The following is a 112,055-nucleotide window of genomic DNA, read 5'->3' as shown; positions in this document are numbered from 1 at the left end:
GGCGCGCCGCCCGGCTGCCGGTCCGTCTTCGCGCCCCGTTGCGAACGTCGCGCCCCGTTGTGTCGGGGCGCGATGTTCGCAACGGGGCGCGATCGTCCGACCACCGCGGACGCGCGCCGCGTCAGTAGCGGTAGTGCTCCGGCTTGTACGGGCCCTCGACCGGGACGCCGATGTACGCCGCCTGCTCCGGACGGAGTTCGGTGAGCGCGACCCCGAGGGCGTCGAGGTGCAGGCGCGCCACCTTCTCGTCGAGGTGCTTCGGCAGGACGTACACGCCGGTCGGGTACTCCGCGCGCCGGGTGTGCAGCTCGATCTGGGCGAGCACCTGGTTCGTGAACGAGTTGCTCATCACGAACGACGGGTGCCCGGTCGCGTTGCCGAGGTTCATGAGCCGCCCCTCGCTCAGCACCAGGATCGAGCGGCCGGTCGGCAGGCGCCACTCGTGCACCTGCGGCTTGATCTCGACCTTCTCGACACCTGGCAGGGACTCGAGGCCGGCCATGTCGATCTCGTTGTCGAAGTGCCCCACGTTCGCGACGATCGCGAGGTGCTTCAGCCCGAGCATCTCGTCCACGCCGACGACGCCGAGGTTGCCCGTGCAGGTGATGACCATGTCGACCTCGCCGACGACGTCCGCCAAGCGAGCGACCTGGTAGCCGTCCATCGCCGCCTGGAGTGCGCAGATCGGATCGACCTCGGACACGATCACCCGTGCGCCCTGGCCGCGCAGTGCCTCGGCCGCACCCTTGCCGACGTCGCCGTAGCCGACGACGAACGCCACCTTGCCGCCCATCAGGACGTCGGTCGCACGGTTCAGGCCGTCGGGCAGCGAGTGACGGATGCCGTACTTGTTGTCGAACTTCGACTTCGTGACGGAGTCGTTGACGTTGATCGCCGGGAACTTCAGCTCACCGGAGCGGGACAGCTCGTACAGGCGGTGCACGCCCGTGGTCGTCTCCTCCGTGACGCCCTCGATGTCGGCCGCGATGCGGGTCCAGCGGTCGGTCGACTCCTGCAGCGAGGCGGCGACGGTGTCCAGGACGATCTTCCACTCGGCGCTCGCGTCGGCACCGGCATCGGGGACTCGGCCCGCCGCCTCGGCGTCGGCACCGGTGTGCACGAGCATCGTCGCGTCACCGCCGTCGTCGAGGATCAGGTTCGGGCCGATCCACTCGGCGCCGACTGCCTCGGCCTCGGCAGACCAGTCGAAGATGCGGCTGGTGCACCACCAGTACTCCTCGAGCGTCTCGCCCTTCCACGCGAAGACCGGCACACCGGCCGGGGACTCGGGGGTACCCGTCGGCCCGACCGCGATCGCCGCGGCGGCTTCGTCCTGCGTCGAGAAGATGTTGCAGCTCGCCCAGCGGACCTGCGCGCCGAGCGCGACGAGGGTCTCGATGAGCACGGCGGTCTGCACGGTCATGTGCAGGGAACCCGCGATGCGCGCGCCGGCGAGCGGCTGCGATGCGCCGAACTCCTCGCGCAGGGACATCAGGCCCGGCATCTCGTTCTCGGCGAGGCGGATCTGGTGACGGCCCGCCTCGGCGAGGGCGAGGTCGGCGACGCGGAACGGTGCTGCGGTACGGGCTTCGGTGGGCATGCCCATCAGTCTTCCATGCCGGGAGGCGCGGGTCGTCAGGCGACGTCGGTCAGGTGATCCGTGCCTCCAGTCCGCCCCCTGTGGAGGACTGAGCAGAGCGCGCTCAGTCGGCGTCGCGGCGGAGCGGCTCACGCCGCACCACCTGCCAACCGCGTGGCACGCGCAGCTGCGCTGCGTGGCGCTGGCAGAGGTCGTACCCGTGGGGTTCGACACGCGTGGAGAGCGGTCCGACGACCACCATCGAGTCGCCGTAGTCGTACGTCAGCGTCGCCGCGGCGCTCGCGCCACAGGCCACCTTGCTGCAGATCCGTACGTCCATACCGTCCACGACCCTAGCGGAGCGCTGCTGGGACCGGAGTCGCGCGTACGATGTGGGGATGCGTCGCAGGACCCGTCTCGTCACACCGGTCGACCGAGGCCGCGGCCGCTCCCGGCACGGTCGCGGCGGACGGTCCAGCGTGACCGGTCCGGACCTCGCGCCGATCATCACCCGCGCCGAGACCTTCGACCGGATCGTCGGCGACACCGCGCACTACCTGCTCGGACTGTGGCCGGACGAACTCCAGGGCGTCGTGTTCCAGGTCGCGGACATGCCGACCGACGCGACGCTCCCCGACCACATGCCGCGGTGGCGCGTCGACCGCGAGCAGCGTCGCGTGACCGTGTTCCGGATCCCCGTCGAGCGCGTCACCCGCAGCCCGGAGAAGGACGACACCGACAAGCGGGTCATCATCGAGACCGCGGTGTTCCGTGCCGTCGGCGAACTGATCGACAAGGATCCGTGGGACCTGGCACCGGACCGCTACCGCCACTGGTGACCCGCGGCGCGCGGTCCACGCGCGACCCGGGTCAGGGGTAGACGCGCACCGGCGTCGACACCTCGGTCGCCGCGCGCACCGGGAACCCGGCGATGCCGTCACCGCTCTGGAACGTGACCCCCGCGACGAGACCCTTCGTCCCCGTGAGCGTGAGCTGCTTCGACACGGGCACGATCACCGTCTGGGTCGCGCCCGCGACGACGTCGACCTGCTGCTCCTCGTCGCCCGTCCGGATCGTGACCCGGGCGTCGGTGCGGGTCGGGTTCACGAACGTCAGGCGCTGGTTGTTCCCGGGCGCGAGCGCGGTGATCGTCGTCCCGCCGAGCGGTTCGGCGGACGCGAACCACCCGAGGTCCGTGCGGTCGTCGTCGGTCGGGGTCGTGGTCCGGGCGCCGGCGACGATCGGCACCGTGGAGGTGACCGTGAACGAGTAGCGACCGTCCGGGAAGTCGTCGAGGGCGACGTCCGTCACGACACCGGGCTCGGCGGTGGCGTTCACGGTGGAGCCGCCGCCGTCCGAGGTGGTGATGCCGAGGGTGACGCGAGCCGCCTGGGTGCCGGGCACGAACAGCCGGACGATCGGTGCGGCGTCGGCGGTGTCGTCGCCGCGCTGTGCCTCCTGGGCGCCCTTCAGCACGACGCCGGGGATGATCTGCGTCGTCGAGGGTGCCGCTCCCCCGGAGACGATGTCGAAGCCACCCGGGGTCAGCGTGCGGACGATCGACTCCTGCATGTGGGCGACGATCTGGCCGCCGGAGGACTCGACGTGGACGACGGTGGAGCCCTGGTCGGACACGAAGCCCGACAGCGGGACGACCTTCTGCGTGTTCGGCGCGACGACGATGCCGGTCGTGCCGGGGGCGCTCACGGTGCCGGTGCCGTCGTAGATCGACAGGTCGACGGTGGCGTTCACGTCGGTCGGGTTCGAGAGCGTGACGAGGCTGGTGCGTCCGGTCTCGGTGGAGCCGCCGACGAGCCACGTGGACTGGCTCGGGTCGTCGCAGGACGCTGCGCCGACGCCGACCAGGTCGCCGCTCGAGACGCTCTGGTAGCTGCTGCCGGCGACCTGGGGCGTGGACTTCCCCGCCGGGGCGGCGAGGAGCCGCGGGTCGCTGCCGCCCGTCGTCGACGGGTCGAGCGAGGAGCGCTCGACCGTCGACCCCGTGGTCGCGGTCGCCACGGTGGCGGACCCGACCGTGCTGGCCTTCGTCGCGTCGTTGCCGGCATCGTCGGACAGGCGGAGGGCGCTGCCCGCGCAGACGCGCTCGGCGTCGGCCGGCACCGGGGTGACGGTCTTGCCGGCCGGACGTCCGGGATCGGACTCGGTGCCGAGGGCGTGCGCCGCGGTGACGGCACCGGCGGCCACGACCACAGCGATCGCGGTGGCGGTGCCGCGGACGATCCAGCGACGGACGGAGGCGGTGTCGGTGCTCATTCGTCGCGCTCCTCGTCGAAGGTGGTGGCGGGTTCCTCGGCCTCGATGACGTTCGAGGTGGCACGGCGGCGCCGGGGTGCCGTCGGCACGGCGAGCAGGGCCGCGGCGCCGAAGACCACGCCGAGCACGATCAGGTAGAGCACGTGGGTGGCGTGGGCACCGGCCGATCCGGTGGAGGGCCGGTCGACGTCGCCCTCGTAGTGGAACAGCTGGCCGCTGGTCGTCTCACCGATGCTCGTGAACAGCGCGTTCTGGCCGATCGCGCCGGCGGCACGGTCGTGGACGTCGCGCGCGGCCTGGTCGTCCGAGGCGTCGTCGAGCAGGACGAAGCTGATGCCGAGCTGCCGGAGCGCCGGCTCGGGGTCGTAGCCGCTCCGGCTGGCGAGGTTGCCCGCCAGGGTCGCGAGCTGCGAGCCCGAGCGGCTCAACGTCAGGGCGGTGGAGTCGAGCGTCGACTGGTCGTCGAGCGTCGAGCCCTGACCGCGTTCGAGCGACACCGCGAGCGAGCCGTCGGTCTGCGGCTGGACGACGAGCGTCCCGACGTCCGGGTTCGCCTGTGCCTCGGCGTTGACGTACGCGCTGAGGACGCGGCCGGTGGTCGGCTGGATGACGGCGTTGCCGAGGTAGAACGCACCGAACGCCGGGGCCACGGTGACGGCGGCGAGGACGGTCGTGACGAGCCCGGCGACGGGGGCGAGCCGCGGCAGGACGTCGATGCCGATGCACGCGGCGGCGACGATCCCGAGCCAGTACACGGACAGGCCACTGCCGGGCCAGACGATCGTGGTGGTCGAGCCCACACCCGTGACGGTGACCTGGGTCGCCGCGTACGCGGTCGCGAACCCGAGCAGGGCGACGACGAGGGCTCCCCCGGCGACGGCCCACCGGTGCCCGAGCATCGCGCCGATCGCGGCGACGGCGACCGGCAGCGCGAGGACGGCCATCAGGACGGGGAGGATCCACGCGGCGAGCGCGAGCCCGGACGTCGTGGGCAGCCAGCCGCTCCAGTCCGGCACGGGCTGGCCGATGGCGAGCTGGAACGCCGACGGGGCACGCGTCGCAGAGGGGACGCCGGGGTCGGCGAACACCGCGAGCACGTTGCCGCGGGAGACCTGCGCGAGCACCAGCGGCAGGAAGAGGACGGCGGCCGGCACCGGGATGAACACCCGGCGGTGCGCACGGCGCCAACCGACGACGAGCGACACGAGCCACGCGACGAGCAGGACGGGCAGCAGCGACGGGGCCGAGGCGGCGACCACCGCGAACAGCAGCGAGGCGCCGGACGCCCAGGCCCACGACCGGTGCGCCTCGAGCACGGCGAGGAACAGCCACGGCAGCAGGACGTGCGCGATGACGGCGCCGAGGTGTCCGCTGGTGACGGCGCCGACGAGGGTCGGGGCGATCGTGTAGAGCGCCGCGCCGACGACGGGGACCCAGGTCCGGGTCGTGACCTTGCGGACGGCGAACCAGGCGCCGAGCGCGGCGACCGGGAACGCGACGAGCATCACGAGCACGACCGAGGTCGACGGCGACCAGAAGGTGATCGACCCGAGGACCGCGACGACGGCCGCGAACGGGTCGGACGGGCCCGTGAACCCGGTGCCGATCGAGTGCCAGCCGTACCCGACGTTCTGCCACAGCCGGGCGACGTCGGTGCTGAGCGGCAGGAGGCCACCCCCGGTCAGCGCCGGCGAGCCGAGGAGCGGGTACAGCGTGACGACGCTGAGGACGGCCGCGGCGAGGACGACCCAGATGCCGCCGTCGCCGAGGAACGACGCCCGGGCGATGGGGGCGTCCTCGACGCGGGCGAGTTCGACGTCCCGGGAGGTCGTGCGCCGCTCGTGCACCCGACGCCAGCTCACGCGGAGCGGCTCGACGGCGGCCCAGCCGAGCTTCTTGTTGCGGGCCAGGGTCCGACGGGAGCGCCCGACACCGCCCCCGAAGGCCACGGCGAAGGCGGCGGAGAGCTCGGCGCTGACGGCTGCGGGGTGCTTCGCGACGAGGTGACCGATCGCACGTCCGATCGCGAACGGCACGAGCGTCAGCCAGTGGATCCAGAGGACCCCGGCGGAGGCGTAGGTCATCCGTCGGTGGAGCTGCGCCTGGCGGTGCATCCGGACGCGACGACGCTCCGAGACGCGCTTGCGCCCGAACTCCTCGATCGGGCCGGCGCTCGTGACCCGGGCCTCGGGGACGACGGCGACGCGGTGACCGGCGAGGCGGACCCGCACGCAGAAGTCGAGCGCGGCGTCGACGTCGGGCAGCGCCGGGTCGAAGCCCCCGAGCTCGTTCCAGATCGAACGCCGGACGAGCATGCCGCCGGCGGCCACGGCCATCACGTCGGTGTTCCGGTCGTGCTGCCCCTGGTCGAGCTCGTCCTGCACGAGGACGAGGGAGCGGCCGAAGCGGGTCATGCTCTCGCCGAACGCACGGATCACCGCCGGGTCCTCGACCGACACCGACTTCGGGCCGGCGACGACGACGGACGGTGCGATCTCGACCGCGGAGAGCAGGTCGGCGAGCGCCGAGGGCGACGGCGCGTTGTCGTGCCCGAGCAGCCAGAGCCACTCGTCGACGGGCTCGTCGGCGACGGCGGGCGGCGCTTCGCGCTCGCCTCGCGCGACCGCCTCGCCGAACGGCCGACCGGCGGGCAGCCGCAGCAGTTCGGCGGAGCCGCCGAAGGACAGGTCCTTGGTGGAACCGTCGGTCGACCCGAGGTCGACGACGACGAGGTTCTCGGGGTGGCGGGTCTGGGCGGCGAGCGCGTCCAGGGTCCGGTCGAGGTGGTCCGCCCCGTTGGCGGCGACGAGGATCGCGGTGACTCTGGGCTGCATGACGGGCGTCACTCTACGGTCTGGAGGGGCGGCTCGGCCTGCGGACGGCGGCGCGCCGTGAACCTGTGGAGACGATCACTGCACGGTGTGCGTCGGACGCGCACCGTGCCTCCCGGCAGACGGGGTGCGCGGTTACGCGCGCTTTCTCAGCTTGCGGCGCTCGCGCTCGGACAGGCCGCCCCAGATGCCGAAGCGCTCGTCGTTCTCGAGCGCGTACTCGAGGCACTGCGCCCGGACCTCGCACGAGGTGCAGATCTTCTTCGCCTCGCGCGTCGATCCGCCCTTCTCGGGGAAGAACGCCTCGGGGTCCGTCTGCGCGCAGAGCGAGTCGACCTGCCACGCGAGAGGGTTCTCCTCGTCGTCGGTCTCCGGACGCCGGACACCCGGGACGCCGAGCGACACGGGGTCGACGTGCCAGTCCTCCGGTACTCCGGCGTGGAAGTCGGAACCGTTCACCCTGATCACCCCTGACGTCTCGATAACGGGACCACAACGATCGCTGTCGTTGCCTGTAATTACAGCGGTGTCATTCGCGAGAGTCAAGTCGCGGATCATAGAAGGCTCTGACCGTTCCGGCGTGTCATGTCCCCCGTACGGGCGTGTCGCGGCCGGTCTGTCCGGGCTTCGGGGGACAACCGACCGCCCCTCGAGCACTCAGGAGACGTTGCGGCGGGCCTCCCACGCGCTGGTGACCATCTCGTCGAGCGTGTGGCGCATCGACCACTCGAGGTCTCGTGCCGCGGCCTCGCCGGTCGCCACGATCCGTGCGGGGTCCCCGGCGCGTCGCGGTGCGATCTCCGGCTCGAACGCGATCCCGGTGGCGGCGGCCATGGCGTCCATGATCTGCCGGACGCTCACACCGTCGCCACTGCCGAGGTTGTACGCGCGCTCGAGGGTCTCGCCGGCCTCGAGCTTCTGCGCGGCGATCGCGTGCGAGTGGGCGAGGTCGGCGACGTGCACGTAGTCGCGGACGCACGTGCCGTCCGGCGTGTCGTAGTCGTCGCCGTTGATCCGCGGGGTCCGTCCGGCGAGCAGGGCGTCGAAGACGAGCGGGAAGAGGTTGTGCGGGCTGGCGTCGTAGAGGTCCGGCTCCCCCGAGCCGACGACGTTGAAGTAGCGCAGCGACGTCGTGGTGAACCCGGCGGCGACCTCCATGTCGCGGAGCAGCCACTCGCCGATGAGCTTCGACTCGCCGTACGGCGACTCCGGGGCCTTCGGGGTGGACTCCACGACCGTCTCGACGTCCGGCGTGCCGTACACCGCGGCGCTCGACGAGAACACGGCCTTCCGCACGTCGTTCTCCGCCATCGCACGGAGCAGCGTCGCCATGCCCGTGACGTTCTGCTCGTAGGTGTGCAGCGGCCGCTCCACCGAGACGCCGGCGTACTTGAAGCCGGCGACGTGCACGACGCCCGTCGCCGCGTGGTCGCGCAGCGTCCGGGCCAGCAGCTCGCCGTCGAGGATCGTGCCCTGCACGAACGGCACGTCGTCGGGCACGAACGCCCGGAAACCGCTCGACAGGTCGTCGAACGCGACGGTGTCGATCCCCGCTGCACGGAGCGCTCGGACGACGTGGGACCCGATGTACCCGGCACCGCCGGTGACCAGCCAACTCATGCTGGCCACGCTAGCGGACGGTGTTGCCCGACCTCGCGTTCACGCTCCGGTGGCGATGAAGACCGTCGAGGCCAGTCCACTGCCACCGTCGGCCTCGACCGTGACGTCGCCCTCGTCGGGCGTGATGTAGCAGGACTCCCCCTGGCGGAGCAGTGTCGCCGACGTCGCGCCGACGAGCGTGACGGCACCCGCGGTGCAGATCGCGATCGACGGCCCGACGAGCGGTGCCACCCCACCGGTGCCGAGACCGACCGGGCGTCCGTCGCCGGTGACACGGAGGAGCGCGAAGCCCACGCCGTCCGGCGCGAACCGCTCGACACCGGCGTCGACCGGTTCGGGCGCGAGCAGCGGGGCCGGGTACGCGGTGAAGTCGAGGACGTGCAGGAGTTCTGCCACGTCGACGTGCTTCGGCGTGAGGCCACCCCGCAGCACGTTGTCCGACGGGGCCATCAGCTCGATGCCGAGTCCGTCGAGGTAGGCGTGGATGTTCCCCGCGGGCAGGTACATGGCCTGACCGGCGGCGAGCGTGACGCGGTGCATGAGCAGCGAGACCACGATGCCCGGGTCGCCCGGGTAGCTCGACGTGAGGTCTCGCACGGTCGCCGTGTTCGGCGTCAGGGCGTCGTCGGGCAGCGCCGCGGCGAGGTCGCTGACGGCCTGCACGATCGCCCGGGCCGACGAGTCCGCGGTCTCGAGCCAGCGGACGGTGTCCTCGAGTCCGTGCTGCAGGTGCACCGCGAGGGGTCCGAGGCGACCGGACCCGGCGTCGAGCGCCTCGACCTCGGCGAGGGTCTCGGCGAGCGGACGGAAGCCGCTCAGCGCCTCGAACCGCTCGCTCAGCGCGACGACGAGCTCGGGCTTCGGGAACGGGTCCTTGTAGTTGCGGGCCGGGTCGTCGATCGGGACCCCGGCCGCCTGTTCGCGCTCGAAGCCCTCGCGCGCCTGCTCCGGCGTCGGGTGCGCCTGCAGGGACAGCGGCGCCGCAGCCGCGAGGACCTTGAGCAGGAAGGGCAGCCCGGAGCGGTCGGCCCCGAGCGCGTCCTGCGGCTCGGCGGCGATCCAGTCGAGCAGTGTGTCGGCACCGCCCACCATCGCGGGGTTCACGACCACGCTCGGGCTGCCGGGGTGGGCACCGAGCCAGAGTTCGGCCTGCGGGGCCCCGGTGACGGTCCGGCCGAGGAGCTCGGGGATCGCGGTGACGGACCCCCAGGCGTAGTCGCGGGGCGTGTTCGTGATGCCGAGGAACATGGGACAGAGCCTATCGGCGGTCACATTAGACTCTCCCGCGATGCCAGCAAGCACAGCGGAGGCACCCACCCGACGGGCGCTCCGGACAACCGCCACCGGGACGACCGACGCGACCCGGTGGGACATCCAGGGGCTCCGCGCGTTCGCGGTCCTCGCGGTCGTCCTCTACCACCTGTGGCCGGGCCGACTGCCCGGCGGGTTCGTCGGCGTCGACGTCTTCTTCGTCATCTCGGGCTTCCTCATCACCGGCCACCTCCTCCGGGAGCTCGTGACCACCGGCCGGATCGGTCTGGCCGGGTTCTGGGCACGCCGGGCGAAGCGGCTGCTCCCCGGCGCCTTCCTGACGATCGTCGCGACGGGCACCGCCGTGCTCCTCTGGGTCCCGAGCGCCCTCTGGGGGCAGTACGGCCGGGAGCTCATCGCGTCGACCGTGTACGTGCAGAACTGGCAGCTCGCCGCCGACTCGGTGGACTACCTCGCCCAGGGCAACCAGGCGTCGCCGTTCCAGCACTTCTGGTCGTTGTCGGTCGAGGAGCAGTTCTACATCGCGCTGCCGCTGCTGTTGCTCGCCGCCCTCTGGCTCGTCCGACGGTCCCTCCGCCGCGGGACGTCCGCCGTCACCGTCGTGCGGATCGTGCTCGGGGCCGTCGTCGTGCTCTCGTTCGCGTGGAGCATCGTCCAGACGCAGACGGCCTCCGGCATCGCCTACTTCTCGACGGCCACCCGGGCGTGGGAGTTCGCGCTCGGCGGTCTGGCGGCGACCGTCCCGCTGGCGGCCCCCCGGACCCTGCCGGCCCGCGTCGTGCGGGTGGTGGGTGCCTGGGTCGGGGCAGCGGGACTCGTGCTCTCGCTGGTCGTGATCACCGCGGCGACGCCGTTCCCCGGCAGCGCCGCCGCGCTCCCGGTCGTCTCCGCGACCTTGGTCGTCCTGTTCGGTGGACGGTCCGGGCTCCAGCGGATCGGGAGGTTCGCACCGATCGGCTTCCTCGGTCGCATCTCCTACGCGGTGTACCTCTGGCACTGGCCCGCCGTCGTGATCGTGCCCATCGTCCTGCGGCACGAGCTCACGACGAAGGACAAGGTCGCGATCCTCGTCGGCGCCGTCGTCGTCGCCTCGATCACGACGCTGTGCATCGAGGAGCCGCTCCGGTTCTCCCGCTGGGTCAAGGCGCTCCGACCGCGCCGTGTGGCGCTCTACGGCGCGCTGAGTACCGTCGTCGTCGTGGCACTCGGGGTCGCCTCGCTCACCGCGCTGCACGTGCAGCAGGTCCAGGCGGCGGAGTTCGCGAAGCAGCTCGGCCGCGGCGACGTGCGGTGCTTCGGCGCGGCGGCACTGATCTCCTCGAGCGACCCGTGCGTCAACCCGGCCCTGACCGACGTCCGCGTGCCGTCCGCCGCGAACGCGCTCGACGACGACGCGAACCGGGCCGCGTGCTGGTCGAACGACTCCGACGCGTTCAACGTGTGCGCACTCGGCCCGAAGACCGGGTACACGAAGCACCTGATCGCGATCGGGGACTCGCACAACAACGTGCTCGTCGACACCTACGAACGGATCGCCGAGGCGGAGAACTGGCGGATCGACGTCGCCGGACACCAGAGCTGCTACCTGACCACCGCCGTCCAGAAGGCAGGGTCGGCGGAGCAGGTCGCGGACTGCAACGGCTGGAAGCAGAACGCGATGGCGTACCTGCGGTCGCACTCCGACCTCGACGGCGTCGTCGTGACGCACTCCACCGGGAACGGCGCGGTGATCCCGCCCGCCGGCAAGTCGAACGACGACACCGTCGTCGACGGGCTCGTGGATGCCTGGCGATCGGCGGCCGACGTGGGCATCCCGATCATCGCGCTCCGCGACAACCCGACGGCACGGCCGGACGTCGTCGCGTGCGTCGGGCAGATGTCCGGTGCGACGACGAGCGGATGCGACTCGAGTCGGGCGAACGCGCTGCGGCTGTTCGACGGCTCCGAGCAGGCAGCCGCCCGTCTGCCGGGCAAGGTCCGGACGATCGACCTCACGGACTACTACTGCACCGCCACGGTCTGTCCGGCCGTGATCGGCGGTGTCCTCGTGCACCGGGATCCGACGCACCTGACGAACACGTTCGCGAAGACCCTCTCGCCCTACCTCGGCGACGAGATCGCGGGGGCCCTCCGCGCGTTCGGGAAGTAGGTCGTGCCGGTGAACACGTACCCTGACTCCGTGACGAACTCCTGGCCGCTGGCACGCGGGACCGTTCCCGAGCGCGAGGCGTTCGCACTCGGGGCGACCGTGCTGTTCGTCCTGTTCGCCGGCGACGCCGTGCCGAACACGCTCACCTGGGTCGGTGCCGGCATCCTCTGGGCCGCGGTCGCGGCCTGGGGCATCTCGGTGCTCGTGCGCGCCCGTCCGCCGATCGTGCGGACGCCCCGCTCGCTGTGGTTCTTCCTCGCGTGGTGCCTGCTGTCAGTCGTCTGGTCGCACTGGCGGCCGGCCACGATCGCGAGCATCACCGTCCAGGTCATCTGCGCCGCGATCGCGTTCGCCATCGCCTCGACGTTGACGTGGCGCCGCATCCTCGACGCCGTCAGCCTCGCGATGCGCTGGGTCCTCATGCTGTCGCTCGTGTTCGAGGCGTTCGTCGCCGTGGTGGTCCGACACCCGATCGCCCCGATCTGGACCCACTACGGCGACGCGAAGATCCCCGACGCGTTCTACTTCTCCCGCGCCGAGCTCTTCACCGGCGGGCGCATCCAGGGGCTGCCCGGCAACGCCAACCTCCTCGCGATGGTGGCGTTGCTCGCAGCGATCGCCGTCGCCGTGCAGTTCGCCGAGGGACGGATGGGTCGGAACCGGACCATCGGGTGGCTCGTCGTGGCCGTCGCCGTGCTGCTGCTGACCCGCTCGTCGACCGTGCTCGCCGCCGCGCTCGTGGTCGTGGTGGCCCTGGTCGTCGCGCTCTGGATCCGCCGGGTGCCGACCGAACGTCGGACACCGCGGTACCTCGTCGTGCTCGTGGCCGCCGTGGTCGTCGCCGTGGTCGGGTTCCTGGCCCGGGGCACCGTGTCGGAGCTGCTCGGCAAGGGCGCGGACGCGACCGGTCGCGGCGAGATCTGGCAGCGGGTCCTCGGCCTGGTCGACCAGCACCCCGTCGTCGGGTGGGGCTGGATCGGGTACTGGTGGCCGGACATCCCGACCCTCGCCGACCTCGCGCACCGCAAGGGCGTGACCTACCTGCAGGCGCACGACGCGTACCTCGACGTGTGGATGCAGACCGGGATCATCGGCCTGCTCCTCTTCGCGCTGTACGTCGTCACGACCCTGAACCGCTCGTGGTCGTCCGCGACGCGGATCGGGTACGACCAGACCCTGTCGCCGCGGCCGTTCGACCCGGTGTCGCTGCTGCCGCTCCTCGTCGTCGTGGCACTGCTCGTGCAGTCCGTCGCCGAGTCCCGCCTGCTCTACCAGGGCAACTGGGTGCTCTTCGCGCTCATCGCGATCAAGACCCGCATCGTGCTCGTCGGCGAGGAACCCCGCTCCACCGGTGACGGCCCGCGCACCCCGCCCGCCAAGCGCGAGTTCCGCCGGGCCGTCAGCCGCTGAAGAATCCGTTGCTGAGGAGCCTGCTGCACGGCACGTCCGCGGCCCACAGGGCGGTCCGCACCGGGACGACCTTCGCGGGATCGCCGTCGCACGCCGTCACGGCCGCCGGGATCTCCCCCGCCCAGACCGGCCCGCCGCTCCGTCGTGTGTCACCGGGCGCCGCGTTGCCCACCGCCGCGGCGACCACCAGGGCGACCACGCACCAACCGGCCACCGCCCCGACGAGGCGAGCCGCGCCTCCAGTCCGTCCCCGCCGCCCCGTCGCGGGCGCAACGGGCGTCCGCCAGCCGACGAGGACGCCCGCCGAGACGACCGCCGCCGCGACGAGCAGCAGACCGGACGCCGCCGCGTAGCGCAGCGGCGGCACGGCCTCGAGCGCCGCGACCGGGTGCGACCAGTCCAGGGTGGCTCCGCCGTTCGCGAGGAGCGCGGCCCACCAGACACCGCCCGACCCGAGCGCCAGCGCGACGATCGTCCACCGGGCCCGCCACCGTCCGACCAGGACCGCCGCGGCGACCACGAGCACGAGCAGCGCCAACGGCACCAGGACACCGGCCCAGCCGTGCGCGACGACGAACCGGACCGCGGCCCGCACGTCGGCGTCCCACGCGCCGGCGAACGGCTGGAGGACCCACCCGGCGACGACGTCCGCGAACGCGGGCGACCCCGGACGCGACTCCCGGTGGTCGGTCAGGGCAGTGGTCACCTGCGCGACGGCGCCGAGGAGCGCGACCACGGTCACCGGGAGCGCGCGCGGCCAGGCTCGTGCGCCCGATGCGTCACGCAGCGGGAACCACGCGAGCAGCAGGAGCGGCAGGAAGAACACCGTCTGCAACTCGGAGAGCACCACGAACCCGGCCAGGACCGCCACGGCGGCACTCCCCCACCAGGTCCGGGCACGGTACGCGAAGCACCACGGCGCAGCGAAGAGCAGGAACCAGTGCAGGTTGGCGGCGTTGCCGGCGATCTCGTACGGCGCGAGCGGCAGGATCGCGGGGACCGCCGCGAGCACGAGCCGGAACGGCCACGACGGCACGACGTCGCGCGCCAGGACGAAGACCGCTGCTGCGACGACACCGACCACGGTGCACGCCCCCAGTGACAGCACGCGGGCGTAGTCCTCGATCGGCATCGCCCACCCGAGGTCCACGAGCAGCCGCGGGACGAGGTGCAGGTACCCGGCGTAGGGGTGCAGGAGCGAGTCGACGGGTCCGAGCGCCACACGCTCGCGCAGGAAGATGCCGCCGTCCTCCGCCCAGACCGTGGTGCGCGTGACCGGGCCGAGTCGCCACCACGTGAGCGCGACGACACCGGCACCGACGAGGACCGGGCCGAGCACCCCGACGAGCGCCCCGACGACGGCGATGACCGGCCGTGGCCTCGGGATCTGTTCGTCGTCCATCGTCCGCCGACCGTAGCCGAGTCATCACGCATCGGCGATATCGACGCTCCGCGATGGCCCAGCACGGAGGCGCGTACGCCAAGATGGACGGGTGACGGACGGACGGCTGACGAAGCGCGTGCTCGCCAGGCGCTACCTCTCCGCCTGGATCGGGTTCTCCGCCGGCGGCCGGTTCAGCCAGGCACTCGCCACCGTCATCGTCCTGTTCGCCTTCGGACAGCCCACCGTCCAGGCCCTCGTCGGCCGCGCCGGCGTCTGGGCGGTGCTCGTCTCCCTGTTCGTCCTCGCCGGGCTGAGCCTGCTCGGCCAGCGGTACCGGATCGAGTGGCACGGCGTGCTCCCGCTGTCGCTGATGGCCTTCGTCGGATACTGCGCGCTGAGCGTGCTCTGGAGCGAGTACTCCTGGGTGGCGCTCCGCGGACTCGTCGGCACGGTGTGCTTCATCGGGCTCGGACTGTACCTCGCCCTCGGGCGCGACCTCGTGCAGGTGATCCGGGCCTCCGGCGACGCGTTCCGGATCCTGCTCGTCGTCGCCCTCGGACTCGAGGTCCTGTCCGGCCTCGTCCTGGACACCCCGATCCCCGCGTTCGGCATCCAGGGGAACATCGCCTACGGCGGGCCGATCCAGGGCGTCGGCGGGACCCGGAACTTCATGGGGTTCATCGCCGCGATGGCGCTCGTGACCTTCGTCGTCGAGTTCCTCACCCGCTCGGTGACGATGTGGCGCGCGATCGGTTCCACCGCACTCGCCGTCATCGCGCTGATGCTCGTGCAGTCCCCCATCACCGGCCTCGCCATGATCGCCCTCGCCGTGACCGCCCTCGCGCTCTGGTCCCTGCGGCACGCCCGACCGACCACCCGCCCGGTCGTGAACGGCGTGCTCGGCGGGTTCGTGCTGCTCATGCTCGTCGTCGGCGTGCTCGCCCGGCACCGGGTCCTCGCCGAGATCGGCGCGGCCGGCGGCACCGCGACCCGCGTCGACCTGTGGTCGCAGATCCGGGTCTTCGTGGGGCAGTACCCCATCCAGGGCTGGGGGTGGGTCGGCACCTGGCCGCACGAGGCCGTCGTCCCCTACGTCACCTTCATCGACCCCGCCGGTGCCCGGTTCACCTCAGGTCTGAACGCGTTCGTCGACGCCTGGCTGCAGATCGGCCTCGCCGGCACGATCATCCTCGGCGTCACGGCACTGCTCGCGTTCGCCCGGGCCTGGGTCACCGCGACGACGTTCCCGGGCGTGGCGTACGTGTGGCCGGCCGCGGTGCTCGTGCTCCTCGGGGTGACGAGCGCAGCCGAGAGCTACCTGCTGCACGGCGCCGGTCTGATGGTGTTCGTCGCCGTGCTGGTGATCGCGGCCCGACGGCGGTCCTGGCGGCGGCACCTGCCGCGCACCTGACGAGCGCTGCGCGCCGGAGCTGCGTCACGTCGCGCTCTCGCACGGTGCGCCCTCGCACGGTGCGAGGGCGACGTACGGTGCGCGGTTCCGCGCACGGTGCGGGCCCACGCGGCTCGCACCGTGCACGAGACCTCGCACGCTGCGGACTGGAGGCGCGTGGCGGCGCCGCCACGCGCCTCCAGTCCGCCCGTGGCTCGCACGGTGCGACGGCGACGTACGGTGCGAGGTTCCGCGCGGGGTGCGAGGCTCGGACGGTCCCACCGTGCGCGGAACCTCGCACACTGCGGACCAGCCGGTGGGCGCAGCGCGACGCGCGCGCCGCGCCGCGCCGCGCGCGGCCGTCAGCGCGCGGTGTGCCGCCGGCGGCCGAAGCGCCGCTGGAGTCCCCACTGCGTGACGCGCAGCATGGCCTCGCCGACGACCGAACCGCTCATCTTCGAGACGCCGTGCACGCGGTCCCGGAACCGGATCGGCACCTCGACGATGCGTCCACCGAGGTCGTCGACACGCAGGGTCATGTCGACCTGGAAGCAGTAGCCCTTCGAGTCGACCGACGCCAGGTCCATGCGCGCGACGGTGTCCGCACGGTAGGCCCGGAACCCCGCCGTGACGTCACGCACGCCGACGCCGAGCGCGATCCGGGCGTAGGTGTTCGCGCCACGGCTGAGGACCTCGCGCCGGAGCGGCCAGTCGACCACGGAGCCCCCGGGGACCCAGCGGGACCCGATGGCGAGCGCGACGGTCTCGTCGTCCTGCACGGCGCCGATCAGCGCGGCGAGCCGGTCGGCCGGGTGCGACCCGTCGGCGTCCATCTCGACCAGCACCGGGTAGCCCCGTTCGAGCCCCCAGCGGAACCCGGCGACGTACGCCGTCCCGAGGCCGAGCTTGCCGCTGCGCTCGATGAGGTGCACGCGATCGTCGTCACCCGCCATCGCCCGGACGAGGTCGGCCGTCCCGTCGGGACTGCCGTCGTCGACGACGAGCACGTGCGTCGTCGGGACCGCCTCGAGGATCGCTCGGACGGCGCTCTGGATGTTCTCGGCCTCGTCGTACGTCGGGACGACGACGAGGGCCGTGGGAGCTGCTCCGGTCACCGGTTCTGCAGGCGCCGCTTGATCTTGCCCGCGACACTGCGCGGGCCCTCGGTGCGGAAGTAGTGCACCGCACGGCCGACGTCGTGACGGATGCCGTAGAGCTTCTTGCGGTCCGGCACGCGGACGCGCATCTGGTGCGCCTCGACCTGCGCCGCCGTCTCCCGCACGGACTTGTCGGCGGCACGGACGGGGTTCCGGCAGAACTCCACGAGCGGCGCGAGGACGTTCTCCCACGTGAACTGCTCACGGACGCGGTCGACGTTCCCGATGAACTCGGTGCGGGCCTTCTTGTCGTAGATCGCCGTCTCGAGCGCTGCGGCCAGGCCGTCGATGTCCTGCTCGTGCACGGCGATGCCGAGCTTCTGCTCCGCGACGAGGTCGCCGAAGGAGTCGCCCGCGGTCGTCACGATCGGCAGGCGCGCCCACAGGTAGTCGAGGATGCGGGTGCGGAACGAGAACGTCGTCTCGAGGTGCTCGTAGTGCGTCGAGACGCCGGCGTCGGCCTCGAGCAGGTAGGCGCCGCGCTCCTCGTACGGGATCCACGTGTCGTTGAAGAACACGTGCTTGCCCGTGAGGCCCAGCTCGTCGGCCTCGGCACGGACCTTGGCGACGATGTCCATCTCCGGGACGTCCGGGTTCGGGTGCTGCACGCCCATGAAGAAGAGCTTCACGGTCGGGCGGCGCTCGGCGAGCCGGGCGATCGAGCGGACGAGCGTGATGGGGTCGAACCAGTCGTAGATCCCACCGCCCCAGACGACGAGCTTGTCGTTCTTGCCGATGCCCGGAACGACGCCCTTGACCCGCGCCTGGTCGTGCACGGGCGGGGTCGAGGACAGGCCGAACGGCACGACACCGATGAGCGAGCGGAGGTCGGCGTCGCGCGAGTACGTGCGGGCGTTCACCCGGCCGGAGCCAGCGAGCTGGCCGAGCCAGAACATGCGCTGACGCTCGGAGGCGCAGATGAAGTAGTCGCCGAGTTCGAGCTGGTGGTTCAGGGTGTCCGAGGCGTCGAGGATCTGGCGGTTCCACTGGTCGACGTCGTCGCTGCGGCCCTGCTCGAGCTGCTCGAGGTGCAGCGGGTCGTACACGTCGACCACGAGGATCTTGCGCGTCGACTCGAGCACCGGGAACAGGCGGAGCGCGTGGCCCTGCACGATGATGACGTCGGCCCACGCCTCGTGCTCGACCATCTGGCGCGGGTGGCGGTGCGGCACCGTGACGACCTCGTACGAGGGGTCGATCGGCGACGAACGGGTCAGGCTGATCACGCGGACGTCGTGCTCGGTCGCGAGCTGCTTCGCCATCTGGGTGGCCCGGATCGCCGGGCCGGCCATCTTCTCGCCGATGGAGTCGCCCGTGATGATGAGCACGCGGCGGCGGGTGCCGACCTCGAGCACGCCGAGCGAGTGCACGATCTTGTCGTAGCCGGCGAGGTAGTTCTCGATCGGGTACGCCGGCTCGTCGCGGTTGCCGAACAGCCGGAGGAGTTCGCGGTCGCTGCGGACGCGGCTCGCCTGGATCTCGCGGCGCGACTCGGTCATCGACGGCAGCTGCTCGACGAACTGGTCGACGCCGTAGATGCCGGCCATGCTCGTCTTCGGCACGGGGATCGTCGGGACGCTGTCGTCGCCCGGGTTGCGGAGGTCGAGCTCGGTCGAGTCGAGCTCGCCGCGGCCGATCGCGCGGCGGACGACGAGCGCGAGGGAGCCGGGGAGGGCCGCAGCGAGCTGCTCGTCGCCGAGGTTCTTGTAGAGCGTGAAGAGGGCGTTCCGCTCGAGCAGGTACGTCTCGCGGAAGTCGCCGAACTTGTTCATCGACGCGTGGTGCTTGTGGAACGCGACGGACTTCGGCTGGTACCGGAAGCGCCAGCCGAGCAGGTTGAGGCGCCACCCGAGGTCGACGTCCTCGTAGAACATGAAGTAGCGGTCGTCGAACCCGCCGAGCTGCTCGAACAGCTCCGCGCGGATGAACATCGCCGCGCCGGTGCCGAACAGCACGTCGGTCTCGGACTCCCAGCGGCCGGTGTCCGGGGAGCCGGCGAAGGGCTTGTAGCCCATGCCGTACCAGGTCATCGCGGCCTCGGTGAAGTCGACGTTGACGCCTTCCCAGTCGAGGACCTTCGAGGCCACCGCACCGATGTCCGCGCCGGAGGCGAACGTGGCCATCGCCTCGCGCACCCAGCCGGTGTCGGGACGGGCGTCGTTGTTGAGGAACGCGACGATCTCGCCGGAGGAGTGCTCGACACCGAGGTTGCAGCCCCCCGTGAACCCGAGGTTCGCGCCGGAGTCGACGAAGGTGAAGTCGAGGTCGGAGGCCTTCAGCCGTCCGACGTGCTCCGGACCGGAGCCGTTGTCGACGACGATGACCTCGAGCTTGTCCTGCGGCCAGTCCTGCTTGCGGAGCTCGGCGATGCTCGTCAGGGTGTCGTCCGTGCCCTTGTAGTTCACGAGGACGACGGACACGACTCCCGGCTTGCGCTCTGTCACGGCGGGTTCCTCCAGCGGCTGCCGCGCCAGCGGCAGGGATCGGTGATGCGACCGTCGGGGATGCCCGTCGGCCGACATCACCCTACAAGGCGCAGCACGGCGCTCGGCTGAGGTCGGGTCCGGGTCGTGCACAATGGCACTCGTGTCGCACCACTCGATCCCGTCCTCCCCCGCATCGTCCCCGCTCGCCGAAGAGTACGCCGCGATCGCACGCGGCGACCACGCGACGGGCCCGAGGGGCACGATCCGCTTCGCGGTCTCGACGGACGACCCGACCGAGGGCAAGGGCGACCTGTTCGTCGCGCTCGGGCTGGCCCGGGCGCTCCGGTCCGCGGGCTGGGGCGTCGACTTCTGGCCGATCGGCCGCTGGACCGAGGAGGTCCCGGCGGACACGACGGTGCTCGTGAGCATGATCGAGTCGTTCGTCCCGGGTCTCGTGCCGGCCGGCACCGCGACGGTGGCGTGGGTGCGCAACTGGACGGCGCAGTGGGCCTCGCTCCCCTACCTCACCGAGTACGACGCCGTGTGGGCGTCGTCCTCGATCGCGCGGGACGCCCTCGCCGCCGTGTACGACGGCCCGGTCGAGGTGGTGCCGATCGGCGTCGACCTCGACCTCTTCACGACCGAACCGACCGAACCGACCGACACCGCCGGCACCCCGACACCGCGCAGCGACCGGACCGTCACGACCGTCAACTTCTGGGGTGCCCGCCGCCGGGTCCAGGACGTCCTGCTCGAGATTGCGCCCGCCGAGCCCGTCGTGTGGTTCGCTGCGAACGTCGAGCACGTCGAGCCGTCCCCCGGTGTCGAACTGCGCGCCGCGGTGCCGTACTTCGCCCTGCCGGAGGTCTACCGCGCGGCCGCGTTCGTGGTGGACGACGTGATCGCGCCGGCCGCCGAGTTCGGCACGCTCAACTCCCGGCTGTACGAGTCGCTCGCCTGCGGTGCCCTCCCGGTCACGGACTGCGCGCTCGGACTCGACGAGCTCGGGCTGGGCGACGTGCCGGTGTTCACCGACGCGGCCTCGCTCGAGCGTGCGATCGCGATGCCGACCGCGGATCGCGACGCCCTCGTCGAGCGGCTGCACGCCGTGGTCGTCGAGCGGCACTCCTACGCCGCCCGCGCCGAACAGGTCCGGTCGTCCCTCGACGCGGCGGTCGAGCGGGCGAACGGCCGCACCGGCGATCGTGCGCCGCTCCTGCGCTGGGCGACGCTGCAGCGCGAAGAACTCCGCGAGACCGCCCACGAGCGCGACGTGCACCGCTCCGGGGTCCACCAGATCAACGAACGGCTGATCGTCTCGGAGGAGGCGGTCGCCGTCCTCGACCGTGGCCGACGCGACGCGGACGCGGCCCGCCAGGCGGCCGAGTCGGAACGTGATGCCATCGCGCTTCGCTACGAGGCCCTGACGCGCTCCGCCGAGTACCGGGTGCTGGACCGCCTCGGTCGCGTGGCGCGCCGGCTCCGGCAGCGCGGCTGACGGTACGGACCGGACAGACGGACGGGAGGCACGGTGCCAGCTGGCACCGTGCCTCCCGTCCGTCTGTCCGTCACCACCTACGAGACGGTCACCGTCTTCGTACCGAAGTCCTTGTAGACCCCGCCCGGGAGTTCCTGGTACCAGACCCGCACGGTGTGCTTGCCGGCCGTCAGGCCGGTGAGCGAGACGTCCAGCCCGACGTCGGAGCCCCAGCCGGGGTGGACCTTCTCGACGTCGGTGCGCACGGCGTCGGCACTGCCGGCAGTCGCCCCGACGCCGTCGACGTGGATCTTGTACTTGACCGGAGCGAACGTGTCGGGGTCGATGGCCCAGCCGGTGACCCGTGCGGTCCCCTTGCCCCCGGTCACGCCGTCGTACGCGCCGTAGACCGCACCGGTCTTGCCGGTGCTCGTGCTGCTCGTCGCCGTGACCGTCACGGACTTCGTGCCGAAGCTGACGTAGGTGCCGCTGGGGAGGTCCTGGTACCAGACCGTGACGGTGTGCGTGCCCGGTGCGATCCCGGTCAGCGTCGTGGCGAGACCGACGTCCGAACCCCAGCCCGGGTGCGACGACGCGATGTCCGACCGGGCGGCGTTCGCGGTGCCCGCCGCGGCGCCGACCCCGTCGACGTGGATCTTGTACAGCACCGGGTCGTACCGGTCCGGATCGATCGCCCAGCCCGTGATCGCGACCGTCCCGGCGCCGCCGGTGGCCTGCTCGAACGCGCCGGTGACGGGGCCGCTCCCCCCGGTGGCGCCGCTCGACGGCGGGGTCCCGACGGTCACGGTCTTCGTGCCGGCGCTGACGTAGGTTCCGCTCGGCAGATCCTGCCACCAGACCGTGACGGTGTGCTTCCCGGGAGCGATCCCGGTCAGCGTCGTGGCGAGCCCGTGCGCCGAGCCCCACTTCGGGTAGGCGGTCGCGACGTCGCTGCGCGCGGCGTTCGCGGTCCCGGCCGCGGCACCGACCCCGTCGACGTGGATCTTGTACAGCACGGAGGCGTACGTGTCGGGGTCGATCGCCCAGCCCTTCAGCGCGACGGTCCCGGCGCCGCCGGTCGCCGACTCGAAGGAGCCCCTCGGGGCGCCGGTCGCGCCGGTCTTGGCGGTGACCGTGGTCGCCTTCTGCGCGACCTTGACCCAGACGGAGCCCGGTCGGTCCTGCGTCCAGAGCGAGACCGTCCTGGTCCCCGCTGCGACGTTCTGGACGGTCTTCGAGAACCCGACCGTGGAGCTCGCGCCCGGGTACTTCGCCGCGATGTCCGCGCGCTGGACGTCGGCGGTCGCAGCGATCGCGCCGACACCGTCGACCTGCACCTTGTAGGCGGTCGCAGCCGACGAGTCACGGTCGAGCGCCCATCCGCTCACGGCGATGGTCCCCTGGCCGCCCGTGACCGTGTCGAGACTGCCGACCGGCGCCGAGGACGGCACGGTGACGTCGCCGCAGTTCAACAGCGTGTTGGCCCCCGGCCCGACGTTGATGCCGAACACGCAGACGTTGTGACTCCCGGGTGCGATGCCCGTCAGCGTGGTCTGGAACCCGTGCGCCGTGTTGTTCGCACCGAGCTGGCCGGCGAGGTCGGCTCGCGTCGCGTCCGCCAGCACCGAGGCCTTGCCGACACCGTCGACGTAGAACTGCGCCTTGATCGGGGCGGTGGTGTCCGGATCCGCCGTCCACCCGCGCACCGAGATCGTGCCGCCCGCTGCGCCGCTCTGGGCGTCGACGAACCCGATCGGGGACGAGCCGCCCGTGGGCGAGCCGAACCAGTCGGTGTACATCCGCCAGAAGTTGCGGTTGCCGTAGGCCGAGCAGCTGTCGCCCGTGCCGTAGAGGTTCGCCATCGCGGCGGTGTTCGGCGTGTACGGCGTGTAGATGTACAGCCCGGCGGTGGCCGCGTTCTGGATGTACACGGTCTTCCGGCCGCACGCGGCGTTCGGGTTGTACAGGATCGAGTTGTTCCGGCCGGCCTGGTACGCCCACGAGGTCGGCGACGCCTGGTAGCGCTTGAACTGCAGCGCCGCGGCGTAGACCTGCTGGCCGAACCCGAAGTACTTCGGGTCGCACGGTGCCGTGTCCGGGCAGGCGAAGCCCGTGGCGTGCAGGTACATGTAGTTCGTCGGGGCGTTCGTCGTGACGATGCCCTGCTCCTTCTGCAGGAGCACGAGGAGCACCTTCTGGCTGATCCCGCAGGCCGCACCGACCTGGGCGATCATCGTCGCCGCCGACTTCGACCCGGCGGCGATCGCCGCGCACCGTCCGGAGACCGCCGGGATCGCGCTCATGCTCTGCACGAAGTTCTTCAGGCACACCGGGCCGCCGGACTGCTGCTTGCAGTTCGGGGCGACGCTGTTGAGGAACGACTGCACGCTGGTGGCGCTCATCGCGGACCCGTTGTAGAAGTTCGCGTCGCTGATGATGTAGCCGGGGTCGAAGTTCGCGGCGACGGCGGCCGAGGCCGACTCGGAGCCGTCGTTCCCCGCCGCGATCGTGCCGATCGTCAGGCCGCCGGCGGCGACCGCCAGGGAGGCGACGAGCGCCAGGGTCGCGCGGAGCGGGCGGCGTCGCCCGTCCTTCGTTCGGATGGATCGCATCACGGCACCTCCGCCGTCATCGGGTCGGACGTGGTCGACTTCGACCCGACCGTGTACTTCAGGGTGATCGACCACGTGCCGGTCGACACCTGGTTCGCGGGGAAGGACACCTGGGCGCAGTTCACGGACGAGGCACTCGCCTCGGCCTTGCTCGTGGCGGTCCGCGACACCGTGCCCTTCTTCGCCGTGAAGGTGCAGGTGCCGGACGTGTCGGTGGTGCCGGAGACCAGGCCGCCGGCCTGGAGGGTCTTGCTGCCGGTGTCCCAGCCGGAGAAGGTCAGGACGGCGGTGGCCGGGAAGTCCGACGGGTCGACGTCGGGCTGGGTCGTCTGACCGGAGCCGGGGAAGGCCGTCGGGACGTCGTCGTCGCCCGCGGTGGCACCGGACGACGGCTCGCCGACCCCGTCCGTCGTCGTGGGGGTCGGCGACGGCGTCGTCGTGGCGGAGGCCGACCGCGTGGCGCTCGGCGTCGGATCGGTGTCTCCGCCGGCGGAACAACCCGCCGCGAGGAGACTGAGAGCACCGACCACCGCGAGCGCAGCGATCGGCCGTGGAGCAAGCTGCATGCTGACGGGCCGTCCTGTGGATGTTGACAAGGGTCCGGGTTGCGTCAACGGTAACCCCAAAGTGAAGGTTGAGGGTTGCTCCTGCGCACATTCACCCCCGCACGGGGGCGAACGACACGTGTCGCTCGGCGCCGGCGTACTCCGGTTCCCCATCGCTGTGGTGAGTATGCTGTTCCGGTCCTGCCCCCACGAACGAAGAGACGAATGGTCGATCAAGCCCGCATGGCGGCGCTCGCGAAGGAACCCCTCGTCGTCGTCGGCGCCCCGACGAGCGCGATCCGAGGCACCTGGCGAGAACTCCGCGACGTCTTCCGGCAGCGCGAGATGCTCGGGATGCTCATCCGCCGCGACCTCAAGGCGCGGTACAAGGACTCGGCGCTCGGGTTCGTGTGGACGCTGGTGCGCCCGCTGACCCAGCTCCTCATCTACTACTTCGTGATGGGACAGATCCTCGGCGCGGCCAAGGGCATCGACAACTTCGCGATCTACGTCTTCACCGGCCTGAGCGCGTACACGCTGTTCAGCGAGATCGTCGCGGGGTCCACCGGATCTATCGTCGGCAACTCCGGCCTGATCAAGAAGGTCTACGTCCCGCGCGAGGTCTTCCCGCTCGCGAGCGTCGGCGCCGCCCTGGTGAACTACGTCATCCAGTTCGCCATCCTCATCGCCGCGACGATCGTGCTCGGTCTGTTCCCCTGGCACGGCGGACTCGTCTACCTGATCCCCTCGTTGCTCGTCATCCTCGTGTACGGCGCCGCGATCGGGCTCGTGCTCTCGGCCCTGAACGTCTACCTGCGCGACGTGCAGTTCGTCATCGACGTCGGCCTGATGGTCCTGCTCTGGGCCTCGCCGATCGTGTACTCGTACTCGATGGTCATCGAGCGGCTGAAGGTCGACTGGGTCCTCGCCATCTACACGAACAACCCCCTCACCCTGTCGGTCCTCGGCATGCAGAACGCCATCTGGCTGCACGACCCGGCGAAGGTCACGTACCCCGACCACCTCATGCTGCGACTCGGCATCGCCTTCGTGATCGGGCTCTTCTGCCTGCTCGGAGCGCAGCGGGTGTTCTCCCGCCTGCAGGGCAACTTCGCGCAGGAGCTCTAGACCATGGCCATCAGCACACCTGTCTCCCCGACAACGCGCCAGGACACCGCCGAGCGCCCCGACGTCATCGTCATCGACCACGTCCGCAAGCGGTTCGTCGTCCGCAAGGACAACACCATCCGCGAGCGCATCGTCACGCTCGGTCGCGCCGGCCGGAAGCACCGCCAGGACTTCTGGGCCCTCGACGACGTCACCGTGTCGATCCAGGCCGGCACCACCGTCGGGCTCATCGGCCAGAACGGCTCCGGCAAGTCCACGCTGCTCAAGGCCATCGGCGGCATCATCCAGCCGACGTCCGGCACGGTCGCGCGCCGCGGGCGTCTGGCGGCGCTGCTCGAGCTCGGCGCCGGGTTCCACCCGGACCTGTCCGGCCGCGAGAACGTCTTCCTCAACGCGAGCCTGCTCGGCCTGAGCCGCAAGGAGACCGAGGAGCGCTTCGACGACATCCTCGCGTTCTCCGGGATCGGCGACTTCATCGACACCCAGGTGAAGTTCTACTCATCCGGCATGTACGTGCGACTCGCCTTCGCGGTGGCCGTGCACACCGACCCCGACGTCCTGCTGGTCGACGAGGTCCTGGCGGTCGGCGACGAGGCGTTCCAGCGCAAGTGCCTCGACCGCATCCGGTCGTTCCAGGAGCAGGGCAAGACGATCATCATCGTCACGCACTCGCTCAGCCAGGTGCAGGAGATGTGCGACCGCGTCGTGCTGCTCAACAAGGGCAAGGTCCTGCACGACGGCGACGCGATCCAGGCGGTCAGCAAGTTCCGCGACGTCCTCGAGGAGCGCCGTTCCGACGAGCTCAGCGCGGACGTGGCGGTCGGTCGCGGCACCGTCCTCGGCGCCACCGTCACGGTCGAGGGCAAGGAGCACCGCGCTCCGGTCGTCCCCGGTGACGACCTCATCGTCGACATGGAGTTCGAGCACCTGGACCGCGTCGAGGACTGGGAGGCCGCGGTGCAGATCAACAACACCGCCGGTCAGGTCGTCTACGGCACCACCACGGGCATCATGGGCATCCACCTCGAGCCGCTGCACGGTCGCCGGAAGCTCCGCCTCCGCATCGCGGACACGAACTTCGGCACCGGCAAGTACTTCATCAACGTGTCGATGATGGACTCCGCCGGACGACACCTGCACGACCTGCCCGAGTGCGACTCGTTCGAGGTCCCGTCGTTCGGCGACGCCGTCGGCACCGTCTACGCGAAGCCCTCGATCGAGGAGCTCGGCTGACCCCGACCGACGGCGCCAGCCGCACCGCGGTCGTCGTCGTCAACTGGAACCGCGCCGACCTCACCACGCGGGCGGTGCGTGCCGTCCTCGACGACGGCGCGGCCGATGAGGTCGTCGTCGTCGACAACGGCTCGACCGACGACTCCGTCGCCGTGCTCCGACGCGAGCTGCCGGAGGCGACGGTGTTCGTCCGTGACACCAACGGCGGGTTCGCGGCGGGTGCGAACACCGGCATCCGGCACACGGACGCCGAGATCGTGGTCCTCCTCAACAACGACGCCGAGCCCGCTCCGGGCTTCGTCGCGGCCCTCCGCGACCACCTGGACGCCGCCCCCGCGGCGGTCGCGGCCGTGACGGGCCGCATCGTGCTCGCCGGACGCTGGTCGCGCCTCCAGTCCGGTTCACCATCCCCCACCGGACGCGCGCTGCGGGACCACGACGGCCACCTGTGGGTGCCGTCGCCGGACGGCGAAGTCCGTCTCAACTCGACCGGCGTGCGCGTCGACCGCGACGGCAACGGCATGGACCGCGACTGGTTCGCTGCCGTCGACCGGCCCGCCGACCGCGACGTCTTCGGGTTCTCCGGCGGCGCGTCAGCGCTCCGACGGGCCGCGTTGGACGACGTCGGACTCCTGGACGAGTCGCTGTTCATGTACTACGAGGACACCGAGCTCGCGTGGCGGCTCCGACGCCGTGGATGGCGCGTCGAGTACGCCGGCGACGCGGTCGTCGAGCACGACCACTCCGCGTCGTCGGGCGTGCAGAGCGACCTGTTCGTGTTCCGCAACGCACGCAACCGGGTGGTCGTCGCCCTCTGGCACGCGCCGTGGTCGACGGTGCTCCGTGCGAGTGCCCGGACCCTCGTCCGCGGCCTGCGCGGACTGGCCGCCGGCAGCACCCGACGGGAGGCGCGACTCGTCCTGGCAGCACTGGCCGACGTCACGGGACACCTCCCCGCGCACCTCGCGCACCGGCTCCGTCAGACGCGGGTCGCGTCCGTCCCGCGGAGCGCCGTGGACCCGAGCGCATGAGCGCGGCGGGCTATCCTGGGAACTCCCCCGTCGACGGCACCGGCCGCGGCGTTCCCGCACGGAAGGAACCACGCGTGCCGCAGCTCACCGTCCTGATCGACGGGACGGCGGTACCGCGGAACCTCGGCGGCGTCGGACGCTACGTCGAGGGGGTCGTCTCGCACCTCACGGATCCCGACCTCGACGTCCACCTGGTCGTCCGGCCGGTGCACGCGTCGCACTTCGCCGAGATCGCCCCGCACGTCACGGTGCACCGGGCGCCGGCGTGGACCGACTCGGTGCCCCTGCGCTTCCTCTGGGAGCAGATCGGCCTGCCCGCACTCGGCCGCCGACTCGGTGCGACCGTGCTGCACTCACCGCACTACACGTTCCCGTTCTCGTGGCGACGCGGGTCGGTGGTGACGCTGCACGACGCGACGTTCTTCTCCAACCCGGAGTGGCACTCGCGCCTGAAGCGCACGTTCTTCACGTGGTGGAGCCGCCGCTCGCTGCGGACCCGTCCGGTCGTGATCGTGCCGAGCGCCGCCACCGCGACCGAGGCCGCGCGCGTCGTCACGGGCATCCGCGCCGACGTCCGGGTCGCGCCGCTCGGGGTCGACCGCACCCGCTTCCACGAGCCGACCACGGCCGAGGTCGAGGACGCCCGGATCGCCGCCGGACTCCCCGACGACGCCCCGTGGATCGCGTTCCTCGGCACGATCGAGCCGCGCAAGAACGTCACGGCGCTGCTCGACGCGTACGCCGCCGTGCGGGGTGCGCGGGACTCGACCGGGTCGCCGACACCGTGGCTCGTGCTCTCCGGCGCGCGCGGATGGGACGACGCCGCGATCGAGCGGCTCGACGCGCTGCAGGACGCCGACCACGTCGTCGAGGCCGGGTACCTCCCGCTCGAGGACCTCGCCGGCTTCCTCGGCGGCGCGGAGTTCGTGGTGTACCCGTCGCTCGGCGAGGGCTTCGGCCTGCCGGTGGTCGAGGCGATGGCCACCGGGGCGTGCGTGCTCACCACCCGCCGACTCTCGCTGCCCGAGGTCGGGGGCGACGCCGCGGTGTACACCGAGCCCGACGCCTCGGCGCTGGGAGCCGCGATGGCGTCGCTGCTCGACGACCCCACGCTCGTCGCGTCGCACCGGGCCGCCGCGCTCCGACGGGCCGACGACTTCACCTGGGACGCCACGGCCGCCGTCCACGTCGGTGCCTACGAGGCCGTCGGAGGTGCACGATGATCCGCGTCGCCGTCCTGACGGTCACGTACAACACCGGTGAGACGATCCGGCCCTTCCTCGCGAGCATCGAAGCCGCCTCGACGTCGCCGGTCGCCGTCGTCATCGCCGACAACGGGTCAGCCGACCTCGACGCGCTCCGGGCGATCGGCGAGTCGTACGGCGCCGTCGTGGTGTCCTCGGGTGGGAACCGCGGCTACGGCGGCGGGATCGACGCCGCCCTCGCCGCGCTCGACGACGTCCTGCCCGACGTGCGGCCGGACTTCCTGCTCGTCACGAACCCCGACGTCGTGCTCGAGCCGGGGTCGATCGACGAACTCGTCGCCGCGGCCGACCGGCTGCCCGACGGCGGGTCGTTCGGGCCGCAGATCCTCGACGACCAGGGCGAGACCTACCCGTCCGCCCGGCGGCTCCCCTCGCTCCGCACCGGCCTCGGCCACGCGGCGTTCTCGCGCTTCTGGCCCGCGAACCCGTGGAGCCAGCGGTACTGGTCCACCACGCAGGTCGTCGAGCGCGAGGCCGGCTGGTTGTCCGGCGCGTGCTTCCTCATCCGCACCGACCTGTTCCGGCAGCTCGGGGGCTTCGACGAGTCGTACTTCATGTACTTCGAGGACGTCGACCTCGGACAGCGGGTCGGGTTGTCCGGACGGGCGAACGTCTACGTGCCCACCGCCGTCGTCACCCACACCGGCGCGCACTCGACGTCGTCGAACCGGCGCCGCATGGAGATCGAGCACCACCGCAGCGCCTACCGGTTCCTGTCGCGGAAGTACCGGGCGTGGTGGCTGTGGCCGCTGCGGCTCGTGCTGCGCGTCGGTCTCGCCGTGCGTGCGCGCTGGGTCACCCGCAAGTAGCACGGCGACGTCGTCCACGCGCACCGAGTCGGTGCTTCGCGCCCCGGAACGAACATCGCGCCCCGTCACAACGGGGCGCGATGTTCGTTCGGGGGCGCGATTCGTCCTGGAGGGGCGGCCGGTGCCCCTGCTGGTCAGCGCCGCAGGCGGGCCCGCTCGGCGCGGGCGGCGTCCAGCAGGACCCGGGCTCGGGCGTCGAAGGAGTGCTCGGAGGCGATGCGGGCGGCGACCTCGGCGCGCTCGTCGGGTGTCGGCCAGGGGCGCACCGGGTCGAGCAGGGCGGCGAGGTCGTCCTGCGACCGAGCCACCGCGAGCGTCGGGACGTCGAGCACGTCGTCGAGACCCTCGACCGGATCGGTGACGACGACTCCTCCGGAGGCCAGCACGTCGAACACCCGGTTCGACACGAAGCCCCCGGCAGCCATGTCCGGCCAGTGGTCGTTGAGCACCACCCGCGCGGAGGCGTAGGACGCGGCGACCTCGGCCCGGGTCAACCCCGGCGCCCCGCGCATCGGCTCCGGCACGACGGACTCCCACCCGGGTCCGTGCACGCGCAGATCGGCACCGAGCGCGACCGCGTCGGACACCACCGGGCGTGAGGCACCCCGGGTCGACCCGACGAAGACCACCCGGCCGGCATCGGGTCCGGTCGGCGGGGACGGACGGAAGACCGCCGGGTCGGTCGCCTGCAGCAGCGTGGTGACCGGGACACCCGATCGCTCCGCCGCCGCTGCCGCCCAGACGGGCCCCGCCGCGAACACCGCGTCGAAGGAACGGAGTTCGGTGTCGACGACGTCGTCGGGGTGGCTGATGACCCAGAGCAGGTTCACGGACGCCGGGTTCGGCGGCACCCGGTCGAGGCCGCGCACCACCAGCGTGACGTCGTCCGTGCCGTCGTCGTCACGGACGTGGGCGTCCCGCCGGTCGACGCGGACCCGCTGTCCGAGCCGTTCGAGGGCCCCGGCGAGCTCGGCGGCGAAGTGGACGTCGCCCCAGCCGTCGCCCTCGGGCCCTGCGGGGGCGGCGATCTTGAGCGACCACGCGAGCTGGTCGGTCGACACTGTCCGCTGCGGCGCGGGCGCGACCGGACGGGCACCCCATGGTGGCAGCGGCGGACCTGCGACGACACCCGGGCCGCCGGGCTCCGGCTCGCGGTCGCGCCAGGCGGCGAACGCGTCGACGACGGTGCGGTCGATCGTGCGACCTGCCTCGGCCGACCGTTCGACTGCCCACGTCACGACGGGGTCCTGCCCGGTCCGGTCCGCGACCGCTCGGGTCCAGGCCGTGACCGTCATGCGTTCGTCCGGGAGGCACGGCGCCGGCACCAGCGCTGCACCCGGCACCGCGACCACCGGTTGGTCAGCCGCGAACACCCGTGCCGTCCGGATCCCGTCGGCGAGGCGCGCGTCCGAGACGGCTGCGGCGACGTCCGGCGACGGCGGGGAACCCGGATCGTCGTCCGTCCCGGGGAGCGCCCCCGGTCGGAGCAATCGAGATCCGTGCCGACGACTGCCGTCGGCCAACCACACGCGCGCCTGGGCGACACGGTCGTGGCCCGCCGTGGCGAGCACCTGCAGGTCCTGGTCGGTGACGCCGACGGTGGAGTCGACGACGAGCAGGACGCGACCGACCCCACCGGACACCCCGGCGTTGATCGCGGACCCGATGCCGTCCACCGGGTCGGTGCGTACCCACGGCAGGCCGCGCTGCGGGGCGTCCCGTGGCGAGGCGTCGGCCACGTACCCGACGGCACGGACGTCGGCCTCGGGGCCGAAGGCCCGACGGGCCGCCGCCACCATCGCGGGCAGTCGCTCGTACCGGTCCGACCGGCTCACCAGGACCACGGTGACCGCGCGGTCCAGGTGCGGCAGGGTGCCGTCGAACCCGGCCACGAGAACGGGCGACGCCGCCGTCTCGGACGCGGGTCGCGCCTCCAGGCAGGAGCCGGAGGGCGTCGCGTCGCGACGGCGGCGTCTGAAGATCGCCACGAGAGCGACTACGCGGAGAGGAGCCGCTGCAGGTAGACGCCGTAGCCGCCCTTGACCAGCGGCGCGGCGAGCTCGGCGAGCTGCGCGTCGTCGATCCAGCCGTTGCGCCAGGCGATCTCCTCGATGCAGCCAATCTTGAAGCCCTGACGGTCCTCGATGACCTTCACGTACTCCGAGGCCTGCATCATCGACTCGAACGTCCCGGTGTCGAGCCAGGCGGTGCCGCGGTCGAGGACCTGCACGCCGAGCTCCCCCGCCTCGAGGTAGCGCTCGTTGACGGTCGAGATCTCGAGCTCGCCACGCGCGCTCGGCTCGATCGTCTTCGCGATCTCGATGACCTTGTTGTCGTAGAAGTACAGACCGGGGACGGCGTAGTTCGACTTCGGCTCCGCCGGCTTCTCCTCGATCGAGACCGCGGTGAAGGCGTCGTCGAACTCGACGACGCCGTACGCCTTCGGGTCGGCCACGTGGTACGCGAAGATCGTCGCGCCGTCGACCTCGGTGTTCTTCCGGAGGTTCGTGCCGAGGCCGGTGCCGTGGAAGATGTTGTCGCCGAGGACGAGCGCCACGCTGTCGTCGCCGATGAAGTCCTCACCGATGACGAAGGCCTGCGCGAGGCCGTCCGGGCTGGGCTGCACGGCGTACTGGATGTCCATGCCGAGCGAGGAGCCGTCGCCGAGCAGGGCGCGGAACTGGTCGTTGTACTCGGGCGTCGTGATGACCAGGACCTCGCGGATGCCGGCCATCATGAGCGTCGACAGCGGGTAGTAGACCATCGGCTTGTCGTAGATCGGCATGAGCTGCTTGCTGATGCCCTTGGTGATCGGCCAGAGACGGGTGCCGGAACCCCCGGCGAGGATGATGCCCTTCAACGTTCTCTCCTGTTACTTCTTCGTCCGCAGGGACTCGGTGTAGGCGACGCATTCCTCGTACGTCGGGAGCAGCCCGGCGGCCGCGGCTTCCTCGAGCGTCGGAGCGCTGGTGTCCTTCTCGGAGAGCACCGGCTCACCGAGCCCCTCGGGCAGTTCCAACCCGACCGTCGGGTCGAGGATCGTGATCCCCTTCTCGCGCTCGGGGTCGTAGTGGGCGCTGACCAGGTAGTTCACGGTCGACTGGTCCTCGAGCGCGACGATCGCGTGGCCGAGGCCCTCGGACAGGTAGACGGCCTTGCGGTCGACGTCGTCGATCCGGACGGAGTCCCACTGCCCGAAGGTCGGGGAGCCGACGCGGATGTCGACGATGTAGTCGATGAACGCGCCGCGGACGGCGGTCACGTACTTGGCCTGGCTCGGCGCGACGAGGGCGTAGTGGATCCCGCGGGCCACACCGGCCGACGAGATCGACATGTTCACCTGTCGGAGGTCCAGCGGGTGGCCGATCGTCTCTTCGAGGACGTCGGCGCGGTACGCCTCGAGGAATGCTCCTCGTGCGTCGCCGTGCTGGACGGGCGTGAACTCCCACGCGCCGGGGATCTTCAGTTCGCGGATCTGCACCGGGGCAGCCTAGCAAGCCGACTGGTACACCACACTCCGGGGAACCGACTCACCCTCATGGTCGTCACGCGCCGTTTGCCCCCGTCGCATAGGCTGTTCTGGTTCTGCGCCCCGCGACCGCCCGAAACGAGACCAAGCGAGCCTGTGAAGCTATTCGTCCAGATCCCCTGCCTCAACGAGGAGAACACCCTCGCCAGCGTCCTCGACTCGATCCCGAAGCAGATCGACGGCATCGACGAGATCGAGATCCTGGTCATCAACGACGGCAGCACCGACCGCACGGTCGAGGTCGCCAAGGAGCACGGTGTCCGGCACTTCGTGCACCACACCACGAACATGGGCCTCGCGCGATCGTTCCGTGACGGCGTCGACTACGCGCTCCTGCACGGCGCCGACATCGTCGTGAACACCGACGGCGACAACCAGTACCCGCAGGCGCAGATCGCGGAGCTGGTCCAGCCGATCCTCCGGAAGGAGGCCGAGATCGTCATCGGTGACCGCCAGACCCGGACGATCGAGCACTTCTCCGGCTTCAAGAAGCTCATGCAGCGCTTCGGCTCCTGGGTCGCGTCGCGTGCCGCCGGCCTCGACCTGCCCGATGCGGCGAGCGGGTTCCGCGCGTACTCGAAGTACTCGCTCATCCGGCTGAACATCGTCACCCGCTTCAGCTACTGCATGGAGACGATCGTGCAGGCCGGGTACAAGCGCCTCGCGATCGCGTCCGTGCCGATCACCACGAACCCGAAGACCCGCGAGTCCCGCCTGTTCAGCAACATCTGGCAGCACATGTTCCAGTCCGGGTCGGCGATCGCCCGCGTCTACCTGATGTACCGCCCGATGGCGCTCTTCCTCTGGGTCGCCGCCGTGCTCGGAGCGCTCGGTCTCTGGCCGCTGATCCGCTACCTGGTGCTCCTCGCGACGGACACCGGTGGGAACCACCTGCAGTCGATCATCCTCGGCGTCGTCCTCCTCATCACCGCGGTGCTCTCGGTCGTGATCGGCGTCGTCGCCGACCTCACCAGGCTCAACCGCACGCTCGCCGAGGAACAGCTCGACCTGCAGAAGCTCCAGCGCTATGGCGACTGAGCGCACCGCACACACGGACCGACTGGCGCCGGGGACCCGGTTCGCCCTGTGGATCCGCCGGCCGCGGTCCTGGATCGAGATCGCGGCGTGGGCAGCCCTCGCCGCCTTCGTGGTCTTCACGATCGGACCGGCACTCACCGGGCACGGGACCTTCCTCAACACCGGGCTGCTCAGCCGGTACACCCCGTGGGCGCAGACCCTCGGCGACAGCGTCACGTCGACGAACATCTACACGAGCGACCCGCTCGACTCGAACGCCCCGCAGACGTCGCTGCTCGCGACCCTCGCGCACCAGGGCGTCTTCGCGGCGTGGGACCCCTACGTCGCCGGCGGCACCGCCCTCGGGGGCGTGCCCGACTCCGGGCAGTTCTCGCCCCTGTCGCTGCCGTGGTGGATCCTGCCGCTGTCGTACGCACCCGGTGCGGTCAAGTTCCTCGAGATCGTCGCCGTCACGGTGGGCATGTCGCTCCTGCTCCGCCGCTGGGGCGTCACCCGTGCCGGCTGGCCGATCGCCTCGCTCGTGTACGCGTCGTCCGGCTTCATGGTCGCGTGGTCGAACTGGCCGCAGACCCGTGTCGCCGCGTTCATCCCGCTCGTCTTCTGGGCGGTGGACCGCGCGGCGGTCGAACTCCGCAAGCGCGACCTCCTGAGCGTCGGCGGCACGCTCGCCGCGATGCTGCTCGGCGGGTTCCCGGCGGTCGTCGGGTACACGCTGTTCTTCGCGGGCGCGTTCTTCGTCGCCCGCACGATCGTCGCGCACCGGAACTGGCGGGGCGTGCTGGGCAGCGCAGGGATCGCGGTCGGCGGCATCGTCGTCGGGGTGCTGTTCTCCGCGTGGCAGCTCGTCCCGTTCGCGCTCAACGCCCTGAGCGTCGTGGACTTCTCGGGTCGCGCACAGCGCGGCCCGAACGGCCTCGGTGCGTTCCCGCTCGTGACCGCCTGGGTGCAGGACATCTCGTTCGCACAGGCGTCGGGCGCGTCGTGGGGCGTGCGCAACCCGGTCGAGGAGTACTCGTACATCGGCATCGCCGCGGTCGTCCTCGTCGCCGCGGCCGTGCTCATCCGGCCCGCGGTGCGGCCCCTCACCGATCGTGTCCCCTCCCCGTTGGTCGCCCGACGCACGGTCGGGATCGTCGCCATCGCCACGGCGCTCCTCGCGTTCGCGATCGTCGTCGTCTACCTCGGCGGTCCGGTGCTCTCGGCCGTCCGTGAGCTCCCGGTCTTCAACAGCAACCCGATCGGCCGTGCGCGCTGCGTGGTGCTCTTCATCGCAGCCGCCCTCGCCGGCGTCGGCTTCGGTCGGCTCGTCGACGGGGACGACCTGCGCGCCGAGCTCGCACGCTTCCGGACGGCCTCGCCGCTCCGCCGCACGGGCCGCATCGCTGCGATCGCCGTCGTGCTGTTCGCCGCGGTGGGCGCGAGCGCGTTCACCTTCAACGCCCTCGGACACGTGCCGAAGGGCTACGTCCACCAGGTGAAGCTCGAGATCCTCGCGATCGGGCTCGTCGGGATCGGCACCGTGATCGCCGTCGGCCTCGTCTGGCTGTTCCGCTCCCGCGTCGTCATGGTCGTCGCGGCCTGCGCGGTCGCCGCCATGGTCGCCGCCCCGGCGGTCGTCGCGACGAAGCCGTGGTGGCCGATCGCACCGGCCTCCACGTTCTACCCGGACGCCCCGGCGATCGACTACCTCAAGGACCACGTCTCCGACCAGGACCGCTACACCACCACGGGCAACGCGACCATCCTCGGGGCGGCCTCGTACTTCCAGATGCGGTCCGTCACCGGTCACACGTTCCAGACGGCCGAGTGGAAGCAGCTCATGGGCGCCGTCGACCCGGACACCTACCCGACGGCGACGTACCTCACGCTGAGCCCGAACCTGATGCCCGAGCTCGCCGACTCCGGCATCCTCGACCGGCTCGCGACGAAGTACATGATCGCGGACCCGTCCGCGGTCATCGCCGGCACGACCGAGGCCGCACCGACCCGGACGACCTGGACCGACCTGACCGCCGATCGGTCGACGGTCGAGTCCGGCTCGGAGACGGGGCCGGTCAACGGCATCACGTTCACCGGTCCCCCGGCCACCACCCTCGCGCCGGGCGGCATGGAGCTGACGGTCTCGGCGATCGCCGACGGCTCGGGTGAGACCCTCGCGTCCACGAAGAGCTGGGTGCCCGGTCTCGGCGGTCCGCGGAACGTCGCCCTCGAGGGCTCGGAGATCCCGGCGGACACCGCCTGGCACCTCACGATCACGGTCACCGGCCAGAACTCGGTCGTCCCGATCGGGACCGACGACGACGGCCACGCGGTCATCAGCGTCACCCGCCCGGTCGCCGGCGACGGCGTCTCGGTCGTGCACACCGGCGACGCCACGATCTACGAGCGGAGCAACGCGCTCCCGCGCGTCCGCTGGGCCTCGAGCACGGTGGTGGAGAAGACGACGACCGGCCTGGTCCGGAAGCTCGCCGACCAGTCCCTGCCGGACGACACCGTCGTCCTCAGCGCGGACCCGGACCACCGGGCCGACCCGGACGGCACGGCGACCGTGTCGCTGCAGCCGAGCGACGTCAACTCGACGGTCGCGAAGGTCGACGCGACCGGCGGCGGGTGGGTCGTGGTCGCGGACTCGTTGCAGCGCAAGGGGTGGACCGCCACCGTCGACGGCGCGACCACAGACATGGTCCGCGCGGACAGCGTCGGCGCGGCGGTCTGGGTCCCGGCGGGGAAGCACACCGTCGAGCTCCGGTACCACACGCCTGGGCTCCGGGAGGGCATCGCGCTCAGCGCAGCCTCCGGGTTCACGGCCGCGGTCGTCTGCGCGTTCGTGCTGGTTCGTCGTCGCCGGCGTCGACTCCGCTGAACCGTCCGGTGTCCGTCCAGGACGCCGTCCCCTACAATCGTCACTCGTTCCGTCAACCGACTCCACAAGGGAGACCCCGTGAAGATCCTCGTCACCGGAGGAGCCGGCTTCATCGGTTCCAACTTCGTCCGCCGCACCCTGCAGGACGCCTACCCCGGCCTCGAGGGCGCCGACGTCGTGGTCTACGACGCGCTGACCTACTCGGGCAACCTCGAGAACCTGGCGCCGGTCGCGGACTCGCCGCGGTACTCGTTCGTGCAGGGCGACATCACCGACGCCGCGAAGCTCGACGAGGTCGTCCCGGGCGTCGACGCGATCGTGCACTTCGCCGCCGAGTCGCACGTCGACCGGTCCGTCCGTGACTCCGGCATCTTCGTCGAGACCAACGTCGTGGGCACCCAGCGTCTCCTCGACGCCGCACTCCGCCACGGCACCGAGCGCTTCGTGCACGTCTCGACCGACGAGGTGTACGGGTCGATCAGCGAGGGCTCCTGGGCCGAGGACCGCCCGCTCGAGCCGAACTCGCCGTACTCGGCGTCGAAGGCCGGCAGCGACCTGCTCGCCCGCAGCTACCACCGCACCCACGGGCTGAACCTCTCGATCACGCGCTGCTCGAACAACTACGGGCCGTACCACTTCCCCGAGAAGGTCATCCCGCTGTTCGTCACGAACCTCATCGACGACGAGCACGTCCCGCTGTACGGCGAGGGCAACAACATCCGTGACTGGCTGCACGTCGACGACCACACCCGCGGCATCGCGATGGTCCTCACCAAGGGCCGCGCGGGCGAGATCTACAACATCGGCGGCGGCACCGAGCTCACGAACAAGGAGCTCACCGAGATGCTGCTCGAGGCCACCGGCAAGGACTGGTCGTACGTCGACCGCGTCGCCGACCGCCTCGGCCACGACCTGCGGTACTCGGTCGACATCTCGAAGATCCAGGCCGAGCTCGGCTACGAGCCCCAGGTGCCGTTCGCCCAGGGTCTCGCCGACGTCGTGCAGTGGTACCGCGACAACCGTGCGTGGTGGGAGCCGCTCAAGGAGCGCGCGGCCCTCGCATGACCCGCTACCTCATCACCGGCGCGAGCGGCATGCTCGGCCAGGACCTCCAGCACGCACTCCGTGACGCCGAGGTGACGGCGCTCGGGCGGGCCGACCTCGACATCACCGACCCGGAGGCCGTCGACGCGGCGGTCGCGGGACACGACGTGGTCATCAACTCGGCCGCGTACACGAAGGTCGACGACGCCGAGACCCACGAGGCCGAAGCCCACGCCGTGAACGCCACGGGGCCGGAGCTGCTCGCCCGGGCCGCGGTCCGGCACGGCGCCAAGCTCGTCACGGTCTCGACGGACTACGTCTTCGACGGACACGGCACCGCGCCGTACGCCGAGGACGCCCCGACGGACCCGATCAACGCCTACGGGCGGACGAAGGCCGCGGGCGAGGCGCTCGTGCGCGAGATCGCCCCGGACTCGTCCTACGTCGTCCGCACCGCGTGGATCTACGGCGCACACGGCCCGAACTTCGCAGCCACGATGCTCCGTCTGGCCGGATCGCACGAGACCGTGAGCGTCGTCACCGACCAGGTCGGACAGCCGACGTGGACGGGTGACCTCGCCGCGCGCATCGTCGAGCTGGTCGAGTCGGACGCCCCGGCGGGCACCTACCACGGCACGAACTCGGGGCAGGCGTCCTGGTACGACTTCACCCGCGCGATCTACGCCGAGATGGGGCTCGACCCGGAGCGCGTCCTGCCGACGGACAGCGCCGCCTTCGTCCGCCCCGCTCCCCGACCGGCGTACAGCGTGCTCGGGCACGACGGCTGGTCGCGCGCCGGGCTCGCACCGATGCGCGACTGGCGTGACGCCCTGGCCGCCGCGGTGCAGGCGGGGGCGCTCACAGCGTGACCGACCCGCAGGACCGACCGACCACGCTCACCACCGACGACGAACCGGCCGTCGCCACCCGCGGGTGGCGACGCTGGGCCGTCAACGGCATCAAGATCGCGTTCCTGGTCGCGGTGGTCGTCGCGGGCGTCCTGTACGTCGCCGGCAAGTGGACCGAGGTCTCCGACGCGGTCGCGTCGATGAACCCGGTGTGGCTCGTGCTCGCGTTCCTCGCGGTGATCGTCGCGCTCGTCCTCTCGATGCTGTCGTGGATCGTCGTCTGGCCCGCGTTCGGCATCCGGCTGCCCGTGCTCCGCGGCGGCCGGGTGTTCTTCGTCAGTCAGCTCGGCAAGTACCTGCCGGGTTCGGTGTGGCCGATCGCTGCGCAGGCCCAGATGGCCGGTGAGGTCGGACTCGCCAAGTCGTCGTCCATCGTGCTCTCGCTGATCTCGATGCTCGTCTCGATCGCGACGGGCCTCGGGCTCGGTGCGGTCCTCGTCCCCTTCATCGACGTCCACCTGCTCGAGGACTACTGGTGGCTGCCGATCGTCGGCGTCGCGTTCCTCGTCTGCCTCACGCCGCCGGTGATGCGCTTCGGCGTACGGCTCGCGCTCCGGATCCTCCGGCGACCGGACGCGCAGTTCACCTACGGCTGGCGCGTGGCCGGGCAGAGTTCCGGCCTGCAGGCCGCGAACTGGCTGTTCGCCGGCGTGCAGCTCTGGCTGGTCCTGATCGGCCTCGGCGTCGACCCGGCTCGCAGCTTCGTGCCGTCGATCGCCGCGATGGCGCTGGCCTTCGCCCTCGGCGTGCTGCTCATCCCGTTCCCGGCCGGCATCGGCGTCCGCGAGTTCGTGCTCACCGCGGTGCTCGCGTCCGTCACCGGGGCGGGCGTCGCGGTCACCGCGGCGATCCTGTCGCGACTGCTCTACGCGATCGCGGACTTCGCCGTCGCGGGCGTCGCCGCCGCGATCCGCCGGCGCGCGTAGCGCGCACACGAGGGCGCGTCAGCTCACCTTCGCGATCAGCCACGTGCCGTCGGCCTGGAGGCACGGATCACGTGCGCCGATCGGCTCACGCGATCCGTGCCTCCAGGCCAGGGCAGTGACCGCGCGCGGTCAGCGCTCGCTGAAACCAGCGACCGTGTCCGTGTAGTCCGTCCACATCCGGTCCGACGCGTGCTGGTCGACCCCCGCGCGCAGACGCTCCAGCTCGCCGGGGCGGACGATGCGTTCGAGCGCCGCCGCGAGGGCGTCCACGTCGTCCGCGGGGACCACCAGACCGTCCACGCCGTCGTGGACGTCGAGCGCCAGCGTGCCGGCGTCGGACGCCAGTACCGGGGTGCCGAAGCGGTTGGCGAGCGCGACGTTGAACGACGACGACCCGGTGCGGTACGGCAGCGCGACGACGTCGAACCCGCGGATCATCGCCCCCATCTCCGCCATCGCGACGTACTCGTCGACGATCTCGACGCGGTCCTCGATGCCGAGCGAGCGGACCTGCTCGCGGTACTCCTCCACCGGCTGCCAGAACTCGCCGCGCACGACCACGCGGACGCCGGGGACGCGAGCGGCGGCCTCGATCAGCTGGTCGACGCCCTTGTAGTGCCGGACCATCCCGAAGAACCCGACTGTCACCAGGTCCGCGTCGGTGCGGTCGCCCGGCGTGGCCGGTGCGTCGTCGCCGGCCACGAAGTCCGGCAGTGGGAGCCGCGCCACGCGGACGTCCACGTCGGCACCGTCGCCGACGACCTGGCGTGCGAGTGCCGCCTGGTCGTCGCTGTGCACGAGGACGGCACCGTACTGGCGGTACATGGCGCCGACGAGGCGTTCGTCGAACCGACCCGGCTCGTGCGGCAGGACGTTGTGCGCGAGGACGACGCCACGGGGACGACGACCGGCGGCGACGTGCATCGCCGCGTAGGGCACCGCGTGGTACGGCGTGACGCCGGTCACCAGCACGACGTCGGCCTTCCGCATCGCGAAGCCGGCCCGGAGCCAGGTGAGCGGGTTGTACCAGGTCAACCGTTCCGTGGTCGACGCGAAGGGTTCGACCTCGGGCTCGGAACCGGGCACCCGGGTGGTGCCACCGCGGAGGAAGGACGGGTACTGCGCCTTCCACGACATCAGGTGCACCTGGTGGCCGGCCGCCCGCAACCGGTGCGCCACGGTGGTGGTGTGTGCGGCGATCCCGCCGGAGTAGGGGTGCGTCGGTCCGACGATGACGATGCGGAGAGAGCGAGGCATCGGACCAGCCTACCGGGGCGCGGTGCGCACGCTGGGCTCCCGGTCTGCCCTGGTATGGTCGGGTCCTCCGCGGACCGCCCCACCGTCCGCGACCGACGGAAGGACCGCCTCGCAATGACGACGCTCCGCGTGATCGTGGACCAGGTGGTCGCCCCCGTCCCTGGTGGCATCGGCCGCTACGCGGAGGAACTCGCCAGGCACCTCGTCGAGACCGCGCCGTCCGGTTGCGACGTCGTCGGCGTCGTCTCCGCGGTCGGCAAGGACGAACTCGACCACGTCCGTACTCTCCTCCCCGGCCTCGCCGATCTCGAGAAGACGGCACTTCCGCGGCGGGAGCTCTCGCTCGCGTGGCAGGGCGGCTTCGTCGGCGGTCTCTCGCACGGCATGGTGCACGCCCCGAGCGTGCTCGCGCCCCTCGTCAAGCACAACCGGTTCAGCGAACCGGGGCGGCAGACGGTCGTCACGGTGCACGACGTGGTGCCGTGGACGAACCCGGAGACCCTGACCCCCCGCGGGGTGCAGTTCCACCGTGCGATGGTCAAACGCGCCTGGAAGCACGCGGACGCCGTCGTCGTCCCGACCCACGCGGTCGCCGGGGCCCTCAACGAGATCCACCGCTTCGACGACCGGCTCCGGGTCATCGGCGGTGCGCCGAGCGGCCGGCTCCGCACCCCGGTGGACGCCGACCTGCGTGCTGACCGCCTCGGGCTGCCGGACCGGTACGTCCTCGCAGTGGGGACCCTCGAGCCGCGCAAGGGCCTCGGGGCGCTCATCGAGGCGATGGCGCACCCGGACGCGCCCGCTAACGTCCCGCTCGTGGTCGCCGGACCCGACGGATGGGGCGACGTCGACGTGTACGACACCGCCGAACGCGCGGGGCTCTCCCGCGACCGCGTCAAGGTCCTCGGGCGGGTCGACGACGCCGACCTCGCCGTGGCGTACGACCGGGCGACGGTGTTCGTCTTCCCGAGCTTCGCCGAGGGTTTCGGGCTCCCGGTGATCGAGGCGATGAGCTTCGGCACGCCTGTGATCCACTCCGACGACGCCGCCGTGCGCGAGGTCGCGTCCGACGCCGGGGTCACGGTGGCGCGCGAGCCGCGGGACTCCTACCCGGAGCGTCTGGCGCAGGCCGTCTACCAGGTCGTCAACGACCCGCTGCTCGCTGGGCAGCTCGCCGTCGCCGGACCGGACCGCGCGCGGATGTTCGACTGGACCGACTCGGCCAACGAGACCTGGCAGCTGCACGCCGACCTCTGACCCCGCGCGACCGCGCGGACGGCCGTCAGAGCGCGTCGCGCAGGCGCGCCGCCTTCTCCTCGACGACCTGCTCGAGCGCGGCGGCGTGGGCCGCGAGCCGCTCCGCCACGGTGGCGTCCGCCGAGCCGATGATCCGCGCCGCGAGCAGCCCGGCGTTCGCCGCTCCGTTGATCGCCACCGTCGCGACCGGGATGCCCGCCGGCATCTGCACGATCGACAGCAGCGAGTCGAGGCCGTCCAGGCGCGCGAGCTGCACCGGCACACCGATCACCGGGAGCGTCGTCATCGAGGCGACCATGCCCGGCAGGTGTGCCGCTCCCCCGGCCCCCGCGATCACCACGCGGATCCCCCGTCCGGCAGCGGCGCGGGCGAAACGGACCATCTTGTCGGGCGTCCGGTGCGCCGAGACGACGTCGGCCTCGTAGGGGATCCCGAGTTCGTCGAGGGTCTCCGCGGCGGCACGCATGGTGGGCCAGTCGGAGTCGGACCCCATGATGATCGAGACGAGCGGCTGGACGGGCGCGGCGGAGTCGGTCACGGCACGAGCCTAGTCGAGCAGCACGGCCCGCCAGGTGTCCCCGTCGGTGCCGATCGTCCGGTCGGTGCGGACCCAGCGCACGGTGGCGTCGTCGGCGACACCGGCATCCACGGCGGCGCGCACCGCGGTCCGCCACGCGGTGACGTCGTCCGGCACGGCCGTGATCCCGTGGTCCCGTGCGATCCGGTAGGACGGTCGGTCCGAGACCACGGCGGGCAGGCCGAGCGCGGTGTACTCGATGGCCTTGAGGTCACTCTTCGCCCGGTTGAACTCCTCGTCCCGCAGCGGAGCCACCCCCGCACGCCACCGGGTGCGGTGGTCGACGAGCCAGCGCGCGAACGCCGGGTAGTGCCCGTCCGGCACCTCCACCCGTCGGTACCAGTCGGCGGGTGCGTCGTCGGTGACGCCGATCACCTCGAGCCGGACCGGACGGCCGTCCGACGCGACCAGGTCGGTGAACACGTCGCGGAGCAGCGCGAGGTCAGCCGTGTGGGTCATCGTGCCCATGTAGAGGACGCGGTGTTCGTCGGTGCGCAGGTCGTCGTCGACGACGGGGTCGCCCGGCGTCCAGATGCCGGGGTCCAGCGCGTTCGGGACCACCTCGACCCGGCTCGCGAGCGGCCGGACCACCGAGGCGAGCTCTGCCGTGCTGACGACGACGACGTCCGCGCCCCGGACGAGCGCATCGATGGACGCGAGCCGGCTCGGGTCGTACTCGGCGCGCGCGAGGCGTGCCCGCCCGGACTCGGTGAAGAAGTCGTCGTCGACCTCGGCCACCACGCGGATCCCGCGGGCCTCAGCGGCGGCCAGGAACGGAGCGACCAGCACGACGGGCAGGGCGTCCCGCTGCACCAGTACGGCTCGGTAGTCCGTCGCGTCGCTCCCGTCGACGAACGTCACCGGGTCGACCTGCCGGACCGAGGCCCGCCCGCTGCCGGCGAGGTGTTCGGTCCGCCGGACGACCCGGACGTGCGCGGACGCCGGATGGGCGCCGCCGCCTCCGGCGACGACGTAGCCGACCACGGGGACCGGCGCAGCCGGGACCGCGGGCGGCGTCGGCGGGGTGCCGCCGAGGACACGGCGGAGACGCCTGACGGCGCGGCGGGCGAGATCACGCGGCATGCGGCCATTCTTCCGTACCGGGGTGCACGGCATGCACGCCGCACGCCGAGCGGGCAGAAGCGGCCGGTCCCACGCGCCGAACGAGACGAGAACCGCCCGCTCGGGTGAGCGGGATCGGACGGGAGGCACGGTGCGGGGCCGCCACGCGCCTCCAGTCAGACCCGCCCCGGCCCCGGCCACCGAACGGGCAGGACACGCCGCCCGCCGCGCGCAGAGCGGGCAGAAGCCGCCGGTCGCGCGCGCCGAACGGGACGAAAACGGCCCGCTCGGGACGACTGGCGCCGCCGGCCGGTCAGCGCACGATGACGGTCGCGCAGCCGATCGACGTGTCTCCCCCGCGCCCGATCCCGACGGCGGTCAGGCAGACACTCCGGCGTCCGCTCGGGACGGCGACCGTCACGGTGAAACCGTGCGACGGGCCGACCCCGTACACACGGTCGACGTCCGGTCGCGACGTCCTCGCCGCCGTCGTGCCGACCACCTTACCGGCGACGACGACGCGCATCGTCACCGCCTTGCTGAGGTCGTCGCGGTCGAACGCCCAGCCCGAGACGGTGACGCGACGGGACGCTCCCGAGGCGATGCGGTCGCGGTGCGCGGTCGGGGCGACCGCCGGCGCTGGGACGGCCGGAGTCGCCGCCGGTGCCGTCGCCTGGGTGCCGAGCTGCGCGTTCGCGACGAGCGCCTGCGCGAACGTGGACCACCACTTCCCCGCGGCCGGCCCGCCGTTGCAAGTCCCGTCGCTCGCGCCGGGCGTCTTCACCCACAGCAGCGCGTCGAGCCCGGTGCCGTCCGCGACGACGCGCGGCGAGGTCCCGAGGCCGGAGCCCGGACCGTTGCACCAGGTCCCGCGCCACCCGCGGCCGTTCCGCGAGGTGTCGACGACGTAGTGCGAACCCCCGGTCGCAGCGGAGACCTTCTCGGCGTACGCCTGCTCCTGTGCCGTCGGGTAGTAGTTCGCGACGTTCGTGAAGAAGCCCCGCGCCCGGCGCACGCCGGCACTGTCGAGCCGCGCCGCCATGACCGCGGGCGGCACCCAGTTCGAGTTGCCGGCGTCGAGGTAGGCGGGGACCCCGGCGGCCGTGAAGGCGTCGACCTCGCGCGAGAGGATCCGGTAACGCTGCTGGTCGAGCGTCGCGCTGCACGCGGCGTTGCTGAGCATCGCGAGGGAGTCCGGTTCGACGACGACGGCGGCCCGGTGTCCGGTCAGCCGCGCCGCGATCTGGTCGACCCAGGCGTCGTAGGTGGCCTCGTCGAACCCGCCGGCGGAGTACCCGCCGCAGTCACGCTGCGGGATCGCGTAGGTGACGAAGACCGGGGTCGTCCCGGTGCGTTCGGCACCGGCGACGGCGGCGTCGATCGTCTTCGTGAGCGTGGCGCCCTGGGTCCAGTCGCCGAGCCAGGTGGCCACCGGGTACTGGGCGATGGTGCGCGCCGCGGCGGCTCCGGCCGGGTCGCTCGTGGCGAGGGCGGTGGCCTGCCTCGCGGCTTCGCTGGTGTCCGAGCGGTACGGGCCGGCGCCGTAGAGGGTGGCGGCCGACGCGGACCGGATCGTCGCGGCGCTGACCGCCGCGGACGCGGTGGTGGGCGTCAGCGCCGCTGCGGTGAGCGCGAGGAGTGCGCTGAGCGCCCCGGTCGTGCCGAGCAGGGTGGTGCGGCGCATGACGAACTCCCGGGACTGGTCGACCTCTGACCCGTCCATGGGAGCACGCCGGTCACGACGGCGTCCACACGCCAGATCGGGTGCCACCCGATCAGGTGTCCGCGCTTCGGCGGACCGACGCCGGGCGGCGTCAGTCGTCGAAGTGCGCCGCGGCGGAGCGTGCCCGGTACGTGACGTCGTCGACGTCCTCGCCGATCACCGTCACGTGCCCGATCTTCCGGCCGGGTCGCGGGGCCTTGCCGTAGAAGTGGTACTTCGCCTCGGGGAAGGCCTCGAGCGCGCCCGGGTACCGCGCCGCGAGGTCGCCGTCCGCCGGGCCGCCGAGGACGTTGATCATCACGGCGACGGGCGCGTGCGCTCCGGTCGCGCCGAGCGGCAGGTCGAGGACGGCGCGGAGGTGCTGCTCGAACTGGCTCGTCGTGGCACCGTCGATCGTCCAGTGGCCGGTGTTGTGCGGGCGCATGGCGAGCTCGTTGATGAGGATCCGCTCGTCGTCGGTCTGGAACAGCTCGACCGCGAGCACCCCCGTGACACCGAGTTCGGTCGCGATGCGCACCGCGATGTCCTCGGCCACGTCGGCGATCCGTCCGGCGCTGTCCGGCGCCGGGGCGAACACCTCGGCGCAGACGCCGTCGCGCTGCACGGTCTCGACGAGCGGCCAGGCGACGACCTCGCCGGAGGGGCGACGGGCGACGGACTGGGCGAGCTCCCGGGTGAAGGGCACGAGTTCCTCGACGAGCAGTGCCTGCCCGCCGCCGGCCTCGGCGACCGCGATGAACCAGTCGGAGACGTCGGCGGGGTCGGACACCACGCGGACCCCCTTGCCGTCGTACCCGCCGCGCGCGGTCTTCACGACGGCTCGGCCGCCGTGGTCGTCGAGGAACGCCTGCAGCTCGTCGGGGTCCTGCACCGCGGCCCAGTCCGGCACCGGCAGCCCGAGCTCGGACAGGCGCGTGCGCATCGTGATCTTGTCCTGCGCGACGGCGAGTGCGTCCGGGCCGGGACGCACGGCGACACCGGCGTCGACGAGGGCGCGGAGGACGTCCTGCGGGACGTGCTCGTGGTCGAAGGTGACGACGTCGACGTCCCGCGCGAACGCGAGCACGGAGTCGACGTCGTGGTAGTCGCCCTCCGCGGTGGCCGCGATCGCCGCCGACATGCCCGGCCCCTCGGCGAGCACCCGGATGTCGAGTCCGAGCTCGACCGCTGCGGGCACCATCATCCGTGCCAGCTGTCCTCCACCGATGACCCCGACGCGCAACGCCATGCTGTGTGTTCCTTCCGTCGTTCACACCGCCCGGTGAGAACGCGCTGTCTACAATCGCTGTTCGGGTCGCCAGTGTGCGACCGCCGGTCGGCGAACGGAGCACGACCAGCGACAACTCTACGGACCATGGAGACACCGTGCGGCGACTGATTGCCCAGCTGGCTCGCTTCGGTGTCGTCGGCGCCGTCGGCTTCGTCGTGGACACGACGATCTTCAACATCCTGCGCGCGACGGTGCTGAGCCCGGACGAGGTCCACTCCGGACCGTTCTGGGCGAAGGTGGCGTCGACCGTCGTCGCGATCTTCGTCAACTGGATGGGCAACCGCTACTGGACGTTCCGCGACCAGCGCCGGAGCGTCGCGACCCGCGAGGGCGTCGAGTTCGTGATCGTGTCCCTGGGCGGCATGGTCATCTCGCTCGGCTGCCTCGGCATCTCGCACTACGTGCTCGGACTCACGTCGGCGCTGGCGGACAACATCTCGGGCAACGTGATCGGCCTGGTGCTCGGGACGGCCTTCCGGTTCTGGCTGTACAAGGTGTGGGTCTACCACCCCGAGCGGGGCGGCCGTCGGCCGGCGGACCCGACGCGCGCCGACGCAGCGGACTCCGGCGCCGGCACAGCGGACTCCGGCGCGACGAGCGCCGACGGCGAACGGGTCACCGCCCCGTAGGATCGTCGGGTCGCGTCCCCCGACCCAGGAGCACCACGCATGCACACCGAGCCCGTCGACGTCCATCCCCGGGTCGCAGTGTGGGAGCGGGTGACGATCGCGATCGTCACCGCCGCCTTCGCCCTCTGGCTCGTCGTGTGGGCGCTCGTCGTCCCCGTGTTCCAGGCTCCGGACGAGCGTGCCCACGTCGACGCGACCGTGCAGGTGGCCCTCGGCAACGCCTGGGCGCCGCCCGGCGACCTGCGGATCCTGAACGCCGTGATGGTCGCCCAGCAGCAGGAGGCCACGCAGCCCGCGGCCTCGCGGTCCACCGTCTCCGAACTGCTCGAGAAGGCACCGGGGACGTCGGAGACCGTCGACCAGATGACGCAGCACCCGCCGACGGCGTACCTCGTCGGGGCCGCCGCCCTCCGGCTGGCGCACTACGGCGACCTGCGTTGGGACCGTGCGGTCGAGGTCCTGCGGCTGGTCGACGTCCTCTGGGCGACGGCGCTGCCCCTGCTGGCGTGGGCGACCGTCCGCCGCCTGACGCGTTCCCCGCGCGCGGCCCTCGTCGGCGCCCTCGCGCTGTTCGCGACACCGCAGCTCGCGTCCATCGCGTCGTCGGTCTCGAACGACGCCCCCGTGATGCTGTTCGGGGCCGTCGTCACCTGGCTGGCGACGCGGATGCTCACCGGCGACCTGCGGCGGCGCACCCTCCTCGGCCTTGGCGTCGCACTCGGCGCCCTGATCTGGATGAAGGGCACCGGGCTGCCGGCGATCCCCTTCGTCGCCGTCGTGGTGCTCGTCGCCGGATCGGGAGCGGTGCCGTTCCTCCGTCGCGCGGGCCGGACGGTGGTGACGCTCGGGATCGCCGCGCTCGTCGGTGCCTGGTGGTGGCTGCACAACCTCGTCACGTACCACCAGCTGCAGCCGAACGGCTACGAGCAGTACCACCCGCCGATGCCGTTCCCGCCGGGCGAGGGCCCGAGCCTGCTGCGGTTCCTCGACGTCAGCTGGGGCACGATCACGCGGACGTTCTGGGGCAGCCCGGGCGGGAGCGCCCAGGTGACGATCGGTGCGGTGCTCACGGCCGTCCTCACGATCGTGGCGCTCGGCGTGGTCCTGGTGTGGGGCTTCCGACGCGGTCCGGAACGACGCGCAGTGGTGTGCCTGGCGGTGTTCCCCGCCCTGCTCGTCGCCGGGCAGACCTGGACGAGCGCGAACGCCTACCTGACGACGACGTTCGTGTCGGCCACCCAGGGCCGCTACTACTTCCCCGCGATCGTCTGCCTCATCGCGATCAGCGCGGTCGCGTGGCGTCGGATCCCGCGCACCGCCGGCGGTCGACGGGTGCTCGCCACGGTGCTCGCGGTCGGCTCCGTCGTCATCGGGTGGTACGGCCTCGCCGTGGTGGCGTCGTGGTTCTGGAACGCCGCCCGCGGTCCGGTGACGGCCGAGGGACTCACCCGCTTCGCCACGTTCGGTCCGGGCCCGGTGTGGTCGGTCGCCGTCCTCGTCGTCGCGACCGCCGTCGGGCTCCTCGTCGCCCTGGTCCAGGTGCCCCGCCGGACGCAGATCGGCGCCGACACCGTGCAGGAGCACGACGCCGACGCCGACGAGTGGGTGGAGCAACCGGGTCGCTAGCGGCCCATCCCCCGGTAGGTGAAGCCCGCGGCCGTCCAGGCGTCGCGGTCGAGGCAGTTGCGGCCGTCGATGACGACCGGGTTCGACACGAGCGAGGCGGCGACCGTGGGGTCCAGCTCGCGGAACTCGTTCCACTCGGTGAGGACCAGCACGAGGTCGGCGTCGCGGAGCGCGTCCGTGGCGCTCTCGACGTACTCGAGCTCCGGGTGCAGGCGACGGGCGGTGACCACGGCCTCGGGGTCGTACGCGGCGACCGCGGCACCGTGGCCGAGCAGCCGTGCCGCGATGTCGAGGGCCGGGGAGTCGCGGACGTCGTCGGAGTTCGGCTTGAACGCGAGACCGAGCACCGCGATCCGCTTGCCCGTGACGGCACCGCCGAGGACCTCCTGCGCCAGCTCCACCACGTGGTCACGCCGACGCAGGTTGATGGCGTCGACGTCGGCGAGGAACGCGAGCGAGTCGGGCACGCCGAGCTCGTTCGCGCGCGCCTGGAACGCCCGGATGTCTTTCGGCAGGCAGCCGCCGCCGAAGCCGAGGCCGGCGTTGAGGAACTTGCGGCCGATGCGGGCGTCGTGGCCGATGGCGTCGGCGAGCGCTGTCACGTCGGCGCCGACGACCTCGGCGATCTCGGCCATCGCGTTGATGAAGGAGATCTTCGTCGCGAGGAACGCGTTCGCGCTGACCTTGACGAGCTCGGCGGTGGGCAGGTCGACGACGAGGCGCGGGGTGCCCTCGGCGAGGGTCGTCGCGTAGACCTCGTCGAGGAGGGCGACCGCGCGCTCACCGGTCTCGCCGGCGGGGACGCCGTAGACGAGGCGGTCCGGGGAGATGGTGTCCTGCACGGCGAAGCCCTCGCGCAGGAACTCGGGGTTCCAGACGAGCGAGGCGCCGGGGACGGCTGCTTCGACCTCGGCCGCGAGACGAGCAGCGGTGCCGACCGGGACGGTGGACTTGCCGATGACGAACTCGCCCGCACCGAGGTGCGGCGTCAGCGCGGCGACGGCGGCGTCGACGTAGGTGAGGTCCGCGGCGCCGGTCGGGCCCTGCGGGGTGCCGACGGCGAGGAAGTGCACGCGGGCGCCGGCGACCTCGGCCATGTCGGTCGTGAAGCGGATGCGGCCGGACTCGACTGCCTCGGTCAGGATCTCGGGGAGCCCGGGTTCGAAGAACGGGGCTTCACCCGCGGCGAGCCGCTCGATCTTGACCGGGTCGACGTCGACCGCGACGACGTCGTGTCCGAGCTTGGCCATGGAGGCGGCGTGCACGGCACCGAGGTAACCGCAGCCGATGACAGAGATACGCACCCGAAGAAACTACCGGGTTCTCGTCGAACTTCCACCGAGTGCGATGGCACCGTGTCGGTCAGGGCCGGACGTCGCCCCACTGCGGCCGCTCGGGACCGCCCCCGACGATCTCGTCCCAGTCGGGTTCGCGGTGCCGTCGCCGCGCCTCGTACGCCTCCACCATGTCGTGGAGGACGGCGACGACCAGGTCGGCGTGCGGCACGTCCCCGAGCACCACGGCGGGCTCGTCCCCGGGGAAGACGATCACGTCGCCCGACCGGAACACCCCTTGGAGCCCGCGCCGTCGGACGGTCACGTCGTAGCCGCGCGAGTGCAGGAGCTCCCGGCGCGTCCGCGTCCCGAGGCCGTGCACGACGACGAGCCGCCGGGTGGTGACGACGTAGCGCTCGGACATCCACCGGAACAACGGCATCGCACCGCCGAGGAACACCAGGACGACCACGAGCGCGGCGACCACGGCGTTCAGCCACGCGAGCTGCGCCTGGAACACGCCGAACCCGAACCCGCCCGCGAGGGTCACGAGCACGACGAACACCGCCGGGCGCACGAGCCGGCGCGCGTGCGGCCGCAGGCGCGCGACCACGCGTTCGGGCGGCGGCTCGTCGGTCATGCCGTCATGCATACCGCAGGTGGGTGACGTCCCCCACTGCGACGCCCCTGGTGATGCCCTGTCGATCCCGGATCGTGATGCGGCCGTCGTCGTCGATGCCGGTCGCCTCGGCTTCCTCGGCCGTGCCGTCCGGGAGCTCGAGGCGGACATGCTGGCCGATCGTGCCGCAGGCCGACCGGACGCGGGACCGGACCGTCTCGGCGGCGTCACCGCCCGCGACCAGGGCGGCCACTGCCTCCAGGACGGCTCCGTGGAAGGCGACCAGCACCTCGTCGGCCAGGTCGGCGGCGTCGCCGTGCGCGCCGGCGACCGCCAGCGACGTGGACGTCGGTGTCGGGAGCCGGTCCGCGGGGATCGTGAGGTTCACGCCCGCACCGACGACGACGCTGCCGTCGGCGGCGACCTGGCAGAGGATGCCGCAGACCTTCCGTCCACCGATCTGGACGTCGTTCGGCCACTTCACCAGCAGCGCGCGCTCGTCGGCTGCCGGTCCGTCGCCGCAGACGGACGGGCCACGGAACGCGAGCACCCGTCCGATCGCGTCCCGCATCGCGGTGCCCGCGACGAGCGGCAGCCAGCCGCGGTCGCGCTCGACGAGGTCGGCGCGGACGAGCACGCTGACGGCCAGGGTCTCGCCCGCCGGCGCCGACCACGTGCGGTCGAGGCGGCCGCGTCCCGCGGTCTGGTGCAGGGTCGCGAGGACACTGCCGTGCGGCTGGTCGGCCGCGGCGGCGAGCAGGTCGGCGTTCGTCGACCCGGTCGTCTCCGGTGCCGTGAACACGGCACCCACGGCCTCCACGGCTGCGCGACTGCTCGTGAACCGCAGGGACGACGACGGGGACGCGGGTGTGGACATGCACGCAAATCTACGGGCAGGAACCGTGGGGGTCCTCCAACCGACCCCGTGGTCACCGCCGGTAGGGTGAGCGGGTGACTTCAGGAGACACCCCCGATCTCTCGACGACGGCCGGCCGGCTCGCCGACCTCCGCGAGCGGTACCACGAAGCAGTGACCGCCGCGGGCGAGGCCGCGATCGCCAAGCAGCACGCCAAGGGCAAGACCACGGCGCGTGAACGCATCGAGCAGCTGCTCGACGAGAACTCCTTCGTGGAACTCGACGAGTTCGTCCGACACCGCACCCACGCCTTCGGCATGGAGTCGAAGCGACCGTACGGCGACGCGGTCGTCACCGGCTTCGGCACCATCCACGGCCGCAACGTCGCCGTGTACGCGCAGGACTTCACCGTCTTCGGCGGCTCCCTCGGCGAGGTCGCGGGCGAGAAGATCATCAAGGTGATGGAGCACGCCCTCAAGACCGGCGTGCCGATCATCGGCATCCTCGACTCCGGCGGCGCCCGGATCCAGGAGGGCGTCGTCGCCCTCGGCAAGTACGGCGAGATCTTCCGCCTGAACACCCAGGCGTCCGGCGTCATCCCGCAGATCTCGATCGTGATGGGCCCGGCGGCCGGCGGGGCGGTCTACTCCCCCGCGCTGACCGACTTCGTGATCATGGTCGACAAGACCAGCCACATGTTCGTCACCGGCCCCGACGTCATCAAGACCGTCACCGGCGAGGACGTCGGTTTCGAGGAACTCGGTGGCGCCCAGACGCACAACGCGGTCTCCGGCGTCGCGCACTACCTCGCCGAGGACGAGTCCGACGCGCTCGACTACGCCCGGTCGCTCATCGGCTTCCTGCCGGACAACAACCTCTCCGACGCCCCCGCGTACGACGTCGCACCCGAGCTCGAGACCACCGACGCCGACCACGAGCTCGACGTCGTCATCCCGGACTCGACGAACCAGCCGTACGACGTGACGACGATCATCGAGCACATCGTCGACGACGGCGAGTTCCTCGAGGTCCAGCCGCTGTTCGCGCCGAACATCCTGATCGGCTTCGGCCGGGTCGAGGGTCGCACGGTCGGCATCATCGCGAACCAGCCGCAGGCCATGGCTGGGACGCTGAACATCGACGCCGGCGAGAAGGCCGCCCGCTTCGTGCGGTTCTGCGACGCGTTCGGCATCCCGATCCTGACCCTGGTCGACGTGCCCGGCTACCTGCCCGGCACCGACCAGGAGTGGACCGGTGTGATCCGCCGCGGCGCGAAGCTCCTGTACGCCTACGCCGAGGCCACCGTCCCGCTCGTCACCGTCATCACGCGCAAGGCGTACGGCGGCGCGTACATCGTGATGGGTTCGAAGCAGCTCGGGGCCGACATCAACCTCGCGTGGCCGACCGCCGAGATCGCCGTCATGGGCGGCCAGGGCGCCGTCAACATCCTGTACCGCGCCGAGATCAAGCGCGCCGAGGAGTCCGGCGAGGACGTCGCGGCCGTCCGCGCGAAGCTCGCGAACGAGTACACCTACAACGTGGCGTCGCCGTACCTGGCGGCCGAGCGCGGTGAGCTCGACGGCATCATCCAGCCGCACGCCACCCGCGTCTCGGTCATCAAGGCGCTCCGTGCGCTCCGGGGCAAGCGCGCCACGCTGCCGCCCAAGAAGCACGGGAACATCCCGCTCTGATGGGCCGCCACGCAGCAGTCGTCCCACCCGTGCCCGTCGACGCGGCCCTCTCGGCCGCGGCCGACGTCCGGGTGGTGTCCGGCGAGCCCTCCCCGGAGGAACTCGCGGCCGTCATCGCCGTCCTGCAGCGACAGGCGGACGAGGCAGCAGCGAACGGCCGTCCCGAGGTCACCGTGTCGCCGCGCTCCGGCTGGGAGGCCTCCGCGCGGGGGCTCCGTCGTCCGCTCGAGCACGGCGTCGGCGTCTGGCCCCGCTCGCTCCGCTGATCCGTCGGGGCCTTGCGGGGCGCCGGGGGAACGGGCGACCATGTACCCCTGGGGTCCGGACGGGGCCGCGCGTTGCACCGTGCACTTCCCGGTCGGTCTCCCCTCACTCGGGGGACACGGAGGGTCCACGGCGTCGGAAAACGCAGGATTTGTCCCCCATAATGACGACTGACACGGGGCTTGGCGGAGGGCATAGTAGTTCGTGTTCGGTGTCCTTCAACGAAGAACATCGCAGGCGGTGGCCGACTAGGGTACGAAGCCACCACCAGCTACGAGTCAGGGCGATATTCGGGTTGTCGCTCAGACTCGGGTCGTGAACGGGCCGGTCGGATTCCGACCGGCCCGTTCCCCGTTTCCGGGGACGTCGAGTGCACCATGCCCTGGTCGCACCTCCGTTTCGACACCGCACCACAGGAACGACGCGTGTCCTGTCGCAGGATGCGTGCGCATCAGGCGGACGGGAGGCACGGTGCGGGCCCGCCCCGCGCCTCCAGTCCGCTGCCACGCGCCGCCGTGACGGACGCGGCCGCTACGCGGCCACGTGTCGCGGGATCTCCAGCCACAGGACCACGGAGTCGTCCTCGTCGCCGTCCTCGTCGTCCATGCCCGCGCCGAGCGCAGCGGACTCGCTCGCAGCCAGGTCCAGCCGCAGCCCGACGATCGTCACCGCGGAGTCGGAGCCCTCGGAGACGGTGCGGACGATGACGTTGTCGGCCTCGCGGGCCTGGCGCAGCGCCTCGGCGATCCGGGCGTGCACCCGTCGGAGGTCCTCGATCTCGAGGTCGTCGAGGCCGCCGTCGTCGTGCAGCTGCACGGTCGCACCCCGTCGACGCAGGCGCATCACCTCGTCGCGGACGTCGTCGGAGAGCAGGGAGCGGCCGCGGATCTCGTCGCGGATCGCCTGCTCGAGGTGCAGGCACTCGGCACGCTCGGCGGCGTCGAGGTCTCCCCCGGTGTCGATGATCCGCTGCAGCATCGGCAGCGCCATCCGCGTGGTCTGGCTGAGGCGGAACTGCCGCTCGAAGACGTGGGCGTCCTGCGCCGCCTGCCAGTCGACGGTCTCCTGCTCGGCGCGGACGAAGTCACGGGTGACGCGGGTGGCCCGGTTCATGGCCGCGGCGAAGCCGGTGGCGATCGCGACCCACGAGACGCTGCCGAGCACGCCGAGGGAGCCGAGCGCTCCGAGGCCCGCCCACGCGACCGTGTGCACGGCCAGGAACCCGACACCGATCCAGGCGAAGGGACCACGGCCACGCACCACCAGCACGACCATGAGGGTGCCCACGGCGGCGATCCACCACGTCGTGTAGTTGGGGCCGGACCGCAGCTCGACCACCGGCGAGGCGACGATCGGCATCACGATGGCAGTCCCGAGCGAGAAGCACGTCGCCCAGACCGGCAGGGTCCGCCCCGGCAGGAACACCGCGAGGCCCGTCGCGGCCGCGTAGAGGACCATGCAGGCGATGACCGGTCCGACGTCGAGCACGCGGGGCAGCGTCGTCGCAGCGAGCAGCAGGTGGTAAACGGAGAACAGTGCGGCGAGGCCGATGGCGACGCCGGCGGGGATCGACACCTTCATCGCTGGGCCTCCTGGTGCGGCGCCCAACCGAGCAGCACCCTGGTACCCGAGCCGGGGGCGGTGAGGATCTCGGCCGAGCCGCCGACGGCCACGACCCGTTCGACGATGGACCGACGGACGCCGAGCCGTTCCGCTGGGATCGCCTCGATGTCGAACCCGGCGCCGTCGTCACCGACCTCGACGTGCACGCCGGCGCCACGCTGCTCGACCCGGATCCACCGGTCGACGGTCGGTCCGCCGGCATGTTGCACGCTGTTCACCGCCGCCTGCAGGGCCGCGGAGGCCAGGGCGTCGGCGACGGTCGCGGGGATCCGCATGCTGCCGAGCTGGCCCGGCTGAACGCAGACCGGAGCGGCCAGCGCACCGACGGCATCGGTGATCCGGGCGCGCAGGTCGACGAGCGACACCGGCGGTGCGTCCCCGGGCCCGTCCGAAGCGGCGGCCTCGAGATGGTCGATCGCGTTCCGGGCCATCCGCGCCGCGAGCATCTCCGCGTCGGCGGTCTCGGCCCGCGCCGCCGAGAGCAGCGTCGTGAGGACGCTGTCGTGCACGATCGCGTCGACCTGCACCCGCTCGACCTCGGTGGCGTGCTCCCGGATCGCGTGCGAGTAGCGCCGGACCGCCGTGGCCTGCGCGGCATCGACCGCGGTGGCCGCCCGCCGGAGCACGACGGCGATGACGAGGACGGCCCCGCTGAGGATCGCCGTGTAGACGCCGTCGAGGAGCGCACGCACGCCCGCGTCGCCGCCGACCGGGGTGAGCCGGATGACGACGTACACGGCGGGTACGAGCGCGGTGTAGACCGTCGCGCGCCACGGCGCGAAGCCCATCGCGGCAGCGGTCGACCCGACCGTGCAGAGCCACCACGGCCACGGCACCTGGTCCGCCGGGATGGGTTCGCGGACGGTCAGCGGCCAGGTCACGAGCGCGACGAGGAACAGCAGCGCGCAGACGATCTGCGCGACCTGGGCGAGCCGCCGAGCGAAGACGGACGCTCCGACGAACAGGAACGACGCCGCGAGCCCGCAGGCCACGACCGGCCCCCACACCGGGTCGAGGTAGGGCAGCTGGTCGAGCACGGCCGGCACCGTGGTGGCGCCGAAGCCGAGCGCGGCCACGGCGATGAGGATCGCGAAGGCGCGCTCGACCGACGCCTGGGTGATGGACGCACGGACGCTCCGTGCGGGATCGGCGCCGAACGGACCCTGCCCACCGGGCGGGACCGTGCCGGTCGCGGGCAGCACGCCAGCGGTCCGCGCCGGACCGGCAGCCCGAGCCGAGCCGCCCGCCGGCACCGCGTCAGCCGCAGCCATCCGTCTCAGCGGCCGTCGCCGTCGGGGTCGATGCCGGAGTCGAGGCCCGGCAGGATGCCGTCCTCGACCGCACGGCGGAGCAGGTCGACCTTCGTCGGCGCGGGACGACCGACCTCGACGTACTTCACGCGGATGCGGTCGAGGTACTCACGCGCCGTCGAGTACCCGATGCCGAGCTGTTGGGCCGCCAGCTTGAGCGGCAGACCCGAGGCGTAGAGGTGCAGGATCTCGCGCTCGCGACGGCCGAGCTGCGCCTTCGCGAAGTCCCGGTCGGCGTCGATCGCGCTCGCCCACTCGAGGTTGTTGAGGACGTCCCCGCGGGCGACGGTCGCGACGGCGGCCATCACGGTCTTCGTCGCGGAGGACTTCGGGATGACGCCGGCGGCCCCTGCTGCCAGTGCTTCCCGGACGTTCGCGACCCGGTCGGCGATCGAGTGCACCAGGACCGCGGAACCGGTGCCCTGCACACCCTTCACGTTCGCGGTCACGGTGGAGCCGTCGCCGAGCGACAGGTCGAGGACGACGACGTCGACCTCACGCCCGTCGAGGTGCTCGATGTACTCGGGAACGCTCGCGGCGGTGAGGACCACCTCGAACCCCTCGTTCTGGCACGCTGCCTGGATCCCGAGTCGCACGGACTCGTGGTCGTCGACGATGGCGACACGGACGGGCTTGGTCGCCAGTTCGGTCGTTCCGGATGTGGTCGTGTCTGTTGCCACGGTGGCCTCTCTCGTCGATGCGCACCCCCGGCCCCTGAAACCGGGGAGCCATCACCGACCCAGGATACCCAGGTCGGACTCAGGCAACGGCTCGACGCGGGCGTGACACGGCGACGCGTGTTGCACTCCGACACACGCCGCGCAAATCGGCCAGAGGCGGCGCGTCGCCCACGACGGCAGCGCGCCGCGCCCGGCGGTAACGCGCTCGACGTCAGCCGACGGGCACCAGGCGCGCCACGGCCTCCAGGTGGTGCGTGTGCGGGAAGAGGTCGAAGGCGCGCAGTGCCTCCAGGCGGTACCCGAGGTCCGCGAACGTCGCGACGTCGCGCGCCAACGCGACCGGGTCGCAGGCCACGTAGACGACCTGTGCGGGCTGGAGCGCGGCGATCTGCACGACGACCTCACGCCCGGCGCCCGAGCGCGGCGGGTCGAGCACGATCGTCCCCGCACGGTGACGCTGCCGCTCGCCGGCCGACAGGCTCGACACGGTGCGCTGCAGCCAGCGGTCGACACGGCCGGTCTCGGCACGGGCGCCGATCCACTCGGCGAGGTTCTCCTGCGCGTGCTCGGTGGCACGCTCCGAGCTCTCCACGCTGATGAGCTTGGCGCGCGGTCCGACGAGGTCCCCGAGCGCGGCGCCGAGCAGCCCCACACCGCCGTACAGGTCGAGGTGCTGCCCCTCGGGGTCGAGCCGGTCCCGGTCGACGAGGTCCTGCACCGCGGCGGTCAACACGGCCGGGGCCGCGCGGTGCACCTGCCAGAACCCGTTGTCGTCGACGGCGAACGAGCGCTCCCCCACGACCTCGGTGACGACGGTCGGCTTCTGCTCGTCGATCACGAGTCGCGCACCCTCGGAGCCGCTCGGCGCGAGGACGTCGACGACGGACGCTCCGGGCATCGCGCCACGACCGAGCGGTGCGTTCTCCTGCACGACGCGGCTCGCGAGCGGGAGCGACGTGACCGGCACGACGGTGTGCGACCGGGCGGCGAAGGGACCGGCGGTGCCGTCCTCGTCGACGTGCAGGCGGACGCGGGTGCGCCAGCCGGTGCCGTTCGACTCGTCGTCGCCGGGTGCGGCCTCGACGACGACGTCGTGGCCGAGCACCTCGGCGAGGTCCGTGTGGGCGAAGCGTGCGAACGAGTCGACGAGGACGTCGTGCTTCAGCGTGCGCTGGTGCGCCAGCGCGATGTGCCCGAACTCGGCACCGCCGGCGCGGACGGCCGGATCGCGGTCGAGCGCGGCCTCGGGCCAGACGTGGTCGACGCGGTGCTCGCTCGGGGTCTCGACCGACACGGTGTCGGCGCGCCAGAACGACTTCTTCCGGTCCTCGGTGACGCGGGCGACGACGCGTTCGCCCGGGATCGCGTCCGACACGAACACCACCCGCCCCTCGTGCCGTGCCACCGAGATGCCGCCGTGGGCGATCCCGGTGACGTCGAGGTCGAGCAGCGTTCCGACGGATTCACCCATGGTTCGATGTTCCCATGCGTCTGTACCTCGCGAGTACCTCCCCCGCCCGTCGCGCCCTGCTCGCCCAGACCGGGATCGAGCCGGTGCTCGTCGCGCCGGGGGTCGACGAGGACGCCGCGGTCGCCTCGGCCGCCGCGTCGCTCGGTCGGGAACTCACCGGTCCGGAGCTCGTCGCGCTGCTCGCCGTCGCCAAGGCGTCGGCCGTCGCGGACGCCCCGGTGGCCGGCTCCCCCGTCGACGGCTTCGTGTTCGGCGGCGACTCCGCGTTCGAGGTCGAGGGCGCGCTGTACGGCAAGCCGCACGACCCGGCCGTCGCGCGCGAGCGGTGGCGGCAGATGCTCGCCGCCGGGGGCGGCACGCTGTGGAGCGGGCACTGCGTCATCGACCGGCGGCGGGCAGTGGACGCGCCCGGTTCGCAGCCTGGAGGCGCGGGGCGGGCCGGCACCGTGCCTCCCGTCCGCACCGTGGACGCGTCGGGCGGTGGGCCGCTGGGCCTGGCCGCGTCGTTCGCCGACGTCGCGCCCGGCGGGTCGGGGCTCGTCGCCTCCGGCGACCGTGTCGTCGCGGTCGACAGCGCGGTGCTCACCTTCGCGGACGACATGTCCCCCGAGGAGATCGACGCGTACGTCGCGACGGGCGAGCCGCTCGAGGTCGCCGGTGCGTTCACGATCGACGGGCGAGCGGCCGCGTACATCACCCGGATCGACGGCGCACCCTCCGCCGTGGTCGGGCTGTCGCTGCCGGTGCTGCGCTCGATGCTCCTGCGGGGCTTCGGCGTCGCCTGGCACGATCTCTGGGCTCTGTAGGAACCCACACTGCTTCGGCGAGGTTCTTTGTGGGTGCCAGTCAATTCGTGCCCCCGTCGCACGAATACGCTGGCTTACCATGCCCCGTATCAGCAAGGTCCTCATCGCGAACCGCGGCGAGATCGCCGTCCGCATCATCCGCGCGGCCCGCGACGCAGGCAAGGCATCGGTCGCGGTCTACGCCGACCAGGACCGTGACGCCCTCCACGCCCGCCTCGCAGACGAGGCCTACGCGCTGAACGGCACCACGAGCGCCGACACCTACCTCGTCATCGACAAGATCATCTCGGTCGCCCGCCGCTCCGGCGCGGACGCCGTGCACCCGGGCTACGGGTTCCTCGCCGAGAACGCCGACTTCGCCCGCGCCGTCATCGACGCCGGACTGACCTGGATCGGGCCGTCGCCGGAGTCGATCGAGCAGCTCGGCGACAAGGTGTCCGCGCGGCACGTGGCCGAGAAGGTCGGCGCACCGCTCGCCCCGGGGACGATCGAGCCCGTGCAGGACGTGTCCGAGGTCTTCGACTTCGTCGACCAGGTCGGGCTGCCGGTCGCCATCAAGGCAGCGTTCGGCGGCGGTGGCCGCGGGCTGAAGGTCGTGCGGGACCGCTCCTCGGTGGAGGAGCTGTTCGATTCCGCCACGCGTGAAGCCATCGCGGCGTTCGGTCGCGGCGAGTGCTTCGTCGAGAAGTACCTCGACAAGCCGCGCCACGTCGAGACGCAGTGCCTCGCCGACGAGCACGGCAACGTCGTCGTCGTCTCCACGCGCGACTGCTCGCTGCAGCGTCGCCACCAGAAGCTCGTGGAAGAGGCGCCTGCGCCCTACCTGACCGCTGACCAGACGGAGCGCCTGTACGAGTCGTCGAAGGCCATCCTCCGCGAGGTCGGCTACGTCGGCGCCGGCACCTGCGAGTTCCTCATCGGTGCCGACGGCACGGTCTCCTTCCTCGAGGTCAACACCCGCCTGCAGGTCGAACACTGCGTCTCCGAAGAGGTGACGGGCATCGACCTCGTCCGCGAGCAGTTCCGCATCGCCGAGGGCGGCGTGCTCGACTACTCCGACCCGTCGCCGAAGGGCCACTCGTTCGAGTTCCGCATCAACGGCGAGGACCCGGGCCGCAACTTCTTCCCGGCACCCGGCCCCGTGCACGCGTTCAACGCGCCGTCCGGCCCCGGTGTGCGCGTCGACTCGGGCGTCGTGTCCGGTGACGTGGTGTCCGGCTCGTTCGACTCGATGCTCGCGAAGCTCATCGTGACCGGTGCGACGCGCTCCGAGGCGTTGGAACGTTCGCGTCGTGCGCTGGCCGAGTTCGAGGTGACCGGTCTGCCGACCGTGCTGCCGTTCCACCGTGCGGTCGTGTCCGACCCGGCGTTCGCCACGGACGACTCGACGCCGTTCAGCGTGTACACGCAGTGGATCGAGACCGACTTCCAAAACGACATCCCCGCCTGGAGCGGCTCCCCCGAGGAGCTCCCGGCGCCGGCCGCCCGCGAGAGCGTCGTGGTCGAGGTGCAGGGCAAGCGCATCGAGGTCACCATGCCCTCGATCGTCGGCGGTGGCGCCGGTGCTGCCGGTCGTCGTCCGGCCGGGCCGTCCGCTCCGCCGAAGCGTCGTTCCTCCGGCGTCCGCGGAGGGCTGGCGTCCTCCGGCTCCGTGACGTCCCCGATGCAGGCCACCGTGGTGAAGCTCGCGGTCGCCGAGGGTGACACCGTGGTGAAGGGCGACCTGCTCGTCGTGCTCGAGGCCATGAAGATGGAGCAGCCCGTCGCTGCCCCGCGCGACGGCGTCGTCACCGGGCTGAACGCCCCCGTCGGCCAGACGATCTCGTCCGGCCACGTGCTGCTCGAGCTCGCGTAGGGCGCGCGGCGCTCGCGGCGCCCGCGGCCCGCCGCGGGTTCGCAAAACACCGGTGTTCGTACAAGGAACCCCCGTATGACGGGGTTCGGCGTACGAGCACCGGTGTCTTGCGTCACGACAGGCGAGCGATGCCGGCGCGTTCGAGGCGAGCCGGCGCGCTGCCGCCCGGTTCGACGTCGCGCCAGGTGACCCGGACGACCGTTCGGATCTCGGGGACCGCACGGAGTCGATCTTCCCGGAGCTTCTCGTCCATGACCACGCGCTCCGGAGTCCGTCCACCACGCATTTCTCGGTCGCGGTACTTCACGAGGCCGTCGAACTCGACCACCACTCCGGCCTCCGCGAACCAGAAGTCGACCCGCCCGATGAGTCCTTCGGCGTCGCGGAACTCGCGCTGCAGGGCAGGCGGCGGGAAACCCTCCTCAGCCCATCGAAGGCGAGCGACGGACTCCCCCGGCGAACCCGCGAGTCCGTCGGCGAACTCGATCGCACGCCGTGCCCGGCTGGATGCGCGAGGCCGCGGCGTGCGGCGTGCGAGCTCGGCCAGGAGCTCGTCCTTCGACACGCCTCGTGCGAGGACGGCGTCCAACACGACGATCGCAGTACGGAACGGTTCCCGGAGTGCGACGTCGACCGCTGTGACCGTCAGGGGCGTCACGGCGTAGCCGCCGATGTGTACCGGCTCGACGATGCGCTCCGCCGCGCCGACCTTCTGCAGGTGGGCACGGCGCTGTCCGTTGCGTCGCTTGGGGTCGAGGACAGCGACGAGTTCCGGTGTCTCCCCCAGCCAGGGCAGGTCGTGGAGCACGACGGCAGAGTGGTGCGAGACGATGAGGTCACCGCTGGTCCAGGGCATCACCGCATCGATCCTGGCGCGGTGCCGCTCGTGTTCCGTCGCGGTCGCGAAGACTGCGCGCACGACGTACCGACCCGGCGTCAGTCGCAACAGTTCACCGCGTCGAGCTGCGTCGATCAAGCGACGCTGCGCGCGTGGATCTGGATCGCCGGCGGCGACGCCGAACACCTCGAGACGTCCCATGACTGCACGATGGCAGTCTCCTGTTCCGGCTGGGAACAGTCGCGGAGGCGAGTGGATGATTCGGTCTCGATCAGCGGCTGTGGAGGAGTCGTCCCCCGATTCCTGACGCCCGGCACCCGACCTGGCGCGGCGCGGGCATGCAAAACACCGGTGTTCGTGCGTGGCACCGCGTCATGCTGGGGTGCGTTGGACGAACACCGGTGTTTTGGCGGCAGCGGCAGCGGCAGCGGCAGCGGCAGCGGCCGGCAGAGGAACCGGCGGCTACGAGACCAGGGGGCGGACTGCGGCGGCCAAGGTGTCGACGAGGGACTGGGCCTCGGTGGGGGTGGAGGCCACGGTGTCGATGTAGACCTTGACCTTGGGCTCGGTCCCGCTCGGGCGGACGATCACCCGGGCGTCACCGGCGAGGTCGTAGCGCAGGATGTCGGACGGCGGGAAGCCCTCCACACCGTCGAGGTAGTCCGTCGTCGTCAGGACGTCGACACCACCGAGGGACGCCGGCGGCGACGACCGGAGGGACTGCATGATCGTCCCGATGCGCGAGAGGTCGTCCACGCGGGTCGCGACCTGGCCGGAGGCGAACGCACCGAACTCCGCCGCGAACGCCTCGAGGTGGTCGGCGATCGTCGAACCCGATGCAGCGAGGTCGGACGCGAGCGACAGCAGTGACAAGGCCGCCGAGATGCCGTCCTTGTCGCGCACCACGTCCGGGTCGACCAGGTAGCCGAGCGCTTCCTCGTACCCGAACAGCAGCTCGGGCACACGGGAGACCCACTTGAACCCGGTCAGGGTGTCGCGGTACTCCAGCCCGTGCCGCGCCGCGACGCGTGCGAGCGCCGGCGAGGACACGATCGACGCCGCGAGCGTCCCCGAACGACCGGCGGCGGACGCCTGGACGGCAGCACGCCACCCGAGGAGCCACCCGACCTCGTTGCCCGAGAGCCGGCGGAAGGAACCGGAACCGTCCGGGACGGCGAGCGCCAGACGATCGGCGTCCGGGTCGTTCGCGATCACGAGGTCCGCCCCGACAGCGACGCCGCGCGCGATCGACAGGTCCATCGCCCCCGGTTCCTCGGGGTTCGGGAACGACACCGTGGGGAACGCCCCGTCGGGCTCGATCTGCTCCGGCACCGTCGACGGCACGGCGAACCCGGCAGTCTCGAACACCGCACGGGCGGTCTCCCACCCGACGCCGTGCATGGCCGTGTAGACGACCTTCGGCTGGGCGTCGACCGGGAGGCGCGGTGCCGGCACCGTCGCGGCCGTCGCGTCGACGTACGCCTGCACCAGGGCGTCACCCGCCACCGCGTAGTCGGTCGCCCGAACGAGATCGCGCACGTCGCCTGCGGCGACGTCGTCGATCGCCGCGGCGATCGCGCCGTCGACCGGTGGGACGATCTGCGAACCGTCGTCGGCCTCGCCGAGGTACACCTTGTAGCCGTTGTCCCGCGGCGGGTTGTGGCTCGCGGTGACCATGACCCCGGCACCGACGTCGAGGTGCCGGACGGCGAACGCCAGGACGGGGGTGGGGAGCGCCGACGGCAGCAGGGTGACGTCGAGCCCGAGTCCGCGCATCACCTCGGCGGAGTCGCGGGCGAAGACGTCGGAGTTCACCCGGCCGTCGTAGCCGATGACCACGCTGCGGCGACGACCGGTGTCGATGAGGAACCGGGCGAGCCCGGCGGCAGCCTGGGTGACGACGACGCGGTTCATCCGGAGCGGACCGTACCCGAGCTCGGCGCGGAGTCCGGCGGTACCGAACTGCAGCCGTCCGTCGAACCGGGCGGCGAGCTCGCGCACGGCTGCCCCGTCACCAGTCGCGGCCGCGTCGATCGCAGTGGCGAGTTCGCGCTGTGTCGCGACGTCCGGATCCTGTGACGCCCAGGCGCGAGCGACCGCGAGCACCCCCGCCAGGTCCAGCTTCACAGTGCGCCCACCACGCGGGCGAGCAGGTCGGCGATGACGGGCTCGGCCTGCTTGCCGGCTTCGAGCACCTCGGCGTGGGACAGCGGCGTCTTCTGGATGCCGGCGGCGAGGTTCGTGATGAGCGAGAAGCCGAGGACCTCCATGCCCGCCTGCCGTGCCGCGATGGCCTCGAGCGCCGTCGACATGCCGACGATGTGCCCGCCGATGGTCTTCGCCATCTGCACCTCGGCCGGGGTCTCGTAGTGCGGCCCGCGGAACTGCGTGTAGACGCCCTCGTCGAGCGTCGGGTCGATCGTGTGGGCGATCGCCCGCAGCCGCGCCGAGTAGAGGTCGGTCAGGTCGACGAACGTCGCGCCCTCGAGCGGGCTGTCCGCGGTGAGGTTGATGTGGTCGCTGATGAGCACGGGCGTGCCGGGCGTCCAGTGCTCCTTGATGCCGCCGGCACCGTTGGTGAGCACCATGATCGAGGCGCCCGTGGCCGCGGCGGTGCGGACGCTGTGCACGACGCGACGGACCCCGTGGCCCTCGTAGTAGTGCGTGCGGGCACCGATGACGAGCGCGTGCCGACCGTCGGCGAGGCGGATCGAGCGAACGGTGCCGGAGTGCCCGGGCACTGCGGACGCGCTGAAACCGGGGACGTCGGCGGCATCGATCGACGACACGGTCTCACCGATGAGGTCGGCGGCCTTGCCCCAACCGGAACCGAGGGTCAGGGCGATGTCGTGCCGCTCGATCCCGGACTTCGCAGCGATGACTGCGGCGGCGTCGCGCGCGACCTCGAACGGGTCGGCGGCGGGGTCGTTCAGCGGGTTCTCCGTGCTCATGCCCCAACTCTAAAGGGACAGAACACAGCCCGGCGAACGGGTCGGAACCCGGGTCAGTGCTCGCCGAGCGCCCGGTCCACGGCCGCCGTGATCTCGCCCTGGTCGAAGTGGTTCCGGATGACGATGACCTCGGCGTAGGTGTCACCGATCGCTTCGACGAACTCGGCGCTCGTCAGGATGACGTTCGCGTCGTCCGAGACTTCACGCACCGAAGCGACGTCCGCCGCGACGACGGACGCCTGCAGGCCGAGCGCGCTGAGGGCCTTCTCGGCGTTCACCTTGAGGATCCCGCTCGAGCCGATCCCGGCGCCGCAGATGGTCACGATCTTCACGCGGAGACCCCCATGATCGTACGGACCTCGTCCGCCGTGGCCGCCGCGGCGAGCCGCCCGGTGACGGTGGCGTCGTTGAACAGGTTCGCGATCTCGCCGATGGACTCGAGGTGCGCCCCGACCCCGGCGACCGCGAGGCCGAGCACGACCCGGACCGGGTCGTTGTGCGGGTGCCCGAAGGTCACCGGAGACTCGAGCGTCACGACCGAGAGCCCGTCACGGAGCACGGCGGGCCCCGGACGGGCGTGTGCGAAGGCCAGGCCGGGCGAGATCACGATGTAGGGGCCGTGTTCCTCGACCAGCCCGATCATCGCGTCGGTGTACGGATCGGTGGCGGCGCCCGAGGCCACGAGCGCACCGCCGGCCAGCCGGAGCGCGTCGCGCCACGAGGACGCGGTCGCCCCGAGCACGACGGCTTCGTCAGGCAGCGGCGGCAGTGGCATGCGTCAGGCCTCCTGGTGACCGGCCGTGATGGTGGCGATGATCTCCTCGCGGTCCTCGAGTGGCAGGAACGAGCCGAGGGCCGCGTTGATCTGGAACGCCGCGAGGTCGTCGAGGTCGTAGCCGAACGTGCCGGCCAGGAGCGCGAGCTCCTTCGACAGCGAAGTCCCGCTCATCAGGCGGTTGTCGGTGTTCACCGTCACCCGGAACCCCAGCTGGTAGAGCACGTCGAACGGGTGGTCGGCGAGGTCGTCGCCCCACGCGGCGATCGCGCCGGTCTGCAGGTTCGACGACGGGGAGACCTCGAGCGGGATCTCGCGGTCGCGGACCCACGACGCGACCTCGCCGAGGGAGGCCAGCGTCGAGCCGTCACCGGCGTCGGACAGCGTGACGTCCTCGAAGATCCGGACGCCGTGGCCGAGGCGCAGGGCCCGGCCGTCGACGAGGGCGGACCGGATCGAGGCGAGGCCGTCCGCCTCGCCCGCGTGCACCGTGACGGGGAAGAGCTCGGAGGCGAGGTAGTCGAACGCGGCGCGGTGGTTCGCCGGCGGGAAGCCGGCCTCGGCTCCGGCGATGTCGAAGCCGACGACACCGGCGTCCCGGTGCCGGACGGCGAGCTCGGCGATCTCGAGCGAGCGATCGGCGTGGCGCATCGCCGTGACGAGCTGACCGACGCGGATGCCGCCACCAGCGGCCTCGACCGCTTCCTCGATGCCGGCCTGGACGGCGTCGACCGTCTCGTCGAGGGTCAGGCCGCCCTGCAGGTGCTGCTCGGGTGCCCAGCGGACCTCGCCGTAGACGACGCCGTCGGCGACCAGGTCCTCGACGAACTCCTTCGCGACGCGGTGCAGCTGCGGAGCGGTCTGCATCACCGACGTGGTGACGTCGAAGGTCTTGAGGTACTCGACGAGCGAGCCGGAGTTCGACTGGTCGGCGAACCACTGCCCCAGCTCGGCCGCGTCGGTGGTCGGCAGCGACACACCAGACGACTCCGCCAGCTCGACGATCGTCGCCGGACGCAGACCACCGTCGAGGTGGTCGTGCAGCGAGACCTTCGGCAGGTCGTTGATGACCGCTCCGGCGTCGGGCAGGCGGTAGGTCGGGGCGTCGGCGCTCATGCCCCCAGGCTATCGGTGGTCACCGACCGAGCGCAGGCACCTGTGCACAACAGACGGACGAACGGACTGGAGGCTCCCCACAGGTCAGCCGACGGGCTTCAGCCCGCGATGCGCTCCCGCACGATCGGACCGCGCGGCTCCGCCGACGTACCGATCGCCCACGCCCCCTCGAGCGACTCCAGCGCCCGCGGGATCCGCGACTCGTCGTCGCTGTGCAGCGTCCAGAGCGGCTGTCCCTCGGTCACGGTGTCCCCCGGCTTGACGTGCAGTTCGATGCCCGCGCCGGCCTGCACCGGGTCCTGCGCGCGCGCACGACCGGCACCGAGGCGCCAGGCCGAGACGCCGAACGGCAGCGCGTCCTGCTGCGTGAGCACGCCCGACGACGGCGCGGTGACGACGTGCTGCTCGCGAGCGACCGGCAACGCGGCCGAGGGATCGCCGCCCTGCGCCGAGATCATCCGACGCCAGGTGTCCATCGCCCGGCCGTCGGCCAACGCCGCGGCCGGGTCGGCGTCCGGCAACCCGGCGAGCGTCAGCATCTCCGAGGCCAGTGCCACGGTCAGCGCGACGACGTCGGCGGGTCCGCCGCCCTCCAGCACCTCGACCGACTCCCGCACCTCGAGCGCGTTGCCGATCGTCAGGCCGAGCGGGACCTCCATGTCGGTCAGCAGTGCCGAGGTCTTCACCCCGGCGTCGTTCCCGAGGTCGACCATCGTCTGAGCCAGCTCGCGCGACGCCTCGTACGTCGGCATGAACGCACCGGACCCGAACTTCACGTCGAGCACGAGCGCACCGGTGCCCTCGGCGATCTTCTTCGACATGATGCTCGACGCGATGAGCGGGATGCACTCGACGGTGCCGGTGATGTCCCGCAGGGCGTACAGCTTCTTGTCCGCGGGCGCCAGGCCCGTGCCAGCGGCACAGATCACGGCACCGACGTCCGACAGGATCTCGAGGAGACGCGAGTTCGACAGCGCAGCCTGCCACCCGGGGATCGACTCGAGCTTGTCGAGCGTGCCACCCGTGTGGCCGAGCCCGCGGCCGGACAGCTGCGGCACCGCGACGCCGAACGACGCCACGAGCGGCGCCAGCGGCAGCGTGATCTTGTCGCCGACCCCGCCGGTGGAGTGCTTGTCCACCGGCGTCTTGCCGAGCGACCCGAACGACATCCGCTCCCCCGACGCGATCATCGCGAGCGTGAGGTCCTTGATCTCCCGGCGTTCCATCCCGTTCAGGAAGATCGCCATCGCCATGGCCGCCATCTGCGGGTCCTCGACGTAGCCGCGCGTGTACGCGTCGACCAGCCAGTCGATCTCGGCGGTGCTCATCGCCCCGCCGGAGCGCTTCGTGCGGATGAGGTCGACGGTGTCGAAGGGCTCGACGGCCATGGGGATCAGTGCTCCTGCTGGTAGGTGGCGAGGGTCCGGGGTCCGAACGCGTCGGGCAGGACCTCGTCGATGGTGCGGATGCCGGACACGGTCTCGAGGAGCATGCCCTCGGTCGAGTGCTCGAACAGCAGCTGACGGCAGCGGCCGCACGGCATCAGGGTGGCGCCGTCGCCGTCGACGCACGTGAACGCGACGAGCTTGCCGCCACCGGTCATGTGCAGCTGCGACACGAGCGAGCACTCCGCGCAGAGCGTGACGCCGTAGGACGCGTTCTCGACGTTGCAGCCGGAGACGATCCGGCCGTCGTCGGTGAGCGCCGCGGCGCCCACCGGGAACGACGAGTAGGGCGCGTAGGCGTGCCGCATCGCGGCCGTCGCTGCGGTCCGCAGGGCGGTCCAGTCCACGTCAGACTGGAGGCGCGGGGCGGCGTCCGCAGGGGCGGTGGCGGTGACCGCCTGGTCACCCTGGGCGTTCGTGTGGGTCATGTGCCGCGCCTCCCGGCTAGCTCTTGATGTACGGCTTGCCGGACGCGGCAGGACCGCGCGACTGCCCGACCAGGCCGGCCACCGCGAAGATCGTCACCACGTACGGGAGCATCAGCAGGAACTCGCTCGGGACGGGCGAGTTGATCGCGCCGAGCGTGTTCTGCAGGTTCGACGCGAAGCCGAACAGCAGCGCCGCGAGCGTGGCCTTGATCGGGTCCCACCGGCCGAAGATGACGGCGGCCAGCGCGATGTAGCCGGCGCCCGCGGTCATGTCCTTCGTGAACGGTCCGACCGCGTCGAGGGTGAAGTACGCGCCACCGAGGCCCGCGATCGCCCCCGCGAGGGAGACGTTCCAGAACCGCGTGCTCGTGACGTTGATGCCGACCGTGTCGGCCGCCTGCGGGTGCTCACCGACCGCGCGGAGGCGAAGGCCCCAGCGGGTCTTGAACAGCGCGAACGTGACGACCGCGACGGCGATGTAGGCCAGGTAGACGACGACCGTCTGCTCGAAGAACACCGGACCGATGACCGGGATCTGGTGGAGCAGCGGGATGTCGATCTTCGGGAAGCGCACGCCGACGTTGAGCGTGGTCTCGTTCGGCGAGAGCACCTGCGAGTACAGGAAGCCGGTCAGGCCGGAGATGAACGCGTTGATGACGACACCGACGATGACCTGGTCGACGAGGTACTTGATGCTGAACGCCGCGAGGATGAACGACACCAGGACACCGGCGACGAGCGCACCGACGAGTCCCACCCACGGCGAACCGGTCAGCGACGCGATGAGCGCCGAGGTGAACGCGCCGGCGAGGAACTGGCCCTCGATCGCGATGTTCACGACACCGACGCGCTCCGAGATGACGCCGCCGAGGGCACCGAACACGAGCGGGACGCTGAGGCCCAGGGCGCCGACGAGCAGGCCGGGCAGCGGGACGGTGGCTCCGGCGGCTGCCCAGGTCAGGAAGCCGACGACGAACACGACCGCGAAGACCGACGTGACCCAGAGCGGGACGCGTCGGAAGGCCCGGACCTCGACGAACGCGTACACGGTGGCGATCGCCAGGAGGACGACGACCACGTACCCGGTCGCACCGGCGGCCAGCGGGACGTCCGGCAGGGCGAAGAAGTCGCCGCTGTTGGCGAGGCGGAACGTCGTCGTGCCGGTGCGGTGGAGCAGGACGAAGAACACGAGCGCGAGCGCCGTGAAGACGGCGTACCCGATCGGGAGCTTCCAGCTGCGGGTGGTCTCGACCGGACGGTCGGCGAGGGGCGACGCCGGTGCCGCCGTGGGGCTGAGGGTGCTCACGCGGCGACCGCCTTCTTGCTGTTCTTCGTGGTGACGCGACGACGTGCACCCGGCTGCGGGATCCGGAAGATCGCGCGGACGAGCGGCGGGGCCGCGATGAAGAGGACGATGAGGGCCTGGATGACGCCCACGATGTCGATCGGGATGCCGTTCGCGGCCTGCATGGCGTAGCCACCGTTCTTCAGCACGCCGAACAGGATCGCCGCCCAGAACACGCCCCACGGCTTCGAGCGTCCGAGGAGTGCGACGGTGATCGCGTCGAAGCCGATGCCGGCGTCGATGCCCGAGGTGAACCCGGTCGTGACCGCGCCCTGCACCTGGTACGCACCGGCGATGCCGACGAGGGCACCGGAGATGACGAGCACCCAGATGGTGAGGGCGGGCACGCTCATGCCGGCGACCCGGGCCGCACGGGGGTTCTCACCGATCGTGCGGAACCGGAAGCCGAGCGACGACTTGTTGACGAGCCACCACACGACGACGACCGCGAGGATCGCCACGATGAATCCGAGGTCGATGCCGTACCGCGCGCCGAAGAGCGACGGGAGCACCGCGCTGTCCTTCGTCGCGGGTGAGATCGGGTTCGTGCTGCCCGGCGCCTGCAGCAGCTTCGGGGTGCGCAGCAGGTAGCTCACCAGGTACAGCGCCACGTAGTTGAGCATGATCGTGACGATCACCTCGTGCGCACCGGTGCGGGCCTTGAGCACACCGACGATGCCGCCCCAGACCGCGCCACCGACGATGCCGGCGACGATGGTGAGGGGGATGTGGATCGCGGCGGGCAGGTCGAAGGAGAACCCGACCCAGCCGGCGGCTGCGGCGCCCATCAGGATCTGCCCCTGGCCGCCGATGTTGAACAGTCCGGCGCGGAACGCCAGGGCGACGCCGAGGCCCGCGGCGACGAGCGGCACCGCGTAGTCGACCGAGCGGGTGAGCGGCACGATGGCCTGCTGGAAGCTCGAGGCGCCGAAGTTGACCACGGACCCCTCGAACAGCGAGGCGTAGGAGCCGCCGACCGCGGTGCCGATCGCCCGGAGCGTGTCGACGGGGCGGGCGAAGAAGTAGCCCGCGGCCGCGCGGACGTTCTCGTCGGTGATCGCGATGAGGATGCCGCACGCGACGAGCGCGAGGACGACGGCGAGCACCGTGACGAGGGCGGAGCCGTTCAGGATGCCCTGGAGGGCGGCGTGCCAGCGGTCCTCGCCGTTGCGGCGCTCGGTGTCCTCGGCGGAGTCCGTCATGAGGTGCGGGGTGGACTCGACGTCCTGCAGGCGGTCGTCCGTCAGCGGGGCGCCGGACTCGGGCTGCGTCTCCGGCTGCGTGTTGTCTGGCGTGGGGGTGCTCACGCTGCCAGCTCCGTTCCTTCGGGCAGTTCGCCCGCCATCATGAGACCGAGGACGTCGCGCGGGGTGTCCGCGGGGACGATGCCGACGATCCCGCCGCGGTACATCACGGCGATCCGGTCGGCGAGCGCCACGACCTCGTCGAGCTCCGTGGAGACGACGATGACCGGGACGCCGGTGTCGCGGGTCGCGACGATGCGCTTGTGCACGAACTCGATCGACCCGACGTCGATGCCGCGCGTGGGCTGCGCCGCCACGAAGAGCCGCAGGTCGCGGCTGAGTTCGCGGGCGAGGACGATCTTCTGCTGGTTGCCGCCGGAAAGGCGCCCCGCGGCGGTGGTGCGACCGGGCGTGCGGATGTCGAACTCGGCGATCTTCTCGTCGGCGAAGGCGTCGCGCTCCGCCGAGCGGATGGTGCCGGCGCGGACGAACTCGGCGTGGTCGGCACGGTCGAGCATGAGGTTCTCGGCGATGGTGAACTCGCCGACGAGCCCGTCCTCCTTGCGGTCCTCGGGCACGAAGCCCACGCCCGCGTCGAGGATCTGCTTGACGCTGCGGCCGGTGAGTTCCCGACCGTCGAGCGTGACCCGCCCGCCGTGCACTGACTCGAGGCCGAGGATCGCCTCGGTGAGCTCGGTCTGGCCGTTGCCCTGGACCCCGGCGATCGCGAGGATCTCGCCCCGGCGGACGCTGAACGAGACGTCGTCGACGAGCACGATGCCGTTCGGGTCGGTGACGGTCAAGCCGTCGACGACGAGGGCGTCCTCGCCCCCGGTGGCAGGCGTCTTGTCGACGACGAGCGAGACCGCGCGGCCGACCATCAGCGCTGCGAGCTCGTTGTTCGTCGCGGTGGGCGATGCCTCGCCGACGACCTTGCCGAGCCGGATCACGGTGATGCGGTCGGCGACTGCGCGGACCTCGCGGAGCTTGTGGGTGATGAAGACGATCGCGGTGCCCGCCTCGCGGAGCTGCCGCATGATGCCCATCAGCTCGTCGGTCTCCTGCGGGGTGAGGACGGCCGTCGGCTCGTCGAACACCAGGACCTTCGCGTCGCGGGACAGCGCCTTGATGATCTCGACGCGCTGCTGCACGCCGACGGGCAGGTCCTCGACCTTGGCGTCCGGGTCGACGTCGAACCCGAAGCGCTCGGAGATCTCCCGCACGCGCTTGCGCGCACCGGCGAGGTCGAGCCGACCGCCGAACGTGGTCTGCTCCTGACCGAGCATGACGTTCTCGGCGACGGTGAACACGGGGACGAGCATGAAGTGCTGGTGCACCATGCCGATGCCGGCGCGCATGGCGTCGCCGGGGCCGTCGAAGTCCTGGACGACGTCGTCGAGGAGGATCTCGCCCTCCTCCGCCTGGTACAGGCCGTAGAGGACGTTCATCAGGGTCGACTTGCCGGCGCCGTTCTCGCCGAGGAGGCAGTGGACCTCACCCGGCTCGACGGTGAGCGAGATGTGGTCGTTGGCGACGAGGGGGCCGAACCGCTTCGTGATGCCGCGGAGTTCGAGCTTCATGTTCGGGAGTCTATTTCTGTCTCACGCGCGCCACACGGGCGCACGAGAACGCGGGCGAGGGAGGCTCCCCCGCCCGCGTTCGTCGGGTTAGGACTGCGTCTTGACCGTGATCGAGCCGTCGATGATGCCCGCCTTGATCGTGTCGAGCTCCTTCTCGAGGCCCTTGTCGACCTTGTCGGCGAAGTCGTGGAACGGCGCGATGCCGACGCCGTCGTTCTTCAGCGTGCCGACGTACGGCGTGTTGGAGAACTTGCCGTCGGCAGCCTGCTCGACGACGTCCTTCGTGGCGGGTCGCATGCCCTTCTCGACCGAGGTGAAGGCGATGTCCTTGTAGCGCGGGTCGGCCTCGTAGAGGTCGCTGTCCGCGCCGATCAGGACCGAACCGTTGTTCGCGTCCTTGATGGCCTCGGCAGCGGACTGGTAGATCGGGCCACCGACGGGCAGGATCACGTCGGCGTCCTGGTCGATGAGGGTCTGCGCGACGGCCTTGGCCTGCGTGCCGGCCTCGAAGCCACCCGTGAACGAGCCCTTGCCGGTGTCGACGTTCCAGCCGACGACCTTGACGTCCTTCGACTTCTGCTCGTTGTAGTACTTCACGCCGTCCGCGAAGCCGTCCATGAAGATGGTGACGGTCGGGATCTGCATGCCACCGAAGGTCCCGACGACGCCGGACTTCGAGTAGGACGCCGCCGCGTAGCCGGCGAGGAACGCCGCCTGCGAGGTGTCGAAGGTGATCGGCTTGACGTTCTTCGCGTCGATCGAGTTGTCGTCGATGATCGCGAAGTTCGTGTCCGGGTTCTCCGCAGCCTGCTTCTTCGTGGCGTCGGCGAGGTTGAACCCGACGGTGACGATGAGGTTGCAGTTCTGACCGACGAGCTGCTGGATGTTCGAGTCGTAGACGGTCGCGTCCTTCGACTCGGCCTTCTTGTAGGTGGCGCCGAGGTCGTCCGCGGCGTCGACCATGCCCTCGTAACCGAGCTGGTTGAACGACTTGTCGTCGAAGCCACCGGCGTCGGAGACCATGCAGGGGCGGAAGTCGGTCTTCTTGGCCGTCGCGGTGTCGGACGGGGCCGCCGAGCAACCGGCGAGGACGGCAACGGTGCCGGCGAGCGCGAGCGTGCTCAGCAGGACCTGACGGGTACGAGATGTCACGGGTGGGTTCCTCCGGGGAGCGTGCCCGGACCACGTGCGTTCCGGGCGATCGTGGCGACAGTACACGACCGCCCGGCCGGTACAGAACGACCTCGGAGGGGTCTGTGGATCAGTTACGGGATCGCGACCGCGCCGAAACGCGCCCGTAACGCGGAGTCACCGTTCCGCCCCCAGTTCTGGGGGCGTCAAGCGCTTTTCGTGATGGAGCGCTACAGGACGTCGCCGCGGCCGCTGATCTTCAGTGCATCCACCACACCCTTGACCCGCTGCGCGTTCGCACTGGTGGTCACGAGCAGGGCGTCGGGGGTGTCCACGACGACGATGTCCTCGACCCCGATGAGCGAGATGAGCCGCTGACTGTGCGAGACGACGATCCCGCTCGACGAGTCCGCCAGGATGCGGGCGCCGTCGCCCAGCACGGCGAGGTTGTTCGCCCGGCCGCCGGACTGCAGCTTCGCCAGGGACGCGAAGTCCCCGACGTCGTCCCAGTCGAAGTCGCCCGGGATGACGGCCATGCGACCGGCGGCCGCAGCGGGTTCGGCGACGGTGTAGTCGATGGCGATCTTCTCGAGCTCCGGCCACACCGCGTCGACGACGGCCCCGCGGGACGAGGTGTCCCACGCGTCGGCCAGCTCCTCGAGCCCGGCGAGCAGCTCGGGCTTCGTCCGGCCGATCTCGGCGAGCAGGACGTCGGCGCGGGCGATGAACATGCCGGCGTTCCAGAGGTACGTGCCCTGCTCGACGTACGAGCGGGCGGTCTCGAGGTCCGGCTTCTCGACGAAGGACCGGACGGCGTGCGCGGTCGGGGCGCCCTCGATGCCGAGGGGGTCCCCGTGCGCGTGGATGTAGCCGAAACCGATCGCGGGTTCGGTCGGCGTGATGCCGATCGTCGTCACGTAGCCGGCACGCGCGGCGACGACGGCCTCGCGGACGGAGCGTCGGAAGCCGCGCTCGTCGCCGATGACGTGGTCCGCCGCGAACGACCCGATGACGACGTCGGGCTCACGACGACGGAGGATCGCCGCGGCCAGACCGATGGCCGCCGTGGAGTCCTTCGGCTCGCTCTCGAGCACGACGTTGTGGTCCGCGACGCCCGGCAGCTGCGACTCGACGGCGACACGGTGCGCACGGCCGGTCACGACCATGATCCGCTGGTCACCGGCGAGCGGCGCGAGCCGGTCCCACGTCTGCCGGAGCAGCGAGGTGCCCGAGCCGGTCAGGTCGTGCAGGAACTTGGGCGCGTCCGCCCGCGACAACGGCCACAGCCGCGATCCGATGCCCCCGGCGGGGATGATCGCGTAGAAGTCCTCGAGTGCGTCTGCCACGTGGCCACCGTACCGGTGCCGACGGGTACGACCTGGGTGCTTCCCGCACGCTTCCCGCATGCGGTCACCCGCACGGCCTGTTCACCCCGTGCGCGCGCCCCGTTCACGTCGACGGCCCCACCGGGACACACGGCGCGCGGACCATGGGCCGTGCCATGAACGCACGCAGCGTGGAGCGCGGCACGTCCCAACGGACCGTCGCCGTCGTGACCGAGAGCTTCCTGCCCACCCTCAACGGCGTGACCACCAGCGTCCTGGCGGTCCTCGACCACCTGGAACGCCGTGGCCACCGCGCGGTCGTGATCGCGCCGGACACCCCGGGCCTCGCCCAGTTCCGATCCCGGACCGAGGTCGAGCGCTACCGCTCCTTCGACGTCCACCGCGTGCCCGCCGTCGCGTACCGGCAGTTCCCGGTAGCACTCCCCCATCCGGTACTCGACACGATCCTCGCCGCCTCCGGCGCCGACGTCCTCCACGCCGCGAGTCCGTTCCTGTTGGGTGGGCGCGCGATCACGGCAGCCGGGAGGCTCGGCATCCCCTCCGTCGCCGTCTTCCAGACCGACGTGGCCGGGTTCGCCCGCCGCAACGGCCTGACCGCGACCGTCCCGTTGGTCAGGAAGATCCTGGGGCGCATCCACTCCGGCGCCTCGCTGACGCTCGCGCCGTCGAGCGCCACCGCCGCGATGCTGGCGGAGGACGGCGTCCCGCGCGTCGCGCGATGGGGACGCGGCGTCGACACGGAGCTGTTCCACCCGTCACGTCGCCACTCGGGCCACGTCCGTGCGCTGCGTCGGCGCATCGCGCCGGGCGGCGAGACGATCGTCGGGTACGTGGGGCGGCTGGCACCGGAGAAGGAGGTCGAGCGGCTCGCGGAGCTCGGCGGCATCCCGGGCATCCGGATCGTGGTCGCAGGAGGCGGTCCCTCCAGGCCCGTCCTCGAACGACGGCTCCGTCACCTGGACGTGACCTTCACCGGCCCGCTGCGCGGCGACGCGCTGGCGGACGCGTACGCGGCCCTCGACCTGTTCGTGCACACCGGCCCCGCGGAGACCTTCGGCCAGACCCTGCAGGAGGCGCACGCCAGCGGCCTGCCGGTCATCGCACCGGCGTCGGGCGGCCCGTTGGACCTCGTCGCGCCCGGACTCGACGGCGAGCTGTACGACCCGGACGCACCGCAGGCGCTCCGCCGGGCGGTCCTGCGCCTGCACCACGACCGTGCGCTCGCGGACCGGATGGGGTCCGCGGGACGACTCCGCGTCGAGGGCACGACGTGGGAGGCGGTCGGCGACCAGCTGCTCGACCACCACGACACGGCCCGCACGATCGGCGCGCCGCCAGCCACGACGCGGGGTGCACGGGCCGGGTGGCACGAGAAGGTCAGCGCACGCGCATAGGATGGTCGTGTTCCGAACACGAACACGAACGGCAAGGGCTCGCCGATCGGGCGAGCCCGTCCTATGGGAGGACGAGCTCATGGCCGAGCAGACCGGAGGGGGTACGGCGACCGCCGCACCCCAGGTGACGATCGAGGCGCCGCGCGCTTCTCGGACACCGCAGGGAACGCTCTACCGCGGGTCCACCGGCATGTGGTCCTGGGTCCTGCACCGGATCACCGGCGTCGCGATCTACTTCTTCCTGCTCGTGCACATCCTCGACACGGCACTCGTGCGGCTCTCACCGGAGGCCTACAACGCGGTGATCGGCACCTACAAGACGCCGATCATGAACCTCGGCGAGATCGCCCTCGTCATGGCCATCGTGTTCCACGCGTTCAACGGGCTCCGGATCATCCTCATCGACTTCTGGTCGAAGGGCCCCAAGTACCAGCGGGCCATGTTCTGGATCGTGATCGTCCTCTGGGCGATCGCCATCGCGGGCTTCCTGCCGCGCCAGCTCATGAACCTCGTCGCCGACTTCAACTAAGGGGGCACACCGATGACCACGCAGACCATCGAGCCCCCGCGCTCGGCAGCAGCAGCCCGCCGCACCACCAACTGGGAGAAGTGGGGCTGGATCTACATGCGCGGCTCGGGCGTCCTGCTCGTCGTGCTGATCTTCGGGCACCTCTTCGTCAACATGGTGGCGGGCGAGGGCGTCAAGCAGATCGACTTCGCGTTCGTCGCCGGCAAGTGGGCGTCGCCCTTCTGGCAGGTGTGGGACTCGCTCATGCTCGTCCTCGCGCTCATCCACGGCTCGAACGGCATGCGGACGATCGTCAACGACTACGTGTCGAAGCCGGGCATCCGGAAGACGCTGCTCGTCGCCATCCTCATCGCGTGCGTCGTGCTCATCGTCCTCGGCCTGCTCGTGTGCTGGACGTTCGACCCGTGCCCCGCGGGCGCAGCCGCCGCGGACCTGCCCTCCTTCTGCCCGGCGCAGTAGCACCACCCCCGCTGCCGACCGCCTTCCCACCGTCTACGGAAAGACCCCTGTGACCGAGACCACCGTGCACCACCACCAGTTCGACATCGTCATCATCGGGGCGGGTGGTGCCGGCATGCGTGCCGCCATCGAAGCCGGCCCGAAGGCGAAGACGGCCGTCATCTCGAAGCTGTACCCGACGCGCTCGCACACCGGTGCGGCGCAGGGCGGCATGGCGGCGGCGCTGGCGAACGTCGAAGAGGACTCGTGGGAGTGGCACACCTTCGACACGATCAAGGGCGGCGACTACCTGGTCGACCAGGACGCAGCCGAGATCCTGGCGAAGGAGGCGATCGACGCGGTCATCGACCTCGAGAACATGGGTCTGCCGTTCAACCGCACGCCCGAGGGCAAGATCGACCAGCGGCGCTTCGGCGGCCACACCCGAGACCACGGCAAGTCCCCCGTCCGCCGGGCCTGCTACGCCGCCGACCGCACCGGCCACATGATCCTGCAGACGCTGTTCCAGAACTGCGTGAAGCTCGGCGTGAACTTCTTCAACGAGTTCTACGCGCTCGACCTCATCATGGTCGACGTCGTCGGCGAGGACGGCGTCACCCGCAAGCAGCCGGCCGGCGTCGTCGCATTCGAGCTCGCGACCGGTGAGCTGCACGTCTTCCACGCCAAGGCGATGATCTTCGCGACCGGCGGCTTCGGCAAGATGTACAAGACGACCTCGAACGCGCACACCCTGACCGGCGACGGTGTCGGCATCGTGTGGCGCACCGGGCTGCCGCTCGAGGACATGGAGTTCTTCCAGTTCCACCCGACCGGGCTCGCCGGCCTCGGCATCCTCCTCACCGAGGGTGCCCGCGGCGAGGGCGCGATCCTCCGCAACGCCTCGGGCGAGCGGTTCATGGAGCGCTACGCCCCGACCATCAAGGACCTCGCGCCACGTGACATCGTCGCGCGCTGCATGGTGCAGGAGGTCGCGGAGGGCCGCGGCGCCGGCCCGAACAAGGACTACGTGCTCCTCGACTGCACGCACCTCGGTGCCGAGGTACTCGAGACGAAGCTCCCCGACATCACCGAGTTCGCCCGCACGTACCTCGGTGTCGACCCCGTCGTCGAGCCCGTCCCCGTCATGCCGACGGCGCACTACGCGATGGGCGGCATCCCGACGAACACCGACGCCGAGGTCCTGTACGACAACACCACCGTCGTGCCCGGCCTGTACGCCGCCGGCGAGTGCGCCTGCGTCTCCGTGCACGGCTCGAACCGCCTCGGCACGAACTCGCTGCTCGACATCAACGTGTTCGGCAAGCGCTCCGGCAACAACGCCGCCGAGTGGGTCAAGACCGCCGAGTTCCTGCCCCTCCCCGAGGACCCTGCCGCCGGTGTCCGCGACATGCTCGCGCAGCTCCGTGCCTCGACCGGCACCGAGCGCGTCGCCGCCCTGCGCAAGGAGCTGCAGGACGAGATGGACAAGAACGCGCAGGTGTTCCGCACCGACGAGTCCCTCGCGCGCGTCACCGAGACCATCCACACGCTCCGGAACCGCTTCATGCAGGTCTCGGTGCAGGACAAGGGCAAGCGGTTCAACACCGACCTGCTCGAGGCCGTCGAGCTCGGGTTCCTCCTCGACCTCGCCGAGGTCGTCGTGTACTCGGCCCGGAACCGCAAGGAGAGCCGCGGCGGCCACATGCGCGACGACTACCCGAAGCGCGACGACGAGAACTACATGCAGCACACCATGGCGTACCTGACGGGCGACCCGCACTCGTCACTCGCCGACGACCACATCAGCCTCGACTGGAAACCAGTCGTCGTGACGCGGTACCAGCCGATGGAGAGGAAGTACTGAGATGACCGACACCCTGGTCTCCGACGCACCCCGTACCGACACGGTGCAGGACGCCCCTCCCGGTTCGTTCCCCGTCACCCTGATCATCCGGCGCTTCGACCCGGACGTCGACGACGAGCCGCGCTGGCAGGACTTCGACGTCATGATGCTGCCGACCGACCGCATCCTCGACGCGCTGCACAAGATCAAGTGGGACCAGGACGGGTCGCTGACCTTCCGACGCTCCTGTGCGCACGGCGTGTGCGGGTCCGACGCGATGCGCATCAACGGCCGCAACCGGCTCGCGTGCAAGACCCTCATCAAGGACCTCGACGTGTCCAAGCCGATCTACGTCGAGGCGATCAAGGGCCTGCCGCTCGAGAAGGACCTCGTCGTCGACATGGAGCCCTTCTTCAAGTCCTTCCGCGAGGTCCAGCCGTTCCTGCAGGCCAGCTCCGCTCCGGAGAAGGGCAAGGAGCGTGTGCAGTCCGTCGCCGACCGCGCCCGCTTCGACGACACCACGAAGTGCATCCTCTGCGCCGCGTGCACGTCGTCCTGCCCGGTGTTCTGGACCGACGGCCAGTACTTCGGCCCGGCCGCGATCGTGAACGCGCACCGCTTCATCTTCGACTCGCGCGACGACGCCGCTGACGTGCGCCTCGACATCCTCAACGACAAGGAAGGCGTCTGGCGCTGCCGCACGACCTTCAACTGCACCGACGCCTGCCCGCGCGGCATCCAGGTCACCAAGGCCATCTCGGAGGTCAAGCAAGCACTGATGCGGGGCAAGGCCTGACACCGGCCGACGCTCGGCATCGTCCAAGGCTCGGCAAAGACACCACCGATAGGCTCCGCTCCATGACGTTCGCGGACACCCGCCCCATCCTCGACCAGCTCGGCTACACGATCCGCTACGTGCAGCTCCCCGGCGAGACCCTGCACGAGCCGCCCGTCGAGGGTGCGCTCCGCATCGTGCCGGCGCAGCACGACGAGTTCGCGCTCGAGGTCGTCGACTACGGCACCGCCCGTCGTCTCGCGACCGCGCGGGGCGAAGAGGACGCGGTCGAGATGCTCCGGCGGTTCCTCAACCGTCCGTTCCCGGCGCCGCGCGACATCCCCCGCTACGAGCTCGACGGGATCCGCGACCGCGCGGCGTCCACGTACCCGCAGCTCGCGCAGCAGGTCGCGCAGGCCGGCGAGCAGGGGCTCACCATCCAGATCCCGGCGGGTGTCCCGGTGGACCGCATCGGCGGCCCCGACGGCTACCTGCTCCACCCGCTGGACACCCCGGCGCCGCAGCGGTCGCTGCCGCCGCACGTCGCCCAGGCGCCGGAGACGCACCGATACCTGGTGGAGCGGCCGTTCCTGGTGACGGTCCGGTTCGTGCAGCCCTGGTTCGACCAGCCAGGAGGCGCGCTCCGGTTCCAGACGGCGGATCCGTCCGTCACGGTGCGGGACCTCGTCGTGGACGGCTCGCTCTCCCGCCTCCGGGTGGTCTGACACCGAGTCGCTCCGCGACACGCCCAGTACGACGAAGCGGCCCTCCCCTGACGGGGAGGGCCGCTTCGTCGTGCGTGGGTCAGCCCAGGTCGGGGCGGTCGTACTGCGCGCCGGCCGGGTTCGGGCCGAGGCATCCGAACACGACGGCGGCGATGCCGACGAACAGCGCGATGATCCAGAACGGGCCGGCGAGGTTGGCGTCGTGCACGCGGCGCCACCCGAGCGCGATGTTCGGCACGAGCGTCGCCAGCCACCAGAGCCCGAGGAGGCCGATGAAGACGAGGGCGAGCACGGGTGCACCGGTCGTCGTCGTCTGCGTGTTGCCGTACGCGTCCGTGGTCGTGTTCGCCCCGAGCCAGCTGAAGAGGGACACCAGGTACCCCCCGAGGAGGACGATGGTCACGATGGCGTTGCCCAGCACCCAGAACCAGTACTCACTGCGACTGGCGCGCCCGTCGAACCGGGCGTACTTCTTGAAGAACCGCGTGAAGGCGTCGAGGAACCCGATGCCGTACCAGGGGGCCCACAGTGGCGGGGCACCGTCGGGGCCGACCGGGATCGGCTGCGCGTACTGCGGGTACGGCTGGGCGTACGGCTGCTGCGCGTACGGCTGCTGCGCGTACGGCTGCTGCTGACCGGACGGCTGCTGGGGCTGGCCGCCTTCCGGTTGGCCCCACTGCGGCGTGCCGTCGTTCGTCATCGGGCACCCTCCGGGCGGTCGAAGCGCGCACCATCGGGATTCGACGGCAGGAACATCATGATGAAGACCGCGATCGCGCCGAAGAACGGGATGATGAGCAGCAGCGCGAGGAGCCCGCTGAGGTTCGCGTCGTGCAGGCGCCGCACGATCAGCGCCAGCGTCGGGATGATGAGCGCGAGGCCGATGATCCAGAACGGCGTGCCCACCAGCGGGTTCGTCGACATGGTCGAGAAGCCCGTGTAGTTCGAGGTCGTCGTGGTGGTCGTGGTACCCGTGGCGGCGGTCAGGATGCCCGAGATGATCGACCCGACCGTGCCGATGATGGCGCTCCAGAGGTACCACCACCAGTACTCGCTCCGGCTCGCGCGACCGGAGAACTTCGCGTACTTCTTGAAGAAGCGCGAGAACGCCTTGCCGAACGAGATGCCGTAGTACGGCGCCCAGAGCGGCGGCTCGCCCCCGGGTCCGGTCGGTGCCGGCTGCTGGCCGTACGGGTTCTGGTTCGGGTACTGGTCACTCACGGGGTCCCCCTGTGTGTCGGCTGACGGTGTCGGCTCAGAGTCAACCAGAACGCCGTCACCCCCGTCAGTTCGTGACGGGGGTGTCGGGACCACGGAACGGCTGGTCAGCCGCGATCGGGCCGATCGTACTGCTGGCCCTGCGGAACGGTGCCGATCAGCCCGACGATGAGCGAGAACAGCACCCCGATCGGCGGGAAGATGAAGAACAGCGCGAAGTACCCGCTGAGGTTCACGTCGTGGAGCCGTCGCACGGTCAGGGCGATGAACCCGATGAACGTCGCGAGCGCCCACAGCCGGACGACGCCGTCGTCGCCGTTCGAGATGAACGGCAGGACGTTGAAGACCGATCCGACGATGCCCGCAGCGACGTTGCCGATCACGTACCAGAGCGCCCAGAACCAGTACTCGCTCTTGCTGGCGCGGCCGTCGAACCGGACGTACTTCTTCCAGAAGCGCAGGAACGCCTGCGGGAACGGGATCCCGTACCAGGGCGCCCAGAGGGGCGGCTGGCCCTGCTGCTGCCCGTTCGACGTCGGAGCGCCGTACGGGTTCTGCGCGCCGTAGGGCTGCTGCCCGTACGGGTTCTGGTTCTGACCGTACGGCGGCGGGTACTGGTTGCTCACGAGTTCGATCCTTCCGGCTGCCTGTCGGCGCCCACGCTCTTGATGCACACGCTGTCGATGCACACAGAGTCAAGCACGTCCAGGCGGGCGAGCGCGTCACCCCAGCGGAGGACCCGGACCGGTCAGGGAAGGAGCGCGAGCTTCCCGCCGGGGTGCTGCGACTCCAGCAGCCCCGCGGCTGCCTTGGCCTCGGCCAGGGGGAAGGTGCGTGCGACGGGCACCTCGAGCTGGCCCGCTCCCGCGAGGTCGATCAGCCGCTGCCGGACCGAGTCCCGGAACGCCTTGCTCTCCGGCTGCCCGCCGCCAACCGCAGGGAAGCCGTCGCGTGCCGCCCGACCCTGCGCGGCGATCGTCACGATGCGGCCGCGATCCGCGACCAACGCGAGCGAGACGTCGACGGCCTCGTCGGTGCCGACGCAGTCCAGTGCCACGTCGACACCGGACGGTGCGAGTTCCCGGATCCGCGCCTCCAGGCCCTCGCCGTACGCGACCCACTCGCCACCGAAGCGTCGGACGGTGTCGGCGTTGCGCTCGGACGCGGTCCCGATGACCCTCGCGCCGAGCGGGCGGAGCAGCTGGAGGAGGCTGACGCCGACCGCGCCGGACGCGCCGTGGACGACGATGGTGTCGCGCCCCTCGGCGCGCGTGACGCGGATCATGTCGGCCGCCGTGGCGGCGGCGAGCAGGAGGTTCGCCGCCTCGGGGAAGCCGAGCGTGGCCGGCTTCGCGAAGACGTCCACAGCGGGGACCGTGATCCGTTCCGCCCATCCGCCGGCGACGCGGAAGGCGAGGACCTCGTCGCCGACGGCTCCCCCGCCGGAGGCGATCTCGGTGTCCGGGGCGATCGCGCTGAGGACCCCGGCGACCTCGTAGCCGACGGCGATCGGCAGGTCGGACGGGTCGCCCTGCCGGGTGTGCTTCGTGTCGGCGGGGTTCATGCCGGCGGCGCGGACGTCGATCGTGACCTCGCCGGGGCCGGGCGCGGGGACCTCGGCGTCGACGTACTCGAGGACTTCGCTGCCACCGAACCGCGGGACCACCCAGTGTTTCGCCATGGTGTGGACGGTACCCCGGTCAGCCGAAGCCGTCTGAGCGGGCCGCGCCGGCGAGCCGCACCGCTGCAGGTCGATCCAGCGGCCGGCCGAACGCGGCTCCCGGGCGAGCGAGCCTACCGGAAGCGCGTTTCGAGGTCACCGAACTCCACCCGGTCGGACCGCGTCGTCGCGTCGTCGAACCCCGCGCGTGCGAGGACGTGGCGCAGCACCGCGAGAGTCCGATCGCTGTACGCGCGCTCATCGGGCCGGCCCGTGCGGGCCGTCACGACGGATCCGTGGGTGTCGCCCGAGCGATCGCCGTGATGCCGTTGGCCTGCAGGGTGGACCACACTTCGTGCACGGCCGACTTCGAGTCCAGTGCATCGTCCGCGAACAGGTAGCAGCCGTCGTCCGCGTGGTGCGTGCGGACTCCGGACGTCGCGGTCTCGACCTCGCCGATGCGATCGGACACCCAGGTGCGCTGCCCGATCACCGGGGCGAACTTGCCACGTCCCTCGGCTGCGCTCGCCCCGTCGTCGTCGAACACCGCCGCCGAATCCGGTTCCCACGCGATCACGAGCCCGCGGAGGACTCCCTCCACCAGATGGGGATCGATGGACCGCCGCTCCCCGTTCCGGAACGGACCGGCGATCGTCACCTGCACGGAGTTGGCCGGCATCCGCTTGACGACCCGCGACGATCCGACCCGGAGTCGTACCGCCAGGAACCCTGCTGCCGCTTCGCGGGCGACACTGAGGACGTACCCGTGCGCTGGGAAAGCGATGTGCTCGGCGTCTCGGTGCACCCTGACGGCCACCACCGGACCGAGGAGGGTGGCATCAGCGGACACGGTGCTGTCATCATCGACGAGCGTCCACGCATCGGCACGGCCGAGGATCTCGTCGTACGCCCGGAGTTGCCGAGCGAGCCGGCTTGCGAGAGCGCTGACTTCTTCACCACGAGCGTCCCAGGCGGCGCGCGCAGTGAGCCGGCTCGTCCGGCACCACGCCGGCCATCCGTCCCCGCTCCGTGGGGACGACGTCACGCCGTTCATGCGGCGCGTGCGATGGTCTCGATGCCGTTCGCTTGCAAGGACGCTCGAACCGCAAGCGCGGCAGACCACGAGTCCAGAGCGTCGTCCGCATCGAGGTAGGTGCCCTGCACGTCAGCCCTCGCGGCGACACCCGGACTGACAGTCTCGATGGTGCCGATCCGCCGGGAGACCCACGCTCGCTGCCCGATGACCGGAGTGAACCGCCCGAGGCCCTCCGTGGCTCGCGCCGCGCCGCCGTCGTACGCCGCAGCCGTGTCCGGGTCCCACGCTCGCACGATCGCTCGCAGCACGGCTCCGACGAGTTCGACACTCGGTGCTCGCGATGCACCGTCGACGGTTGGACCAGTCACGGTGGCCATCACGGAGTTCGCGGGTCGTCGGCGCCCCGGGACCGATGCGCCGACTCGTAGACTGAGAGAGACGAATCCCCACTCGCCCGTGCGGTTCGCGAGCACGTTGTACCCGTGGGCGGGCCATTCCGTGCCGTCGTCACCCCGTTCGACACCACCGCGAACCAGTGCCGTCAAGGTCGTCGATTCGTACTCGTCGACCAGGCCGACGCCGTCGAAGTTCCACGGCCGACGGTCACCGAGCGCTGCGTCGATGTCCTGTAACAGCACGAGCAGGGAATCCGCGAGGTCGGTCACCTCCGCTGGGCGTCCGTCCCACTCCGCCCGCACGAGCACCCGGCCACGGACCCAGTTCGGGTAGTTCATCGTCCTCGTTCCAGTTCGTTCATCAGGCACGCGGCGTGGAGATCACCGCGAGGTCACTCGGCTGAACATCAGCATCCCGCAGCTACTCGCGGACCGCAGATCGGACACGTGCCACCCGAGTGCCGCTCCGTCTGGGAGCCCGTCCGACTGACGGTTTGCTTGGTCGATCATCTTCGCGATGTCGCCGAACTCGAGGACCGAGCCGTCGGGCCGACGGACACCGGAGATCGAGGTGGGATCGGCAAGATCCTTGCCGATGTAACGTCAGATGAGGGCGGCATCTACGTTCAGGTCGACCATTCGATTTGGATCAGCGCGAGCCCGAACTCGGCACAGCGAGGCTCATCCGGCAGGGATCGACTGCGCATCGTTCGCATCGAACGTAGCCAGCATCTCTTGGATCGCGGAGGCGGAGTCGAGATCGTCGTCAGCGAAGAGGTAAGCCCCTCCCTCGGCAGCAGTCACGGTCACTCGGGAAGTGCTCCCCGCGATCTCTCCCACGCGACTCGACACTCAGGAACGCTGGCCCGCAAGCGGAGCGAAGTGCCCTCGCCCAGCGGAAGCCTGCGCACCGTCGCGGTCACGGACAGCAGCCGAATCCGGATCCCAGGCGGCCACCATCCCCTGGAGCACACCTTCCGCGAGAGTGGAGTCGATCGACAGGCGTTCACCGTCCTCCCGCTTCGGCCCGAGGATCGTGACGACACACCGATTGGCCGGAGCTCGACGGCCGGGGCGAGACACTCCAACCCGAAGGTCGATCGCAATGTGACCTGCAACGCCCTCTTTGACGAGGGTCAGCTCGTAACCGCGTGCGGGAAAAGGCGCACCTTCCGCGTCCCGGAACACGTGCTCGGTGAGGACTGGAGCGAGCGCGTCCGGTGTGGACGCGATTGTCTCCGAGGACTGCTCGAACCGTATGCGCCACTGCTCGGAACCTCCGAGAAGCCGGTCATAGGCTTGCAGCTGCATTGCCGACCGACTCGCGAGCAATTCCTCGGACTCTGCTCGGGAGTCCCACACGCCCGTCGCCGTTGCCTGAGAAGTTCGCAACCACTGAGGAAAGGACATTCATTCACGGCTCCATCGGCGTATAGATGACGGAAATGTCGTCGGCCGTAAGTCCGAGGTCGCTCGCCCGACGAAACCCGAGCCACATCACGTCACCACATCGGGGCTTTGAACGGTAGCTCCAGCATCGAATTCGTCTCGAATGTCGTCCGCATGTTCCGCACAGCTGCCGCCGCGTCGAGTTCGTCATCAGCGTAGACGTATGTTCCACCATCACCGCGGACAGTGGAAATTCCCACATCCGTCGACGCGATGACACCGACGCGCTCGGATACCCATGCCCATTGCCCCACGAGCGGTGGGAAGTCCCCTCGCTCTTCGCGATTGGCGATGGCCAGCGCCTCCTTGTTGCGGAGCGCGGCCGAGTCCGGCGCCCAGACTCGGATCATGGCGCTGAACGCCATGGCCGCGTACTCGGAGTTGATCGCCACGCGTCGACCATCCCGCCTGGGAGCACCGAGCGTGAACGTTACGTAGTTCGAGGGAAGCACCCGCCCAGGCTCGGACGAACCTACCGAGGCCAGAATCGAGTGGAATCCGCCTTCGCCGTCCTTCGACAATTGGATGGAGTACCCCGCCGATGGATGGTCGACGCCGTCATCGTCACGGAAGACCGCCCGCTCCACGTGCGTGAGCAGTTCGCCACCCTCGGGATCCACCGGAAGGTTCCCATGCGGAGCATTCACCGTCCACGGACCGACACCAAGGAGCTCATCCGCGCGACGAAGGTGGTCAAGAAGTCGGATCGACACGTCCAACGCGCTCTCGCCGCGACAATCCCACTCCGCAGTTCCGAGCACGGTCTCCCGGCGAAGCCAGTTCGGGTACGGGATCTCCCCGACGTTGACGAGCCCACTCATCGCGTACAACCCCCCGTTCGTGCGGTCCCGATCAGCGGACGACGCCGCTCGCGATCAGTTCCTTCAAGTCACGGAGCAGCGTGATGTACATCTCGAGCGCGTCGGACTCGTCTTGGTAGTCCCGCGGACCGATCTCGACCGCGCGCTCGTCCGTCGACACCACGCGGTAGCCGCCGTCAAGCTCGTAGATCGCCACCGCATCCGGCTTCCCGGTGGGCTGCTGGAACCACACCGCACGCTCGAGGCCCTCGGCAGCGATGATCTCCTTGGCAGTTGCGCGATCCATGTTCTCCTCCTTGTGGGACGACACCGTCGTCAGATCTCCTCGATGAGCCCGAGGCGTTTGAGTAGCTCGACCGTCATCGGCATCTCGACCTGACGCCCGCCGCCGTGGGCGCCGAACCCGGCGGCGATGTCACCCTGGGACGCTCGACCGAGATCCTCGAACGACGAGTTGAAGCGTCGCATGATCCGGTCGACGTCGGCCTGCACCGACTGGGGCGCGGCGTCGTAGTAGCGCTGGATGTCCGAGAAGTCGCCGACCACACGGTACTGGTGGTACTGCGCTGGGTCTTCGAGGTACGGCAGTGACCGCTGGTCGTAGGTGTACGGGCCGGTCTCGGGCACCGGCGATGTGTACCGACCATCGGACGGGCCGTACCGGTCGAAGACGTCCCCGACCTGGGGCACGAGTGGTTCCTTGATCGGCTGACCGGCGTCGTCGAGGGTGTAGCCGCCCTGCGGGACCTCGTCCCAGTTGATGGTGCCGTCGGCCTTGAGGACGGACGCGTCCTTCGGGATCTGCACGTCGTGGGGCCAGACGCCGGTCTGCTCGAAGGCCGCAGCACGGGCCTCACCACCCCAGCTGTTCGCGAGGTAGTCGTGCAGCTGCGTCGGAGTGAGACCGCTCTCGGTCACCAGGTGACTGATGTCGTTGCCGGCGGAGTCGACGGAGACGTGCGCGTAGGCCGGGGACTCCGTGGGGGTCGTACCGTGGTCGCTGGCGCCGTCGGTCGGGCTCCCGTCGGTCAGGCCCTCGCCGTCGGGGCTGCCCGCGCCGTCCGCTCCGGGGTGCCCGTCACCACCCGGTGTGTCGTCGCCGCCGACGCTGGGGCCGGCATCCGTGCCGTGCCCGGAACCACCGTGCTCGGGTCCCCCGTCGCCAGACCCACCGTGTCCGGTCGCCCCCGACTCCGAACCACCACCGTGCGTCGTGGTCGTGCTCTCCCCGTGGCCGCCGTGCCCACCGGCACCGACGAGCTCAGGCTCACGCACCGGCGGCGCCTCGACCGTCGAACCACCGGCGTGCGCGTTCGCGTTCGCATCGGCGCCGGACTCCGACCGCGCCGGCGGGACCTCGACGTCGCCGCCGTGGTGGCCGTGCAGGTCCCCGAGCCCGGTCTTGAAGTCGGCGATCTCGCCCGTGAACCCGTGCAGCGAGTCGCCGAGCCCGGCGGAGACGATGCCCTTGAGGTCACCGAGCTTCGGCAGCACCGACGTCAGACCCTTCGAGGCCCAGGCACCCGCGTCGACCAGGTCGAGGAACTTGCCCGCCTTGCCGACGGTCCCCGCGACCTCGCCCACCTTGCCGAGCGCCCCGACCTTGCCGACCTCGCCGGCGACCGGGATGAGCAGCGAGCCGACGCCCCAGATCGCCTGACCGGCGGCGGTACCCGGGTCCTTCGCCCACTCGTCCCAACCCACGGTCGCCTTGCCGAGGCCCTTCCAGGCCTCGCCCGCGTTGCCCCAGCTCCAGGAGTCGTCCGCGGCGTTGTAGCCGATGAGCGACCCCATGCCCTTCCACGAGTCCGTGAGGGTGTCGAGGTGCCATCCGGTGCCGTCGATCCCGACGAGCATGCCGAGCCCCTGCACCGTGCCCCAGATGCCGTCGACGACGACGCCCTTGAGCAGGTTCGGCACGAAGTACAGCGTCTTCTCGCCGCAGCTCTCCTTGCGGGCCTCGGCGGTGCCCCAAGGCAGTTCCGTGCCCATCGGGAGTTCCTTGTACCCGTAGCCGAGCTTGTCATCCGGGTCGTCGCCGGTCATCGCGTGCAGCGCGGCGAGGCCGGAGAGCCCGCGGATCGTGTTCGCGCACTTCCGTTCGGCGGCCTGGTAGGCGACAACCTGGTTGGCGACACCGTTGATGATGTCGTTGTTCTCGCCGTTGAGGGTCTCGTCCTCGTCCCACGCGCCGTCGTGCTTCTTGACGTCGGCGTGCAGGGTGTTGCCGCGGGTGACGTAGGTCTTGAGCTTCGCGACGATCGGGGTGACCTCGGTCACGAAGTCGTCGAGTGCCTTCGCCACCGTGTCCAGATCGTCGCCGAACGCCGTGCCCTGCGGCACGATCGGCGTCATCGCGTCGTACAGGTCCTGGTCGCCCGGCCCCTCGTACGAGTGCGAGATCGGCGCCCACGCACTGTGGATGTCCGCCGTCCCGTCACGGACCGCCGACGCCACCGTCCGGAGCTTCCCGGCCCCCGCGGTGATCCCGGACGTGTCGACGTCGGTGTACGGGATCTCCCCGACGTTGACGAGCCCACTCATCGCTGCTGCACTCCCCCTGCTGCCTGCTGCTAGTTCGCGCCCGGCGCACCGTCGAACGCCGAGAAGTTCCCGTTCGACGCCGCTGAGACCGCGTTGGCCTGCGTGGTCGCGGCCATCTCGTCGTCACCGTCGATGACGGCCTGGGTCGCCCCGGACGCACCGAGGAGCGACGCGCGCACCCGGTTCTGGATGCCCGTCAGGGTGTCCTTGCGGTGCTCGAAGAACCCGGCGATCGCCTCACCGATGACCTGCGACTGCGCCGCGGTCGCAGCGTCCTGGACGATCGCGTCCACGCCCTGGACCGAGCCGTCCTCGGACCCACCGAGGGCGGTGGACATGGTGATCGTCCGGTCCGAGACCGCCGTCAGGACGTTCTGCACACCCGCGGGGTCGACCCGCCAGCCGTCGACCACGTCAGCCGATGTTGCCGACGGCCGACTTCGCCTTGCTGATCGCGGACTGCGCCGACTCGTCGTTCGACTGCAGCGACGCACGCAGCGTGGCGATGATCTGCTTGACCTCGCCCGCGACGGTGTTCCACCGCTGCTCCTTGGCGTGGTAGTCGTCCGAGACGCCGTCGGCCTGGTAGTCGGCCATCGCGGCCTTCACGTCCGAGTCACGCTGCGCGATGAGCGCCTCGAGCTGGGCCGCGACGGCGTTGAAGTTGTCCTGCGCGTTCTGCGAGGCCGCGACGTCGTAGTCGCGACGGTCTGCCTGGTTGCCACCGCTCATGGTGTTCTCTCCCTCTCCCCGAAGATCCGTCAGGCGCGGCCGCTGAAGCGGGCCGCGTCGAAGTTGGAGCTGCCCTCGAGCGAGCTCGTGGACTGCGCCATGTCCTGGTCGCCTTCCTGGAACGAGCGGTCCATGCCCGAGATGCCCTGGAGGACGCTCGCGAGCGCACCGTTCAGCTCGTTGGCGATGGTGTCCGTCTCGGACTTGAAGCGGTCGAACGCCGCGCGGCCGGCACCGTTGAAGCGGCCCTGCAGCGGCTCGGCCGAGTCGGCGAGCTTCCGGACCAGGGTCCCCAGGTCACCGGAAGCGCCGGACGTCTGCTTGGTCAGGTTGGTGAGGACCTGTGCCCCCATTGCGAACTTCATCGCTCATCCTCTCTGTCTCTTCCCCCCACCCCAGTACGGGTGACAGCGAACGACAGCAGCCTAGACCACGAGGGCGACACGCGTCACGCCCCGCTTCTGACATGATCGGACGTGCCGATGGGAGGTGGGGCATGTCGTCGATCGTGGTCGAGACCGTCGTTCCGGTCATGACCTGCGGACGCTGCGGTGCTGCGTCCACGCAGGGGCAACGGTTCTGCACCGACTGCGGTGCGCTCCTCGGTCGCACCGTCGCCTCGTCGGAGTACGACGCCCTGCGCGACGTCGCGGTGGCGGGCGCCGGCGCGGTCGCGCTGGCGCGACTCGTCGACGTGGTCGTCTGCCTGCTCGGCGCCGCCGCCGGTGCCGGCCTCCTCTTCCTCGCCCACACGGCCGTGCCCTCGTCCGACCCGCTCGGCACGGCGATCGCCGGAGCGGTGACCGGCTTGGTCGTGACGGCCGTGATCGTGGCGATCCGCGCCTCCAGGACGGGCCGTGGACCGGGGGGTCTCGTCACCGGGACCCGCGTCGTCGACGTCGAGGACGCCCTTCCCGCCGGGCCGGTGCGTCAGCTGTCGCGCCTGCGCGGACAGCACCCCCGTCCCGCCGGCGCCGGTCCGTGGGCCGCTGCGACCGGCACCCTGACCGCGTCGTTGCGCGCCGGTCGTGAACCGCTCTCCCCCGCTGCCCCGGCGCTCGGCACCGCCTTCGGTGCGGCCGCGTCGGCGGGTGTCCGTCCCGGGTCTGCTCCTCTGCCTGGAGGCACGGATCCCGTCGGTCTCGACGCCACACGTCGGTCCGGGGTCGGTTCCGCACCCGTTGGTTCCGTACCCGACGGCGGCTTCGCGGCCGTGCCGCCGCCCACCGCGCCCGTCGCCGACGAGTCCGTCCCGGCGGACGCCGTCGTGCTGCGCTTCGACTCCGGCGCGCTGCACTGGTTCCACGGCACCTGCGTCGTCGGCCGCAACCCGGAGGCCGAACCGGGCGTCGCCACCGTCGCCGTGCCCGACCTCTCCCGCACGCTGTCGAAGACCCACGTCGCACTCGTGCAGACGGACGGCGCCGTGGTGCTGCGGGACCTCGGCTCGACGAACGGGACGTCGGTGATCCGTTCGGACGCGTCGTTCGAGTCCCTCGTCCCCGGCGTGGACCTGACCGTCACGGCCGGCTCCACCGTCCGCATCGGCGACCACGCGTTCGTCGTCGACCGGGTCGGGGCCGCCGCGTGAACCCCTTCCGTGCAGCGCGGGCGCACGACGACCGCCCGACCGCGAAGCACCCGCTCGTCGACTCGGCGGGCGGCGGCACCATCCGCATCGAGAGCCGCGCGGGCATCGTGCGCCTCGGCCGGGCCCAGGTCGACGTGCTCCGGACCGCGTCGGCCGAGGGCGCCCGCCCGATCCTCGTCACCGACGGACTGTCCGTCGTGACCGAGGCGTTCCGGCAGTCGCTGGTCGACGCGGGTGGAGCGTGGGTGGTCCGCGGCGACGACGGCCTGCGCAACGGACTCGACGGGCGACGGCTCGAGGAGTTCACCGACGCGGTGCTGCTCGGTCCGCCGACCGCGGTCGAGGACGTCGCCGTGGGACACCTCCGTCCGGAGCCCGCGACCGCGGACCAGCTCGTCGTCTCCGCGTCCGTCCGGCACCGTGCGAGCGCCGAGACCGTCCTGGGCACGACGACCGAACTGCTCGCCGTCGAGCTCGCCGGTGCCGCCCCGACCGGGTGGGGTACGCACGAGCCGGCGACCCGCGCCTGGGACCGCCGAGCGTTCACCGAGGCCGCCCGCGAGCGCATGCCCGACCCGACCCGGTTGCTCGCGGTGGGATCACCGGCCGCACCGCTCGCGATGACGATCACGGCGCAGCGGACCGAGCACGGCGTCGAGGAGCTCACGACCGGCCTGCTGTCGGTCGGCGCACCCGGCGATGCAGCGGCGTCGGTGCGGGTCGCAGCCGTGCCGCAGGTGCTCGGGCGGCTCGCCGCCACCCAACTGCCGCTCTTCGCGCTCGTCCTCCGCCGCCCGGGTCGGGCCGACCTCGCGCAGGCGCCCCGGATGGCGCTCCCGCCGGTCCCGGTCGCGATGCTGCTCGGTGCGCCGTCGGTGCGACAGCTCGGGCTCGACCCCGGGGCGGTGCACGACCGGTTCGGTGCGATCGTCGCCGGGCGACCGCGGATCCCGGCGCTCGTCCTGCCGTTCGGACGGCACCCGGACCGCGACCCGGTCGAGGAGCTCGCGGCCGTGCTCGCCCACATCGGTCGAGACCGGGTGGCCGACGCGGTGGGGATGGACGAGGCGACGAGGGAACAGGTGCAGCGTGCCACGGAACAGTGACTCGATCCTGCTGGAGAGCGTCTCGACGCACCGACGACGGCTCCGGCAGGCGTTCGTGCTCGGCCGGCTCGCCGACCGTCGGATCGTCAACGACAACGTGAAGCGGTTCATCGGCAGCGTCGTCCTCGCCGCGGTCGTGGGCGTCGGGTGCCTCGGCTACTCGTTCGTCACGAACGCGCTCGCCCAGCAGGCGGCCCAGCAGCAACAGCAACAGGAGACCAAGTGACCGACTTCACCCGCGTGACCGTGGTCGGCGCCGGCCGTCGCGCCGACGTCGTCGTCGCGTCCGACGAACCGTTCGCCGGACTGCTGCCGCGGCTGGTGGACATCCTCGACGAGCCGATCGCGGACAGCGCGCACCCGGTCGCCCTCGTGCGCGTCACGGGGGAAGAGGTCTCGCTCGCCGCCGACGCAGCGTCGCAGGAGATCTCCGACGGCGAGGTCCTGCACCTCGTCCGCCGTGCCGACGCGCCGCCGCCGCCGGAGGTCTCCGACGTCACCGACGCCGTCGCCGACTCGCTCGGTCGTCGATCGGACGGTTGGGGAACGGCCGCACGACAGGCCGTCGCCGCGGGTGCCGTGGGCGCGACCGCGTCCGTCGTCGGGACCCTGGTGGTCGCGGCGTTCACGGTCGCCTCGGTCCGGGCGGCCTTCGACGGCGGCGACGTCTCCCCCGCCCTGTTGCCGTCGGTGCTCGCCGGCAGCGGGGTGGTCCTCGCGCTCGCGGCCCTCGTCGCCGGACGCGCCGGAGCCCGGTGGACGGGCATCGCCCTCACCGCGGCGGCCACCGGACTCGCACTGCCGATCGGGCTGGCGGTCGGCCCGGTGCTCGGCCGCGACGGCGACCAGCCCGCCATGATCGCCGCGCTCGTGCTCGTCTGGGCGTGGATCGCGCTCGGCGTCGGGCTCGGCATCGGACAGCGCACCAGGACCATCGGCACCGCCGCCGTCGTCGGCGTCGTCCTGCCCCTGCTCGGCATGGTCACCTGGCTGACCCCCGCTCCCGAGGCCGCCGGGTGGGGTGTGGTGGCCGTCGCCGCGATCGTGGTGTGCGGGCTCCTGCCGTCCGCGGCGATGTCGTCCGCGGGGCTCACCGGGCTCGACGACCGGGTGAGCGGCGGCGACCCCGTCGCCCGCGACCGCGTGGTGACCGCCCTCGACGACGCGTACCGGGCACTCGACTGGACCACGGCGGCCGTCGCGGCACCGATCGCCATCGCCGGCGCCGCCCTCGTCGCCGACCAGGACCCGTGGGCGATCGGCCTCGGCACCGCCGTCGTCGTCGTGGCCGCGCTCCGCACCCGGGCGTTCCCGCTCACCCTGCAGGGCGTCCTGCTCTGGTCCGCGGTCGTCCTCGCCGCGGTGCTCGGACTCGTCGGGCACGCCGCCACCGCCCCCGTGCAGGTGCTCGGGATGCTCGCCGGGCTCGGTGTCGTCGGGGCACTGCTCGCCGGCGTCCGACCCGCTGCGCACCAGCGGGCACGGCTGCGATCGCTCGGCAACGTGCTCGAGACCGTCTCGGTGGTCGTGACCCTGCCGCTGCTGCTCGGGACGTTCGGCCTGTTCGCCGCACTGCTGGAGACGTTCTGACGATGCGGCTCTTCGACGACGTGGTCCCCGCACTCGGACGGGCGTTCTTCGGCAGTGTGGCCGGCGGGGCGCGCGAACTCGACGACGCGCACCGGGCGATCCGGCAGGGCGTGCCGACGAGCCGACGCATCGCCTTCGCCTCGCTGCGCGGCGGGACGGGATGTTCCGCGACCGCGGCGGCCGTCGCGACGGTACTGGCACGACGCCGGGCCGGACGCGTCCTCGGGGTGGACGGCGCCGCCGGGCTGCGCTCGTTCGCGACGCACGCCGGCGCCGACCGCGCCGGACCGACGCCGCCGTCCGAGCGCCGCAGTGCCGCACGGACCTCTTGGGACGCGACCGACGGTCTGGCCGTGACCGGCTCGGGACTGCACGTGCTCCGGATCGGCGACCCGCGCCTCCCGAGCCGTCAGGCGGCGCCCGCGGACTGGACCGACGCCGTCGACCCGATCGCCCGCTTCTTCGACGTCGTCGTCGGCGACTGGGGGTCCCGCAGTCCCTTCGTCGACCTCGGTGCCGTCGCCGCGGACGCGCACGTCGTCGCACTCGTCACCGGACCGGACCGACCGTCGGTCGAGGAGGGCGTGGCGCACGCCGACGCGATCCGTCGACACGCACCCGGGTCGCGCGTGCTCGTCGTCCCCGTCGACACCACCGGCACCGGGCTCCGCGCGGCTCGCACGGCCGCGGAGTGGCCCGACCACGCCGTGCACCCGATCCCGAGCGATCCGAGCGTCACCGGCGGCGGCGACCGTCCGACGGCCTCACGCATCGCCCTCATCCAGCTCACCGCGGCGCTCGTCGACGCCGCCGTCGACCGCCGCGTCGACCGTCACGCACCGGAGGTGTCCCGGTGAACCGCATCGTGCACCGACCCGCACGGGTCTCCACGCCGCTCGTCCGCCCCGACGCCGAGCAGCTCGCCCCGCCGCCCCAGCTCCCCGAGGGCCCGAGCGGCGGCATCCCCCTGCAGTCCCTGCTGCCCGTGGTCGGTGCGATCTCGTCCGTCGTGATGATGGTCGTGCTGCGGGGCAACAACCCGGTGCTCATGGTCGTCGCGGCGCTGGTCTTCGTGGTCGCCCTCGTCGGTGGCCTCGGCATGGCGTTCACCCAGCGCGGCAACGCCGTGCGCAACCGTCGCACCCAGCGTGAGCGGTACCTCGACTACCTCGAGGAGCTCCGCGGCGACCTCCGTGCCCGGACGACGGCGGTGCGCGAACGCGCCGAACACGTCGACCCGGCGCCGGACACCCTCCCCCGGCTCGTCGGGGACCCGGCGCGGCTGTGGGAGCGGCGTCGAGCCCACGCCGACTTCCTGCGCGTCCGGGTCGGCTCGGGCGACGTCGCCTGGCTCGACCTCACGGTGCCGCCGGACCAGAACCCCGTGCAACCCCTCGACCCGCTGATGCTCGCCGAGCTCGAGCAGGTCGCCGAGCACTACGGCACCGTGCACGCGATGCCGATCGCGATCCGGCTCGACGACGCCGGTGACGTCTCGGTGGTCGGCGACCGAGCCGCCGTGCTCGACGTCGCCCGAGCCCTCGTCGCACAGCTCGCGGCGATGCACGCGCCGGAGGACCTGCACCTCGCGGCGGCGTTCCCGGCCGACCGCGCGGACGACTGGGACTGGTTCGACCTGCTCCCGCACGCCCGGATGGACCGCACCTTCGACGGCCCGCTGCGCGCCCGGCGGGTGGCCGAGGACGTGCCGACACTCGCCCGCACCCTCGCGGGGGAACTCGGCGAACGCGCCCGGACCGCGGCGATGTGGCGGCGGTCCGGCGACTCCGGGAAGCGGAGCGACCTACCGCGTCTCGTGGTCTTCGCGGACGAGCACGGCAGCGTGGCCGTCCCCCTCGCGCTGCCGGAGGGCGAGACCCGCCCGGAGGACCTCCGCATCACGGTGGTGCACCTCGTCGCCGACCGCCTGCACGAACCCTCGGACGTGCGGGTGCGCGTGACGGCACGGTCGGAGCAGCCCGGTCACACCCTGCTCGAGATCGTCGACGCGCGCGACGTGGCCGAGGGCGAGCCCGCCCCCGTGCAGGCAGCCGTCTGCGACCCGGTCGCCCCGACCCTCGTCACCGCCGTCGCCCGAGCGCTCGCTCCCCTGCGGTTGTCCGCCGACGCCGAGGAACGCGCCGAGTCGTCGGCCGCGATCGGCGTCACCGACCTGCTCGGGGTGGAGGACGTCACGACGATCGACCCCGACCGCACCTGGCGTCCCCGTGCACCGCGTGACTTCCTGCGCGTGCCGATCGGCGTCGACGACTTCGGCGCCCCGCTGTTGCTCGACCTGAAGGAGTCGGCGCAGCTCGGCATGGGGCCGCACGGCATCTGCATCGGCGCCACCGGTTCCGGCAAGAGCGAGATGCTCCGCACGCTGGTGCTCGGCCTCGCGGTTTCGCACCCGCCGGAGGACCTCGCGATGATCCTCGTCGACTACAAGGGCGGTGCGGCGTTCGCCCCGTTCGCCCGGTTGCCGCACGTCGCGGGCCTCATCGACAACCTCGCCGACGACCCGCAGCTCACCCGCCGTGCGCGTGCGTCCATCGCGGGCGAGGTGCGCCGTCGCCAGGAGATGCTCCGCGACGCCGGGGCCGCGCCGTCGATCACGCACTACCGGGAGCTCCGCACGCACCGGCCCGAGCTGCCGCCGATGCCGCACCTCGTGCTCGTGATCGACGAGTTCGGCGAACTGCTCACGGCGGAACCCGAGTTCGTCGACCTGCTGCTCATGATCGGGCGCATCGGGCGCTCCATCGGCGTGCACCTGCTGCTCTCCAGCCAGCGGATCGAAGCCGGCAAGCTCCGTGGCCTCGACACCTACCTGTCGTACCGGCTCGGACTCCGCACCTTCTCGGAGGCCGAGAGCCAGGTCGTCCTGGACACCGGCGACGCGTTCCACCTGCCCGCGGTCCCGGGCTACGGCTACCTCAAGGTCGACACCAGCGTGTACACCCGGTTCCGGTCCGGCTACGTGTCCGGCCCGATCGAGGACGCCACCCCCGCCTCGGCCGCGGCACCGACGTCCGCCGACACCGCGCCGGAACCGTTCGAGCTGCCGGTCTACAACACCCTCGCGACCGAGGACGACGAACCGGGCGAGGCGACGCTCGAGTCCCCCGACGTCGGCCGGAGCGTCGTCGACGAGGCGGTCGAACGCCTCGGCCGCGGCGACCGGGCGACGACACCGGTGTGGCTGCCGCCGCTGCCCACCCGTCTGGCGCTCGGTGCCGTGCTCGACCCGAACGCCGATGTGGACCCGACCGGCATCACGGTGCCGATCGGCCTGCTCGACGACCCGGCACGCCAGCGGCAGCGCCCGTGGATGCTCGACCTCACGCAGGGCGGCGGCCACGTCGCGGTCATCGGCGCGCCCGGTTCCGGTCGAACCACCTTCCTGCGTTCGGTCGCCGCGTCCATCGCGCTCACCACGACGCCGCGCCAGGTGAGCGTGTACGGCATGGACCTGGCCGGCGGTGGCCTCGGCCGCATCGAGGGCTTCCCGCACGTCGGTGGCGTCGCGACCCGGGCCGACCGGAACCGCCTGCTCCGCCTCGTCGAGGAGCTCCAGGCGATGATCCGGTTGCGCGAGCGGGTGTTCCGCGACCACGGCATCGACTCGCTCGCCATGCTGCGGAGCCGGCACGCCGCCGGACGGGTGCCCGAGCTGGGGTCCGCCGACGTCGTCCTGCTCATCGACGGCTTCGGCGTGATGCGCACCGAGTTCGAGGAGCTCGAGGACGCCTTCGGCGACCTGCTCCAGCGCGGAGGCAGCTTCGGCATCCACGTCGTCGTCGCGCTCACCCGCTGGAACGAGCTGCGGCTCGCGAACCAGCCGCTCATCGGGCAGCGCTTCGAGCTGCGGCTGAACGACCCGGCCGACTCGACCATCGCCCGCGCGGCGGCGGCCACCCTGAAGTCCGGTGAGCCGGGCCGTGTCCTGACCGGCGACGAGCTGTTCGGCCAGGTCGCGCTGCCGGTGCTCGACGACGTCGAGGACGGTGCGGTCGGCGACGAGCTGGCGGCACTCGCCCAGCGCGTCGCGGACAGCTGGGGCGGCCCCGCGGCAGCGCCGATCCGGCTGCTCCCGGAGTCGTTCGACCCCGCCGAGCTGCCGGACCCGCTCGCCTCGCCGGACACCGTGCCGTTCGCGCTGCGGCAGGACACGATGGACTTCGTGGCGTTCGACCCCGCGGTCGACCAGCACCTGCTCGTGTTCGGGGACACCGCCAGCGGCAAGACCGCACTCCTCCGGGGCCTCGCCGCCGGGTTCATGGAACGGTCGACCCCGGACGAGCTCGTCCTCGCCTTCATGGACGTCCGAGGCGGTGCTGCGGCGGGCACCCCGGACGACTTCCTCGGCGGGCACGCTGCGAACGGCCGGGACGCCCGCGGGCTGGCGGCCGCCATCGCCGCCGAGCTCGAGCAGCGGGCCGCCGGCACCTCGACCGGTCCTCGGCCGCGCATCGTGGTCCTCGTCGACGACTACGACATCGTCGCCTCGGCAGGCACCGACCCGCTCGCGCCGCTCATGCCGTACCTGCCGTCCGCGCGCGACCTCGGGCTGCACGTCGTCCTGACGCGACCGGTCGCCGGTGCCGCGCGTGCGATGTACGACACCGTGATCCAGTCCATCCGGGACTCCGGGGCCACCGGACTCGTACTGAGCGGCGAGCGGTCCGAGGGCCAGGTCTTCCCGAAGGTCTACGCCGAGCAGTTCCCGCCCGGACGCGGCCGTCTCGTGCGCCGCGGCACCGCGCCCCGGATCGTGCAGGTGGCCCACTTCGCCGCGGCTCCGACGACGCAGCCGGCGCGCTCCGACGCCGCGGGCCAGACCACCGTCCTCGACCCGAAGGGAGCCGTCGATGCCCCGTGACGTCCTCATCCTGTCCGCGAGCGCGCCCGAGCTCGCGGCGTTCGTCGACGCCGGTGCCGACGTGGCGCCCGACCTGCGCGTCCGGACCCTCGAGGGCGGTGCGGTGACCGAGGTCGTCGACCGCCGGGGCTCCGCGGTGCTCAGCGTCCAGGTGCCCGAGTACGTCGAGAACACCGTCGAGGTCACGCGTCTGGCACCGTGGGCGAACGTCGACGGTCCGGTGTGGTGGACCGAGGCGTGGGCACCGTGGGGGTCCGCCGGTGACGTCGGTGTCGAGATCGCCCGCGCGTTCGCCGCAGCGATCGGCGCCCAGGTCCTCGTGGAGGACGGCTCGTGAGCGACCTCCCACCGACCTCGGCTCCGCTCCCCCCGATGCCCGGATCACGGCGTGCGGCCGTGCAGCGAGCCCGGACGGTCATCGTCACGGGGGTCGCCGGCGGCACCGGCACGACCACGGTCGCGGCACTCCTCGCGGACGCGATCGGCGGCCGACTCGGCGTGGTCGTGCAGGCGACGGACCACTCCGGCGGTGAGCTCGCCGCCCGACTGCCGTCGCTCGAGCCGGCGACCACGCGGGTGACCCTGCACGACATGGGAGCGCACGTCGGGCCGGCCGCGGCGCTCGCGGCGACGCCGGAGAACTGCCTCGTCGTCGTCGGCCGAGCGACCGTCGACGGTGCCGCCGACGTGCGCGAGGCGCTCACGTCGATCGCGCACGAGCCCGACCCGACGCTGCTCGGCCGTTCGGTGGTCGTGCTCGTCGACCGCGCGGCGAAGCCGACCGCGGTGGACACGCGGGTGGTGCGGGACGCCGGCGTCGCCGGGGTCGTCGTGCTCCGCGCCGATGCGGCGCTCAGCCGCCCGGGGCGCATCGCCGTGGCCGACCTCGGCCGCGCCACGATCACGACGGTGTCGGAACTCCTGGCGGCCCTCGGCTGGTGAGCCTCACCCAAGACGGACTGGAGGCGCGGTGCCAGCTGGCACCGCGCCTCCAGTCCCTCGAGTGGGAACGCTAGGCGCGCGCGGAACGCACCCGATCCGCGAACGCGGCGTGCAGCGGGTGCTGCTCGTCGAGGCCGGTGATCTCCGTGACGACGGCCGCGTCGCTCCGGTCGGAGCGCAGCAACGCCTGCAGCTCGACGCTCTGCTCGTCGTCCGCGACGTCGAAGCGCAGGGCCGCACCCATCGCGTCGAGCAGCGCCGTGGGCTCGGTTCCGTCCTCGGCGAGGGCTGCGGCGGGCGACACGAAACGCTCGTCCCGCGAGAGCTTCCGCAGCGGCTGCCGACCGACCCGCGTCACCGTGTCGGGCAGGTGCGGGTTCTCGAAACGACCGATGATCGCCTGCACGTAGGCGCGGTGCACCTCGGGGTCGAGCTCGTGCCGACGGACCAGCAGGTCGCTCGTCTCGGCGAGGACCGACTCGAGTTCGGAGCGGACCGCGGGGATCGCGATCGCGTCGGAGATCTTGTCCGCGCCCGCGAGGAAGCCGTGGTACGCGACCGTGGCGTGGCCCGTGTTGACCGTGAAGAGCTTCCGTTCGATCGACGCTGCGAGGCCGTCGACGTAGTGCGCGCCGGGGATCTCCGGCTCGGTGCCACCGAACGGGGTCCGGTCGATGGCCCACTCGAAGTACGTCTCGACCGTGACGTCGAGGCCGCCGCCCTCGGGCTGCGCCGGGACGATGCGGTCCACCGCGGTGTTCGCGAAGACGGCCTTGGCGAGGGCCTGGTCGCGGACGTCGGTCGGGAGCGCCTCGACGATGAACTCGCGCAGGCGGTCCGTGGCGTTGAGGGCGTTCTCGCACGCCATGACGGCGATCGGCGGGGCACCGGCGTCGCGCTGCTGGAGCGCGGCGGCGATCACCGGAGCGATGAACTTCAGCACGTTCGGCCCGACCGCGCAGGTCACGATCGACGCGGTGGCGATCTCGGCGACGACGGCCGCTTCGTCCTGCGCACTGTTCAGGGCGCGGAAGTTCGTGACCTCGTGGTCGCGGGCGTTCGCGCCGACCTCGTGCACGGTGTACGAGTCGGCGGCGGCCAGCGCATCGATGAGTGGTGCGGCGACGTCGGCGAAGACGACTTCGTAGCCGGCCTCGTGCAGGAGCAGTCCGACGAAGCCGCGGCCGATGTTGCCCGCGCCGAAGTGGACGGCGGTGGGGGTGCTCACTCGTTGACCTCGCCGAGGATCGACAGGATCGCCGCGGTGTCGGGCGCGTCGGTGAGCTTCTGGACCTCGTCCTCGTCGGAGAACACGATCGCGATCTTGGACAGGATGTCGAGGTGCTCGTTGTTGACGCCCGCGATGCCGACGACGAAGCGCACCGGGTTGCCGTCCCAGTCGATCGGGCTCGCGTAGCGGATGAACGACAGCGCCGACGACTTGATGGCGTCCTTCGCGTCGTTCGTGCCGTGCGGGATCGCGAGGAAGTTGCCCATGTACGTGGACACGCTCTTCTCACGCTCGAGCATCGCCGGGTAGTAGTCCGCCGTGACCGCGCCCGCAGCCTCGAGGATCTCGGCCGCCTCCTTCATCGCCTCCGACTTGGTCGGCGCGGTGTCCTCGGTGTGGATGCGGATCTGGCTCTCCTGCAGGACGGGCATCGGTGGTTCTCCTTGTTGTTCGAGGACGTGGTGGAGGGGACGGCGTTCGCCGTCCCCTCCGATACTGCACTGCGTTACTGGTTCTTGAGCTGTTCGACGACCTCGTCGTACTGCGGCGCGTTCATGAAGTTGCCGACCGAGACGTGCTGCGCGCCCGGGTTCTTCTGCTTCGCGCGGTCGGTCAGCTCCTCCTGCGTGATGATGAGGTCCTCGGTGCCGTCGAGGTTCGCGATCGCCTTGTTGACGACCGTGACGCCCTCGATGCCCGCCTTCTTCACCTTGTTGCGGAGGACGCTGGCGCCCATCGCGCTGGACCCCATGCCGGCGTCGCAGGCGAACACGACGTTCTCGACCTTCGTCGCGGTGGCCGTGCCGGCGCCGACACCGCCGAGGGTGGCCTCCGACTCCTGCTCGTTCGCCGGGGAGTTGTTGCCGAGCAGGCCCGAGGTCGCGGCGTTCACGTCGCGGCCCTTGTTGGCCTGGAGCTTCGCCATCGCGGCGCTCATGTCGCCACCACCGTTCGCCAGGTCACGCTTGCGGGTCGCGATGAGGAAGAACGACGCCACGGCGAACGAGACCGCTGCGGAGAGGATGACCGACAGGATGACGCCGAGGAAGCTGTTCCGCTCCGTCGCGCCGAGCACGGCGAAGATCGAGCCAGGCGACGCCGGGGCGACGAGGCCGGACTTGAAGGCGACGTTCGTCGCGACGCCCGTGGCACCACCGAGGATGACGGCGATGAACAGGACCGGCTTCTGCAGCACGTACGGGAAGTAGATCTCGTGGATGCCGCCGAAGAACTGGATGATGATCGCGCCGGGAGCGGTGGAGCGGGCGATGCCGACACCGAAGAACGTGAAGGCGAGCAGGATGCCGAGGCCGGGGCCGGGGTTCGCCTCGAGGAGGAACAGGATCGACTTGCCGGACTCCTGCACCTGCTGCGCGCCGAGCTGGTCGAGCACACCGTGGTTGATGGCGTTGTTGAGGAAGAACACCTTGGCCGGCTCGATGATCACGCTGGCGAGCGGGAGCAGCGAGTGCTGGACGAGGAAGTTCACCGCGTCGCCGAGGCCTTCGGCGATGAGCTTGAAGAGCGGCGCGAGCCAGAAGAACCCGGCCATGGCGAGCCCGAAGCCGAGGATGCCGGCCGCGTAGTTGTTGACGAGCATCTCGAAGCCCGGCTTGATCTTGCCGTCCCAGAGCTTGTCGATCTGCTTGATGAGGTACGCGCCGAGCGGACCGCAGATCATCGCGCCGAGGATCATCGTGGTGCCGTTCGCACCGATGATGACGCCCATGGTCATGATCGAACCGACCACCGCACCGCGGGTGTCGTAGATCATCCGGCCACCCTGGATCGCGATCGCGAGCGGGATGAGGTAGGTCAGGATCGGCCCGACGAGGCCGACGTTGGCGACGCCGCCCGTCTCACCGAAGCCGCCGAGGATGCCCACGGGCGTCCAGCCGGTCTCGATGAAGAAGGCGGTGATGATGCCCCACGCGATGAAGATCGCGATGTTGGGCATGACCATGCCGGAGAGGAACGTGCCGAACTTCTGAACGGCGACGCGTGCGCCGCCCCGCGACTTCGCGGGAGCGTCGGGCGCTGCAACGGACGACGTTGTCATGTGCGGTGACTTTCTGTGTGGTGGTGCTGCTGCGGTGAAGGGGTGTGGTGCTGGTCGGCTCAGACGGCGTGCGCCGCGGCCGCGGCGGACTTCGCGGCCGCCGCCGTGCTCGCAGCGAGTGCCGCCTGTGCCATCTCGCGGGCCTGGTCGAGCGTGTGCCTGCCGAGTTCGGCGCGCACGTCGGCGAGGGCCGCGGGGGTCATGGAGAGGGTCGTGGCGCCGAGACCGACGAGGACGACGGCGAGCAGCGGGTCGGCTGCCGCCTCGCCGCAGATGCCCACGGCCTTGCCGGCGTCGGACCCGGCGGAGCCGAGCTGCGCGACGAGCCGGAGGACTGCGGGGTGCCACGGGTCCTGGTACGACGCGACGGTGCCGAGCATGCGGTCGGCGGCCATCGTGTACTGGGTCAGGTCGTTCGTGCCGATGGACACGAAGTCGGCGGAGGTGAAGACCTGCTCGGCCATCAGCGCGAGCGAGGGGACCTCTGCCATCACACCGGCGGTGCGGATGCCGAGCTCGCGGGCGAGGTCGACGAAGTACTCGGTCTCCTCGGCGTCGGCGACCATCGGAGCCATCACCCAGAGGTCGGCCTCGGTCTCGGCGTCGGCCTGGGCGAGGGCGGTGAGCTGGTCGCGCAGGACCTCGGGGTGGTTCCGGAGCGCGCGGAGGCCGCGTCGACCGAGGGCCGGGTTCTCCTCGTCTTTGTCGGTGAGGAACGGCAGCGGCTTGTCGGCACCGGCGTCGAGGGCGCGGACGACTACCTTCTTGCCGGGGAACGCCTCGAGGAGCTGCTTGTAGGAGGCCTTCTGCTCGTCGACGGTCGGCGCCTTCGGCGAGTCGAGGAAGAGGAACTCGGTGCGGAAGAGCCCCACGCCCTCCGCACCGAGAGCAACGGCGCCCGCGGCGTCGGCCGGGCTGCCGAGGTTCGCGAGCAGGGGGACGGTGTGTCCGTCGGCGAGGGCGCCGGCGGTGAGCGGGGCGGCGGCCGCGGCGAGGCGGTCGGCGATGCGCTGCTCGACGTCGGCGACGAGCTCGGCGGACGGGTCGGTCACGACGGTGCCGGCTGCCGCGTCCACGACGACGACGGTGCCGTCGGACAGGTCGTCCGCGCCGGTCACGCCGACGATCGCGGTGATGCCCTTCGCCCGGGCGAGGATCGCGGTGTGCGAGGTCGGGCCGCCGTCACGGGTGACGAGCGCGAGGACCTTGTCGAGGTCGAGGAGCGCGGTGTCCGCCGGCGCGAGGTCGCGGGCGACGAGCACGAAGGGGGTGTCCGACTCGGGCACACCCGGGGCTGCGACGCCGCGGAGCTTGGCGACGATGCGCTGGGCGACGTCGTCGAGGTCGGCCGCGCGCTCCCCCATGTAGCCGCCCATGCCGACGAGCAGGTCGCGGAACTGGGCGAACGCCTCGTGCACGGCACGCTCGGGGTTGGTGCCGCCGTCGATGCGTGCGTGCACGTCGTCGAGGAGCGTCGGGTCCTGCGCCATGAGCGCCTGCGCCTCGAGCACGGCCTGGGCGTCGCCACCGGCGAGCTGCCCGCGCTTGTTGAGGTCCTCCGCCACCGCGGCGATCGCCGAGGCCACGGCCTGCTTCGCGTCGTCGGCCGAGCCCTCGAGCGCGGCGGTCGACGGTTCGCCGAGCGGGTCCGCCATCCGGAGCACGGGGCCCTGGGCGACGCCACGGCCGACGCCGGTTCCGAGCAGTTCGGACATTCGAGACTCCTTCATCTCACACGCGCTTGCGGTGGGGTGGTTCGTTCGGTGCGCAGCGACACGGAGGGAACCCCGCCCGTGCGGCTTGAGCAGCACCATACCCCGATCCGCGTTGACAAACAAACACATCCGGGGATAAAAATGCAGAAACAGATGCCCGTTTGCGTCTGGCGGCTGAACCGGAGCGCTCGGATCAGCCGAGGACGTGCCCGAGCGTGTCCGTTCCGTTCCGACCCGAGACGACGAGGCCCACGATGTACGCACCAGAGCGCCACCAGCGCATCGTCGAACAGGCGCGTGCGCAGGGCCGGGTCGACGTCAAGGACCTCGCCGAGCTGCTCGAGGTCACCCCCGAGACCATCCGGCGCGACCTCACGAGCCTCGAGCGCCGCGGCCTGGTCCGTCGTGCCCACGGCGGCGCCATCCCCGTCGAGCGCATCACCATCCACCCCGGCGTCGGCGACCGCGGCGGCATCAACCAGACGGAGAAGATGGTCATCGCCGAGGCGGCGCTCGGCGAGCTGCCCGAGAACGGCTCGGTCATGATCGACGCCGGGACGTCGACGATCTGCCTCGCCGAGATGCTCCCCACCGACCGCGGGCTCACCGTCGTGACGCACTCGCTGCCCGTCGCGATGGCCGTCGCGAACCGCCCGGGCATCGACCTGCACCTTCTCGGCGGCAACATCCGCAGCGACTCCCTCGCCGGGGTCGGCACGTGGACGCACCAGCTCATCGGCATGGTCAGCGTCGACGTCGCCTTCATCAGCATCAACGGGATCACCCCGGAGCGCGGCCTGACGACGCACAACATGGCCGAGGCCGCCGTGAAGTCAGCGATGATCAAGTCCGCGCGCCGGAGCATCCTGCTCGCCGACCACACCAAGTTCGGGCGTGAGGAGTTCGGCCGCGTCGCCCCGCTCGCCGCGATCGACACGATCATCACCGACCCCGCCGTGAACGCCGACCTCGTGCGTGAGGTCGAGGCCGCCGGCACCGAGGTCTTCTGGCCCGGACGCGACTGACCACGTCCACCGCCCGTCCAGCACCCGCCCACACCGCGCTCGCTACCATGAGCGCACCACCCATCGACGAGGAGTCAATCGATGTCCGAAGCCACCCGCACCGTCACCGTCGCCAGCGCGTCCGGCCTGCACGCCCGCCCCGCCTCACTGTTCGTCCAGACCGTGACGGCGTCGGGCCACCAGGTCACGATCGCGAAGGGCGAGAAGTCCGGCAACGCGGGCAGCATCCTCGCGCTCCTGGGACTGGGCATCGAGAACGGCGACGAGGTCACGCTCACCGTCAACGGCGACGACGCCGAGACGACCGCGGACAGCCTGGTCGAGTTCCTCAAGACGGACCACGACGCGGCCTGACCACGCGGGTCGCGTCTTGGACGCGACCACCCGACGGACTGGAGGCGCGGTGCCAGCTGGCACCGCGCCTCCAGTCCGTCGTCGTGTCGCCACCACCGCGACCGGTGCGTCCGGCCTGTCGGCGCCCGCCGATAAGGTGTTCTGCATGACACGCCTGCGCCTCGCATCCGTCAACGTGAACGGCGTCCGCGCCGCCTTCCGCAAGGGGATGGGCGACTGGCTCGCCACACGCGACGTCGACGTGCTGGCCCTGCAGGAGGTCCGTGCCTCGAGCGACGACCTCGCCGGCCTGCTCGGCGACGAGTGGGACATCGTGCACGACCCGGCCACCGCCAAGGGACGCGCGGGCGTCGCGATCGCTTCGCGCCACAGCGCCCACGTGCACCGCGTCGCGCTCGGCGCCGACGACTTCGACTCGGCCGGCCGCTGGCTCGAGGCCGACTACGAGATCGGCGGCACCACCGTCACCGTGGTGTCCACCTACGTCCACTCGGGCGAGGTCGACACCCCGAAGCAGGACGAGAAGTGGAAGTTCCTCGACGCGATGACGGAGCGCCTGCCGAAGCTCCGCGAGCACAACCCGCTCGCCGTCGTCGTCGGCGACCTCAACGTCGGGCACGACCAGCGCGACATCAAGAACTGGAAGGGCAACGTGAAGCGCGCCGGCTTCCTGCCCCGCGAGCGCGCCTACTTCTCGCGCTTCTTCGGCGCCGACGGCACCGAGGTCGAGGGCGCGGACGGCTCGACCGGTACCGGCCTGGGCTGGGTCGACGTCGGCCGCGAGCAGGCCGGCGACGTCGAGGGCCCGTACACCTGGTGGTCCTGGCGCGGCCAGGCGTTCGACAACGACACGGGCTGGCGCATCGACTACCAGATGGCGACCCCGGAGCTCGCCGCGAAGGTCACGCAGTACACGGTCGACCGGGCCGCGGCGTACGACCAGCGATGGTCCGACCACGCCCCCGTGGTCGTCGACTACGAACTCTGATCTCCCACTCCTCCAGCAGCTACAGGACAGCAACACCATGACCAAGACGCGCATCTTCTCGGGCATCCAGCCCTCGGCCGGATCCCTCCACCTCGGCAACTACATCGGCGCGCTCATGCAGTGGAGGACGCTGCTCGACGACTACGACGCGATCTACTGCGTCGTCGACATGCACGCGATCACCTCCCCGCAGGACCCGGCCGAGCTCCGGGCGAACACCCGCGCCACGGCCGCGCAGTACATCGCCTCGGGCATCGACCCGACCAAGGCGACGCTGTTCGTGCAGTCGCACGTGCCGGCGCACGCCGAGCTCGCGTGGGTGCTCAACACCCTCACCGGCTTCGGCGAGGCGAGCCGGATGACCCAGTTCAAGGACAAGTCGGCGCGGCAGGGTGCCGAGGCCGCATCGGTCGGGCTGTTCACGTACCCGGTGCTGATGGCGGCGGACATCCTGCTGTACGACACGAAGGTGGTGCCGGTCGGCGACGACCAGCGGCAGCACGTCGAACTCACGCGCGACCTCGCCGGCCGCTTCAACTCGCGGTTCGGTGACACGTTCGTCGTGCCGGAGGCCCGGATCCTCACGGACACGGCCCGGATCTACGACCTGCAGGACCCGACGAGCAAGATGAGCAAGTCGGCCGCGTCCGACAACGGCCTCATCCGGCTGCTCGACGACCCGAAGCACACGGCGAAGAAGATCCGTTCGGCGGTCACCGACACCGAGCGGGAGATCCGGGCGGACCGACAGGCCAAGCCGGGCATCACGAACCTGCTGTCGATCCTGTCGGCGTTCACCGGCACCCCGGTCGCCGCGCTCGAGGAGTCGTTCCAGGGCAAGGGCTACGGCGACCTGAAGGGCGAGGTCGCGGACGCCGTCGTGGCGGAGCTCGAGCCGGTGCGCGCCCGCACGCTCGAGCTCCTCGACGACCCCGCCGAGCTCGACCGGCTCCTCGAGGTCGGTGCCGAGCGTGCCGAGTCGATCGCGTCCGAGACCCTCGCGAAGGTCTACGAGCGCATCGGCTTCGTGCCGCGTCCCCGGCGCTGACCGCCGGTACCGACATGATCCCCGTCACGTTGACGTCCGCCCGGGTGCACCTCGACGTGCCCACCCGGGCGGACGTCGCCGCGATCACCGAAGCCTGCCAGGACCCGGCGATCGTGCGGTGGACGACGATCCCGACGCCGTACACGGCACGGGACGCCACCACGTTCGTCGACGCCCTCGTGGGACCGGGGTGGGCATCCGACCGCGAGTACACCTGGGCGATCCGCCGAACCGGGTCGACCTGGCTCGAGGGCATCGTCGGCTACCGGACCGCGAACCGCGACCTCGGGTTCTGGCTCGCGCCGTCCGCCCGCGGTGCCGGACTCATGCACGACGCCGTCGGACTCGTGCTCGACTGGGCGTTCGAGCAGGGCGCTCCCGACGTGTACTGGGAGTGCTACGCGGGCAACACGGCGTCGGCGTCCGTCGCACGGGCCGCCGGCTTCTCGTACACCGGCACGGGCGAGGCCCGGATCCCCGGACGCGACGGCGCGCCGACGACGGCGTGGAAGGGCCTCCGTCGCGCCGACGGGTCCCCGGCGTCCGACCTCGCCTGGCCGGCGGAGGCGTTCGCCGCCGGCGACGTCGGCTGACGGTTCCACGCCGGTAGTCTCGGGTCGTGAGCAGCACCCCCACCCCGGCCGAGGTCCGCGCGATGCGCCGTGGCCTCGAACTCGCCGCGCTCGGCCCCGCGGTCGGCGACCACGCCCGCGTCGGGGCAGTCATCCTCTCCCCCGCCGGTGATGTCCTCGCCGAGGGCTGGCACAAGGGCGCCGGCACCCCGCACGCCGAGGTCGACGCGATGACCAAGGTCCCGGCCGAGGTCCTCCGCGGTGCCACCGCGGTCGTCACGCTCGAACCCTGCAACCACACCGGCCGCACCGGCCCCTGTGCCGTCGCGCTCATCGAGGCCGGCATCGGCCGGGTCGTCTACGCGATCGACGACCCGGGCTCGGACGTGCACGGCGGCGGCGACCGGCTCCGCGCCGCCGGCGTCGAGGTCGTCTCCGGGGTGCTCGCGGACGAGGCCGAGGCGTTCCTCGAGCGGTGGCTCCTCTCCGTCCGCCTGGGTCGGCCGTGGGTCACCGTCAAGTGGGCGTCGAGCCTGGACGGCCGTGCCGCCGCCGCCGACGGCACGAGCCAGTGGATCACCGGTGCCGCCGCGCGCCAGCACGTGCACGAGCAGCGCGCCGCCCACGACGCGATCCTCGTCGGCACCGGGACCGTGCTCGCCGACGACCCGACCCTCACCGCGCGGGGCGACGCCGGCGAACTCCTCGCCGACCAGCCGTTGCCCGTGGTGTTCGGCGACCGCCCGGTCCCCGACGACGCCGCCGTGCGCCGGCACCCCCGCGGGCTCGTCACACTGCCGGGCCACGACCTCACCGCCTCGCTCGGCGCCCTGCGCGGCCACGGTGTGCACTCGGTGTTCGTCGAGGGCGGCCCCACGGTCGCGTCGGCGCTCATCGCCGCGGGGCTCGTCGACGAGTACCTCGTGTACCTCGCACCCGTCCTGCTCGGCGGCCCCCGTGTTGCCCTCGATGACGTCGGTGTGGGAAGCATCGGCGAGCGTCGGAGGTTGGACGTACTATCGACCACCAGCCTCGGCCCCGACCTGCTGGTCCGAGCTCGACCCCACCGCCAGGCCCGGCCGGTGGCGGACGCGCTCGGAGACGAGGGGCCCCAGAACGACCGGAGCACCCCATGACCGACGCACTCACCTCCCCCACCCCCGGGAGCCCGGTCCAGTTCGAGGTGTCCACGAACGTCCCGACGACCCACGGCACGTTCGAGATGCGCGCCTACCGCGACCTCGTGACGAGCGCCGAGCACGTCGCGATCATCGGAACCGGCCCGGACGGTGCCGCTCCCCGCGACGGCGCGCTCGTCCGTGTGCACTCGGAGTGCCTGACGGGCGAGGCGTTCGGGTCGCTCAAGTGCGAGTGCGGTCCGCAGCTCGACGCGGCGCTCGACACGATCGCTGCCGAGGGCGGTGTGGTGATCTACCTGCGCGGG

98 protein-coding genes and 1 pseudogene (1 of these 99 cut by a window edge) are annotated in these 112,055 nt (G+C 71.5%); 43 read left to right on the top strand and 56 right to left on the bottom strand.

The window, feature by feature from the left end:
• Window positions 1-121: 121 nt before the first annotated feature.
• Window positions 122-1,600, bottom strand: a complete 1,479-nt coding sequence (gene ahcY / locus FS532_RS08360; protein WP_144752492.1) for an adenosylhomocysteinase — start codon at window positions 1,598-1,600, stop codon at window positions 122-124.
• Window positions 1,601-1,703: 103 nt separating this feature from the next.
• Window positions 1,704-1,919 (bottom strand): DUF3499 family protein, encoded by a 216-nt coding sequence (locus FS532_RS08355; RefSeq protein ID WP_144752489.1) that lies wholly within the window; start codon window positions 1,917-1,919, stop codon window positions 1,704-1,706.
• Window positions 1,920-1,977: 58 nt separating this feature from the next.
• On the opposite strand from FS532_RS08355, the gene FS532_RS08350 reads away from it, so the two are divergent.
• Window positions 1,978-2,418 carry a hypothetical protein gene (locus tag FS532_RS08350; protein ID WP_079236434.1) on the top strand — a complete coding sequence of 147 codons (441 nt, stop codon included), beginning with the start codon at window positions 1,978-1,980 and terminating at the stop codon, window positions 2,416-2,418.
• A 31-nt stretch (window positions 2,419-2,449) separates the two neighbouring features.
• Here FS532_RS08350 and FS532_RS08345 read toward each other — a convergent pair whose 3' ends face one another.
• From FS532_RS08345 to manA, 5 genes are all read right to left on the bottom strand, one after another.
• Complete coding sequence (locus tag FS532_RS08345) at window positions 2,450-3,853, bottom strand: DUF5719 family protein (protein WP_144752486.1); 1,404 nt, start codon at window positions 3,851-3,853, stop codon at window positions 2,450-2,452.
• Window positions 3,850-6,687, bottom strand: a complete 2,838-nt coding sequence (locus tag FS532_RS08340; RefSeq protein ID WP_144752483.1) for a glycosyltransferase — start codon at window positions 6,685-6,687, stop codon at window positions 3,850-3,852. The genes FS532_RS08345 and FS532_RS08340 overlap by 4 nt, the downstream gene beginning before the upstream one ends.
• Window positions 6,688-6,819: 132 nt before the next feature.
• Entirely contained in the window at window positions 6,820-7,152 is a 333-nt protein-coding gene (locus FS532_RS08335; protein ID WP_083295294.1) for a WhiB family transcriptional regulator, read from the bottom strand.
• 189 nt (window positions 7,153-7,341) lie between these two features.
• Window positions 7,342-8,304, bottom strand: a complete 963-nt coding sequence (gene galE / locus FS532_RS08330) for a UDP-glucose 4-epimerase GalE (protein WP_144752480.1) — start codon at window positions 8,302-8,304, stop codon at window positions 7,342-7,344.
• A 39-nt stretch (window positions 8,305-8,343) separates the two neighbouring features.
• Window positions 8,344-9,552 carry a mannose-6-phosphate isomerase, class I gene (gene manA, locus FS532_RS08325; RefSeq protein WP_144752477.1) on the bottom strand — a complete coding sequence of 403 codons (1,209 nt, stop codon included), beginning with the start codon at window positions 9,550-9,552 and terminating at the stop codon, window positions 8,344-8,346.
• Window positions 9,553-9,592: 40 nt separating this feature from the next.
• Here manA and FS532_RS08320 point away from each other — a divergent pair, with 40 nt between their 5' ends.
• Together FS532_RS08320 and FS532_RS08315 are read left to right on the top strand one after the other, a co-directional pair.
• Window positions 9,593-11,725, top strand: coding sequence for an acyltransferase family protein (locus FS532_RS08320; protein WP_186321958.1), 2,133 nt, complete (start codon window positions 9,593-9,595; stop codon window positions 11,723-11,725).
• A 30-nt stretch (window positions 11,726-11,755) separates the two neighbouring features.
• Entirely contained in the window at window positions 11,756-13,135 is a 1,380-nt protein-coding gene (locus tag FS532_RS08315) for an O-antigen ligase family protein (RefSeq protein WP_144752470.1), read from the top strand.
• On the opposite strand, the gene FS532_RS08310 is transcribed toward FS532_RS08315, so the two are convergent.
• The gene (locus tag FS532_RS08310; RefSeq protein WP_144752467.1) at window positions 13,125-14,537 is read right to left on the bottom strand and encodes a hypothetical protein; all 1,413 of its coding nucleotides are present in this window, start codon (window positions 14,535-14,537) and stop codon (window positions 13,125-13,127) included. The genes FS532_RS08315 and FS532_RS08310 overlap by 11 nt on opposite strands.
• Window positions 14,538-14,628: 91 nt before the next feature.
• Between FS532_RS08310 and FS532_RS08305 the strand changes: the two genes are divergently transcribed.
• Window positions 14,629-15,930, top strand: a complete 1,302-nt coding sequence (locus FS532_RS08305; protein WP_144752464.1) for an O-antigen ligase family protein — start codon at window positions 14,629-14,631, stop codon at window positions 15,928-15,930.
• A 341-nt stretch (window positions 15,931-16,271) separates the two neighbouring features.
• Here FS532_RS08305 and FS532_RS08300 read toward each other — a convergent pair whose 3' ends face one another.
• Both FS532_RS08300 and FS532_RS08295 read right to left on the bottom strand, forming a co-directional pair.
• Window positions 16,272-17,024, bottom strand: coding sequence for a polyprenol monophosphomannose synthase (locus FS532_RS08300; RefSeq protein ID WP_144752461.1), 753 nt, complete (start codon window positions 17,022-17,024; stop codon window positions 16,272-16,274).
• Window positions 17,021-19,510 (bottom strand): glycosyltransferase, encoded by a 2,490-nt coding sequence (locus FS532_RS08295; protein ID WP_144752458.1) that lies wholly within the window; start codon window positions 19,508-19,510, stop codon window positions 17,021-17,023. Before FS532_RS08295 ends, FS532_RS08300 begins: the two co-directional genes overlap by 4 nt.
• A 142-nt stretch (window positions 19,511-19,652) precedes the next feature.
• On the opposite strand from FS532_RS08295, the gene FS532_RS08290 reads away from it, so the two are divergent.
• A complete protein-coding gene (locus tag FS532_RS08290) occupies window positions 19,653-20,990 on the top strand; it encodes a glycosyltransferase family protein (protein ID WP_144752455.1) in 1,338 nt (445 codons plus the stop codon).
• Between the two features lie 77 nt (window positions 20,991-21,067).
• On the opposite strand, the gene FS532_RS08285 is transcribed toward FS532_RS08290, so the two are convergent.
• Both FS532_RS08285 and FS532_RS08280 read right to left on the bottom strand, forming a co-directional pair.
• Window positions 21,068-23,581, bottom strand: a complete 2,514-nt coding sequence (locus FS532_RS08285; RefSeq protein WP_144752452.1) for a hypothetical protein — start codon at window positions 23,579-23,581, stop codon at window positions 21,068-21,070.
• Window positions 23,581-24,147, bottom strand: coding sequence for a hypothetical protein (locus FS532_RS08280; RefSeq protein ID WP_144752449.1), 567 nt, complete (start codon window positions 24,145-24,147; stop codon window positions 23,581-23,583). Before FS532_RS08280 ends, FS532_RS08285 begins: the two co-directional genes overlap by 1 nt.
• 204 nt (window positions 24,148-24,351) lie before the next feature.
• Between FS532_RS08280 and FS532_RS08275 the strand changes: the two genes are divergently transcribed.
• The 5 genes from FS532_RS08275 (at window position 24,352) to FS532_RS08255 (ending at window position 29,592) form a co-directional block, all read left to right on the top strand.
• A complete protein-coding gene (locus FS532_RS08275) occupies window positions 24,352-25,254 on the top strand; it encodes an ABC transporter permease (protein WP_144752446.1) in 903 nt (300 codons plus the stop codon).
• Between the two features lie 3 nt (window positions 25,255-25,257).
• Complete coding sequence (locus tag FS532_RS08270) at window positions 25,258-26,487, top strand: ABC transporter ATP-binding protein (RefSeq protein WP_144752443.1); 1,230 nt, start codon at window positions 25,258-25,260, stop codon at window positions 26,485-26,487.
• The gene (locus tag FS532_RS08265; protein ID WP_144752440.1) at window positions 26,406-27,518 is read left to right on the top strand and encodes a glycosyltransferase family 2 protein; all 1,113 of its coding nucleotides are present in this window, start codon (window positions 26,406-26,408) and stop codon (window positions 27,516-27,518) included. The genes FS532_RS08270 and FS532_RS08265 overlap by 82 nt, the downstream gene beginning before the upstream one ends.
• Before the next feature lie 74 nt (window positions 27,519-27,592).
• Window positions 27,593-28,741, top strand: coding sequence for a glycosyltransferase family 4 protein (locus FS532_RS08260; protein ID WP_222121956.1), 1,149 nt, complete (start codon window positions 27,593-27,595; stop codon window positions 28,739-28,741).
• Window positions 28,738-29,592 (top strand): glycosyltransferase family 2 protein, encoded by an 855-nt coding sequence (locus tag FS532_RS08255; protein ID WP_144752435.1) that lies wholly within the window; start codon window positions 28,738-28,740, stop codon window positions 29,590-29,592. The genes FS532_RS08260 and FS532_RS08255 overlap by 4 nt, the downstream gene beginning before the upstream one ends.
• 134 nt (window positions 29,593-29,726) lie before the next feature.
• Here FS532_RS08255 and FS532_RS08250 read toward each other — a convergent pair whose 3' ends face one another.
• The 3 genes from FS532_RS08250 to FS532_RS08240 are packed head-to-tail and all read right to left on the bottom strand — an operon-like array spanning window position 29,727 to window position 33,073.
• The gene (locus tag FS532_RS08250; RefSeq protein WP_144752432.1) at window positions 29,727-31,580 is read right to left on the bottom strand and encodes a glycosyltransferase; all 1,854 of its coding nucleotides are present in this window, start codon (window positions 31,578-31,580) and stop codon (window positions 29,727-29,729) included.
• 8 nt (window positions 31,581-31,588) lie between these two features.
• A complete protein-coding gene (rfbA, locus tag FS532_RS08245) occupies window positions 31,589-32,452 on the bottom strand; it encodes a glucose-1-phosphate thymidylyltransferase RfbA (protein ID WP_144752429.1) in 864 nt (287 codons plus the stop codon).
• Between the two features lie 12 nt (window positions 32,453-32,464).
• Window positions 32,465-33,073, bottom strand: a complete 609-nt coding sequence (locus FS532_RS08240; RefSeq protein ID WP_144752426.1) for a dTDP-4-dehydrorhamnose 3,5-epimerase family protein — start codon at window positions 33,071-33,073, stop codon at window positions 32,465-32,467.
• A 144-nt stretch (window positions 33,074-33,217) separates the two neighbouring features.
• Here FS532_RS08240 and FS532_RS08235 point away from each other — a divergent pair, with 144 nt between their 5' ends.
• From FS532_RS08235 to FS532_RS08215, 5 genes are all read left to right on the top strand, one after another.
• Entirely contained in the window at window positions 33,218-34,159 is a 942-nt protein-coding gene (locus FS532_RS08235; protein ID WP_144752423.1) for a glycosyltransferase family 2 protein, read from the top strand.
• Window positions 34,149-37,022 carry a YfhO family protein gene (locus FS532_RS08230; RefSeq protein WP_144752420.1) on the top strand — a complete coding sequence of 958 codons (2,874 nt, stop codon included), beginning with the start codon at window positions 34,149-34,151 and terminating at the stop codon, window positions 37,020-37,022. The genes FS532_RS08235 and FS532_RS08230 overlap by 11 nt, the downstream gene beginning before the upstream one ends.
• Window positions 37,023-37,100: 78 nt before the next feature.
• Complete coding sequence (rfbB, locus tag FS532_RS08225; protein ID WP_144752417.1) at window positions 37,101-38,087, top strand: dTDP-glucose 4,6-dehydratase; 987 nt, start codon at window positions 37,101-37,103, stop codon at window positions 38,085-38,087.
• The gene (gene rfbD, locus FS532_RS08220; RefSeq protein WP_144752414.1) at window positions 38,084-38,935 is read left to right on the top strand and encodes a dTDP-4-dehydrorhamnose reductase; all 852 of its coding nucleotides are present in this window, start codon (window positions 38,084-38,086) and stop codon (window positions 38,933-38,935) included. The genes rfbB and rfbD overlap by 4 nt, the downstream gene beginning before the upstream one ends.
• Window positions 38,932-39,900 (top strand): lysylphosphatidylglycerol synthase transmembrane domain-containing protein, encoded by a 969-nt coding sequence (locus tag FS532_RS08215; RefSeq protein ID WP_144752411.1) that lies wholly within the window; start codon window positions 38,932-38,934, stop codon window positions 39,898-39,900. The genes rfbD and FS532_RS08215 overlap by 4 nt, the downstream gene beginning before the upstream one ends.
• Before the next feature lie 129 nt (window positions 39,901-40,029).
• On the opposite strand, the gene FS532_RS08210 is transcribed toward FS532_RS08215, so the two are convergent.
• Window positions 40,030-41,157 carry a glycosyltransferase family 4 protein gene (locus FS532_RS08210; RefSeq protein WP_144752408.1) on the bottom strand — a complete coding sequence of 376 codons (1,128 nt, stop codon included), beginning with the start codon at window positions 41,155-41,157 and terminating at the stop codon, window positions 40,030-40,032.
• A gap of 114 nt (window positions 41,158-41,271) precedes the next feature.
• On the opposite strand from FS532_RS08210, the gene FS532_RS08205 reads away from it, so the two are divergent.
• Window positions 41,272-42,414, top strand: a complete 1,143-nt coding sequence (locus tag FS532_RS08205) for a glycosyltransferase family 4 protein (protein ID WP_144752404.1) — start codon at window positions 41,272-41,274, stop codon at window positions 42,412-42,414.
• Window positions 42,415-42,439: 25 nt separating this feature from the next.
• Here the strand turns inward: FS532_RS08205 and purE are convergent, their stop codons facing one another.
• From purE to FS532_RS08185, 4 genes are all read right to left on the bottom strand, one after another.
• Window positions 42,440-42,952 (bottom strand): 5-(carboxyamino)imidazole ribonucleotide mutase, encoded by a 513-nt coding sequence (gene purE / locus FS532_RS08200; RefSeq protein ID WP_440130706.1) that lies wholly within the window; start codon window positions 42,950-42,952, stop codon window positions 42,440-42,442.
• A gap of 9 nt (window positions 42,953-42,961) precedes the next feature.
• Window positions 42,962-44,074 carry a glycosyltransferase gene (locus FS532_RS08195; protein WP_144752401.1) on the bottom strand — a complete coding sequence of 371 codons (1,113 nt, stop codon included), beginning with the start codon at window positions 44,072-44,074 and terminating at the stop codon, window positions 42,962-42,964.
• Between the two features lie 292 nt (window positions 44,075-44,366).
• Window positions 44,367-45,776 carry a glycoside hydrolase family 6 protein gene (locus FS532_RS08190; RefSeq protein ID WP_144752398.1) on the bottom strand — a complete coding sequence of 470 codons (1,410 nt, stop codon included), beginning with the start codon at window positions 45,774-45,776 and terminating at the stop codon, window positions 44,367-44,369.
• 91 nt (window positions 45,777-45,867) lie between these two features.
• Window positions 45,868-47,004 carry a 5-(carboxyamino)imidazole ribonucleotide synthase gene (locus tag FS532_RS08185; RefSeq protein ID WP_144752395.1) on the bottom strand — a complete coding sequence of 379 codons (1,137 nt, stop codon included), beginning with the start codon at window positions 47,002-47,004 and terminating at the stop codon, window positions 45,868-45,870.
• Between the two features lie 137 nt (window positions 47,005-47,141).
• On the opposite strand from FS532_RS08185, the gene FS532_RS08180 reads away from it, so the two are divergent.
• A complete protein-coding gene (locus FS532_RS08180) occupies window positions 47,142-47,675 on the top strand; it encodes a GtrA family protein (RefSeq protein WP_144752392.1) in 534 nt (177 codons plus the stop codon).
• 39 nt (window positions 47,676-47,714) lie between these two features.
• Window positions 47,715-49,301 (top strand): DUF2142 domain-containing protein, encoded by a 1,587-nt coding sequence (locus FS532_RS08175; RefSeq protein WP_144752389.1) that lies wholly within the window; start codon window positions 47,715-47,717, stop codon window positions 49,299-49,301.
• Here the strand turns inward: FS532_RS08175 and FS532_RS08170 are convergent.
• From FS532_RS08170 to FS532_RS08160, 3 genes are read right to left on the bottom strand one after another with little or no spacing between them, the layout of a single operon-like run.
• A complete protein-coding gene (locus FS532_RS08170; RefSeq protein WP_144752386.1) occupies window positions 49,298-50,605 on the bottom strand; it encodes a UDP-glucose dehydrogenase family protein in 1,308 nt (435 codons plus the stop codon). The two genes, FS532_RS08175 and FS532_RS08170, sit on opposite strands and share 4 nt — an antisense overlap.
• A 58-nt stretch (window positions 50,606-50,663) precedes the next feature.
• Window positions 50,664-51,215 (bottom strand): PH domain-containing protein, encoded by a 552-nt coding sequence (locus tag FS532_RS08165; protein WP_186321957.1) that lies wholly within the window; start codon window positions 51,213-51,215, stop codon window positions 50,664-50,666.
• 4 nt (window positions 51,216-51,219) lie between these two features.
• Entirely contained in the window at window positions 51,220-52,071 is an 852-nt protein-coding gene (locus tag FS532_RS08160; protein ID WP_144752380.1) for a biotin--[acetyl-CoA-carboxylase] ligase, read from the bottom strand.
• Window positions 52,072-52,145: 74 nt separating this feature from the next.
• On the opposite strand from FS532_RS08160, the gene FS532_RS08155 reads away from it, so the two are divergent.
• Window positions 52,146-53,741: an acyl-CoA carboxylase subunit beta gene (locus tag FS532_RS08155; protein ID WP_079236473.1), complete on the top strand. Its 1,596-nt coding sequence runs from the start codon at window positions 52,146-52,148 to the stop codon at window positions 53,739-53,741.
• 29 nt (window positions 53,742-53,770) lie between these two features.
• Window positions 53,771-54,007, top strand: a complete 237-nt coding sequence (locus tag FS532_RS08150; protein ID WP_222121955.1) for an acyl-CoA carboxylase subunit epsilon — start codon at window positions 53,771-53,773, stop codon at window positions 54,005-54,007.
• Between the two features lie 529 nt (window positions 54,008-54,536).
• Here FS532_RS08150 and FS532_RS08145 read toward each other — a convergent pair.
• From FS532_RS08145 to FS532_RS08130, 4 genes are all read right to left on the bottom strand, one after another.
• Entirely contained in the window at window positions 54,537-55,586 is a 1,050-nt protein-coding gene (locus FS532_RS08145; RefSeq protein WP_144752375.1) for a hypothetical protein, read from the bottom strand.
• Window positions 55,583-56,899 (bottom strand): sensor histidine kinase, encoded by a 1,317-nt coding sequence (locus FS532_RS08140; protein ID WP_144752372.1) that lies wholly within the window; start codon window positions 56,897-56,899, stop codon window positions 55,583-55,585. Before FS532_RS08140 ends, FS532_RS08145 begins: the two co-directional genes overlap by 4 nt.
• A gap of 5 nt (window positions 56,900-56,904) precedes the next feature.
• Window positions 56,905-57,618 (bottom strand): response regulator transcription factor, encoded by a 714-nt coding sequence (locus FS532_RS08135; RefSeq protein ID WP_144752369.1) that lies wholly within the window; start codon window positions 57,616-57,618, stop codon window positions 56,905-56,907.
• A gap of 211 nt (window positions 57,619-57,829) precedes the next feature.
• On the bottom strand, window positions 57,830-59,089 hold the full coding sequence (locus FS532_RS08130; protein ID WP_144752367.1) for a class I SAM-dependent RNA methyltransferase: 1,260 nt from the start codon (window positions 59,087-59,089) through the stop codon (window positions 57,830-57,832).
• 14 nt (window positions 59,090-59,103) lie between these two features.
• On the opposite strand from FS532_RS08130, the gene FS532_RS08125 reads away from it, so the two are divergent.
• Entirely contained in the window at window positions 59,104-59,895 is a 792-nt protein-coding gene (locus FS532_RS08125; protein WP_144752364.1) for a Maf family protein, read from the top strand.
• A gap of 79 nt (window positions 59,896-59,974) precedes the next feature.
• Window positions 59,975-61,750 carry an acetyl/propionyl/methylcrotonyl-CoA carboxylase subunit alpha gene (locus tag FS532_RS08120; protein WP_144752361.1) on the top strand — a complete coding sequence of 592 codons (1,776 nt, stop codon included), beginning with the start codon at window positions 59,975-59,977 and terminating at the stop codon, window positions 61,748-61,750.
• Between the two features lie 112 nt (window positions 61,751-61,862).
• Here FS532_RS08120 and FS532_RS08115 read toward each other — a convergent pair whose 3' ends face one another.
• The 13 genes from FS532_RS08115 to FS532_RS08055 form a co-directional block, all read right to left on the bottom strand.
• Window positions 61,863-62,789: a hypothetical protein gene (locus tag FS532_RS08115; protein WP_144752358.1), complete on the bottom strand. Its 927-nt coding sequence runs from the start codon at window positions 62,787-62,789 to the stop codon at window positions 61,863-61,865.
• 261 nt (window positions 62,790-63,050) lie between these two features.
• The gene (locus FS532_RS08110; RefSeq protein ID WP_144752356.1) at window positions 63,051-64,715 is read right to left on the bottom strand and encodes a phospho-sugar mutase; all 1,665 of its coding nucleotides are present in this window, start codon (window positions 64,713-64,715) and stop codon (window positions 63,051-63,053) included.
• Window positions 64,712-65,539 (bottom strand): purine-nucleoside phosphorylase, encoded by an 828-nt coding sequence (locus FS532_RS08105; protein WP_144752353.1) that lies wholly within the window; start codon window positions 65,537-65,539, stop codon window positions 64,712-64,714. The genes FS532_RS08110 and FS532_RS08105 overlap by 4 nt, the downstream gene beginning before the upstream one ends.
• Window positions 65,540-65,592: 53 nt before the next feature.
• Window positions 65,593-65,871, bottom strand: coding sequence for a PTS sugar transporter subunit IIB (locus FS532_RS08100; protein WP_144752350.1), 279 nt, complete (start codon window positions 65,869-65,871; stop codon window positions 65,593-65,595).
• The gene (locus tag FS532_RS08095) at window positions 65,868-66,314 is read right to left on the bottom strand and encodes a PTS sugar transporter subunit IIA (protein ID WP_144752347.1); all 447 of its coding nucleotides are present in this window, start codon (window positions 66,312-66,314) and stop codon (window positions 65,868-65,870) included. The genes FS532_RS08100 and FS532_RS08095 overlap by 4 nt, the downstream gene beginning before the upstream one ends.
• Window positions 66,315-66,317: 3 nt before the next feature.
• A complete protein-coding gene (locus tag FS532_RS08090) occupies window positions 66,318-67,430 on the bottom strand; it encodes an adenosine deaminase (RefSeq protein WP_144752344.1) in 1,113 nt (370 codons plus the stop codon).
• A 98-nt stretch (window positions 67,431-67,528) separates the two neighbouring features.
• A complete protein-coding gene (locus tag FS532_RS08085; RefSeq protein WP_144752341.1) occupies window positions 67,529-68,818 on the bottom strand; it encodes a thymidine phosphorylase in 1,290 nt (429 codons plus the stop codon).
• A gap of 5 nt (window positions 68,819-68,823) precedes the next feature.
• On the bottom strand, window positions 68,824-69,303 hold the full coding sequence (locus FS532_RS08080; protein ID WP_144752338.1) for a cytidine deaminase: 480 nt from the start codon (window positions 69,301-69,303) through the stop codon (window positions 68,824-68,826).
• Between the two features lie 16 nt (window positions 69,304-69,319).
• Complete coding sequence (locus FS532_RS08075; protein WP_144752335.1) at window positions 69,320-70,609, bottom strand: ABC transporter permease; 1,290 nt, start codon at window positions 70,607-70,609, stop codon at window positions 69,320-69,322.
• Window positions 70,606-71,955, bottom strand: a complete 1,350-nt coding sequence (locus tag FS532_RS08070; RefSeq protein WP_260852611.1) for an ABC transporter permease — start codon at window positions 71,953-71,955, stop codon at window positions 70,606-70,608. The genes FS532_RS08075 and FS532_RS08070 overlap by 4 nt, the downstream gene beginning before the upstream one ends.
• Complete coding sequence (locus FS532_RS08065; RefSeq protein ID WP_144752332.1) at window positions 71,952-73,472, bottom strand: ABC transporter ATP-binding protein; 1,521 nt, start codon at window positions 73,470-73,472, stop codon at window positions 71,952-71,954. The genes FS532_RS08070 and FS532_RS08065 overlap by 4 nt, the downstream gene beginning before the upstream one ends.
• Window positions 73,473-73,559: 87 nt before the next feature.
• Window positions 73,560-74,624: a BMP family lipoprotein gene (locus tag FS532_RS08060; RefSeq protein WP_144752328.1), complete on the bottom strand. Its 1,065-nt coding sequence runs from the start codon at window positions 74,622-74,624 to the stop codon at window positions 73,560-73,562.
• Window positions 74,625-74,833: 209 nt separating this feature from the next.
• Window positions 74,834-75,949: a mannose-1-phosphate guanylyltransferase gene (locus tag FS532_RS08055; RefSeq protein WP_144752326.1), complete on the bottom strand. Its 1,116-nt coding sequence runs from the start codon at window positions 75,947-75,949 to the stop codon at window positions 74,834-74,836.
• A gap of 155 nt (window positions 75,950-76,104) precedes the next feature.
• Between FS532_RS08055 and FS532_RS08050 the strand changes: the two genes are divergently transcribed.
• The 6 genes from FS532_RS08050 (at window position 76,105) to FS532_RS08025 (ending at window position 81,653) form a co-directional block, all read left to right on the top strand.
• Window positions 76,105-77,343 carry a glycosyltransferase family 4 protein gene (locus FS532_RS08050; RefSeq protein ID WP_260852610.1) on the top strand — a complete coding sequence of 413 codons (1,239 nt, stop codon included), beginning with the start codon at window positions 76,105-76,107 and terminating at the stop codon, window positions 77,341-77,343.
• Between the two features lie 79 nt (window positions 77,344-77,422).
• The gene (gene sdhC / locus FS532_RS08045) at window positions 77,423-77,872 is read left to right on the top strand and encodes a succinate dehydrogenase, cytochrome b556 subunit (RefSeq protein WP_079236493.1); all 450 of its coding nucleotides are present in this window, start codon (window positions 77,423-77,425) and stop codon (window positions 77,870-77,872) included.
• A gap of 12 nt (window positions 77,873-77,884) precedes the next feature.
• Complete coding sequence (sdhD, locus tag FS532_RS08040) at window positions 77,885-78,331, top strand: succinate dehydrogenase, hydrophobic membrane anchor protein (RefSeq protein ID WP_079236494.1); 447 nt, start codon at window positions 77,885-77,887, stop codon at window positions 78,329-78,331.
• Between the two features lie 49 nt (window positions 78,332-78,380).
• Entirely contained in the window at window positions 78,381-80,174 is a 1,794-nt protein-coding gene (gene sdhA / locus FS532_RS08035) for a succinate dehydrogenase flavoprotein subunit (protein WP_144752321.1), read from the top strand.
• Between the two features lies 1 nt (window position 80,175).
• Window positions 80,176-80,949, top strand: coding sequence for a succinate dehydrogenase iron-sulfur subunit (locus FS532_RS08030; RefSeq protein ID WP_144752318.1), 774 nt, complete (start codon window positions 80,176-80,178; stop codon window positions 80,947-80,949).
• Window positions 80,950-81,011: 62 nt separating this feature from the next.
• The gene (locus FS532_RS08025; protein ID WP_144752315.1) at window positions 81,012-81,653 is read left to right on the top strand and encodes a TNT domain-containing protein; all 642 of its coding nucleotides are present in this window, start codon (window positions 81,012-81,014) and stop codon (window positions 81,651-81,653) included.
• A gap of 79 nt (window positions 81,654-81,732) precedes the next feature.
• Here FS532_RS08025 and FS532_RS08020 read toward each other — a convergent pair whose 3' ends face one another.
• From FS532_RS08020 to FS532_RS07965, 12 genes are all read right to left on the bottom strand, one after another.
• Complete coding sequence (locus tag FS532_RS08020; protein ID WP_144752312.1) at window positions 81,733-82,353, bottom strand: DUF805 domain-containing protein; 621 nt, start codon at window positions 82,351-82,353, stop codon at window positions 81,733-81,735.
• Window positions 82,350-82,874, bottom strand: a complete 525-nt coding sequence (locus FS532_RS08015; RefSeq protein ID WP_144752309.1) for a DUF805 domain-containing protein — start codon at window positions 82,872-82,874, stop codon at window positions 82,350-82,352. Before FS532_RS08015 ends, FS532_RS08020 begins: the two co-directional genes overlap by 4 nt.
• Window positions 82,875-82,978: 104 nt before the next feature.
• A complete protein-coding gene (locus tag FS532_RS08010) occupies window positions 82,979-83,497 on the bottom strand; it encodes a DUF805 domain-containing protein (protein ID WP_144752306.1) in 519 nt (172 codons plus the stop codon).
• 122 nt (window positions 83,498-83,619) lie between these two features.
• Complete coding sequence (locus tag FS532_RS08005) at window positions 83,620-84,552, bottom strand: NADP-dependent oxidoreductase (protein WP_144752303.1); 933 nt, start codon at window positions 84,550-84,552, stop codon at window positions 83,620-83,622.
• Window positions 84,553-84,814: 262 nt separating this feature from the next.
• On the bottom strand, window positions 84,815-85,381 hold the full coding sequence (locus FS532_RS08000; protein ID WP_144752300.1) for a hypothetical protein: 567 nt from the start codon (window positions 85,379-85,381) through the stop codon (window positions 84,815-84,817).
• Between the two features lie 200 nt (window positions 85,382-85,581).
• Entirely contained in the window at window positions 85,582-86,301 is a 720-nt protein-coding gene (locus FS532_RS07995; RefSeq protein ID WP_144752297.1) for a hypothetical protein, read from the bottom strand.
• Between the two features lie 1,163 nt (window positions 86,302-87,464).
• Window positions 87,465-88,232, bottom strand: a complete 768-nt coding sequence (locus FS532_RS07990; protein WP_144752294.1) for a hypothetical protein — start codon at window positions 88,230-88,232, stop codon at window positions 87,465-87,467.
• A 31-nt stretch (window positions 88,233-88,263) separates the two neighbouring features.
• On the bottom strand, window positions 88,264-88,518 hold the full coding sequence (locus tag FS532_RS07985) for a hypothetical protein (protein ID WP_144752291.1): 255 nt from the start codon (window positions 88,516-88,518) through the stop codon (window positions 88,264-88,266).
• A gap of 29 nt (window positions 88,519-88,547) precedes the next feature.
• Window positions 88,548-90,776, bottom strand: a complete 2,229-nt coding sequence (locus FS532_RS07980; protein ID WP_144752288.1) for a glycohydrolase toxin TNT-related protein — start codon at window positions 90,774-90,776, stop codon at window positions 88,548-88,550.
• A 29-nt stretch (window positions 90,777-90,805) separates the two neighbouring features.
• Complete coding sequence (locus FS532_RS07975) at window positions 90,806-91,189, bottom strand: DUF6507 family protein (protein WP_144752285.1); 384 nt, start codon at window positions 91,187-91,189, stop codon at window positions 90,806-90,808.
• Window position 91,190: 1 nt separating this feature from the next.
• The gene (locus FS532_RS07970; protein WP_079236508.1) at window positions 91,191-91,508 is read right to left on the bottom strand and encodes a pore-forming ESAT-6 family protein; all 318 of its coding nucleotides are present in this window, start codon (window positions 91,506-91,508) and stop codon (window positions 91,191-91,193) included.
• Between the two features lie 29 nt (window positions 91,509-91,537).
• Window positions 91,538-91,873, bottom strand: coding sequence for a WXG100 family type VII secretion target (locus tag FS532_RS07965; protein WP_079236509.1), 336 nt, complete (start codon window positions 91,871-91,873; stop codon window positions 91,538-91,540).
• A gap of 131 nt (window positions 91,874-92,004) precedes the next feature.
• Here FS532_RS07965 and FS532_RS07960 point away from each other — a divergent pair, with 131 nt between their 5' ends.
• Genes FS532_RS07960 through FS532_RS07925 form a run of 8 tightly spaced genes read left to right on the top strand, consistent with a single transcriptional unit; the run spans window position 92,005 to window position 101,619 of the window.
• Window positions 92,005-93,099 (top strand): FHA domain-containing protein, encoded by a 1,095-nt coding sequence (locus tag FS532_RS07960; protein ID WP_144752282.1) that lies wholly within the window; start codon window positions 92,005-92,007, stop codon window positions 93,097-93,099.
• A complete protein-coding gene (locus FS532_RS07955; protein WP_144752279.1) occupies window positions 93,096-94,205 on the top strand; it encodes a DUF6177 family protein in 1,110 nt (369 codons plus the stop codon). The genes FS532_RS07960 and FS532_RS07955 overlap by 4 nt, the downstream gene beginning before the upstream one ends.
• Window positions 94,189-94,431: a hypothetical protein gene (locus FS532_RS07950; RefSeq protein WP_079236512.1), complete on the top strand. Its 243-nt coding sequence runs from the start codon at window positions 94,189-94,191 to the stop codon at window positions 94,429-94,431. The genes FS532_RS07955 and FS532_RS07950 overlap by 17 nt, the downstream gene beginning before the upstream one ends.
• Window positions 94,428-95,795: an EsaB/YukD family protein gene (locus FS532_RS07945; RefSeq protein ID WP_186321956.1), complete on the top strand. Its 1,368-nt coding sequence runs from the start codon at window positions 94,428-94,430 to the stop codon at window positions 95,793-95,795. The genes FS532_RS07950 and FS532_RS07945 overlap by 4 nt, the downstream gene beginning before the upstream one ends.
• 2 nt (window positions 95,796-95,797) lie before the next feature.
• Complete coding sequence (locus FS532_RS18905; protein WP_144752275.1) at window positions 95,798-96,652, top strand: hypothetical protein; 855 nt, start codon at window positions 95,798-95,800, stop codon at window positions 96,650-96,652.
• Window positions 96,649-100,677, top strand: a complete 4,029-nt coding sequence (gene eccCa, locus FS532_RS07935) for a type VII secretion protein EccCa (RefSeq protein ID WP_144752271.1) — start codon at window positions 96,649-96,651, stop codon at window positions 100,675-100,677. The genes FS532_RS18905 and eccCa overlap by 4 nt, the downstream gene beginning before the upstream one ends.
• Window positions 100,667-101,014, top strand: coding sequence for a hypothetical protein (locus tag FS532_RS07930; protein WP_144752268.1), 348 nt, complete (start codon window positions 100,667-100,669; stop codon window positions 101,012-101,014). The genes eccCa and FS532_RS07930 overlap by 11 nt, the downstream gene beginning before the upstream one ends.
• Window positions 101,011-101,619 carry a hypothetical protein gene (locus tag FS532_RS07925; protein WP_144752265.1) on the top strand — a complete coding sequence of 203 codons (609 nt, stop codon included), beginning with the start codon at window positions 101,011-101,013 and terminating at the stop codon, window positions 101,617-101,619. The genes FS532_RS07930 and FS532_RS07925 overlap by 4 nt, the downstream gene beginning before the upstream one ends.
• A gap of 70 nt (window positions 101,620-101,689) precedes the next feature.
• On the opposite strand, the gene FS532_RS07920 is transcribed toward FS532_RS07925, so the two are convergent.
• From FS532_RS07920 to ptsP, 4 genes are all read right to left on the bottom strand, one after another.
• Window positions 101,690-102,847 (bottom strand): mannitol-1-phosphate 5-dehydrogenase, encoded by a 1,158-nt coding sequence (locus tag FS532_RS07920; protein ID WP_144752262.1) that lies wholly within the window; start codon window positions 102,845-102,847, stop codon window positions 101,690-101,692.
• The gene (locus FS532_RS07915) at window positions 102,844-103,281 is read right to left on the bottom strand and encodes a PTS sugar transporter subunit IIA (protein WP_079236519.1); all 438 of its coding nucleotides are present in this window, start codon (window positions 103,279-103,281) and stop codon (window positions 102,844-102,846) included. Before FS532_RS07915 ends, FS532_RS07920 begins: the two co-directional genes overlap by 4 nt.
• A 74-nt stretch (window positions 103,282-103,355) precedes the next feature.
• Window positions 103,356-104,909, bottom strand: coding sequence for a PTS mannitol transporter subunit IICB (locus FS532_RS07910; protein WP_144752260.1), 1,554 nt, complete (start codon window positions 104,907-104,909; stop codon window positions 103,356-103,358).
• A gap of 59 nt (window positions 104,910-104,968) precedes the next feature.
• Window positions 104,969-106,624 (bottom strand): phosphoenolpyruvate--protein phosphotransferase, encoded by a 1,656-nt coding sequence (gene ptsP / locus FS532_RS07905; protein WP_144752257.1) that lies wholly within the window; start codon window positions 106,622-106,624, stop codon window positions 104,969-104,971.
• Between the two features lie 254 nt (window positions 106,625-106,878).
• Here ptsP and FS532_RS07900 point away from each other — a divergent pair, with 254 nt between their 5' ends.
• The 7 genes and pseudogenes from FS532_RS07900 to ribA form a co-directional block, all read left to right on the top strand.
• The gene (locus FS532_RS07900) at window positions 106,879-107,649 is read left to right on the top strand and encodes a DeoR/GlpR family DNA-binding transcription regulator (protein WP_144752254.1); all 771 of its coding nucleotides are present in this window, start codon (window positions 106,879-106,881) and stop codon (window positions 107,647-107,649) included.
• Window positions 107,650-107,730: 81 nt separating this feature from the next.
• Window positions 107,731-108,003: an HPr family phosphocarrier protein gene (locus FS532_RS07895; protein ID WP_144752251.1), complete on the top strand. Its 273-nt coding sequence runs from the start codon at window positions 107,731-107,733 to the stop codon at window positions 108,001-108,003.
• 145 nt (window positions 108,004-108,148) lie between these two features.
• Window positions 108,149-108,991, top strand: coding sequence for an exodeoxyribonuclease III (locus tag FS532_RS07890; protein WP_144752248.1), 843 nt, complete (start codon window positions 108,149-108,151; stop codon window positions 108,989-108,991).
• Between the two features lie 37 nt (window positions 108,992-109,028).
• Window positions 109,029-110,039: a tryptophan--tRNA ligase gene (trpS, locus tag FS532_RS07885; RefSeq protein WP_144752245.1), complete on the top strand. Its 1,011-nt coding sequence runs from the start codon at window positions 109,029-109,031 to the stop codon at window positions 110,037-110,039.
• Window positions 110,040-110,053: 14 nt separating this feature from the next.
• A complete protein-coding gene (locus FS532_RS07880; protein WP_144752242.1) occupies window positions 110,054-110,632 on the top strand; it encodes a GNAT family N-acetyltransferase in 579 nt (192 codons plus the stop codon).
• Between the two features lie 62 nt (window positions 110,633-110,694).
• Complete coding sequence (ribD, locus tag FS532_RS07875; protein WP_260852617.1) at window positions 110,695-111,747, top strand: bifunctional diaminohydroxyphosphoribosylaminopyrimidine deaminase/5-amino-6-(5-phosphoribosylamino)uracil reductase RibD; 1,053 nt, start codon at window positions 110,695-110,697, stop codon at window positions 111,745-111,747.
• A gap of 29 nt (window positions 111,748-111,776) precedes the next feature.
• A pseudogene (ribA, locus tag FS532_RS07870) lies at window positions 111,777-112,055 on the top strand (GTP cyclohydrolase II) (its annotated part continues 330 nt past the right edge of the window); the annotation flags it as partial.

The organism is Curtobacterium pusillum, from assembly GCF_007673235.1.
GTDB classification, from domain to species: Bacteria; Actinomycetota; Actinomycetes; order Actinomycetales; family Microbacteriaceae; genus Curtobacterium; species Curtobacterium pusillum_C.
The sequence above is the reverse complement of the archived record's forward strand: the minus strand, read 5'-3'. Positions and strand labels throughout refer to the sequence as shown.

Excerpts from the sequence above, each read along its gene's own strand:
- FS532_RS07965 (WP_079236509.1), bottom strand. The coding sequence starts at position 91,873 with ATGAAGTTCGCAATGGGGGCACAGGTCCTCACCAACCTGACCAAGCAG.
- galE (WP_144752480.1), bottom strand. The coding sequence starts at position 8,304 with ATGAGTTGGCTGGTCACCGGCGGTGCCGGGTACATCGGGTCCCACGTC.
- FS532_RS08065 (WP_144752332.1), bottom strand. The coding sequence starts at position 73,472 with ATGAAGCTCGAACTCCGCGGCATCACGAAGCGGTTCGGCCCCCTCGTC.
- FS532_RS07915 (WP_079236519.1), bottom strand. The coding sequence starts at position 103,281 with ATGCCCGTCCTGCAGGAGAGCCAGATCCGCATCCACACCGAGGACACC.
- FS532_RS08105 (WP_144752353.1), bottom strand. The coding sequence starts at position 65,539 with ATGAGCACGGAGAACCCGCTGAACGACCCCGCCGCCGACCCGTTCGAG.
- rfbD (WP_144752414.1), top strand. The coding sequence starts at position 38,084 with ATGACCCGCTACCTCATCACCGGCGCGAGCGGCATGCTCGGCCAGGAC.
- ribD (WP_260852617.1), top strand. The coding sequence starts at position 110,695 with ATGCGCCGTGGCCTCGAACTCGCCGCGCTCGGCCCCGCGGTCGGCGAC.
- FS532_RS07930 (WP_144752268.1), top strand. The coding sequence starts at position 100,667 with ATGCCCCGTGACGTCCTCATCCTGTCCGCGAGCGCGCCCGAGCTCGCG.
- FS532_RS07890 (WP_144752248.1), top strand. The coding sequence starts at position 108,149 with ATGACACGCCTGCGCCTCGCATCCGTCAACGTGAACGGCGTCCGCGCC.
- FS532_RS08275 (WP_144752446.1), top strand. The coding sequence starts at position 24,352 with ATGGTCGATCAAGCCCGCATGGCGGCGCTCGCGAAGGAACCCCTCGTC.
- FS532_RS18905 (WP_144752275.1), top strand. The coding sequence starts at position 95,798 with ATGCGGCTCTTCGACGACGTGGTCCCCGCACTCGGACGGGCGTTCTTC.
- FS532_RS07960 (WP_144752282.1), top strand. The coding sequence starts at position 92,005 with ATGTCGTCGATCGTGGTCGAGACCGTCGTTCCGGTCATGACCTGCGGA.
- FS532_RS08230 (WP_144752420.1), top strand. The coding sequence starts at position 34,149 with ATGGCGACTGAGCGCACCGCACACACGGACCGACTGGCGCCGGGGACC.
- FS532_RS08025 (WP_144752315.1), top strand. The coding sequence starts at position 81,012 with ATGACGTTCGCGGACACCCGCCCCATCCTCGACCAGCTCGGCTACACG.
- manA (WP_144752477.1), bottom strand. The coding sequence starts at position 9,552 with ATGTTCCTCGGCATCACGAACACGCCCCGCGACTACGCCTGGGGGTCC.
- FS532_RS08310 (WP_144752467.1), bottom strand. The coding sequence starts at position 14,537 with ATGGACGACGAACAGATCCCGAGGCCACGGCCGGTCATCGCCGTCGTC.
- FS532_RS08345 (WP_144752486.1), bottom strand. The coding sequence starts at position 3,853 with ATGAGCACCGACACCGCCTCCGTCCGTCGCTGGATCGTCCGCGGCACC.
- ahcY (WP_144752492.1), bottom strand. The coding sequence starts at position 1,600 with ATGCCCACCGAAGCCCGTACCGCAGCACCGTTCCGCGTCGCCGACCTC.
- FS532_RS07970 (WP_079236508.1), bottom strand. The coding sequence starts at position 91,508 with ATGAGCGGTGGCAACCAGGCAGACCGTCGCGACTACGACGTCGCGGCC.
- FS532_RS08280 (WP_144752449.1), bottom strand. The coding sequence starts at position 24,147 with ATGCAGCTTGCTCCACGGCCGATCGCTGCGCTCGCGGTGGTCGGTGCT.
- FS532_RS08130 (WP_144752367.1), bottom strand. The coding sequence starts at position 59,089 with ATGGGTGAATCCGTCGGAACGCTGCTCGACCTCGACGTCACCGGGATC.
- sdhD (WP_079236494.1), top strand. The coding sequence starts at position 77,885 with ATGACCACGCAGACCATCGAGCCCCCGCGCTCGGCAGCAGCAGCCCGC.
- FS532_RS08175 (WP_144752389.1), top strand. The coding sequence starts at position 47,715 with ATGCACACCGAGCCCGTCGACGTCCATCCCCGGGTCGCAGTGTGGGAG.
- FS532_RS08255 (WP_144752435.1), top strand. The coding sequence starts at position 28,738 with ATGATCCGCGTCGCCGTCCTGACGGTCACGTACAACACCGGTGAGACG.
- FS532_RS08160 (WP_144752380.1), bottom strand. The coding sequence starts at position 52,071 with ATGTCCACACCCGCGTCCCCGTCGTCGTCCCTGCGGTTCACGAGCAGT.
- FS532_RS08050 (WP_260852610.1), top strand. The coding sequence starts at position 76,105 with ATGAACGCACGCAGCGTGGAGCGCGGCACGTCCCAACGGACCGTCGCC.
- FS532_RS07980 (WP_144752288.1), bottom strand. The coding sequence starts at position 90,776 with ATGAGTGGGCTCGTCAACGTCGGGGAGATCCCGTACACCGACGTCGAC.
- sdhC (WP_079236493.1), top strand. The coding sequence starts at position 77,423 with ATGGCCGAGCAGACCGGAGGGGGTACGGCGACCGCCGCACCCCAGGTG.
- FS532_RS07985 (WP_144752291.1), bottom strand. The coding sequence starts at position 88,518 with ATGGATCGCGCAACTGCCAAGGAGATCATCGCTGCCGAGGGCCTCGAG.
- FS532_RS08090 (WP_144752344.1), bottom strand. The coding sequence starts at position 67,430 with ATGAGCGCCGACGCCCCGACCTACCGCCTGCCCGACGCCGGAGCGGTC.
- FS532_RS07880 (WP_144752242.1), top strand. The coding sequence starts at position 110,054 with ATGATCCCCGTCACGTTGACGTCCGCCCGGGTGCACCTCGACGTGCCC.
- FS532_RS07895 (WP_144752251.1), top strand. The coding sequence starts at position 107,731 with ATGTCCGAAGCCACCCGCACCGTCACCGTCGCCAGCGCGTCCGGCCTG.
- FS532_RS08020 (WP_144752312.1), bottom strand. The coding sequence starts at position 82,353 with ATGACGAACGACGGCACGCCGCAGTGGGGCCAACCGGAAGGCGGCCAG.
- FS532_RS08125 (WP_144752364.1), top strand. The coding sequence starts at position 59,104 with ATGCGTCTGTACCTCGCGAGTACCTCCCCCGCCCGTCGCGCCCTGCTC.
- FS532_RS08340 (WP_144752483.1), bottom strand. The coding sequence starts at position 6,687 with ATGCAGCCCAGAGTCACCGCGATCCTCGTCGCCGCCAACGGGGCGGAC.
- FS532_RS08120 (WP_144752361.1), top strand. The coding sequence starts at position 59,975 with ATGCCCCGTATCAGCAAGGTCCTCATCGCGAACCGCGGCGAGATCGCC.
- FS532_RS07900 (WP_144752254.1), top strand. The coding sequence starts at position 106,879 with ATGTACGCACCAGAGCGCCACCAGCGCATCGTCGAACAGGCGCGTGCG.
- FS532_RS08285 (WP_144752452.1), bottom strand. The coding sequence starts at position 23,581 with ATGCGATCCATCCGAACGAAGGACGGGCGACGCCGCCCGCTCCGCGCG.
- FS532_RS08030 (WP_144752318.1), top strand. The coding sequence starts at position 80,176 with ATGACCGACACCCTGGTCTCCGACGCACCCCGTACCGACACGGTGCAG.
- FS532_RS08080 (WP_144752338.1), bottom strand. The coding sequence starts at position 69,303 with ATGACCCACACGAACGCCCAGGGTGACCAGGCGGTCACCGCCACCGCC.
- FS532_RS08210 (WP_144752408.1), bottom strand. The coding sequence starts at position 41,157 with ATGCCTCGCTCTCTCCGCATCGTCATCGTCGGACCGACGCACCCCTAC.
- FS532_RS08205 (WP_144752404.1), top strand. The coding sequence starts at position 41,272 with ATGACGACGCTCCGCGTGATCGTGGACCAGGTGGTCGCCCCCGTCCCT.
- FS532_RS08085 (WP_144752341.1), bottom strand. The coding sequence starts at position 68,818 with ATGGCCGTCGAGCCCTTCGACACCGTCGACCTCATCCGCACGAAGCGC.
- FS532_RS07990 (WP_144752294.1), bottom strand. The coding sequence starts at position 88,232 with ATGAGTGGGCTCGTCAACGTCGGGGAGATCCCGTACCCGAACTGGCTT.
- FS532_RS08185 (WP_144752395.1), bottom strand. The coding sequence starts at position 47,004 with ATGGCGTTGCGCGTCGGGGTCATCGGTGGAGGACAGCTGGCACGGATG.
- FS532_RS08165 (WP_186321957.1), bottom strand. The coding sequence starts at position 51,215 with ATGACCGACGAGCCGCCGCCCGAACGCGTGGTCGCGCGCCTGCGGCCG.
- FS532_RS08195 (WP_144752401.1), bottom strand. The coding sequence starts at position 44,074 with ATGCCGCGTGATCTCGCCCGCCGCGCCGTCAGGCGTCTCCGCCGTGTC.
- FS532_RS07995 (WP_144752297.1), bottom strand. The coding sequence starts at position 86,301 with ATGAACTACCCGAACTGGGTCCGTGGCCGGGTGCTCGTGCGGGCGGAG.
- FS532_RS08190 (WP_144752398.1), bottom strand. The coding sequence starts at position 45,776 with ATGGACGGGTCAGAGGTCGACCAGTCCCGGGAGTTCGTCATGCGCCGC.
- FS532_RS08005 (WP_144752303.1), bottom strand. The coding sequence starts at position 84,552 with ATGGCGAAACACTGGGTGGTCCCGCGGTTCGGTGGCAGCGAAGTCCTC.
- trpS (WP_144752245.1), top strand. The coding sequence starts at position 109,029 with ATGACCAAGACGCGCATCTTCTCGGGCATCCAGCCCTCGGCCGGATCC.
- FS532_RS07910 (WP_144752260.1), bottom strand. The coding sequence starts at position 104,909 with ATGACAACGTCGTCCGTTGCAGCGCCCGACGCTCCCGCGAAGTCGCGG.
- FS532_RS08270 (WP_144752443.1), top strand. The coding sequence starts at position 25,258 with ATGGCCATCAGCACACCTGTCTCCCCGACAACGCGCCAGGACACCGCC.
- ptsP (WP_144752257.1), bottom strand. The coding sequence starts at position 106,624 with ATGTCCGAACTGCTCGGAACCGGCGTCGGCCGTGGCGTCGCCCAGGGC.
- FS532_RS08095 (WP_144752347.1), bottom strand. The coding sequence starts at position 66,314 with ATGCCACTGCCGCCGCTGCCTGACGAAGCCGTCGTGCTCGGGGCGACC.
- FS532_RS08140 (WP_144752372.1), bottom strand. The coding sequence starts at position 56,899 with ATGGCTGCGGCTGACGCGGTGCCGGCGGGCGGCTCGGCTCGGGCTGCC.
- FS532_RS08355 (WP_144752489.1), bottom strand. The coding sequence starts at position 1,919 with ATGGACGTACGGATCTGCAGCAAGGTGGCCTGTGGCGCGAGCGCCGCG.
- FS532_RS08115 (WP_144752358.1), bottom strand. The coding sequence starts at position 62,789 with ATGGGACGTCTCGAGGTGTTCGGCGTCGCCGCCGGCGATCCAGATCCA.
- FS532_RS08350 (WP_079236434.1), top strand. The coding sequence starts at position 1,978 with ATGCGTCGCAGGACCCGTCTCGTCACACCGGTCGACCGAGGCCGCGGC.
- FS532_RS08320 (WP_186321958.1), top strand. The coding sequence starts at position 9,593 with ATGCCAGCAAGCACAGCGGAGGCACCCACCCGACGGGCGCTCCGGACA.
- FS532_RS08145 (WP_144752375.1), bottom strand. The coding sequence starts at position 55,586 with ATGAAGGTGTCGATCCCCGCCGGCGTCGCCATCGGCCTCGCCGCACTG.